The organism is Streptomyces sp. NPDC050674 (genome assembly GCF_040654575.1).
Lineage (GTDB): Bacteria > Actinomycetota > Actinomycetes > Streptomycetales > Streptomycetaceae > Streptomyces.
Genome location: NZ_JBFAIG010000015.1, coordinates 55,266 through 169,394 on the forward strand (window position 1 = coordinate 55,266; position 114,129 = coordinate 169,394).

Sequence of the window (114,129 nt, forward strand, 5' to 3'; positions counted from 1 at the left end):
CGCCGTACATGGACGTCCCCGCGGGCATGGTCGTCTTCAGCGCCGACTACAAGTGGATCGCCCTCGCCGCGGTGAACGCCCGCGGCGCGGCCGTCGCCGCGCAGTGCCTCGCCCGTGGCGCGAAGGCGGCGACGCTCGGCCAGAAGCCCCTGACGATGGGCCAGGCGCTCGCGGCGGGCCTGCGGGCGGGGCTGCGAGCGGCCGGGGTGCCGGTCTGGCTGAACACGCCCCTGACCGACCTGCACGTCGAGAACGGCACGGTGACCGGAGCCGTCGTCACCCGCGACGGCGCCCCCGGCCTGGTCCGCGCCCGCCGGGGCGTGATCGTCGGCTCGGGCGGCTTCGAGCACAACGCCGCCATGCGCGAACGGTTCCAGCGGCAGCCCATCGGCACGGAGTGGACCGTCGGGGCGAAGGAGAACACCGGCGACGGCATCCGGGCGGGGGAGCGGCTCGGCGCGGCACTCGACCTGATGGACGACGCCTGGTGGGGCCCGGCCATCCCGGCCCCCGGCCGGCCCTACTTCTGCCTCGCCGAGCGCACCCTGCCCGGCGGGCTGCTGGTCAACGGCTCGGGCCGCCGCTTCGTCAACGAGGCCGCGCCCTACAGCGACGTCGTGCACACCATGTACGACGTCCACGACACCGACCCGGCCATCCCCTGCTGGCTGATCGTCGACCAGAACTACCGCAACCGCTACCTCTTCAAGGACGTCCTGCCGACGCTGCCCCTGCCCGACGACTGGTACGACTCCGGCGCGGCGCACAAGGAGTGGACCCTGGACGCCCTGGCGGCCTCGATCGGCGTCCCAGCGGCGGCCCTGCGCGCCACCGTGAACCGCTTCAACGCCCAGGCGCGGCAGGGCGAGGACCCCGACTTCCACCGCGGCGACAGCGCCTACGACCACTACTACACGGACCCCTCGGTCCTCCCCAACTCCTGCCTCGCCCCCCTCTGGCTGCCCCCGTACCACGCCTTCCGCATCGTCCCCGGCGACCTCGGCACCAAGGGCGGCCTCCGCACGGACGCCCGGGCCCGGGTGCTGCGCGAGGACGGCTCGGCGATCCCGGGCCTGTACGCGGCGGGGAACGCCAGCGCGGCGGTCATGGGCCACAGCTACGCGGGGGCGGGCTCGACGATCGGCCCGGCGATGACGTTCGGGTATGTCGCGGCGCGGGACATCGCGGGGGTGGTGTAGGGCGGGGTGGGGTGGGGCGGGGTGGGGTGGGGCGGGGTGGTGGTGCGGGGCCGGGGTGGTGGTGCGGGGGTGTGGAGGGGGGCGCTGGTGGGGCGTGGGCGCTACCCCTGCTTCCGGGCCACGAGGCTCGCCTGCGCGACCGGCTCGCCCTGGGCCTCGTCGGGCTCCCGCACCGTCGTGACCCGGACGGTGAACCCCGCACCGCTCAGCAGCGCCGCGACATGCTCCGGCCGACGGCGGCGGAAGGTCAGGCCCACCGAGTGGCCGAAGGCCTCCTCGTAGTGGCGGGGCTCGTCACCGCACTGGAAGCCGAGCAGGAGATGGCCGCCGGGGCGCAGGACCCGGTGGAAACCGGCGAACAGGGCGGGCAGGTGCTCCTCGGGAGTGTGGATGGTCGAGTACCAGGACACGACACCGTCGAGCGAGTCGTCCGGCAGGTCCAGCTCCTGCATCGAGCCCTGCACGAACCGCAGGCCCGGGTTCTCGCGCCGGGCGATCGCGAGCATCGACTCCGACAGGTCCAGCCCGAACACCGACAGCCCCCGCGACGCCAGGAACGCCGTCACCCGCCCGGGCCCGCACCCCAGGTCGGCGACCTCGCCCCCCTCGCCCACCAGCCCGGCGAACCCGTACAGCACCCCCAGGTCCAGCGGCGTCCCCGCGCCCAGGTCACCGAAGTGGGCGGCGTACTCCTCGGCGACCGTGTCGTAGAACCGGCGGGTCTCACTCAGGAAGTCGGCAGCTGTCATGGCCGCAGACCCTAGCGCGGGTCGTCGTCCCCCTGGCCCGGCCGTGTCGCCCCCATGCCCGACCCCACCCCCGCTCCGATCGCCGTGCCGAAGCCGATGCCCAGGGCCAGCCCCAGGCCGAGATTGTCGAAGACGGTCATGCCGAGCACGAGTCCGAGGGCTGTGCCGACAGCCACACCCGTCGAGAGGCCCATGGCCAGGGCCTTGTCGGCGGGGGAGCCGTCCTCGGCCTTACCGGGTCTTGTCGGCGGAGGCGCCGTCCTGGGCCTTGTCGGCGGGGGAGCCGCCGGCTTCTCCGCTCATCTCCGGATCGTTGCGCATCCGACCATCGTCCCACGGCCGGAATTCGCCGGGAATTCACCGGGCGGCAGAGCCCGGAAAGGGCAGGAGCCCCGTCGCCTGGCGGCGCGGGGCTCCTTGGGTACTACGAATCAGACCGGCGTGACGTTCTCAGCCTGCGGGCCCTTCGGACCCTGCGTGACGTCGAAAGACACCTGCTGGTTCTCCTCGAGCGACCGGAAGCCGGTCGCATTGATCGCGGAGTAGTGGACGAAGACGTCGGGGCCGCCGCCCTCCTGGGCGATGAAACCAAAGCCCTTTTCGGCGTTGAACCACTTAACGGTTCCGGTAGCCATAAGCCCTCCTTGGGCCCAAAAGGGTTGCCCTGCTCCAGAACCAGCAAGTGTGAAGATGAATTCTGCACAACTGCATATGTCTGAGAATGACGAGAGCCCGCGGTCACATGCTCCGCAGGCTCTGTACTGCAAGGGAAACCAAACTGCAACTTGCGACGAGCCTAGCACGCAGACCGGGGAATGCAATAGGGGTCAAGATCACGTCACCCGAACGTTTGAACATCGTCCCGCCGACTGGCGGAGGGGGTCCCCACAACGGCCCACACCCCGACGCCGGGCCCGCGCGCCGGTCCGCGCGCCCCGAGGGCTAGCCTCACGATGTGGACAATCCTCGCACCCGGCCGCGCGTCGGCCACATCCAGTTCCTGAACTGCCTGCCCCTGTACTGGGGGCTCGCGAGAACGGGCACGCTCCTCGACTTCGAGCTCTCCAAGGACACCCCCGAGAAGCTCAGCGAGAAGCTGGTGCAGGGCGAACTCGACATCGGTCCGATCACCCTCGTCGAGTTCCTCAGGCACGCCGACGACCTGGTCGCCTTCCCCGACATCGCCGTCGGCTGCGACGGCCCGGTCATGTCCTGCGTGATCGTCTCGCAGGTCCCCCTGGACCGCCTGGACGGCGCCCGCGTCGCCCTCGGGTCGACCTCCCGCACCTCCGTCCGCCTCGCCCAGCTGCTCCTGGCCGAGCGCTACGGCGTCCAGCCGGACTACTACACCTGCCCGCCCGACCTGAGCCTGATGATGCAGGAGGCCGACGCCGCCGTCCTCATCGGTGACGCGGCGCTGCGCGCGAACATGCTCGACGGGCCCCGGTTCGGCCTGGAGGTGCACGACCTGGGCGCGCTGTGGAAGGAGTGGACGGGCCTGCCGTTCGTCTTCGCGGTCTGGGCGGCCCGCCGCGACTACCTGGAGCGCGAGCCGGTCATCACCCGCCGGGTGCACGAGGCCTTCCTCGAATCCCGCAACCTCTCCCTCCAGGAGGTCGGCAAGGTCGCCGAGCAGGCGGCCCGCTGGGAGGCCTTCGACGAGGAGACCCTCGCCCGCTACTTCACGACCCTCGACTTCCGGTTCGGCGGTCCGCAGCTGGCGGCGGTCGCCGAGTTCGCCCGGCGGGTCGGCCCGACGACCGGCTTCCCGGCGGACGTGAAGGTGGACCTGCTTCAGCCCTGAGCCGGGCGGCGCTCCCGCACTGCCCTGCTGGGGGATGCGGGCGTACCGGGACCGGAGCCGTTCCCGCCGCCCACGGGGGAGGGGTGACGCCCACGCGACCGCTCGACGCCGGCGAACCCACGGCCGTGGGGCCCTACCGGCTGCCCGGCCGGCTGGGCTCCGGCGGCATGGGCCGGGTCTGCCTGGGCCGCAGCGCCGGGGGCCGCACCGTCGCCGTGAAGATCGTGCATCCGCACTTCGCGCTGGACGAGGAGTTTCGGGCCCTGGCGCAGGGAGCCCTGCGGGAACCGGCGCCGTGGGACGCCGCCGTGCCCCAACCCCGGGACGCGACCACCCAAGCCCCTGCCCCCCTCTCCGGTCCCCGCCCCGGCCGGATCACCGTCTCCGTGGCGGCGACCTCCGCCCCCGAGGGAGACGGGCGGGTGCGCAAGCTGAGCTGCTCCGTGGCGCTGCCGGTCGCGGGGGCGATGGCGGCCGTGACGATCGGGTCGGTGTTCGTGTTCGACCTGCTGCCGGGCCGGGGCGGCCAGGACGACGCGGACTCGGGCAGCGGCTCCGACTCGCCACCCGCCGCCTCCGCGAGCTCCGCGGGTGAGGTGCCCGCCGCGTACGTCGGCACCTGGGAGGGCCCGGGGCGTCGCCCTCGACGGCGGACTGTCCCTCGGCACGTTCCGCATCACCGTCGAACGGGCCTCCGATGGGCAGGAGTTGGGCAGACTCCGCCAGACCGACCAGATCGGCGGCGTCTGCGTCGACGTACTCACCCTGAAGCAGGTGACGGACAAGGAGCTCGTCGCGACGTCGGCCGGCGCGAAGACCAACCACGGCCCGGCGGCTCAGCTCGACGAGCAGGGGTGATCAGCAGTGCGGCCGGAGCAAGGGTGGCGAAGAGGACCAGCGGCACGAGGAGGACGAAGTCGGGGAGCACCATGCAGCAGAACAGGCGTCCTCGACACTAATCCTCACCCGAAGACGGGAGGCCGGACGCCCTGGCTTGTGCTCGTACTGCAAGGCAGGCCCAGTCACCTTCCTCGGCTTCGGCTTCGCCGAACTTCCGTTCAGAGCCCCATTCCTCACCCTTCGTCAGGCGCTCACTACTGTGTCTGCGATAGCGAACACCATCAGACGCGTCTGACGCGCCACATCGCGTAACGCCGGGAAGGCCCCACCATGGAGACACTGCAGCCGGACGATCCAGTGGAGTTGGGCACCTACCGGCTCCTGCGAAGACTCGGCGTCGGCGGCATGGGCCGTGTGTACCTCGCCCGTTCGCAGGGTGGCCGCACCGTCGCCGTGAAGGTCGTACGTCCGGATCTCGCCGCAGACGGAGACTTCCGGGACCGCTTCCGGCACGAAGTCGAGGTAGCCAAGGCGGTCTCCGGACGCTTTACCGCCCCGGTCGTGGACGCCGATCCGGACGCGCCGCTGCCCTGGCTGGCGACGTCGTACGTGCTCGGCCCGGACCTCACTGACGTGGTCGCCGCGCACGGCGCGCTGCCGGAGCACACTGTCAGGGCACTGGCCGCCGGTCTCGCCGCTGCCCTCCAAGAGGTGCACGCGGCCGGACTGATCCACCGTGACATGAAGCCGTCGAACGTCCTGCTGGCGGCAGATGGTCCGCGCGTCATCGACTTCGGGATCGCGCGGGCGGTGGACGGAAACCGTATGACCCAGACGGGAGTCGTGGTCGGCTCTCCCGGCTACATGTCACCGGAGCAGGCGCTGGGCAAGGACATCGGTACGGCGAGCGACGTCTTCTCACTGGGCGCCGTACTCGCCTTCGCCGCCACCGGCCGGGGCACATTCGGCCATGGAGCCGTCTCACACGCCTCGTTGCTCTATCAGGTCGTGCACGGTGAACCCGACGTCGAGGGCGTCCCGCAGCAGCTGCTGGGCCTCGTCCGCGCATGCCTCGCGAAGGACCCGGCGCAGCGGCCCGTACCGGCCGAGATCGTAACGGCGCTTGCCCCACAGGGAGTCGAGGGTGTCCTCAGCGACTGGCTTCCGTCGGCGGTGGCCTCGACAATCGCCACGCATGCGGCCGGCATCCTGGACCTGGAGGCACCGCAGCAGCCTCGGCCCATGGCCGCCGCGTCGTTCGGGCCGGCCCCGGTGATGACGGACGCCACAGCGCAGCCACCCGGCACACCGGCCCCGGGCTACGGGTATCCGCAGACTCCGGGATACGGCGGCCCCCCGGTGTCTGCCGCACAGGGAACGCCGGTCCCCGGCTACGCCACACCGCCGGGCGGCCTTCCCACCCCCGGGTACGGGACGCCCCCGCCCGGCCACGGCACTCAAGGACAGCCGGGCGCCTCGGGATCGGCCTCCAGCGCCCCCTCCCGCCGCCGTGTCCTCGGTCTCGCGCTCGGCGGTGCCGCCGCCGTGGCGCTGGCGGGCGGCGGCACCGCCTGGTGGCTGGGCCGGGACCGAGACCCCACGGACGGGGCGACCGGCACGAACGGTGCCGGTTCCGCCCAGCCCGTCGAGGAGAACTTCACCACCCCGCCGGCGGGAGTCGCCCCCCAGCCCCTGTGGCACGAGACAGCTGCGGAAGACAGCACCACCACCGACGTACCGCTCCTCATCCATGACGGCCTGCTCCTGATCAGCGGTGACCCTCTGGTGGCATACGACGTGAAGACCGGTGAAGCCCGCTGGTCGAAGCCCGACGTCTGCGCCCCCGGTTCCCCGCTTCTCTTCCACGGCGGCAAGGTGTTCCTCACCGACAGCGGCGTCGAGGGAGTCCTCGTCGCGCGGGACGTGAAGACCGGCGAGGAGGTGTGGCGCAGCCGCCTCGGCAGGAAACTGGGCATCGAGAGCACCATCGCCATCGACGACAAGAACGTGTACGTCACGGCAACCGACTACGCCCAGGCCCAGAGCGCCACCGACTACCGCACCGCCATCGCCGCGATCAGTCACAGCACGGGGAAGAAGGTGTGGCTTCAACACCGCGACTGGGGCACGCGGGACTACGACGTCCAGGGCACCGTCTCCGGCAAGTACCTTGTCTACGCGGACTCCAACCACAATCTCACCGTGCGCGACACCGCGACCGGCGAACAGCTGTGGACGCAGAAGATCGGCGACGACTGGGCCTGGCAACCCACGGTCGCGAACGGCCTGGTCTTCCTGCCCGGCGAGAAGCTGACAGCGGTCGACGCGGAGACCGGCCGCACCCGCTGGACGCTCTCCCCCGAGGGCCGCCGTGGCTTCAACAACCCGGCCGTCATCGACGGTGTGCTGTACGTCAGTGACTACGACCGCGGCATCTGGGCCGTCGACGTCAAGACGCACCGGCGGATCTGGCTCTGCGAGGACCAGAACCGTGGCGGGCCAGGGACGTTCGTGAGGGCTGGCACGACGCTGTACTGCGCCGCCGGGCCCCTCTCAGGAGGCGTCATCGCCCTCGAGGCGAAGTCCGGCACAGTGCGCTGGACCTGGACGGACGACAAGGACTCCGGCGCCCCGTGGCAGATCGCGACGGCGGGAAACCGGCTGTTGGTCACGAACGGACCGGAGATCTACGCGATGCCGGCGGTGTGACGCCGGGGCGCTGGGGTGCGATGCGGGGGACTGCCATAGTCTCCGTTAGCTGAAGTTAACGAACGTGGCCACAGGGGCCGACGGGGAGGATGACCATCATGCGGATGCTGGTCACGGTCGTACGCGAAGGCGGTGAGCCGGAGGACGTCGTCGTCACCGCCGACGACACCGCCACGGCAGGTGATGTCGCGGAGGTGCTGGCCCAGGCTGTCGGACAGGCCACCGAGCCCCGAGGTGTCGGCTCGGGGAACGTCATGGTCATGCCCGGTACCTCACTGGCTTCGCTGCCCGGCTACGGAACGGCGGTGGCAGGGGCACCGGTGCTGTGGGCAGACGGTGAACTGTGCGATCCCGCGGCACCTGCGGCCGGCGTCCTACGGGACGGCATGCGCGTCTCCGTCGACCCCTCGATAGGTCCGCTGCTGCGCAAGGGCGAGCCGGCCGGGCAGTACGAACTGCGGGTGGCGGGCGGCCCCGGCTCGGGGCGCGTGGTCCGGCTGGGCGTCGGCGCGGCAACGGCCGGATCGGCGCCGACCTGTTCGCTCCCCCTGCCGGACGCCTCACTGCCGGCGGTCGCCCTCCGGCTGACCATCGACCTCCAGGGCAACGTCACCCTCACCCCTGAAGCCGGCGCCGGTGTCCGCCTGAACGACGACGCGGTGACGGCTGGGACGCCCTGGCCGCTGGGCGGTGTCGTACGGGTGGGTGACTCGCTCTTGGTCCTCGACAAGGTGGCCGAGCCCGACGCGCATCTGTCCCTGATGAGCGAAGGCGGTCTCGCCTACAACCGCCCCCCGCGGCTGTCGCCGCTGCGGCCTCGGCGGCGGCTGGCCGTGCCGGTCCCACCCAGCAAGGGGGAACGAGCCAGATTCCAGTTCATCATGGCGTTCATGCCCATGCTGTTCGGGCTGGCCATGTACTTCTTCACCAAGCAGATCTACATGCTGCTGTTCTGCCTGATGAGCCCCCTCATGATGCTGGGCCAGTGGATCAGTGAGAACCGTGAGGGCAAGAAGAAGCACAAGACGTCCCTCAAGCAGTACAGGAAGGACCTCGCAGCCCACGAGTCCGAACTCGTCAGGCTCAGCAAGGAAGAGCAGCGCGCCCGCCGCGAGGACAACCCCGACCCGGCAGAGATTCTGCTCTTCGCGACCGGCCCCCGCCGCCGCCTCTGGGAACGCCGGCTCACCGACCCGGACGCCATGCAGCTGCGCATCGGGCTCGGCGCCCTGCCCTCCGACGTGGAACTGGTCTTCGCACGTGGCGGCTCGGCGCACGACGAGGAGCCCCCGGAGCCCCCGGTCCTTCCCGACGTCCCTGTCACCCTGCCCTTCTCCCGGCTCGGCGTGGTCGGCATCGCGGGCGACCGCGCCCGTGCCCTCGCCACCGCCCGCTGGCTGAGCGTGCAGGCCGCCGTGCTGCACAGCCCCCGCGACCTGTCACTGGTTTCCCTGGCAGCCACGCCCGCCGCCGGCGCCGAGTGGCACTGGGCGCACTGGCTGCCGCACACCAACCCCGACGAGGGGCAGGACTGCGTCGCCCTGGTCGGTTTCGACTCGGAGGGCATCAGCCGCCGGGTCAACGAACTCCTGAATGAACTGGCTCGACGCAAGGCGGCCCGCGAGCAGCACAACATGACGGGCCAGCTGTATCCGGACGCCAACGTACTTCTGATCCTCGACGGAGCACGGCTCCTGCGCCGTGTTCCGGGCGTTCCCCAGCTCCTCACCGAAGGACCGCAGTACGGCATCTTCGCCCTCTGCATCGACGAGGACGAACGGCTGCTCCCCGAGGAGTGCAAGGCCGTCGTGGCCTGGTCGCCGGACGCGGCCCACCACGTCCGGCTGCGTGGCTACGGCCTTGAGGCGGTCGGCGACGTGCTGGCCGACCAGGTCCCGTACGAATGGTGCGAACTCCTGGCCCGCTCCCTCGCCCCCGTCCGCGATGTCAGTCGCGACGACGCCGACTCCGCGCTGCCCACCTCGGCCCGGCTGCTGAACCTGCTGAACATGCCCAACCCGACGGGCAGCGACGTGGAACGCATCTGGCAGGCGGGCGGCTCGACCACGGCCGCCCCCATCGGACTCGCCGCCGACGGTGCGTTCGTCCTGGACATCCGACGTGACGGACCGCACGCGCTGGTCGCCGGTACGACGGGTGCCGGTAAGTCGGAGCTGCTGCAGACGATCATCGCCTCGCTCGCAGTGGCGAACCGTCCCGACGCCCTGAACTACGTCCTCATCGACTACAAGGGCGGCAGCGCGTTCATGGACTGCGCTCGCCTGCCGCACACCGTCGGCATGGTCAGCGACCTCGACGCCCATCTGACCGAGCGGGCCCTCGCCTCTCTCGCGGCCGAGCTGCACCGCCGGGAACGGATCCTCTTCGACGCTGCCGCCAAGGACATCGAGGACTACAACGACACCCGCAAGCTCCGCCCCGAACTGGAGCCGATGCCACGGCTGGTGCTCGTGATCGACGAGTTCGCGTCCCTGGTCGCCGAACTGCCCGACTTCATCGCGGGCCTGGTCGACATCGCACGCCGGGGCCGCTCGCTCGGCGTGCACCTGATCCTCGCGACGCAGCGTCCGGCGGGCGTGGTGAGCGCGGACATTCGCGCCAACACCAACCTCCGCATCGCCCTACGGGTGACGGACGCCTCCGAGTCGATGGACGTCATCGACGCTCCGGACTCGGGCGCGATCGCCAAGTCGACGCCGGGCCGGATGTACGTCCGCTCGGGTGCCCAGTCCCTGGTGGGCGTGCAGTCGGCCCGTATCGGTGGCCGCCGCCCCGCCACGGGCCAGACGGGCCCGAAGGCCACGCTGATGCCGTTGCCCTGGAACGCGTACGCCCGCCCGTTGCCCAAGCGCGAGGAGGCCGAGGACGACGGCACGATGGTCACGGACCTGGCCGTCCTGGTGGACGCGGTACGCGAAGGCGCGCAGCGGATGGGCTTCGGTGAGCAGCGCAGCCCGTGGCTGCCGCCGCTGGCGGAATCCATCACGCTCGATGAACTGTCTGCCTACGGTGGTGCACCGGCCGCTCCGGGCGGCGACGTGGCCCCGATCCCGTACGGCCTCGTCGACCTGCCGGCGAAGCAGAGCCGCGTGCCGGTGTCCCTGGACCTTGTGCACGGCGAGCACACCCTGCTGCTCGGTGGCGCCCGCTCCGGTCGCTCGACGGCTCTTCGTACCCTGGCCGGCTCCCTGGCGCAGAACACCTCCCCGCTCGACGTGCACGTCTACGCCATCGACTGCGGCTCCAACGCACTTCTGCCGCTGGTGCGTCTGCCTCACGTGGGCGCTGTCGTGACCCGCGACGAGCCAGACCGAGCCCGCCGCCTGATTCAGCGCTTGCAGGTGGAGGTCGCCCGCCGACAGCAACTGCTGGCGATGGAGGGTGCGTCGAGCGCGGCGGAACAGCGGGCGGGTGCCGCTCCGGAGGAGCGCCTGCCCTGGATGGTGCTGCTACTGGACAGCTGGGAGGGCTTCGCCTCCACCTTCGAGAACTACAACTACGGTCAGCTGCTGGAAGCGGCTCAGAGACTCTTTCGCGAGGGTTCGGCAGCGGGACTGAAGGTCGTCATGACGGCCGACCGCAGTGGCCTCAGCGGTCACGTCTCCTCGGCCTTCTCCGATCGTCTCGTCATGCGCTTCGCCGACCCGAACGACTACTCCACCGCAGGACTGCAGGCCCGCGAAGTGCCGAAGAACATGCCGCCCGGACGCGCCCTGCGCATCACGGACACGGGCGTCGACGAGACGCAGATCGGGCTGCTCGCGCGGGACCCTGCCGGCCAGGCCCAGGTCCGTGCGCTCCGCGAGATCGCGGAAGAGGCGCGAACCCGCCACGGTCGCGTTCCGGCGGGCCGGCGCCCCCTGCGAGTCGACGCTCTGCCGACGCGCGTCACAGCGTCGGAGGCGATGTCCCTGGACCCGGACTTCGCCCCGCCGTCGCCCCTGTGGGCACTGCTCGCCGTGGGCGGCGACGAACTCCACCCCATCGGCATCGACCTGGAGGAGAACGGACCCGGCTTCGTCATCGCGGGTCCACCGAAGTCCGGCCGCTCGACGGCACTGCTGTGCGCTGCCGAGTCGCTTCTGCGCGTGGGAACGCCGCTGGTGGTCGTGACACCTCGCCGGTCCCCGCTGCGGGACCTCGAGGGGCGAGAAGGTGTTCTCGGCATGCTCACCGCGGACAGCTCGGGTGACGACCTGGAGGAGATTGAAGATCAGCTCGACGGGCGGCCGTACGTCGTTGTGGTCGATGACGCCGAACTCCTCTACGACGCGCCGCTGGACGAGCCGCTGGAAGGGGTCATCCGCAAGGGAGCCGACGGCGGCGTGGGCCTGCTCGCCGCCGGCACGACGGACTCCCTGTCCGGCCAGTACCGTGGCTTCGCGGTCGAGGCCCGCAAATCCCGCAACGGCCTGCTGCTGACGCCGCAGAGCTCCTCGGACGGCGAACTGTTCGGCATCCGGCTGCCCGCGAACAGCGGGGGCGGGGCAGCGGGTAGCGGGTTGTTCGTGACCGGGGGGGCGTTTGTGCCGGTGCAGGCTGTGATGAACGCGTAGGACATAAGAGGGCTCCCGCCCATTGGGCGGGAGCCCCCGTTTTGCCGGACGCCTGACACTGGTCTGCAAATCAGTCTCTTACGACTTCGTCAGGGTTCTTCTTGGCACCAGTTGACGATGCAGGAGGTTCCTCTGGCCCGAAGGTGCGCAGGATCCAGAGACGGCGCCAGATCACCGCCGTGGCGAGGCCGAGGCAGATAACAGCCAGGGCTGAGGTGCCGAAGGCGGGCAGGTTTGCCGGCGGGTCTTCCACCCAGGCACGGGTAAGGATTCGTGACGGGTCATCGCGATCGTACGTGACGACCAGTGATGCAGCGGTGTGCGTGTCGGGGTACATCCCGGCGTAGTCCGACAGCTTGACCTCTGTACCGGCCTCGGGCCCGGTCACGAGGCGAACCTTCACATACTTGGGTTTCGAGTCGACGCCGACGACCGTGGCAGCGGAATCGACGCCGCGGGAACGCAGGTCCTGCACCAGGAGATGCGGAGGAAGCCACAGAGCAAGAGATAGGCCGATGCACAGCAGAAATACCCCTGAAATCGCCCAGATTACCCGACGTTGAGGGAGCTTCGGTCGCGGCTTCCAAGCCTTCGCTTTGGCGCTTGCTTTGCGCGCCTCCTCCACGTGGGGTGGGAGTTGATGCTGGCTCGCACCGGATTTTCGCTTCTTCTTAGCCATGACTAGGACACCTCATGAGAACCATCCACTCACCGTACTCTTTACGCTCGATGCGGCGTCGCCAATCGCCTTGCCTGCGCTCTTGGCAGCTCCTGTAACAGCGTTGACAGCCTTCCTGCCTGCTTCCGTCTTGATGGCATACGAAACGGCGTAACCAACGCCGAAACCCACCACGACACCTGCAGCGATACCCCAGCCGACCGGACCTCCAACGGCAGCAACCGTTGCGGTAGCGGCCCAAGTTCCAGCCATGCCGGCCGCCATACCGCCGACGTTGGCGGCAACAGCTACGTCCTTCTCCTCTCCGTGACTGATATCCCAACCGATGGCGCCAACGGTGAGGAGACTCCCGACCAGAGGTAGCTTTCCGCCGGTCCGCAGCGCGCGACCCCACAGCGATGTAGTGCTGGGCGGCTTGAGCCCGGGAACCTTGCCGATCAGCCAACTTCCACCGTCAGCGATGGATGCCTCCATCAGGCGGGAGAACGAGCCCATTCCGAACTTGGAAAGAATACGCTCCGCCTCGCGTGCAGATTTCGCAGAGGCCTTGGCAGCGCGACTGGTCGCGTTCTTGAACGCCCGCTTTTCTGCCTTGCTCATAGCGTTAAGGCGCTGATCCTTCAACTGAGCCGCTTCATCACTAAATTTCTGCGCTTGGGTCCAGAAGTTACTTGCAAACTTTGACTGGACGCCGATGACGCTGGCCAGCAGCCCAGCAGTGTCAGACCACGTGTCAGCGGGATCGAGGAGCTTCTTCGCAGCGATCTGTGTGTGCTTCCAAGCGATGTCCCACAGCTCCGGGTCGTCCCCCTGCATAAGTGCCCGGTTGAACACAGCCGTGGGCTCGTCCTTCGTGAACTGGCCATGGAAGAGCGCGGCCTTCTTGTCGAAGCCCGGCGCAGGTGTCTCAGCGTTGACCGCCGTGGTGAACGCGGACCCGAATACCTTCACATCGTCCTTGGCCGTTGGGGCATTGGCGGCGACGATTGCCATCGGCAGATTCTTGACCAGGTCTGTATTCATCTTGGCGTAGAACGCCGAGGCGAAGTCTGGGTCACCCTTGTGTTTGGCGAGCTCCTCAGCGATGCGGTGGAATTCTGGTCCTGCTTTACTCGGATCGAGACCAGCCGCCTCGTTTGCATCCTCGGCAAGCTTCTTTCCTGCGCTTCGGGCCTCACTGATCGTCGCGATAGGTTCGCGAAGCTGGACCATGGCGCCAGGTTTCTGAATGCCCTTTTGGTCGAGCTCCATTGCTGCTGCGAGTGCCTGACGGCGGCGAAGCATGGGCAACTCGTCATCGACCCAGCCAGCGATCTTTCCGATTTCTGACAGGTTGCTCGTATCTAGGCCAAATTTCTGAAACCGGCTCACATATGAGGACTTCGCCCCGTGCAGTTTCTTACCGCCGGACTCAAGGTCTTTGATCGTCCTCAAGAGGTTGTCCGGGTTAATACCGGAGAAGTTTGGATCAACCACGGGTCGATTCGCCTTCCGCGCTGTCGGCCAGTTGCGGGTCGATCAGCACTGCGGATGCGCCCGACCCGCTGAGTGCCTTCCCTATTTCCTCGGTGGGGATGATGACCCACGGCTGGCCTTCTCCCATGGCCTCGACCAGTAGGGGGATGGATGTGAAAGCCAGTGCTACGAGCCGCTCCTCGCCGTCATCACCAGCCATGGGCACGAGGATGACGTCGACGGTGCTGCCGCTGAGCGGAGAACCGTCAGGTCCTTGAGGCACCTCGGTCATGGTGGGAAGCACGAGGGCTTTGGGGCCGGCCTGGGCCGTTTCGCTTGAGGTCATTGCGACAGATTATGAGGTGATGGACCGGCAAGCAATGTGATCTCCGAACGGCTTATGTGGCGTCGAGTTGACGCCAGCGGCTTTCCGCTCCCGCTGGGGTCTCCTCCGGAACAGTCGGAGCTCGCTGGTACGGTGAGCGTTCGTCAGCCGGAACTGCGATGAATGAGGGGTGGGGTTGTGGCAGATTCAGATGCCAAGGTACCCAATCCGCGGAAGGCGGACCTTGAGCGGCTGCGGAGCGACCTGGCCAAAGAGGTGGAGAGCATCAAGAAGGCACTCAAGGGACCGACCGAACAGATCGGCGGTGACAAGGTCTGGGTCGGGAAGAACGCTCGAGCCTGGCACAGAGAACTGGACGGGCGGAACAGAAAGTTGGTCGAGCAGGTCGACAAACTGCTGCCTATCATTGATGCCGCGATTCGGAGTGAACCCGAGAAGGTGTCACAAAGCGAAGCGCGTATGTATAACAAGGATATCTGAGTCGCCGCACGTGAGCTGTCGGTGCGGGGCTGAGGCTGCAGCTCCTGTGTCGCTCGACGCCATTCCTTGACGTGCTGACGTCGCGCACAGTGACTGTCCGCACGTCCTGCACAAATGCCGCCGGGGGCATCCCACTCGAGGTGCGACGGCCTCGAAGGGAATGCCCCGGCAGCTACGACTTCGGCGCGGCAGGGATCAGCTCAGGTCGCGCGCTCGATGTTGTCGGCGCTGGTGTTGGCCGACTTGCTGGCATCGTTCAGCGTGTCGACCCACTTGTCGAACGTCGGCTTGATGTCGTGCCAGTCGTTCCGGAAGCGGTCGGCCTTGGGGCCCTTCCAGTAACCCGAGCTGTGGCTCGTGGCGGACTCCAGTGCCTTGATGAGGCCCTGGAGGTCGGTGGCCTTCTTGCCGAAGAGCTTGGACAGCTCCCGAAGCTGAGTGAGATCTGCACCGCGATCCATGGCGATCCTCCCCGTGTCACACACGTAAACGGACTATCCGTTTGCACCAAGGGACGCTACCGCACCAGAGGTAGCCGCCGCCCATCGCCTTCAGGCATGGGAGTCATGTGTGAACGAGTGGTGTTGACCCTGATGGTGAGCCGAGTCGTGGTGTCTCCGGGCAGAGCGGCCGGTGCAGCGGCAACTCTGTGGCAGGGAGAGGCCGGACTCACGCGCAAATGCGCAGGAAGCGCAGTACCGCGGGAACTTCGGCCTGATCGGTTCAAACGGGGACGATTTGCGCCGTTGGGCGTTGTCATGCAGCAGACACAATGGTTGCGAGTTCAGTCGGTCTCCGGTGCCCGAGGGGCGTAACGAACAATGTTCGAAGAGTGTGAAAATTTAGACAAGATTCGGCCATGTGTGTGCACGCTGGCGCCGGACTACGCGTACGTCAATGACATCACGAACCCTGATCCGGCTCTCTTCTGGCGGGTATCCGCCGGTAGCTTGCCAGGGCGCCTTTGCGACCTTGCTCCGACGCAACCACGCGCCCGGGAAAGTGTTTGACAGATGCGTGGGCGGCATAAGTCTTCCGCGCGCAGCGGCGAACCGCATCGTGCAGGCGGGCGACGCTCCGCATGGCGGCAATGACGAGCACTGTCAACGGGGGCTTTTCTGCGTGATGTTCAGGGAGCCGTCCATATAATGCGCGCAAGCCGGTTGCAGCGCTGGACGTCGCCGATGGCGCACTCCCCGTTCAAGGCCCCTGGTTTCCAGAATGCTCGCCAAATGGGAAGGCGGCCAGGGAAATCTCGGCCGCTTTCGGCAGGATGCAGTATGGGATGGGCTCCCACCATGACTCCGGCCGGTGAAGGGGGCGTGAGGGCAGCTCGGCGGTCGAGGTTCGGACCCCTGGGCAGGGCTTTCGCGGGGCGAGTCGCTCCTTCGAGCTACTCGCTTGTCCGTGTGAGGCGTACCGCATTCTCCGCAAGCCCGGCCACCTTGAACAGCACCCCCGCGAATTCGACGGTGTCACCGACCCTCACGTCTCTGTACAGCGCCACCGTTACCCCGGCACAGTTCGCGCCGAGGCCGGCCGTGCCCGCCGCGGTGTCCACGTACGAAACGGTGAGCGACGGGCCGGTGGGCAGTTGCTTCACACCGCCGTTGTCGAGGAGTGACAGTTTCTGTCCTTTGGCCGGGAAACTTTTCGCCGCGGCGGCCAGAACGGCACGGTTGGTGGTGAAGCACAGGGTGTTGTCGGCGGCACCGCCCGCGAACTCCATGGAATCGGGAGCGGCGGCAAGAGCGGCCTTGTCCTCGGCGTCCTTCGGCTCCAGGACGACACGGTAGGAGCAGACCTGCCGCACGGCGTAGGCGTGACCCGAGACGGTGACCCGGGACCCCGGCTTCACAGTCCACTGCTGCTGTCCCGAGCCGAAACCGGCACCGTCGCGCAGGGTCGCAGTACGCGATGTTCCGTCAGCGCTCGCGGCCGCGTACTGCACGCCTCCACCGCCGGGTAGTCGGAACCCGCCTCCGCGCAGGACATGCACGCCGTCCGCCGGCGCGTCGCCGACGCATTGTGGGCCCTTGTCCCGTGGCGCCGCCTGCGTGCTCGTGGGTGCGGTCGTCGGGTGGTCACCGCTGCCGGACGACGATCCGCAGGCGGTCAGCGCCCACAAGGCCAAGGTGGCACCCGTGATGGCGTACCTACTCGACGGACTGAACACCGGTGTCCTCCTTGCAGCCGACGATCACGTGCTCCAGCACGATGCGGGTGCGGTAATCGACTTCCGCCACCCGCCACCTGTCCCCGGCGATGTTCAGGACGTCACCCGGGGTCAATCCGTCGAACTCGCCGACGGGCCGACCCCCGCAGCCGATCCGGACACGGCCGTGCACCGACGGTTCGGCGAAGACGGACGCCAAGACTTGATACGTCCGGCCGTCGTGTTCGACGGTGTACGGAACCTGGTGACGGAGTGTCCAGCGACCGCCGAATGCGAAGGGGTACTCCACCTTCTCGCCTTCGGACACACTGTTCACCTCCCGGTCGTCACGGGGCATCGAAGGCCTCCGCACCGCCGAAGTACTTGTTGAACTGCTCCTGCGACACGGTGATCGGCGGATAGCCGGAGACGCCCCAGGGGTTTCCGAGGATGACCTTGCCGTCGTCGGTGAACCCCCGAACGTAGTACGCGTGGTTGCTGTGGTAAGTGTTGCCCCATTCGGGCGGGTGGTTCTTGTCCAGCGCCTCGTCGGCCGGGGTGGCCACGGTGACGACCTTTCCGGCGCCGTAGGCCTCCTTCAGCGACTCCAGGCTCTTGTCCTCGTGTTCGCCGATCCCCAGGAAGCCGCCGGTGGTCAGGTCATCGCCTTCCTTGCCGGTGAGGTATGGAGCGGACTTCTTGGGGTCGTCCCCTTCGATCCCGCCGTACCCACGCTCGTCCTCACCGTCGTCCGAATAGACCATCGCGAAGGCCTTCTCGTAGTACGCGGGCCAGCTTTCCCCATTGCCGTACGTGCCAATGGGGTTTCCGTTCTGATCGGACGGCAGGTCGGCCGTCATCGTCACCCAGTGGTAGTTGCCCTCTTTGTCCCAGACGCGGACGCTCACCGTGCCGTTCGGGTTCTGCTTGATGCCCTCCTGCACGAAGGCGGGGTCCTTCTGAGCCAAGCCGGCCAGCGATGCGACGTACCAGCAGTCTCCGAACTGGCGTTGATTCACGTCATCGGCGGACACCCCGTCCTGGAACAAGGGGTCCGGAGGCGGTGCCCAGTGAATGCCGTTGTTGGTCTGGCCATTCTGGCTGTTGCCGCCCGCCTCGTACGCGGCGGTGTTCGTGAACGTGGGCTGCGTGCCCGGGAAGGCCGCCGTGAACTTGCCTACGTTCTCCGGACTCACCTTGGACAGCATCAGACTCAACGTGTCCCGCCGCTTGCCCTCAGGCAGGCCGTTGTCGTCGAACGGGTTCCAGCCCGAGTCGTCGGTGTTGGTCAGCATCTGGTTGTAGAAGGCCAGGTCCTTGGGTGAGGCCTTCGTCACGAAGGAGTCCAGTTCGGCGGCGTTCAGTCCGTCGAGCTCGCCGGAAAACTGCTCCAGATCGTCGCGATTGCCGTTGGTGCCAAAGTCCTTGCCCTTCAGCTCCTGGAGATGGCGCAGGGCATCGTCGATCTTCTTCGCGTCGGGTGCCTTCTCGTCCAGGAAGACGCTGCTGTCACACACGGGGTATCCCCGCTTCTCCAGCTCCTGCAGCCCCTCGATCTGCCTGATGCGGCGCTTCATCGACGACTGCATGTCGTCGAGCTCGCCGCCGAGAGAACCGGGCAGACGCGGGCGACGGAAGAACGACGGCATAGGGACCACATCGCCGACCAGATCCTGGAGGTCGGGATTGCGGGAGGCGTGCTGTCCCGACGGCAGGTTCTGCTGGGCGGTGGTGAGTACGGCGGCCAGCTGGGAATGGAGCTTTCCGGAGTTCTGAGCGAGGGTGTCCAGGTGACCGGCGAGCGTTGTCAGCTTGGCGGCGTCGAAGCCTCTGAAGCCCATCAGCGGCTACCCGTTCCGGCCTGTGCCTTGTCCTTCTCCGCGGCCTGGCGATCCAGTTCGTCGGCCTGGCTCTCCCAGCGGGTGGCGTCTCCCAGCAGTGCGGTGCCCATGCTGTTCAGCGTGCGCTGTCGTTGTTGCAGCTTGGCCGCGCATTCATCTGCGAACGGACCCTGCCAGATGGCGCCGTCGTCGCCGCTGGTTCGGGAGGCTGCGGCGCGCGGAGTGGCCCTCTTCACCGCGTCGTCGAGGTACGGCCCCAGCCTGCGGGCCAGCGCCCTGGCCTCCCGCGCGCAGTCCCGCAGCCGTTCGGCCCGCTTCTTCAACTCGGCTGCATCATCGCCCGGCATGGGCCTCACGTTTGTCGTCCTCCCCCGTTTGCTGCCGACGCCTGCCGCGCCTCTCACATGGATTCACGGCATCGCTGGGGAAGCATACGGGGGTGGTGTCCGACCATTCGAAGTCGTGTGAAATCTCCCCCGAACGCCACATGGTCGCCACAATCCCTACGCCCACTGGCCACACCGGCAGTGATTACACCTGCTCTGATCCGAGAACTTCCGCTATGTCGGATAGTCCTAACGTGGCGCCAACGGGCACCGGGTTACCTGTCTATAGGTGTGACCATATGGATGGGTGACATGTCTCCGCTGAAGCTGATCCAAGCCGTCGGACCGTGCCGCGCAACGGAGAACGCGTTCGCTGCGCGGCAGGCCTGGTCCGGTTAGCTCGAGAGCTCACACTTACCGGTTGACGCTCTGAATCTCCTGGACGGTGACGGCCTGGTCGTTGCCGAAGGTTCCGTTCGGGAGGTCGCCGCCGGCGCCGCCGGTGCCGGTCCAGTCGATCTCCCACGTGATGGTGGCCCGGAGCTTGTATGTGCCGTGGCCGGATGAGCGGAGGTACCTGATGCCACACGGTGGGGTCTGATCGGCCTTGCCCTTGGCGTAGGGCTCGCCGATGGAGCCGTCCGCGTTGATGGCGCACTCGCCCGAGGCCGGGTACGTCACGGCGTCCTTGGTGCCAGGCTCCAGCTTGAGGGACACCGGCTTGGCGGTGGTGGTGGCCTGGATGTTGAAGCCGGGGACGTTGAGGGCCGCCGTCGCTTGGACCTCGTCGAAGACGGCCTTGTCGAGCCAGGCCCAGGTTGGCAGGTTCACCTTGGTGTTGGCCTCGGGGGCGAGGGTGACCTTCGTGTCGGGGAGCTCCATGCGCTGGTAGGCGAGAGCGGCGAGTATCTCCGGTGAGATGGCCTCCTCGTATTGGGGTGGTGGTGCATCGCCGTTCTCCACCCAGAAGGGGAGGTCGGTGCACGAGGTCCGCTTGAGGTAGTCCGGCTCGTCGGGGTTCTCGACGGCGGCCCAGAACATCCCCTTGCCGTCATTCTCGACGTTGTAGTCCTTGTAGCCGGGCGTTCCGGTCCAGCCGTACTCGTCCTCGTAGTGACGCTGCATCTCACCGATCGCCGCACCCGCGGTCCCGGTCATGCCAGGTGTGTTCTTCTTGTCCTCGATGTCCTTGGACATCTCCTTCTTGAAGTCCTTGGCGCCGAGGTACGGGGCGTACCAGCAGGGTGGGGGCGTCCAGTTGACATCCGAGGACGTCACGTTTCCGGTGCCGCCGCCCTTGGCTACGGCGCCGGAGTACTGGATGCGGGCGGCGGCGTAGATGCCGGTCTTGTCGCCGCCACCTTGCTGCTCGGCGCTGGCGCCCTGCCCATTGCTCGTTGGCTCCACCGCATACGCCGGACCGGCAAGGATCAGGGTGCCAAGGGCCAGCGTCAGGGCAGCTGTGTTCGTGCGGAGAGTGGCGTGGCGCGTTCTGCTCACCGGCACTTCTCCGCCTTGGTCTCCACGAAGACCTTGGACGCTTGCCATAGGTCCTGACCCGTGGGAAATTTGACCATCACGATCCTGAAGTAGTCGAAGTCAGCGATGCTGGGCTTGCTTCTCAGGATCTTCTTGGTCTTTAGCTCTTTGCCGTAGAATATGCTTGAGTCGACGCAGAATGCGACTTCCACTGATTTGCCGTTCGGGGCGGACCGCGTGGTCGCTTGGTAGTGGCGTCGGGTGCCGGTGGCCGTCCAGCCGCCATCTACCCTGCTATTGATCTGAGTCTTTGCGTAGTGCAGCCCGTCACCCGTGGAGTAGGCGGTCACCGCTGCGTCATTGGACGTCCGCTTGTAGACACCCCTGTAGATGGCGCGGACGAAATTGGCGGCATCATCCATCGCAGCCGCCTCGTTCTTGTCCTTGGGCCTGTCCCAGTCGAAGACCAGGTCCATGTCGCTGGGCAGAGACACGTCCACGCCGTCCGGCTTGTTCCCTGCCGGTGCTCCCGAGGCGGACGCCGACTCCTTCGGCGTTTCCGCCCCTTGGTCGACGCCGGCGATCTTGTCGTTGTCGCCGGACTTGTCGTCCCCGCTACCGCAGGCCGTCAACATCAGTGCTGCCGTCGCCGTCAACGCGGCAGCAACGGGCAATGAGCGGCGCTTCACAGTGACTCCCCGTGAGAGACAGAAGTTCAGGATGCGCACTGACGGTACCGGGGAGGTTTCCGGTTTCACCAGCGCGAACTTCCCCGGGAACGCGGACAATGCGGATGTATGGGGCTCTCGCAAGGGCCGCTGTGCCCTGATCGTGCCCGCAGGTATGACGGCTCCTGGTGCGGCTGACCGACACGCCGGGTTGACGCGCTCGACCGCCGGGCCGACTGGCTTCTCCGCCTTGGCCGGCTGATCAGGTGGCGCAGCCCGGGCTTCGTGAGACCGGGGGGGGGGACCGTCCTGGTGAATCCGGACTCACGTCGGGGGCTCGGAGTTCTGTGGCCTCACCACGTCGGCAGCCGCAGCACAGGTCCGCGGCCCGGGACGAACCTTCGCGTCAACGCGACGAGTTCCGCGTGCGCCGTAGGTCGACTCGGGCGTGGGGAAAGCGTCTCCTCGGCAGGCTGGTGGCACCCCACGTCAGCCCGGCCACCACGCCGGACAGCAGGAGTGCCATGAAGGCACCCACGAACAGGCCGGGCCAGAAGTCAGTGGAGAACAGGGGCGGGAGGGCGTGCTCGGCCGCTGCGTTCGGGGCGGGGGCCGGGGCGGACTCGTACTGCGGCCGGTCGGTGAGCGGGGTCTTTTCGAGAAAGGTCATCAGCGCTTCGAGGCGCTCGCCGAGGTGGTGGTCGTCGGCCTCGTCCGTGCTGCTGTCACCCATGGTGACGTATTCCGGCAGGTCGAAGGACAGACGGCTGGAGTCGAGGCGCAAACCGTGGTTGTAGACATCGATCGTGCCGTCGTCCGGGTCGGCGACGACGTATACCCCGTCGTCGCCCACCTTGGCATGCACCGCCGCGCTGAACAGGCCCGCGTCACCGGCCGACTCGCTCTCCGGTGTCTGGGGCACGAGGGAGACGTACACCGGGCCGCCGCCCTCGGAGCGCCGGAAGTCCCGGATCCGCTCGTGCAGCCGGTCCAGTTGCCGGGCGTCGAGCACGCGGGCGCTTTCCGGGTCGGCATAGACGGGGTCCTGCTTCAGCCCGGCCGCGACCCGCTCCACGCGGGCCGAAAGATCGGCGGGGCTGGGGGGCTCCGCCGCGCTCGACCTGGTCTGGTCGAACACGGAGGAGGCGGTGAGGGCGATCGCCGCGGCGGTGAGGACGGCCACGCCGGGCACGATCCACCGGGGGGCGCGCCGCGCAGCTCCGGAATGCCGGCGGCGGCGCCGCACGTACCCGGCCGTCAGCACGATCGACAACGGTACGCCGGTGAGCAGGACACCTGTGTGGAACGACTGGTTCTGACGGTCCGACGGACCGATGTACATTTCGGCGGGCGGTTCGTCCCGGTACTTCTCGCGCGCCGCCTCGGCCCTCGCCGTAGCCTTCGTGCCGCCCTGGGCGATGACGTCGACATAGCGCTCGAAGCTCCGCACCGGGCCGGCATCAGGGGGCAGTTCGTAAAGGGTGACGGTCAAGGCCGCCTCGGCCGGGACCCGCACCCCGTAGGCCGCGGCCTGTGACACATCCGTCCCCTCGATCAGCACATACAGCCCGTCGCGCCCGAGCCGGTCGTGCACCGCGCCGAGCAACTGATTGCCGTCCGTTCCGCTCCACATGGGCAGGACCAGGACGTAGGTCGGGACGCCGGTCTTCCTAGCCAGCCTGGCGAAGTCGGGGGCGGTGGACCGCAGAACCTCCCGGGGAAGTTGGTCGGTGACGTAGACCGGGTTCTCGCGCAGCCGGTCGGCGAGGTAGGCGGCCTGGGTGGGGGCCTCCACGGCGGCGGCCTGGGTGGCGGGGGTGGCGGTTGCGAAGAGAGCCGTCAGCGAGCAGAGGGCGAGGACCAGCCGGAGCAGACGGGCGCGGCCTGCACGCGGTGCTCCTGTCCGTGCTGTGTAGACGTTGTTCGTCCTGATTGCTCTCACCGGTGGAGCCCCCCCGCGGGTCCGATCACTGTCCGCGTCGCACCCTACGCAGGGTTCCGCAGGGGTCACAGGTCACCCGGTCGAGTTGACCACGAGGCTCAAGACCATCACCCTCACGAGGCACCTTGCGGCGTCCGCCCGCCGCTTCGTGAGTGAATCGTGCAGGCCTGATGGCCGATAGGTGACGAACCCCGCGGTCGTCCCCGGCCGTTGGGCTCGATGGCGATTCGCTGGCGCACAGGCCGGGGCCTCATGTGCGGCTGGTCGCCGACGGGTTGTGCGGTGCCGGCGTTGCAGATGGATAACAGGCCGCACCCCGCGCCCCACGGGGCCGGGCGCGCCTTGAGGGGCTTATGTGCGGCTGATACGGTGCGATGGCTTGACACTCACCCCCAGTGCCGGCCATTCGCCCAGGTCGGGCGGGTACGTCCGAGCCGACCCGCACTTCTCGTTGCGGGCCGTCGCGGGTGAAGTGTCCGAATTTAACGGCACATGACAGACATCTTCTTGGGTGTACGGGGAGCGGTTGCGTGAAGATCCAAGAGCGTACGGGGGCGGGCGCGGGTCGTGCTGCCGTTCCGGCTCAGCCGTCGGTCGGCGACCGGCTTCCCACCCCGCCTCGCGAGCGCAAACCGGCACTGGCCGCACTCGCCGTGCTGCTGATCCTCGTGGGCGCGCTGGGTGTGACGATGCTCGTGCTGCAGGTGGGCAACCGGATCGAGGTCGTCAAGGTGACGAAGGAGATCCAGGCCGGCGAGGCCGTCACCAAGGACAACGCGACGTCGGTGATGGTCGCCGCCGACGACAGCATCAACTACGTCAAGTGGTCCCAGCTGGACATGCTCAAGACCCTCAAGGCCAAGACGACGATCTACCCCGACACCATCGTGATGGGCCAGATGTTCGCCAAGAAGGCCGATCTCCCCGCCGGCAAGGCCGCCGTCGGTCTCGCCCTCAAGGAGGGCACGTACCCCACCGACATCAAGGCCGGTGACATCGTCTCCGCCTACCGCGTCAGCTCCAGCGGCTCCGGTTCGGGCAACTCGGGCAACTCTGAGGGCAACAGCGGTTCCGGCAACGCCTCCTCCGGCGGCGCGCTCGTCGACGACGCGCGGGTGAGCGCCGTCGCCGCGGACGACGACGCCACCGTGAGCACGGGCAACCTCTCGCTCACCCTTCTCGTCGACCAGGCCGACGCGGCCGCGCTCGCCTCGGCGGCGGCCGCGAACCAGGTCGCCATCGTGCACGTCCCCGGCAACTAGAAGGCGGCACCCACCCCATGGCGCTCATCGCTCTCGCCGCCGACAAGGGTTCCCCCGGCGTCACCACCGCGGCCGTCGCCCTCGCGGCGGTCTGGCCGCGGCGTGTCCTGCTCGCCGAGGCGGACCCGGCGGGCGGTGACCTCGTCTACCGCAGTGCCGCGGCGCACGGCGGACCGCTCAACCCCAACACCGGCATGCTCTCCATCGCCGCGACCGCCCGCCGCGGCCTCGTACCCGACCAGCTCTGGGACCACGTACAGCCGCTGAGCGGGGGGCTCGAGGTCCTCGTCGGGCTCGGGATCGCCGAACAGGCCGCCGGACTGGCCGGGTTGTGGCCGACCCTCGGGCACGCCTTCAGCTCCCTCGCCGACTCCCCGCACGCCGCCGCCGACGTCATCGCCGACTGCGGACGCATCAGCGGGGACACCCCGGTCGTCGAACTGTTCCCGCACGCCGCGCTCGTGCTGCTCATCTCGCGCACCGAGCCGGAGGCCATCGCCCGTGTCCGCGACCGCGCCGCCGCCCTCGCCGGGAAGCTGCACGGCGGATCGCGCGGCGCCGCGAGCCTCGGCACTCCGATGATCGGTGTCGTCCTGATCGCCGACACCGGCACGGCCGGCAAGCTCGCCTCGCAGGTCAACGACATGCTCGTGCACGCCCAGACCGGCGCCCGCGTGGTCGGCACCATCGCCGACGACCCGGCCGGCGCCGACCAGCTGGCCGGCCGCAAGCGCGGCCGTCTCGACAAGTCGCTGCTGATCCGCTCGGCCCGCAAGGTCGCCGCCGACCTCTACCAGCAGTACGGCGCCGCCTGGGCCGCCTCCGCCCGGGCCGACCAGGTGCCCCAGGCCCCCCACGTCCCGCACGCCCCGGGCCGGGCGCAGGGCCACGCGGGGGCCGGCGCATGACCGCTGTCGACCACGGGTTGGTCAAGCGGTTCCGCCAGGACGCCGGCGACCGCATCGCCGAGCAGCGCCGCCAGGACCAGGCCGCGGGCGTCACCCCGATGTCCACGGAGGACGAACGGCAGTACGCCCGTGCCGTCATAGCCCAGATCCTGGAGGAGTACGCCCGCGCCGAGATCAACGCGGGCCGTACGCCGCTGGACGCCGAGACCGAGGAGCAGTACGCGGCCGCCGTGCACGCCGCGCTGTTCGGCGTCGGCCGCCTCCAGCCGCTGCTGGACGACCCCGAGGTCGAGAACATCGACATCAACGGCTGCGACCAGGTGTTCATCGGATACGCCGACGGCCGTGAGACGCAGGGCGACCCGGTCGCCGAGACCGACGAGGAGCTCATCGAGCTCATCCAGGTGCTCGGCGCGTACTCGGGTCTGTCCTCGCGCCCCTTCGACTCCGCCAACCCGCAGCTCGACCTGCGCCTGCCCGACGGTTCGCGTCTGTCGGCCGTCATGGACGTCACCCGGCGCCCCGCGCTGTCCATCCGCCGGGCCCGTATGGGCAAGGTGTTCATCTCCGACCTCGTCGGCAACGGCACGCTGACGCCCGAGGTCGCCCATTTCATGGCCTGCGCGGTCCGCGCCCGCAAGAACATCATGATCGCCGGTGCGACCAACGCCGGAAAGACCACGCTCCTGCGCGCCCTCGCCAACGAGATCCCGCCGCACGAGCGTCTCATCACCGTCGAACGGGCCCTGGAGCTCGGCCTCGACACCTTCCCCGACCTGCACCCCAACGTCGTCGCCTTCGAGGAGCGCCTGCCCAACTCCGAGGGCCAGGGCTCCATCTCGATGGCCGAACTGGTGCGGCGCTCGCTGCGTATGAACCCCTCCCGGGTCATCGTCGGCGAGGTCCTCGGCGACGAGATCGTCACCATGCTCAACGCCATGTCGCAGGGCAACGACGGCTCGCTGTCCACGATCCACGCCAACAGCTCGCACGAGGTCTTCAACCGTATTTCCACCTACGCGCTGCAGGCCACGGAACGGCTGCCCATCGAGGCCAGCCAGATGCTGATCGCGGGCGCGGTCAACTTCGTCGTCTTCATCCAGCGGCGCAACAACTACGGCAACGGCGGCCGCCTCCAGCGCATGGTCACCTCCGTCCGCGAGGTCAACGGCGTCGACGGACGCGTGCTGTCCAGCGAGGTGTTCGCGGAGGCCGCCGACGGCCGGGTCGTGCCGCACGCCCCCATAGCCTGCCTGGAGGAACTGATGGCACACGGCTACCGGCCGTCCGGGACCTGGGGGTGAGCCGGGGGATGAACACGACTCTCGCGGCCATCGGCTCGCTCGGCTCCATGGGCGGCCTGTTCTCCACCACCGTCCTGTACTCGATCGGGAGCGGCGTCGCCGTCGGCGGCGGACTGGCCCTCCTCGTCGTCGCCGTACGCGGGCTGCCGGCCAAGCCCGACCACGAGAAGCAGAAGGCCGCCGAGCGGGCGAGTGAACTCATCCGCTTCGCCGGCCGGCGCGGCTCGCTCGCCGCCATCGTCGGTCTGGTCGTCCTGGTCCTCACCCGCTGGGCCGTCGCGGGCCTGGCCGCCGGTGTCCTCGTCTTCTTCTGGGACCGCCTGTTCGGCGGCGCCGGCGAGGAGCGGGCCGCCATGCGCCGCGTGGAGGCCCTGGCCTCCTGGACGGAGTCGCTGCGCGACACCATCGCCGGCGCGGTGGGCCTGGAGCAGGCCATCCCGGCCTCCGCCCGCGCGGCGGCCCCCGTCCTGCGCCCCCATCTCGACGCCCTCGTCGACCGGCTGCGCGCCCGCACCCCGCTGCCGGAGGCGCTCCAACAACTCGCCGACGAGATCGACGACGCCTCCGCCGACATCATCGTGGCGGCCCTCATCCTCAACGCCCGCCTGCGCGGCCCGGGTCTGCGCCAGGTCCTCGGCGCCCTGGCCAAGTCGGCCCGCGAGGAGGTCGACATGCGCCAGCGGGTCATGGCCCAGCGCGCCTCGACCCGCAGGTCCGTGCAGATCGTCGTCGCGGTCTCCGTCGCCTTCGTCCTCGGCCTGTCCATCTTCAACCGCGACTTCGTGGCGCCGTACGGAACAGCCGTGGGCCAGCTCGTCCTGGCCTGCGTCTGCGGCCTGTTCGCGCTCGGCTTCTGGTGGCTGCGCAAGCTGTCCACCATCGAGACGCCCGAGCGCTTCCTGGTCCGTGACGAGGCCTCCGTCCAGTTCGTCCGCCCGAGGACGCCGTCGCACGCGCAGTCCCCGCAGCGGCTGCCGCAGGAAGAGGGGGCTCGCTGATGGACCTTACGATGCCGCTCGTCGTCGGCGCCGTCCTCGGACTCGGCCTCTACGCCCTCGTCCGCGCCCTCATGCCCGGCAAGCGCAGCGCGATCTCACAGGTCGCGCGGATCGACGCGATGCGGGCCCGGGGCTCGGCCTACGAGTCGGCCCGGGTCGAGCGGGAGAAGGGGCGCATGGGCGCGCTGCGGGCCGAAGTCGGCCTGCGCGTCTCGGAGTTCTACCTCCAGCAGGGCTGGGAGCAGCGCTCGCTGCGTGCGGACCTCGCGGTGCTGGACCGCAGCTGGGAGAAGTTCCTGGCGACGAAGGTGCTGCTGGGCGTGGCCGGGCTGTTCTTCGGTCCGTTCCTGTTCGCCATCGTCTACACCCTGGGCTTCGGCAGGAGCCCGATCATCCCGGTCTGGCTGGCCCTGCTCTTCGCGGTGGTCTTCTTCTTCCTGCCCGACCTGGAGGTACGGCGGGACGCCGCCGAGAAGCGGCGTGACCTGCGGCGGGTGATCGGCGCCTATCTCGACCTGGTGTCGATGAGCCTCGCCGGCGGACGCGGTCTGCCCGAGGCCCTGATGGCCGCGGCCGAGATCTCCGACGGCTGGGCCAACCAGCGCATCCGCAACGCCCTGTCCGACGCCCGCATCACCGGCGTCAGCCAGTGGCAGGCGCTCGGTGCCCTCGGCGAGGAGATCGGCGTCGAGGAACTGAAGGACCTCTCCGCCTCCCTGGCCCTGGTCGCGGACGACGGTGCCAAGGTCCGTGAGTCCCTCGCCTCCCGCGCCGAGACCATGCGGCACCGTGAACTCGCCGAGATCGAGGGCAGCGCGGGCGAGAAGTCCCAGTCGATGCTCGTGGCACAGCTGCTGCTGTGCGCCGGGTTCCTGGTGTTCCTGATCTTTCCGGCGGCGATGCGGGTGTTCCAGGTGCAGTGAGCCGTGCATGAGCCGTGCAGTGAGCTCGCGGTGAGCGACCTTCACAACTCCAGAACTCCGTGAACCGATTTCGAAAGGACAAGACGTCATGAACGGACGCACCTTCCACACCGGCATCCCGGCCGTGGACTTCCTCGTCACCTTCCTCCAGGCCCGCACCGAGCGGGCCCGCTCCGGCGAGCTGGACCGCGGTGCCTCCGCGGTCGAGTGGGTCATCATCTCCGCGGTCGTCGTGGCGATCGTCGGTGTCGTGGCCGCCATCATCAACGCCGCGCTGAGCGAGGGCGCCAACAAGGTCGGCGACTGCATCAAGGGCGCGGACGCGGGCAAGACCTGCTGATCGCCTCAGGACCATCAGGAGCATCAGGGCAACGGGGTTCACGGGGATGCCGGCAGACGTCAGCAGACGGGCACGCCGCTGGGTGCGGGCCGCACGGAAACGGGCGGCCACCCGCGGCGACTCAGGCATGACCGCGATCGAGTTCGTGCTGCTCACCCCCGTCCTCTTCTTCATGATCTTCGCGACCGTGCAGTTCGCCCTGTACTTCTTCGCGGACCACGTCGCCCAGGCGGCGGCCCAGGCCGGGGCCCGCAAGGCCCGTGCCACGGCCGACGAGCAGCCGGGCGCGTGGCGGGGCGAGGCACGGAACGTGGTGGACAGCTACATCCAGCAGCTGGGCCCGCAGCTGGTGTTGTCCCCGAACGTGACGATGGTGCAGCCGGAGCCGAACACGGTGGGCGTGGAGATCGCGGCGAGGGTGCCGACGGTGTTCCCCGGCCTTGACCTGACGGTGCACGCGCAGTCGGTCGGGCCGGTGGAGCGGTTCGTGCAGGACGAGGGGAACTGAATGTCCGTCCCTTCTCTCCCCGGGGGCCGTCGGTCCGCGGACGACAGCGGTCTGTCCACCGTCGAGGTCGTGATCCTCGCGCCGGTGATGATCCTGTTCATCCTGGTCCTGGTGGCGTTCGGCCAGCTCGTGGACGGCCGCGGAGCGCTCGACGGCGCGGCCAGGGACGCGGCCCGCGCCGGCTCGATCCAGAAGGACCACGCGACGGCCATGGCCGAGGCGAAGAAGGCCGCCGAGGCGGACCTCGCGGACGTGTGCTCGGGCCCGGTGTCCGTCACGCAGACCAGCCAGGGCTTCGAACCGGACACCATCTTCACGGTCGAGGTGAGCTGCCAGGTGCGGGGCCTCGCCATGCTCGGCCTGGACGTCCCGACGACTCTGTCGTCGAGCTTCAGCTCCCCGCTCGATCCGTTCCGGAGGTCGGTGTGAGACGTCTGCGGTCCTTCCGGCGGTCGTGGTGGGCGGCCCGGGGTGCGCGCATGGACGACCGCGGCTCCGGCGCCGGCGCGGTCATCATCTTCGCGCTCGTCTTTCTCTCCCTCTCCGCGTTCGTGATCGACGGCGGCCTGTCCATCTCCAAGCGGGAACGCGCCGCCGACATCGCCGAACAGGCGGCTCGTTACGCGGCCCAGGACATCGACAAAGAGGCGCTGTACGAGAACGAGGGCGGCCCGGCGCCGATCAACTTCGAGAACTGCGACGCCCGCGTGAAGGCCTTCGCCCGCGAGATGGACATGACGGGCGCGGACATCGGCGCGACCCACTGCGTGGCGGCGAACGCGGAGCAGGTCGAGGTCGAGGTGCAGCTCACCTACTCCCCGGTCTTCACGGGCATGTTCTACGGCGGTGACGTGGTGGTCCACGGCCAGGCGGTGGCGCAGAACGAGGTCGGCTGAGCCGGAGCGGAACCTCCGGCGAATCTGCACACCGTTCACCGTGAGGTCGGGACGGACAGGGCCGGAAACCGAGACGGGCCCATTTTCCGCCCGGGGGAACGCATTTCCGTACCGCGAAGTGGCAGAAGGCGTGAAGGTCACGGGGGCCGGTGTGACCGATCGGTCACACCCGTGAATGCGCGACCCGAATTTCGAGCACACCTCTTTCCACGGACCGGGCACTGACTGGCCGCCCCTTCTTCCGGCGTGCTTTGATCAATCGCGCTCGAGCACTTCGCATCATTGAACGAAGGGAACCGCCCCCCATGGCCTTCACCCCGCAGATCCAGACCGCCCAGATGTCCGACGCGGAGCTGGACACCATCGCCGGCGGCCAGGCGGGCGGTGTCGCCGCAGGTGCCGGCGCCGCAGCCGGCCTCTACGTCGAGACCACGGCCGCCGGCCTCACCGCCGGCGTCGGCGGCGGCGTGGGCCTCGCCGTCTCGCCGCAGGGCATCGCGGCGGACCTGCACCTCAACGCGGCCGTCGCTTCCTGACACACGCGCGGAAAAGGCCCCGGGTCCACGGACCCGGGGCCTTTCGCGTACCTCTGGCGGGACTCATTCGCGACCCGTACCGCCCTTACCGCCTTTACGGCCCCGCTTGTCCTCGGTCTTCACGGCGTCGTTCACCTTCTTGGCGAGTTCGTCGTCCAGCTTCTTGAACTCGCGCACCACGGCATCGGACATGCTCGCCAGCGCGTCCAGCTGCTGCGTGATGTCCTGGTTGTCGGTCCCCGGCAGGGGCACGTACGTCTGTGTCAGCACCATCCGCAGCGTACGAGTGTCGCCCTCGGCGACGGGTACGTCCTCCACGCCGTAGGTGCGCGCCGCGGTGCCCACTTCGGGGATCTCGACGGTGGTGACCTTGCGCCAGGCGTCACCCTCGCGGCGGGGCGTGATGGTGCGCAGGCTCTCGGCGATGGCACGGACTCTGATCGTGGTGTCACGACCTTCGGGACGGATGTCGAACTCCCACCAGGACTCCGGAACCGCCAGCGAGAAACTGGACATCGATGCAACCTGTCTTTCCCGGTTCGCTCCCCTTACATGCTGATTCCGAGGTCGTTTGTCGCGATGTCGATCAGCCTGCTCTCGGGTACTGGTGGTGTCTTGTAGTTCAGGGCCCTGATGTGCTTCAGGAACTCGTCAGGAAGGGAAACGTGATACGTGGCCACGTAGTACTGGAGGTCCTCGCGCCAGAGCCAAGTGCCATCCGTGTACAGGGACCCGACTCCTGTCATGTCGGGTGCGTCGGGATCCAGGACATCTGGTCCCGCACTCATTTCGCTCCAGATTCCTGTGCCATGCCTGAGATATTCGAGGACGTCGCTCTCGTCCGGCTCGCCTGAGGGCCTGACCGCGTCCCTGATCGAACCGGTCTCCGCCAGTCGCCAGCCGGGAGAGAGTTCGGAAAAGAACCCTACGGGGCGAATCATCGAAACTCCCTGTCGCGCCGTCGTCTTCAGACCATGGGAAAAGGTGAGCCATACTCCCTCGTCCCTGAAGTGCGGTGTGAAGGGACCCTCGCCGAAGCTGGGCACGCCCACTGCGTTGGTAGGAGCCTTGACGGGGACCCCCAGAGGTTCTGGGTGGTCCCGGAATGGCACGGCGGGCCTTGGCGTCCACTTGGTGCCCTGGACCTGGCGGCGCGTCAGCGGTTGATCGACTGGATCTCCTGGACGTTCATGTCCTGTGTCGTCTCGAAGGTGCCGTCGGGCAGGGCGCCGCCGGTGCCGTCGGAGCCCTGCCAGGTGATCTTCCAGGTGACGCTGGCGGAGAGCTGGTAGGGGGTGCCGTCGGTCGCGCGGAGGTAGCGGATGCCGCACGGTGGGGTCTTGTCGGCGGACCCCTCGGTGTACGGGGTGCCGATGGACCCGTCGTCGCCGATCTCGCAGTCGCCTGAGGAGGGGAAGACCTCGGCGTCCTCGGTCCCCGGGTCCAGGTGCAGGGCGACCGGCTCGGCGGTGGTCTCCGCCCACAGGCCCGTACCAGGGAGTTCAGCGCGGACCTCGACGTCCTTGAAGGTGCCCTTGTCCAGCCAGACCCAGGTCGGCAGGTTCACCGTCGACTTGACCGCCGGCTTCAACTCCACCTCTGTCTCGGGCACCTTGACCTTGTCGTAGGCGTAGTCGGCGAGGATCTCCGGGGTGGGGGCGTTCGGCACGTCGGGGATCTCGCCCGCGTCCTGCCAGAACATCAGCCGGCTGCACAGGGTCGTGTCGTCGAGCTCGGTCACCTTCGGTGCGACCCCGCGCCAGAAGTAACCCTTCTTGCCGAGGTTGTAGTCCTTGTACCCCTTCACGGTCGCCGGCTTCGTGAAGATGGTGGTGGCGTCCTTCTCGTCCCTGAAGTGGTCGGTCCACAGCTTCGATCCGTACCAGCCGTCGCGCAGACCCGCGTCGCCGCTGCCGTCGTTCTCCGAGAAGTCCTTCAGCTGCTCAGGGGTGAAGACCGGCTCGTACCAGCACGGCGGCGGCTTCCAGTTGAGGTCCGTCGACGCGACGGTGCCCTCTTTGCCGCCGGTGGGGCCGCTCTTCTGGGTGACCTTGATGCGGGAGTGGGAGGCGGACGCGGAGATCTCGTCGTTCTTGGCCCCGCCGCCGTAACTGCCCTCGCCGCCGAGGGCGACGGCGGGAACGGGGGCGAGGAGGATTCCGGTGAGCGAGAGGACCGTGAGAGGCCGGAAGGCGTGTGAGGGCCTCACTTGGGGCAGCCACCCCGCTCCGAGTGGGCCGACACTGCCTGCCACACACCCTGGGGGCTCTTGCCCATGGAGATCATGTAGAAGACTTCGGGGTCCGTGCCCGCCGGGTTGCCCTTGACCTCGCCGGTCTTGCGGTTCCTCGTGGAGGCCTTGCTCTCGTCGGTGCAGTAGGAGAGGGATGCCGCCGTCTTGTCCTTGGAGAGGGTGACCTTGGGATCGAACACGGGCAACGTCCCGATGACCGTCAGGTTCTTGTCCGTGTAGGACCTGATCCACTGCCGGCTCTGCAGGAAGCCGTTCTTGGTGTCGTAGAAGGCGCGGTCCTTGCTGTCGGGGTCGTTCTCGATGATCGCCTCGTACCCGGCCCGGAGCTGCTCCTTGCCGTCATCGAGCACCGCCCGCTCCACCGGATCGCTGCTCGTCCAGTTCTCGAACGTCAGCTGGAAGCTGTCGGGGAGCTTGATGACCGGGCGCTTGACGCCGGGTGCCGCGGGCGACTTCGACGCCGCCGGGCCGGGGGAGCTGTCGCCCGCGCCCTTGATGTCGTCCGACGACGAGTCATCACCCCCACCGCAGGCGGTCAGAAGCAGTGCCGCCGTCGCGGCGAACGCTGCGGCAGCGGTGGTCAGTGCGCGGCGGGCCACAGTTGATCTCCCCGTGAATTTCGGTGTACGCAACAGGGAACGAAGCTATCAGGGGTGGGCCGGGGCGCTTCGAGGGCCAGCGATGGGTTGCGTGGGGATCGTGAGAGGCCTGCGTGGCACTTGCGAAGGCGATGCCCCCGGGCGTCCGGCTCAAGGGTGAACACCCGTGACGTCAGGGGTAAATCGGACCTCCGCGGAGATCCTCCGATCCGCCCGCGGGGATCCTTCGATCCGCCCTTCGACGACCCCGGGGAGAGTCCATAAGATCTCTGTAGGCTCAGCACACTCCTCACTCCACAGCTCGGCCTCACCCACTTCACACACGACCCCAGGACACCCGCCATGCCGCGACGCCGCACCTCAAGCTCGTCAAGCTCGACGGGAAGTACACCGGGAACGACGGGAAGAACGGGACCGACGGGACCGGCGGGGACCACGGGTGCCCCCAGGAACCGGACGCCGCAACCGGTGAGGATCCGGCGGCGGTCGTTCGGGGACTTCGTCAAGGCGTTCCTCGCCTTCGTCGCCCTGGCCGTGCTGCTCGTCGGCGTGCCGGGCGCGCTGGCCACGCAGATCGGGTGGCCGCTGCCGAACGGGGTGCCGAGTCTGGACTGGCTCCAGCAGGAGATCACGGTCCACACGTTCCTGAACATCCTCACCGTCATCGTGTGGCTGGCATGGGCCCAGTTCACGGCGTGCGTGCTCGTGGAGATGAAGGCCGCGCTGTCGGGCGTCGGCGTGCCGGGGCGGGTGCCCGGTGCCGGTCCGAGCCAGTTGCTGGCGCGCCAGCTCGTCGCCGCGCTGCTGCTCGTCGGCGCGACCGCCGCCAGCTTCGCGCCCGGTCTTTCGCAGCTCGGGCAGAGCTACGACGCCCACCAGAAGCCGGCCGCCGCGGCCGCCCAGGCCACCCCGGGCCTCTTCGCCCAGCAGCAGGAGCAGGCCTCCGGTGCCGCCGCGGCCCTCGCCGAGCAGGCCTCGCACGCCGCCGCCCACGCGGACGCCGGTGGCGGCACCGCCCGGCAGGGCGACACGAAGTTCTACCGGATCCAGCCGCCCGAGGGCCGTCACCACGACTCCCTGTGGGAGATAGCCCAACGGCATCTCGGTGACGGGCGCCGCTACAAGGAGATCTTCGAGCTCAACAAGGACCGCGTGCAGCCGGACGGGTCCAAGCTCTCCGAGGCCAGTCTCATCCGGCCCGGCTGGATCATGGAGATGCCGGGCGACGCCCGAGGCGGCGATCTCGTCGAGATGCCCCACGAGGCGCCCGACGTGTCGCCCGAGGTGCAGCAGCAGATCAGCGACTACGCGCAGACCGGCGACCACGCCCAGGGCGGAGGCGGTGCCCAGGGCGGCAGCGGCCACGCCCAAGGTGGCGGCGCCACCCAGGTGTCCGTCCCCGAGCAGCAGCGGCCCGCCCACGACGCCGGACACCGGCAGGCGACCGCCGTCGGCGCCGAGTCCGACAGCTCCTTCGGCCTGCCCGAGGCCCTCCTCACCGCGCCCCTCCTCGCCGCCGGTCTCCTCGGCGCCCTGGGCCGGCGCCGCCGGCAGGCGCTGTGGCAGTCGGCGTTCGGCTCCCTCGGCGGACGGCGCGGCATGGAGCCGCCCACGCCGACCGGGGACGCGCAGGACGTCCAGGACGCGCTGCTCGTCGGCGCCGACCCCGAGGGCGTACGGCTGCTCGACCGGTCCCTGCGCGGTCTCGCGGCCTCCCTCGCCGAGGAGTCGCGGCCCCTGCCGGTCGTGTACGCGGCCTGGCTCAGCAACGGCGACCTGCACCTCCAGCTCGCCCAGCCCGCCGGCAAGCCCCCGGCCCCCTGGCAGCAGGGACAGGACCAGACGTTCTGGATGCTGTCCCGCGCCGACGCCGAGCGCTACGAGGACGTCGACACGGCCGCGCCCTACCCGGGTCTGGTCAGCCTCGGCACCATGGACGACTCGCGGCTGCTGCTCAACCTGGAGGCCGTGCCCGGCATCGTGTCGCTGAGCGGACGCGAGGCCGACCGGGCCGCCGTCTTCGCGTCCGTCGCCGCCGAGTTGGCGACCAACGGCTGGTCCGACCGCATGACCATCACGCTCGTCGGCTTCGGCGAGGACCTCACCCCGCTCGCCCCCAACCGCATCCGGCACCTCGAGGACGTCGAGGCGCTCGTCGAGACCATGGAGGCCGAGACGCGGCAGCGGCGCGGAGCGCTGGGCGCCGCCGGGCACGACTCGGTCCTCACCGGGCGCACCGGACCCGCCCAGCACACCCGTTGGGCCCCGCACCTGGTCCTGCTCGCCGCGCAGCCGTCCGCCGAGGACGCCGTCAAGCTCGCCGAACTGGCCTCCGACGCGAGCCGCCTCGGCATCGGCTACCTCGTCGGCACCGAGACGGGCGATCTGCCGGGCGCCGCCTGGGAGATGGAGATCACCGGCGAGGGCAAGCTGCTCGCGCCGCTCCTCGGGCTCGAACTCGACGCGCAGTCGCTTCCCGTGGCCCAGCAGCGAGCCGTGGTCGAGTTGTTCGTGGAGGCCGACCCGGAGCGTGGGCCCGACGGGCCGACGACCGCCCCGCCGTTCCTCGTCGACATCAGCGAGCAGGGGCGGCCGGCCGTGTACGCCCGGCTCGTCGGGCCGTACGAGATCATCGGGCTGGAGGAGCCGGACGGGGAGCGCAGCGCGCTGCTGCACGAGGCGCTCGCCCTGCTGCTCCTGCACCGCGAGGGCGTGCACCCGCGGGTGCTGTCCTCCGCGCTGTGGCCGCGCGGTGTCACCGACGACGTCCGCGACGCGCTGCTGGACCGGCTGCGCGACTGGCTCGGCACCGACCCCGACGGCACGCCCCGCCTGGCCACCGACGGTTCGGGCCGGCTGACGCTCGCCAAGACGGTCGTCTCCGACCTGGACGTGCTGCGCTCCCTCTACCACGAGGCCACGCAGGGCAGGGGCGTCGGCAGCCGGGCCGTGCGCGGGCGGCTGCTCACCGACGCGCTGGTGCTGGTGCGCGGGCCGCTGCTCGCCGACCGGCCCGAGGGGCGCTACCGGTGGCTCACCCACGAGATCGTCGACGCCCAGCTGCCGCTGCTCGTCGCGGACACCGGGCTCGCGCTGTGCGCGTTCCACATGGAGAAGGACCGTGCGGAGAAGGCCATCGAGGCGCTGAACGCGGCCCTGCGCACCGCGCCGGCCGACGAGCGCCTGTGGCACGAGATGCTGCGCGCCACGCACGCAACCGGTGACGAGGACCGCCTGCGCGCCCTGGCCGCCGACCTCGTCACCCGCGGTGGTGCGCGCGGGCTGCCGCCGCGTACCGAGGCGCTGCTCGACGAGCTGCTGCCGTCCTGGCGCGACGCGATCGCCGCGGCCGGATGAGCACCGGGGTGCTGGTCCTCGCCGCCGCGCTGTGGGGCGCGGCGGCGGGAGCGCTGCTGCCGCGCGCGGCCTACCGGTTCTCCGCGCCCTCGGGGGAGGCGTGGCGGGAGGAGTGCCCCGGCGGGCACGCCGTCCGGGGCTGGCTGGGACGGGCGGCGTGCGCGCGGTGCGCGGAGCCCGGGTACGGGCCGCGTGCGGCTCCCCTGATGATCGCCGGCGCCCTGGTCTGCGCCGCCCTGGCCGCCGCGACCGGCACCCGCCCCGAGCTCGGGGTCTGGCTGCTGCTCGCCCCGGTCGGCGTCCTGCTCACGGTGGTCGACCTCCGGGTACGGCGCCTGCCCGACCCCCTCACCCTCCCCTTCGCCGCCGCCGCACTCGCCCTGCTCGGCCTCACCGCCCTCGTCCCCGAACACGCGGGCGTCTGGACGACCGCCCTGCTCGGCTCCCTCGCGCTGGGCGCCGGCTACTTCGTGCTGTTCCTCATCAACCCCGCGGGCATGGGCTTCGGCGACGTCAAACTCGCCCTCGGCACCGGCGCGGTCCTCGGCTGGTACGGCTGGCCGACGGTCATGCTCGGCACCTTCGCCGGCTTCCTGCTGGGCGCGCTGTACGGCGTCGCCCTGATGATCGCCCGCCGGGCCACCCGCAAGACGGCCATCCCCTTCGGCCCGTTCCTGATCGCGGGGGCATTCCTGGGGCTTCTGGTGGGTTCCGGCGCGGCCTGACCCGGGGCCCGGCATCCTTGTGATCATGACAAACATCCCCATGTACCCCGCCGCCCCCTCCCCGTACCCCGCGGCCCCTCCGCCCGACGCCACCGGTCACCCCTACCACCGCCTGGACCGCGCCACAGGGCGTCACCGCTGGTGGCGGCCGTTGGCCGGGACCTTGCTGCTGAGCGTCGCCTATGTCGTCGCCGTGCTCGTACTGCTGGCCGTCACCTATGGCCTCGGAACGGCGCTCGGCGTGCCGGAACTGCCGGACGGCGGCCCCGACTTAGGGCCGGCCGGGAACACCGCGATGGATCTGGTGGCCATCGCGGCAGCCCTGCCCCTGGTGCTGCTGGCCACCCTGTGGCCGGCGAGACGGCGGGCCGGAACCGTCTCGTCGGTCGCCGGACGGCTGCGGTTCGGCTGGCTGGGGTGGTGTCTGCTGGCCGGGCTGCCGCCCATCGCGCTGCTCACGGTGACGTCCCTCTTCCTGCCGGACGGCTCGGGCGAGTCCGAGACCTGGGTCGGCTGGCGCTCCTTCCTCACGGCCCTGGCCGTGCTGGCCGTTTTCGTCCCGTTGCAGGCCGCGGCCGAGGAGTACGTCTTCCGGGGCTGGCTGACCCAGGCGGTCGGGGCCTTCGTGCGCTCGCCGTGGCTCGCCGTGATCCCGCAGGCCGTGCTGTTCGCCGCGGCCCACGGCTGGGGCACCCGCTGGGGCTTCCTCGGGCTGCTGGTGAACGGCCTGGTGATGGGGCTGCTCACGATCCGCACCGGGGGACTGGAAGCGGCGATCGCCCTGCACGTCCTGAACAACCTGCTGGCCTTCGGCGTCTCCGCCGCGATCGTGGACGGACTGTCGTCGGACGAGACCGCCGCCGACGCGCCCTGGTCGCTCGCCCTCACGGCGGTGGTCACCGACCTGCTCTACGCGGCGCTCGTGCTGTGGCTGGCCCGGCGGCGCTCGCCGCAGCGCCTGTCCGCCCCGGCGCCCCACGACTCCGCCCGCACGGCCTGACGTCCGGCTGCCCGAACCCCTGGCGTACGCTGGGCTGGTCCGTCCACAACCCTTACGAAAGGGACGCCCGGTGACCGAGAAGGCCGACCTTCAGCCCATCCTCGACCGTGCAGCCGCCGGTGGGCGGATCACCCCGGACGAGGCGCTCGTGCTGTACCGGGACGCCCCGCTGCACGCGCTGGGCGCCGCCGCCGACGCCGTGCGCCGGCGCCGGTACGCCGGGACCGAGCACATCGCGACGTACATCATCGAGCGCAACATCAACTACACGAACGTCTGCGTCACGGCGTGCCGGTTCTGCGCGTTCTACGCCGCTCCCAAGGACACCGCCAAGGGCTGGACGCGCGACCTGGACGACATCCTGCGCCGCTGCGCGGAGACCGTCGAGCTGGGCGGCACGCAGATCATGTTCCAGGGCGGCCACCACCCGGACTACGGCGTGGAGTACTACGAGAAGCACTTCGCGGCGATCAAGAAGGAATTCCCGCAGCTGGTCATCCACAGCCTGGGGGCGTCCGAGGTCGAGCACATGGCCCGGATCTCCAAGGTGTCCGTCGAGGAGGCGATCCAGCGCATCCACGCCGCCGGTCTGGACTCCTTCGCCGGGGCCGGCGCCGAGCTGCTGCCCGAGCGGCCCCGCAAGGCCATCGCCCCGCTGAAGGAGTCCGGCGAGCGCTGGCTGGAGATCATGGAGATCGCGCACAACCTGGGCGTGGAATCCACCTCCACCATGCTCATGGGCACCGGCGAGACCAACGCCGAGCGCATCGAGCACCTGCGCATGATCCGGGACGTCCAGGACCGCACGGGCGGCTTCCGCGCCTTCATCCCGTACACCTACCAGCCCGAGAACAACCACCTGAAGGGCCGCACGCAGGCGACGCTCTTCGAGTACCTGCGGATGATCGCCATCGCCCGGCTGTTCATGGACAACATCGCGCACATCCAGGGCTCGTGGCTGACCACGGGCAAGGAGGTCGGCCAGCTCTCCCTGCACTACGGCGCCGACGACCTCGGCTCGATCATGCTGGAGGAGAACGTGGTGTCGTCGGCCGGTGCCAAGCACCGGTCCAACCGGATGGAGATCATCGATCTGATCCGGAAGGCGGGCCGGGTGCCCGCCCAGCGCGCGACCACCTACGAGCACCTCGTGGTCCACGACGACCCGGCGAACGACCCGGTCGACGACCGTGTGGTCTCGCACATCTCCTCGACGGCCATCGAGGGCGGCACGGCTCACCCCGAGCTGAAGCTGCTGGCGCCCAACTGACCAGACCGTGCTGACGATTCACACCGCCCCGCTGGTGTTGCCGGCGGGTGCGGACCCCGTGGTGGACGGTGCCGTCGTGGTGGACGGGGACCGGATCACCGCCGTCGGGCCGTACGAGGAGGCCGTCGACGACGCGCCGGGCGCGCGAGTGCGGCGCTGGCCCGGCGTGCTCACCCCGGGGCTGCGCCAGTGGCACCCGCTGTGGCTGCTGCGCCAGTGCTACCACCCCGACCCGCGCGAGGCCGACGAGCTGGGCGAACAGCCGCTGTGGGGCGAGCGGTTGGCGGCACTGGGTGACCTCGGCGAGTCCCGCTGGTCGGGCAGCGTACGGCGCGGGGTGCAGCGGATGCTGCGCCACGGCACGACCGCGGTCGCCTCGCCCGGGGCCCGTTTCCGCGATCCGCTGGTGGCCACGGCCGTCGCCCGGTCCGGGCTGGCCGTCGTGGGGACGACGAACGCTCCCGGTGTGCTGCTCGGTGAGCGGCCCGACCTCGACCCGTTCGCCGAGGGGTACGACCTGCCCGGCACGGTCCACGGCCCGATGACCGTCGGCGGCCGGGCCGACCTGGCCGTGTTCGACGTACCCGACGAGAGGGCCCTGCGGGAGCGCGGCGCGGCCACCTGCGTGGCGACCGTACTGGCGGGCCGGCTGGTGTACCGGGCCCGCTGACCCCCCGGGGCGGGTCAGCCCGCGAACGCCTCGCCGAACGCCCCGGCCCCCTGCGCGACCCCGCTGCAATCGGTCGCCGCCTTCGCCGGCTCCGAGCCGTCCGCGCACTGCCGGTCCCGGGCCGTCGACCACATCGACACCCAGGCGATGCCCTTCTCCTCGGCGAACGCGCGGACCTCGGCGGCGTCCGCGAGCGTGAACGTCTCGTCCGTGACGTCGTTGACGCCGATCATCGAGGTGAGCGCCATGCCCCGCCAGGCGGTCGCGTCCGAGGTGGCGAAGGTCTTCTTCAGCTGGGTGTGCGCGGCCTCGGCGGCGGCGAGGGCGTAGCCACCCATGTCGCCGTCGTACGACGAGCCGTAGTTCATCGTCATGAGATTGACGGTGGAGACCTGTACGCCGTGGTCGTTGGCGGAGGCGAGCAGGGTGAGACCGTCCTCGTCGAGCCCCGACGGCATCACCGGGAGCGTGAACGAGACCTCCAGGCCGTCCCGTTCCTCCTGCAACCGCGCGATCGCCTCCGAACGCAGCGCGACGGAGGCCGGGTCGGACAGGTCGTCGCCCTCGACGTCGAAGTCGGCCAGGGTGGCGCCGGCCGCGTCGAGGGCCTTGCCGTAGGCCGTCGCCAGCTGCGAGGCGCTGTCGCAGTTCACCGCGAGTTCCTTGCCTGAGGCCCCGCCGAAGGAGACCCGGACCCGGGCGCCGTCCCGCGTGAGCTTCGCTATGCGGGAGGCCACCTTCGCGTCGCCGATGGCGTGCGTGCCGTTCCAGCGCGGGGTGCAGTCGTCGCCGTCGGCTATGACGAACGCCAGGTTGTACGTCGTGGGGGAGCCGGCGGAGTCGGTGCCGGCGGCCTCGGTGGCGCTGAGGTACGGGGCGTAGGAGGTGCCGGCCGTGGGGGAGGTGGCGGAGGCGGAGGCCTCGGAGTCCGCAGGGCCCGCGTCGCCATGCCCGGAGCATCCCGCGGTGGCGAGGGCGAACAGAGCGCCCAGCGCGGCCGCCACCGGTTTCCGGTAACTCCTCATGTCGTGCGCTCCCGTTCTCGTGAGGCCGGTGGTCGGTCAGGACATACGTTTCCCGGCAGCAAACGTCTCATGATGTCGGTTGCGCACGGCGAGTTCCGCGGGCATTCCCGAGAACTCTCAGAGAAAGGACAGCTTCCGTCGTTTCTCATGGGCCTCTCACAAGGAAACCCGAGTTTAGAGCACATAAAGGCGCCCTACTGTCCGGGGAATGCATTCCGAGCCTGCCATCGAAAACAGCGCCCCTCGCGGTCGCCGCCGCAAACGCGGCAACGGGTCCGTCGAAGGCCCCGTGTTCGTTGACAACTCCGGACGCCGGGCCCGGCTGCTGCGCCGGATCGGCCTGCTGCTGGGGGCCGTCTGCCTCGGGTACGCGGCCGTCCTCGGCGCCGCCTTCCTGGGCTGGGGGACGTCCCTGACGCCGTCGCAGTTGCTGCCGTTCGCGGGTGCGGGGCCCGACGGCGGTCGGCCGGAGGGGGTGCCGGGCGGTCCCGGCGGCCCGGGGGTCCGGCCGAGCGGCGCCCCGTCGGCTCCGGCCGGGGAAGCCGTGAGCGGCGGCGGCACCACCCCGTCCCCGTCCGCCTCCGCCGGCGCCAACTGACCGGGGCGCGCCATGACCACGACCACCCCGTCCCGCGGCCGGCGCCGCGCCCCCTCCCGGATGGAACGGGCCGCCGGCAAGGCCGCCGCACTGCAACGGCCGCGCGTCATCCTCGCCCTGCTGCTCCTGCTCGCGCTGGTCTGCGTGCTGCTCCTCGACGGCTATCTGCGCGCCGAGGTCGGCGGCGACCAGCGCGTGCGCACCGGGGCCGCCTCCAGCGACGTACCGGACGACGTCCTCGACGGCGGGCCGATCGTCACCTTCCGCGGCGGACAGGCCACGACCGTCTCCGTCCCCGACAGGACCATCGCGCTCACCTTCGACGACGGCCCCGACCCGACCTGGACGCCCCGGGTGCTGGCGATCCTGGCCAAGTACGACGTGCCCGCCACGTTCTTCCTGGTCGGCTCGATGGTGTCGCGCTACCCGGGCGTCGTGCGGGACATGGTCGACCAGGGCCACGAGGTGGGGATCCACACCTTCACCCACGTCGACCTGTCGTACCAGAGCGACGCCCGGGTCCGGCGCGAGATGGAGCAGACCCAGCTCGCCCTGGCGGGCGCCGCCGGCATCACCACCACCCTGTTCCGGGCGCCGTACTCCTCGCAGACCGACTCCATCGACAACTACAGCTGGCCCGTGTACGAGAAGCTCGGCCAGGACGGCTACACCAGCGTGTTCGTCGACACCGACAGCGACGACTGGAAGCGGCCGGGTGTCTCGAAGATCGTCCGGTGGGCCACGCCGAAGAAGAACAAGGGCGCCTCCGTCCTCTTCCACGACGCGGGCGGCGAGCGCTCGCAGACGATCGAGGCGCTCCCCGAGTACATCGAGAAGATGCGGGCGAAGGGGTACAGCTTCACCACCATCAGCGGCGCCCTGGAGCAACAGCGGCAACAGGCCCCGGCCGGAGCCGCACCGGGCACCGGCGGGTCCCGGCTCCAGGCCGCCCACCGCCGGGCCACCGGCGCGATCCTCTACGAGGGCAAGGCCCTGGTCGCCGCGGTCGCCGTCGCCGAGTGGGCCGTCCCCGCGCTCTCCGCCGGCCTCATGGTCGTCGGCGTGGCCGTCCTGGGCCGCTTCGGGATGATGCTCCTCCTCGCCCGCCGCCACCACCGGCTGCGCAACAGACGCCGGTTCGGCTGGGGACCGGAGGTCACCCGGCCGGTGTCCGTGATCGTCCCCGCGTACAACGAGAAGGAGTGCATCGCCAACACCCTCGACTCGCTGGCGCGGAGCACCCATCCGATCGAGATCATCGTCGTGGACGACGGCTCCACGGACGGCACGTCCGAGATCGCGCGCGAGGCGGCCCTGGCACGCGGCATGACGAACGTCCGGGTCGTCCGCCAGGAGAACGCGGGCAAGCCGGCCGCCCTCAACCACGGTGTCCGCAGCGCCCGGTACGACATCGTCGTGATGATGGACGGCGACACCGTCTTCGAGCCGGACACCGTACGCCGGCTCGTCCAGCCCTTCGCCGACCCGGAGGTCGGCGCGGTGGCGGGCAACGCCAAGGTCGGCAACCGCGACACGGTCATCGGCGCCTGGCAGCACATCGAGTACGTGATGGGCTTCAACCTCGACCGCCGCATGTACGACCTGCTGCGCTGCATGCCGACGATCCCCGGCGCGATCGGGGCGTTCCGCCGCGAGGCGGTGCTCCAGGCGGGCGGCATGAGCGAGGACACCCTCGCCGAGGACACCGACATCACCATCGCCCTGCACCGCGCCGGGTGGCGGGTCGTCTACCAGGAGCACGCCCGCGCCTGGACCGAGGCACCCGGCTCCCTCAAGCAGCTGTGGTCGCAGCGCTACCGCTGGTCGTACGGCACCATGCAGGCGCTGTGGAAGCACCGCAAGTCCCTCACCGACACGGGGCCTTCGGGTCGTTTCGGACGGGTCGGCATGCCGCTGGTGGTCCTCTTCCAGATCGTCACGCCGGTGTTCGCCCCGCTGATCGACGTGTTCACCGCCTACTCGATGATCTTCATCGACTTCACGGCGGCCCTGCTGGCGTGGCTCGCGGTCCTCGGCGTCCAACTGGTCTGCGCGGCCTACGCGTTCCGCCTCGACCGCGAGAAGTACCGCTACCTGCTGATGATGCCGCTCCAGCAACTGGCCTACCGGCAGATGATGTACCTCGTCCTCATCCACTCCTGCGTCACCGCCCTCACCGGCGGCCGGCTGCGCTGGCAGAAACTGAAGCGGACCGGCGAGGTCGGCACCCCGGCGGGGGCGAGCTGATGGGAGCGCACAGCAAGGGGGCCGTCCTGGCGGCGGCCCCGGCCCCGCCCGCGCCCGTGGGAAGGGACCGTTACTTCGACACCCTCCGGGCCGTGGCCCTCGTCCGCGTCGTCGCGTATCACACCTTCGGGTGGGCCTGGGCCGGGCTGGTCTTCCCTTCCATGGGGGTGATGTTCGGGCTGGCCGGCACGCTCATGGCGCGCTCCCTCCGGCGTCCCGCGCTCCAGGTGATCAGGAGCCGGGTCCGCCGGCTGCTGCCGCCCTTCTGGTTCTGGGGCGTCTTCGTGGTGGCCGCGATGCTGGTGCACGGCTGGATGCCGGGATGGCAGATCGTCTACTGGGTCGTGCCGCTCGGCGACCCGCCGGGCAGCGCCTGGGGCGAACAGGCCTGGGAGATCCTCTGGTACCTGCGCACCTACCTGTGGTTCGTGCTGCTCTCGCCCCTCCTGCTGCGGGTCTTCCGGCTCGCGCCCGTCCCGGTGCTCCTCGCCTCCCTCGCGCCGGTCGCCGTCATCCAGTTCGTGTGGCAGCCGCCGGACGGCCGGTTCGGTGCCGCCCTGTGGGACCTGGCGACCTTCCTGTGCTGCTGGCTCCTCGGCTTCGCCCACCAGGAGGGGGTCCTGGCCCGGCTCGAGCCCGCCGCGGTGCTCCCGCTCGCGCTGGCCGCCCTGGCCTTCGGCGGCTGGTACGCCGTCACGCACCAGGCCGAGTACGGCACCTACGACCTCGACGAGAACCCGCTCGCGCAGGCCTTCTGGTCGGCGGGGTTCGTGACGCTGCTGATGTACGCCAAGGCCCGCTTCGCCACCGACTTCGCGCACCTGGTCCGGCTGCGGCGGCTGGACCGGCTCGTGACCGTCTTCAACGCGCGGGCGGTGACGATCTACCTCTGGCACGAGATCGCGCTGGTCCTCGCCGTCCCGCTGATCGACCGGTTCTGGGACGTGCCCGCCTTCGAGGCGTACCTGCCGCTGGACAGCCAGTGGTTCATGTTCGGTGTGGGCTGGGTGCTGATCGCGGTGTTCGTGCTGCTGTGCGGCTGGGCGGAGGACGTGGCGGCACGCCGGAAGCCGCGGCTCCTGCCCGGCGGGGGTGCTGCAAGAATGGGCCCGTGACCCGCGCATCCCTGGACAAGCAGCCGCACGAAGTCGCCTCGATGTTCGACGACGTGGCGGAACGGTACGACCTGACCAACGACGTGCTGTCCCTCGGCCAGGACCGGCGGTGGCGCAAGGAGGTGGCCAAGGCGGTCGACGCGCGTCCCGCGCAGAAGATCCTCGACCTGGCGGCCGGCACGGGCACCTCCTCGCTGCCCTTCGCGCAGACCGGCGCCTACGTCGTCCCGTGCGACTTCTCGCAGGGCATGCTCCAGGTCGGCAAGCAGCGCCGGCCCTGGCTGCCCTACACCGCGGGCGACGCCACCAGGCTTCCCTTCAAGGACGACAGCTTCGACGCCGTCACCATCTCCTTCGGGCTGCGCAACGTGCAGGACACGGACGCGGCGCTGCGCGAGATGCACCGGGTGACCCGGCCCGGCGGACGGATCGTGATCTGCGAGTTCTCGCATCCCACGTGGGCGCCGTTCCGCACGGTCTACACCGAGTACCTGATGCGTGCCCTGCCGCCGGTGGCCCGGGCCGTGTCCTCCAACCCCGACGCCTACGTCTACCTCGCCGAGTCCATCCGCGCCTGGCCCGACCAGCCCGCCCTGGCCGAGCGGCTGGGCAAGGCCGGCTGGTCGCGGGTGGCCTGGCGCAACCTGAGCGGCGGGATCGTCGCGCTGCACCGGGGCTTCAAGGAGAGCTGAGGGCCCCACGCGGGTGCCTGTGCGTGACCGTCGGCTACGGTGCGTCGACGCCCTGGAGGTCGAGCCGGTAGCAGTGGCCCGTCCGCTGCGAGGCCGGTGTCGTGAAGGTCTCGGCGAGCCGCATGCCCAGGCGCCGGGTCACCGCGATGGACCGGCTGTTGCGGGCGTCGACCAGGGCGACGACGCCCGGCACGCCACAGGCCCGCATCCGCTCCAGCGTCTGCCGCGCGGCCGCGGTGACGTAGCCCCTGCCCCAGTGCTCCCGGCCCAGCCGCCAGCCGATCTCGATCTCGCCCGTCGGGCCCCAGGTCCGCTCCCACGGCTGGGCGCCCGTGAAGCCGATGACCCGGCCCGCCTCGTCGAGCACGGTCCACAGGCAGAAGCCGAGCTCGGCGTCGTGCCGGCGCTGGCGGGCGGTGAGCTCTTCGTAGACCGAGAGTTCTGCGGCCCTGCCGCCCTGGAACTCCATGACGTCCGGGTCGTCGAAGATCCGGTGCCAGGCGACGGCGTCCTCGTGGGTGGGGACGCGGAGCCGCACGACGGGGAGAGCTCGGTTCATGGAGGCAGCCCTTCAGCCGGGTGATCAATGCCGCTGCATAGACTGCCCATGTCCAGTGCCGGTCGGCACGCAAGATTGACGAACTTGGGGAGATCCCGCCGTGACCGTCGTGACCGAGCCCCTCTCCGAGAACACCGCCGATGTGATCGTCGTGGGCGCGGGGCCGGCCGGCTCCACCACCGCCTACCACCTGGCCAAGGCCGGACTCGACGTCCTCCTGCTGGAGAAGACCGAGTTCCCGCGCGAGAAGGTCTGCGGCGACGGCCTCACCCCGCGTGCCGTCAAGCAGCTGGTGGCCATGGGCATCGACATCTCGGAAGAGGCCGGCTGGCTGCGCAACAAGGGCCTGCGCATCATCGGCGGCGGGGTGCGGCTCCAGCTGGACTGGCCGGATCTCGCCTCCTTCCCCGGCTACGGGCTCGTCCGCAAGCGCGACGACTTCGACGAGCAGCTCGCCCGGCAGGCCCAGAAGGCCGGTGCCCGGCTGTTCGAGCGGTGCAACGTGGGCGCCCCGATCGTCGACGACCGCACGGGCCGCATCACGGGCGTGCACGCCAAGCTCGGCGAGGACAAGCGCGAGGTCACCTTCCACGCGCCGCTGGTCGTCGCCGCCGACGGCAACTCCACCCGGCTGTCCCTCGCGATGGGCCTGCACCGCCGCGAGGACCGCCCGATGGGCGTGGCGGTGCGCACGTACTTCACCAGCCCGCGCCACGAGGACGACTACCTGGAGTCCTGGCTGGAGCTGTGGGACCGCCGCGGCGCCGAGGACCGTCTGCTCCCGGGCTACGGCTGGATCTTCGGCATGGGCGACGGCACGTCCAACGTCGGCCTCGGCGTCCTCAACACCTCCGAGTCCTTCAAGGAGCTGGACTGGCGCGAGGTCCTGAAGGCCTGGTGCGCGTCCATGCCGGAGGACTGGGGCTACACCCCCGACAACATGACCGGCCCGATCCGCGGCGCCGCGCTCCCCATGGCCTTCAACCGCCAGCCCCACTACACCAAGGGCCTGCTGCTCGTCGGCGACGCCGGCGGCCTGGTGAACCCCTTCAACGGCGAAGGCATCGCCTACGCCATGGAGTCCGGCCAGATCGCCGCCGACGTCATCGTCCAGGCCCACGCCCGGCCGACGCCCGCGAGCCGCGAACTGGCCCTCCAGCGCTACCCGCGCGTCCTGAAGGACACCTACGGCGGCTACTACACGCTGGGCCGCGCCTTCGTGAAGCTCATCGGCAACCCGAAGGTCATGCAGATCGCCGCCCAGCGCGGGCTCACGCACCCGATGCTGATGAAGTTCACCCTGAAGCTCCTGGCGAACCTCACGGACCCCACGGGCGGCGACGCGATGGACCGCATCATCAACGGCCTGAGCAAGGTGGCCCCGAAGGCCTGATCAGGCGTTCGGCGCCACGATGTCGGCGGCCCGGCGTGCGTACCCCGCTTCCGCCGGTCCGCCGGTCCGCCGGTCCGCCGGTCTGCCGACCTGCCGCAGAGCGGCCTTCCGCTCCCGTGCGGAGAGCCGGTCCGGAGCCGTCCTCGCGGTGACCGGCCTCGTGCGTGAGGCAGCGGGCGAAGGAGCCGGTGCCCTCGATCACGAGCGGCTCGCCGTCCCGGTCGACGTCAACACCCGGCCAGGCCGTGACAATTCGGGCGTGAGATGCGGGAGTGACGGGAGCGCACAGGCGGGCGGCGATGCCGGGTGGCCCTCAGAAGGGCCCTGGCGGCCTCTGGAGCGGCCCGGAGCCGGGCCGAGGGGGTCCGGGCGCCTGGACGGTCCCGGACAGGCCGGGAGGGCCGTTGCCTTCGTGCGGCAGCGGCCCTCAAGCCCGAATGTGCGGATGTGTCAGGAGATGCCCGTGGTCACAGGACGCGGACCGCGCCCGACGCCGGGTAGCCCGACAGGTCCTGGATGACGACGCCCTTGGACGGGTTGGCCGCGTCCAGGTACTGGCCGTTCCCGATGTAGACACCCACGTGGTAAGCGGAGCCCTTGCCGCCCCAGTACAGGATGTCGCCGACCTGGATGCTGGAGAGCGGGACGTCCGTGCCGGCCATCGACTGGTCCTGCGAGACGCGCGGCAGGTCCACACCAACCTGCTTGTACGCGGCCTGCACCAGGGAGGAGCAGTCCCAGGCGTTGGGACCGGTGGCGCCCATGACGTAGGCGTCGCCCAGCTGGGCCTTGAGGAAGGAGATGACCGTCGCGACGCTGCCGCTGGCGGGCGCCGAGACGGACGTGGAGGTGGACGCGGACGCGGTCGCGGAGGCGGACAGCGTCGCGCGCTCGGCGCTGCGCGTGGCGCGCTCGGCGGCGGCCTTGCGGGCGGCCTCGGCGGCCTTCTTCTTGGCCTCGGCCTTCTTCTTCGCCTCGGCGAGGTCCTTCTTGGCCTCCGCGGCGGCCTTGGCGGCGGCCGCGTCACGCTCGGCGCGCAGCTCGTAGTTGGCCGCGGCCTGCTGGGTGGCGGCCGCGGACTGGGCCACCTGAGTGGACAGGTCGGCCGTCAGGGTGGGCAGTTCGATGGTCTGCGTCACCGGCTCGGCGGCGCTCGCCGAAGCCGACGCACCTGCCGCCGCCATGCTGAGGACGCCACCGGCAACTCCGGCACGCACGGCGATCGAAGAGGTCGCGCTGCGGCGGGGCTTCCGGTGGCTGCGTATGTGAGCGGTGTGGGACATGGGAATAACCGGTACCAGGGGCTCCTTCATATCTTCAAGAAACGTGTGCTGCGCCACAGTTGTTCAACCGAGGCCCCAAAAACCCTCGATGAGCCCCTCTATTGACGCCGTAACGGACATTGCGGGCGCACCGTGACCGGCCTGTGATCACGGTGTTTGATCAATACGCCCGAATTGCCCCGCGCCTACCATCGGTTGGCCCGATTGGCCAAGCCCCGTTCTCACGGGCCTCTCATCGGTGTGACGGAGGTCACGGAACGGCCGCCCCGCCGACCGCGTCCCGGCGCGTAGATCACGGCCGGGTCACGACCTCGCGAAGATCGTGAACGCGTGCACGTGTCCACACCTCGCCCCGCGCGCCCCCCGACGTGTGAACGCGCCTCTATCAAGAGATCAAGTCCACCGCCAATTTGCATGCACGCGAACCATCTTGATATTGAGACGCCCCCTCCCGCCTGCGCTGACGAGGCAAAATGTCACCTCTCGTGATCACTCGGACGCTTCGCGTGTGAAGATCACCGCTCATCCGACTTCATGATTGATCGTCAGGTGGTGGAGATCACAAAGCTTGTGCAATACCCCGTGTCGCAGATCACAGAGTGTCGGGCATAAGATGCACGCGGTTGGGCTTGTGACCTGCTTCACATGTTCTCGATCTTCGCCGGGGCGGGCGGGGTTCAGGAAACAGGTGGGGCGGATGTGAGCCCGACGCCAACCGCCAGCAGTCAGTGCCGACTGAGAGGAGCGAGGAGCGGTGAACGCTTATGCGCCCATCCTCGTACTGGGAGCCCTCGGGGCAGGCTTTGCGATCTTCTCCGTGGTCATGGCCACGTTGATCGGGCCCAAGCGGTACAACCGGGCCAAGCTCGAGGCCTACGAGTGCGGAATCGAGCCCACCCCCACGCCGGCCGGCGGCGGGCGCTTCCCCATCAAGTACTACCTGACGGCGATGCTCTTCATCGTCTTCGACATCGAGATCGTCTTCCTCTACCCCTGGGCCGTCACCTTCGACGCCCTGGGGATCTTCGGGCTCGTGGAGATGCTGCTCTTCGTGCTCACCGTCTTCGTCGCGTACGCGTACGTATGGCGGCGCGGCGGCCTGGAATGGGACTGAGGGGCCACTAGTCATGGGACTCGAAGAAAAGCTGCCGAGCGGCTTCCTGCTGACCACCGTCGAGCAGGCCGCGGGCTGGGTGCGCAAGGCGTCCGTCTTCCCCGCCACCTTCGGCCTCGCCTGCTGCGCCATCGAGATGATGACCACGGGCGCGGGCCGCTACGACCTGGCGCGCTTCGGCATGGAGGTCTTCCGCGGTTCGCCCCGCCAGGCGGACCTGATGATCGTCGCCGGCCGGGTCAGCCAGAAGATGGCGCCCGTGCTGCGGCAGGTCTACGACCAGATGCCGAACCCCAAGTGGGTGATCTCCATGGGGGTCTGCGCCTCGTCCGGCGGCATGTTCAACAACTACGCGATCGTCCAGGGCGTCGACCACATCGTGCCGGTCGACATCTACCTCCCCGGCTGCCCGCCCCGGCCGGAGATGCTGATGGACGCGATCCTCAAGCTCCACCAGAAGATCCAGGGCTCCAAGCTCGGCGTGAACGCCGAGGAGGCGGCCCGCGAGGCGGAGGAGGCGGCGCTCAAGGCCCTGCCCACGATCGAGATGAAGGGGCTGCTGCGATGAGCGACGCGAACGGCGTGAACCCCGAGAAGGACCTCAGCGCGTCGAACCTCCCGGGCCAGCGCGGCCAGGGCGGCGAGGAGATCCGCGTCCAGCGCGGCATGTTCGGCGCCGACAAGGGCACCGACACCTCCGGCTACGGCGGCCTGGTCCGCTCGGTCCGGCTCCCGGGACCGGCGACCCGCCCCTACGGCGGCTGGTTCGACGAGGTCGCCGACGAACTGGAGGGGGCCCTTGAGGAACAGGGGCTGCTCCCGGAGAACGCCATCGAGAAGACGGTCGTCGACCGCGGCGAGCTGACCTTCCACATCGAGCGCGAGCACCTGGTCCGCGTCGCCCGCACCCTGCGCGACGACCCGGCGCTGCGCTTCGAGCTGTGCACCGGCGTCAGCGGCGTGCACTACCCGAACGACAAGGGCCGCGAGCTGCACGCCGTCTACCACCTGCGCTCGATCACCCACAACCGGGTGATCCGCCTGGAGGTCAGCTGCCCGGACGGCGACCGGCACATCCCGTCGCTGTTCTCCGTGTACCCCACGAACGACTGGCACGAGCGCGAGACGTACGACTTCTTCGGAATCGTCTTCGACGGCCACCCGGCCCTGACGCGGATCATGATGCCGGACGACTGGCAGGGCCATCCGCAGCGCAAGGACTATCCCCTCGGCGGCATCCCCGTCGAGTACAAGGGCGCCCAGATCCCGGCTCCGGACCAGCGGAGGTCGTACTCATGAGCACTTCCCACGCCTCCCCCCGGGAGACCACCGAAGGCACCGTCTACACGGTCACCGGCGGCGACTGGGACGAGGTCGTCGAGTCCGCGGCCCGCGCCGACGACGAGCGCATCGTCGTCAACATGGGCCCGCAGCACCCCTCCACGCACGGCGTGCTCCGCCTGATCCTGGAGATCGAGGGCGAGACCGTCACCGAGGCCCGCTGCGGCATCGGCTACCTGCACACCGGCATCGAGAAGAACCTCGAGTACCGGACGTGGACGCAGGGCACCACGTTCGTGACGCGCATGGACTACCTGACGCCGTTCTTCAACGAGACGGCGTACTGCCTCGGCGTCGAGAAGCTCCTCGGCATCGAGGACCAGATCCCCGATCGCGCCTCGGTCATCCGGGTGCTCCTGATGGAGCTGAACCGGCTCTCCTCGCACCTGGTGTGCATCGCCACCGGCGGCATGGAACTGGGCGCCACCACGATCATGATCTACGGATTCCGTGATCGTGAACTCATTCTCGACATCTACGAGCTGATCACCGGCCTGCGGATGAACCACGCGTACATCCGCCCCGGCGGACTCGCCCAGGACCTGCCGCCCGGCGCGGTGGACCAGATCCGCGAGTTCGTGAAGAAGATGAAGAAGAACCTCCCGGAGTACGACAAGCTCGCCACCGGGAACCCCATCTTCAAGGCCCGTATGCAGGACGTCGGCTACCTGGACCTGGCCGGCTGCATGGCCCTCGGCGCGACGGGCCCGATCCTGCGCTCCACGGGCCTGCCGCACGACCTGCGCAAGTCGCAGCCGTACTGCGGCTACGAGACGTACGACTTCGAGATCCCGACCGCCGACACCTGCGACTCCTACGGCCGCTTCCTCATCCGGCTGGAGGAGATGCGCCAGTCGCTGCGGATCATCGAGCAGTGCCTGGACCGGCTCCAGCCCGGACCGGTCATGGTCGCCGACAAGAAGATCGCCTGGCCCGCCCAGCTCGCCCTGGGCCCCGACGGGCTCGGCAACTCCCTCGACCACATCAAGAAGATCATGGGCACCTCCATGGAGGCCCTGATCCACCACTTCAAGCTGGTCACCGAGGGCTTCCGGGTCCCGCCGGGCCAAACCTACGTGGCGGTCGAGTCGCCCAAGGGCGAACTCGGGGTGCACGTCGTGTCCGACGGCGGCACCCGCCCCTACCGGGTCCACTTCCGCGACCCGTCCTTCACCAACCTTCAGGCCATGGCGGCGATGTGCGAGGGCGGCCAGGTCGCCGACGTCATCGTCGCCGTCGCGTCCATCGACCCCGTGATGGGAGGCGTCGACCGGTGACCACATCGTCTTCCGAGCGGGGCGTCAGCCTGGGCATGCCCGAACTGCCCGCACCCGCCTACCCGGACGACGTCCGGGCCCGGCTCGAGACGGACGCGCGCGAGATCATCGCCCGCTACCCGGACTCCCGGTCCGCCCTCCTGCCGCTGCTGCACCTCGTGCAGGCGGAGGAAGGGCACGTCACGCGCACCGGCATGCGGTTCTGCGCGGACGTGCTCGGCCTGACCACGGCCGAGGTCACCGCGGTCGCCACCTTCTACACCATGTACCGGCGCAAGCCGAGCGGTGACTACCAGGTGGGGGTGTGCACCAACACCCTGTGCGCCGTGATGGGCGGGGACGCGATCTTCGAGGAGCTCCAGGAGCACCTCGGCGTCGGCAACGGCGAGACCACCGGCGACGGCAAGGTCACCCTGGAGCACATCGAGTGCAACGCGGCCTGCGACTTCGCGCCGGTCGTGATGGTCAACTGGGAGTTCTTCGACAACCAGACCCCGGCCAGCGCCAAGAGCCTGGTCGACGACCTGCGCGCGGGACGGCCCGTCACGCCGACCCGCGGGGCGCGCATGTGCACCTTCAAGGAGACCGCCCGGATCCTGGCGGGCTTCCCCGACGAGCGGGACGGGGCCGTGGAGTCCGGGGGCAGCGCGGGACCCGCCTCCCTGGTCGGCCTGAAGCTCGCCAAGGGCGAGACCTCTCCCGCGCGCGTGGTGCACCCGCGCGGTGAGGCGGCCCGGACCGGGGCACCGCACGAGCCGTCCCCGACGGAGCACCTGAGCTCGCACGACGCGCCGCAGGACACATCGGCCTCCGACCCGGCCCACCCGGCCGGGCCCACCGCCGAGGAGGGGGAGTGATGACCTTGGCACCCGAGCTGAAAGACACCAGCCCCGAGAAGCTGCTCGCACCGGTGCTGTCGGCCTTCTGGGACGAGGACAGGTCGTGGACGCTGGACGTCTACCGCCGGCACGACGGGTACGAAGGGCTGCGCAAGGCGCTCGCCATGTCGCCGGACGACCTGATCGCGTACGTCAAGGACTCCGGTCTGCGCGGACGCGGCGGCGCGGGCTTTCCCACGGGCATGAAGTGGCAGTTCATCCCGCAGGGGGACGGCAAGCCGCACTATCTCGTTGTCAACGCCGACGAGTCGGAGCCGGGGACGTGCAAGGACATCCCGCTCCTCTTCGCGAACCCGCACAGCCTCATCGAGGGCATGATCATCGCGTGTTACGCCATCAGGTCGTCGCACGCCTTCATCTATCTCCGGGGTGAAGTCGTCCCCGTGCTGCGGCGGTTGCACTCCGCCGTGCGCGAGGCGTACGAGGCGGGCTTCCTCGGCGAGAACATCCTCGACAGCGGACTCGACCTCGACATCACCGTGCACGCGGGCGCGGGCGCGTACATCTGCGGTGAGGAGACCGCACTGCTCGACTCGCTGGAAGGCCGCCGGGGTCAACCGCGGCTCCGTCCCCCCTTCCCCGCCGTGGCGGGCCTCTACGCGTGCCCGACTGTGGTGAACAACGTCGAATCGATCGCCTCGGTTCCCGCGATCCTCCAGCGGGGCAAGGAATGGTTCCGGTCGATGGGCAGTGAGAAGTCGCCCGGCTTCACGCTCTACTCCCTGTCCGGCCATGTCGCCAGCCCCGGTCAGTACGAGGCGCCGCTCGGGATCACGCTCCGCCAGCTCCTCGACATGAGCGGCGGGATGCGCCCCGGGCACCGCCTGAAGTTCTGGACGCCGGGCGGCTCCTCGACCCCGATGTTCACCGACGAGCACCTCGACGTCCCCCTTGATTACGAAGGAGTGGGCGCCGCGGGTTCCATGCTCGGCACCAAGGCCCTCCAGTGCTTCGACGAGACGACCTGCGTGGTCCGAGCCGTCACCCGCTGGACGGAGTTCTACGCCCACGAGTCCTGCGGCAAGTGCACGCCCTGCCGCGAAGGGACCTACTGGCTCGTGCAGCTGCTGCGCGACATCGAGGCCGGCAAGGGACGCATGTCCGACCTCGACAAGCTGAACGACATCGCCGACAACATCAACGGCAAGTCCTTCTGCGCCCTCGGCGACGGCGCCGCCTCGCCGATCTTCTCCTCGCTCAAGTACCTCCGCGAGGAGTACGAGCAGCACATCACGGGCCGGGGCTGTCCCTTCGCCCCGGCCAAGTCGACGGCCTGGGCCGACCGCACGGAGGTGAACGCATGACCGTGACCACCAGCTCTCCCTCCGGCGGGGGAGAGGCGGCGGTCCCGCCGGAGGACCTCGTGTCGCTGACGATCGACGGCGCCGAGATCAGCGTGCCCAAGGGCACCCTGGTCATCCGGGCCGCCGAACAGCTCGGCATCGAGATCCCCCGGTTCTGCGACCACCCCCTCCTGGACCCGGCCGGCGCCTGCCGCCAGTGCATCGTCGAGGTCGAGGGCCAGCGCAAGCCGATGGCCTCCTGCACCATCACCTGCACCGACGGCATGGTCGTCAAGACGCACCTCAGCTCCCCGGTCGCCGAGAAGGCCCAGAAGGGTGTGATGGAGCTCCTGCTCATCAACCACCCGCTGGACTGCCCGGTCTGCGACAAGGGCGGCGAGTGCCCGCTGCAGAACCAGGCCATGTCGCACGGCGACGCCGAGTCCCGCTTCGAGGGACGGAAGCGGACCTACGAGAAGCCCGTCCCGATCTCCACGCAGGTGCTGCTCGACCGCGAGCGGTGCGTGCTGTGCGCCCGCTGCACCCGCTTCTCCAACCAGGTCGCGGGCGACCCGATGATCGAGCTGATCGAGCGGGGCGCGCTCCAGCAGGTCGGCACCGGCGAGGGCGACCCGTTCGAGTCGTACTTCTCCGGCAACACCATCCAGATCTGCCCGGTCGGCGCGCTGACCTCGGCGGCGTACCGATTCCGCTCCCGCCCCTTCGACCTGGTCTCCTCGGCGTCGGTGTGCGAACACTGCTCCGGCGGCTGCGCCACCCGTACCGACCACCGGCGCGGCAAGGTCATGCGGCGCCTGGCGGCCGACGACCCCGAGGTCAACGAGGAGTGGATCTGCGACAAGGGGCGGTTCGCCTTCCGGTACGCCCAGCAGCGGGACCGGCTGACGACGCCCCTGGTGCGCAACGCCGAGGGTGAGCTGGAACCGGCCTCCTGGCCCGAGGCGCTGCAGATCGCGGCCCAGGGGCTGCTGGCCTCCCGGGGCCGCACCGGCGTGCTGACCGGCGGCCGCCTCACCGTCGAGGACGCCTACGCGTACAGCAAGTTCGCGCGCGTGGCCCTCGACACCAACGACATCGACTTCCGCGCGCGGGTGCACAGCAGCGAGGAGGCCGACTTCCTCGCGGCCGAGATCGCCGGGCGCGGCCGTGACCTCGACGGCACGGGCGTCACCTACACCGCGCTGGAGAAGGCACCGGCCGTCCTGCTGGTCGGGTTCGAGGCGGAGGAGGAGGCGCCCGGCGTCTTCCTGCGGCTGCGCAAGGCCTGGCGCAAGCACGGGCAGAAGACCTTCTCGCTCGCCACGCACGCCACCCGGGGTCTGGAGAAGGCCGGCGGCACGCTGCTGCCCGCCGCGCCCGGCACCGAGACCGAGTGGCTGGACGCGCTCGCGAGCGGCGCCGGCCTGGAGGACGATGGTGCGCTCGCCGCCGAGGCGCTGCGCACCGAGGGCGCGGTGATCGTCGTGGGCGAGCGGCTGGCCGCCGTGGCCGGCGGACTCACCGCCGCCGCACGCACGGCCTCCGCGACCGGCGCCCGGCTGGTGTGGATCCCGCGCCGGGCCGGGGAACGCGGCGCGGTCGAGGTGGGCGCGCTGCCGTCGCTGCTGCCGGGCGGGCGCCCGGCCATGGACCCCCGCGCGCGGGACGAGGTCGCCGCCGTCTGGGGCGTCGCCGGTCTCCCGCACCGCTACGGCCGTGACACCGGCCAGATCGTGGAGGCCGCCGCGACCGGAGAGCTCCAGGCCCTGCTGGTGGCGGGCGTGGAGATCGCCGATCTGCCCGACCCGGCACGCGCGCGTGCGGCGCTGGACGAGGTGGGCTTCCTGGTCTCGCTCGAACTGCGGCCCGGCGAGATCACCCGCAAGGCCGACGTGGTCCTGCCCGTCGCCGCGGTCGCCGAAAAGGCCGGCACCTTCCTCAACTGGGAAGGCCGCATCCGCTTCTTCGAGGCCGCGCTCAAGCCCGACCAGATGACCCGCACCCTGGCGCCCACCGACGCGCGGGTGCTCCAGATGCTCGCCGACGCCATGGACGTCCACCTGGGGCTGCCGGATCTGCGCACCGTGCGCGGCGAGATCGACCGGCTCGGCGCCTGGGACGGCCCGCGGGCCGGGGAGCCCCTGGAGACCGCGGCCGCGCTGCCCAGGCCCGCCGCCGGAGAAGCCGTCCTCGCGGGGCACCGGCTGCTGCTCGACCAGGGCGTCCTCCAGCAGGGCGACGAGGCACTCGCCGGCACCCGGCACGCCGCCCGCGCCCGGCTGTCGTCCGCGACGGCCGCCGAGGCGGGCGTCAAGGAAGGCGACCTGCTCGCGGTGAGCGGTCCACGGGGAGTCGTGGAACTTCCGCTCCAGATCAGCGACATGCCCGACCGGGTGGTGTGGCTGCCGCTGAACTCCGCAGGCGGCGGCGTCGCCTCCGACACCGGGGCGCGGCCCGGCTCCCTCGTCCGCATCGGTCCGGCGACCCTCGCCGGCGAGGCCCCCAAGGAGGTGGAGGCATGAGCCCGTACCTCGCCGCTGAAGACCTCTCGATGTTCGGCACCGACCCCTGGTGGCTGGTCGTCGTCAAGGCGGTGTTCTGCTTCGCCTTCCTGATGGTGACCGTGCTGGTCTCCATCGTCATGGAGCGCAAGGTCGTCGCCTGGATGCAGCTGCGCATCGGCCCGAACCGGCACGGCCCCTGGGGCATGCTCCAGTCGCTCGCCGACGGCATCAAGCTGATGCTGAAGGAAGACGTGATCGTCAAGCGCGCGGACAAGGTGGTGTACGTCCTCGCGCCGGTCGTCGCGGCCATCCCGGCCTTCATGGCGATCGCGGTGATCCCCTTCGGCCCGGCCGGAAACGAGATCTCGATCTTCGGCCAGCGCACCACGATGCAGCTCACCGACCTGCCGATCGCGATGCTCTACATCCTCGCGGTCGCCTCGGTCGGCATCTACGGCATCGTGCTGGCGGGCTGGAGCTCCGGCTCGACGTACCCGCTGCTGGGCGGCCTGCGCTCCTGCGCGCAGATGATCTCCTACGAGATCGCGATGGGCGCCGCCTTCGCCTCCGTGTTCCTCTACTCGGGGTCCATGTCGACCTCGACGATCGTGGAGCAGCAGGCCGACCGCTGGTACATCGTGCTGCTGCCGGTCTCCTTCCTCATCTACATCGTGACGATGGTCGGCGAGACCAACCGCGCCCCCTTCGACATGCCGGAGTCCGAGGGCGACCTGGTCGGCGGCTTCAACACCGAGTACTCGTCGATCAAGTTCGCGATGTTCATGCTCGCCGAGTACGTCAACATGGTGACCGTCTCGGCCGTCGCCACCACGCTGTTCCTCGGCGGCTGGCGCGCCCCCTGGCCGATCAGCACCTTCTGGGAGGGCGCCAACCACGGCTGGTGGCCGCTGCTGTGGTTCACGGTCAAGGTCCAGCTGCTGCTGTTCATGTTCATCTGGATCCGCGGCACCCTCCCGCGCGTCCGCTACGACCAGCTGATGAAGCTCGGCTGGAAGGTCCTCATCCCGGTCTCGCTGGTGTGGCTGATGCTCGTCGCGAGCGTGCGTGCCTTCCGCAACGAGGGCTACGACTTCGCCGACATCGCCCTGTACGTGGGCGGCGGCGTCCTCGCCCTGCTGCTGCTCTCCTTCGTCGCCGACATGTTCCGCGAGAAGGCCAAGAAGGCCGAACAGCCGGCCGAGACCCCGGCCGCCTTCGACCCGATGGCGGGCGGATTCCCCGTACCGCCCCTGCCCGGACAGGAACTTCCGCCGGTCCCGCGCCGCTCGCGCCGTGAGCGGGAGCTGATTGTCAGTGGTGGGCCCGATACTCAGAGTGACGAATCTCTGGGCGGAACTACGGATGGAAAGGAGGCGTCCGATGGCTGAGGAACTCGAGCGTTCGAAGGCCGAGGAACCCAAGGACACCAAGCCCGGCTTCCAGAACCCCGTGGCCGGCTTCGGCGTGACCTTCAAGGCCATGTTCAAGAAGCGGCTGACCGAGCAGTACCCGGAGCAGCAGAAGACCACGGCTCCGCGCTTCCACGGCCGGCACCAGCTCAACCGCCATCCGGACGGCCTGGAGAAGTGCGTCGGCTGCGAACTGTGCGCCTGGGCCTGCCCCGCCGACGCGATCTACGTGGAGGGCGCGGACAACACCGACGAGGAGCGCTACTCGCCGGGCGAGCGCTACGGCCGCGTCTACCAGATCAACTACGCCCGCTGCATCCTGTGCGGCCTGTGCATCGAGGCCTGTCCCACGCGCGCGCTCACGATGACCAACGAGTTCGAGCTGGCCGACTCAAGCCGCGCCAACCTCATCTACACCAAGGAGCAGCTGCTCGCCGGTCTGGAAGACGGCATGGTCGACTCGCCCCACGCCATCTACCCGGGCACGGACGAACAGGACTACTACCGGGGCCTGGTGACGGAGGCCGCGCCCGGCACCGAGCGGCAGGTCGCCCACTCCAAGGGCGAGGTGGTGCAGGAGGCCGACTCGACCTTCGGCGGGACGGAACCCGCGTCGGAGGGGGTGACCGGGCGATGACCTCCCAGCTCGCCGCCTACTCCACCTCCACCGGAGAGGCCGTCCAGTTCTGGATCCTCGGCACCGTCGCGGTGATCGGCGCCCTGTGCACCATCCTCATGAAGAGGGCCGTGCACAGCGCGCTCTGCCTCGCCGGAACCATGATCATCCTGGCGGTGTTCTACCTCGCCAACGGCGCCTACTTCCTGGGCGTCGTGCAGATCGTCGTCTACACCGGCGCGATCATGATGCTGTTCCTGTTCGTGGTGATGCTCGTCGGCGTCACCGCGGCGGACTCCCTGAAGGAGACCATCAAGGGCCAGCGCTGGCTGGCCCTGCTGTGCGGGCTCGGCTTCGGCGTCCTGCTGATCGCCGGGATCGGCAACGCGTCCCTGACGGAGTTCAACGGCACCGGCCAGGCGAACGCCGGGGGCAATGTGGAGGGCCTCGCCGCCCTCCTGTTCACCAAGTACGTCTTCGCGTTCGAGATCACCGGCGCCCTGCTCATCACGGCCGCCGTCGGCGCCATGGTGCTCACCCACCGCGAGCGCACCGAGCGCGCCAAGACGCAGCGGGAGCTCGCCGAGGAGCGCGTCCGCAAGGGCACGTACCTGCCGCCGCTGCCGGCGCCCGGTGTCTACGCCCGGCACAACGCGGTCGACATCGCGGGCCTGCTGCCCGACGGCACCCCGTCCGACCTCACCGTCAGCAAGACCCTGCGCGAGCGCGGCCAGGTCCGTGACGTGTCGCAGGAGGCGCTCAACGACCTCAAGGCCCTGGAGCAGCGGGCCGAGGAGCGTCTGGAGCGCAGGGCGGTCGGGCCGGCGAAGTTCCAGCGGTCCGAGGAGGCGTCGAAGTGAACCCCGTCAACTACCTCTACCTCGCGGCCCTGTTGTTCACGATCGGCGCCACCGGCGTGCTGATCAGGCGCAACGCGATCGTGGTGTTCATGTGCATCGAGCTGATGCTCAACGCCTGCAACCTCGCGTTCGTCGCCTTCTCCCGGATGCACGGCAACCTCGACGGCCAGATCATCGCCTTCTTCACGATGGTCGTCGCCGCCGCCGAGGTCGTGGTCGGGCTCGCGATCATCGTGTCCCTGTTCCGTGCCCGCCACTCGGCCTCGGTCGACGACGCCAGCCTGATGAAGCTGTAAGGGGTCGGAAGAATCGTGGAGAACCTCATTGCGCTGCTGGTGGCGGCGCCCCTGCTCGGAGCGGCGGTCCTGCTGTGCGGGGGCCGGCGGCTGGACGCCGTCGGCCACTGGATCGGCACCCTGCTCGCGGCCGTCTCCTTCGTGCTCGGCCTGGTGCTGTTCACCGACATGCTGGGCCAGGACGCCGAACACCGCGAGATGGCCCAGCACCTGTTCAGCTGGGTCCCGGTGGAGGGCTTCCAGGCGGACGTCGGCTTCCAGCTCGACCAGCTGTCCATGACGTTCGTGCTGCTGATCACGGGCGTCGGGTCGCTGATCCACCTGTACTCCGTCGGGTACATGGAGCACGACGAGCGGCGCCGCCGCTTCTTCGGCTATCTGAACCTGTTCCTCGCGGCGATGCTGATCCTCGTCCTCGCCGACAACTACCTGCTGCTGTACGTCGGCTGGGAGGGCGTCGGTCTCGCCTCCTACCTGCTGATCGGCTTCTGGCAGCACAAGCCCAGCGCCGCCACGGCCGCCAAGAAGGCCTTCCTGGTCAACCGCGTCGGCGACATGGGCCTGTCCATCGCGATCATGCTGATGTTCCTGTGGTTCGGCACCTTCGCCTTCGGGCCGGTGCTCGGCGGTCACGGGGAGGCGGGGCTGGCCGGTGCCGCCGGTGAGGACAAGCTGACCGCGATCGCGCTGATGCTGCTGCTCGCCGCCTGCGGCAAGTCCGCCCAGGTGCCGCTGCAGTCCTGGCTCGGGGACGCGATGGAGGGCCCGACCCCGGTCTCGGCCCTCATCCACGCCGCGACCATGGTGACCGCGGGCGTCTACCTGATCGTCCGCTCCGCCGCCGTCTTCAACGGCGCCCCGGACGCGCAGCTGGTCGTCACCATCGTCGGCGCGGTCACGCTGCTGTTCGGTGCGATCGTCGGTTGCGCGAAGGACGACATCAAGAAGGCCCTGGCCGGCTCGACCATGTCACAGATCGGCTACATGATCCTCGCCGCCGGACTCGGCCCCATCGGCTACGTCTTCGCGATCATGCACCTGGTGACGCACGGCTTCTTCAAGGCCGGCCTGTTCCTCGGTGCCGGTTCGGTCATGCACGGCATGAACGACGAGGTCGACATGCGCCGCTACGGCGGCCTGAGGAAGTACATGCCGGTCACCTTCGTCACCTTCGGCCTCGGCTACCTGGCGATCATCGGCTTCCCGGGCCTGTCCGGCTTCTTCTCCAAGGACAAGATCATCGAGGCGGCGTTCGCCAAGGGGGGCACCGAGGGCTGGATCCTCGGCGCCTGTGCCCTGCTCGGCGCGGCCATCACCGCGTTCTACATGACGCGCGTGATGCTGATGACGTTCTTCGGCGAGGAGCGCTGGCGCAACGCCCCGACCCCGTCGCCGGCCAAGCCCGATGTGGAGCCCGCCGCCGAGACGCGCGGCGAGTACACCCCGCCGCATCCGCACGAGTCGCCCAAGATCATGACGATCCCGATGATCGTGCTGGCCGTCGGATCGGTGGCCGGTGGCGCGTTCTTCAGCATCGGCGACCGGTTCATGCACTGGCTGGAGCCCGTCACCGGGCACAGCCACGGCAACCCGCCGATCAGCGCGGGCGTGGTCACCGGCGCGACCGTCGCGTGCATGGTCGTCGGCGTCGCCCTCGCCTGGGCCCAGTACGGCCGCCGCCCGGTCCCCGCCGTCGCCCCGCGCGGCTCGCTGCTCACCCGGGCCGCTCGGCGCGACCTGCTCCAGGACGACTTCAACCACGTCGTCCTGGTGCGCGGCGGCGAGCACCTCACGCGGTCCCTGGTCTACGTCGACCACACCCTGGTCGACGGCGTCGTCAACGGCACGGCGGCCTCGGTCGGCGGCCTGTCCGGGCGGATGCGCAGGCTGCAGAACGGCTTCGCCCGCTCCTACGCGGTCTCGATGTTCGGGGGTGCGGCGGTCATCGTCGCCGCGACCCTGCTGATGAGGGCGGTCTGATACCGATGTCCTTTCCTCTGCTGACAGCGACAGCGGCGCTCCCGGCCGTCGGAGCGATCGCCACGGCCGCCGTACCGGCCGCGCGGCGCACCGCCGCCAAGTGGCTGGCGCTGCTCTTCTCGCTCGCCACGCTCGCCCTGGCGGTCACCGTCCTGGTCCGCTTCGACCCGGACGGCGACCGCTACCAGCTCACCGAGTCGCACGCCTGGATCGCCGACTTCGGCGTCCGCTACGAACTGGGCGTGGACGGCATCGGCGTGGCGCTCATCGCGCTCACGGCGCTGCTGATGCCCTTCATCATCCTGGCGGGCTGGCACGACGCCGACCCCCTGGAGACCGGCAGCAGCCGGTGGCGCCCGACGCAGGGCTTCTTCGCCCTGATCCTGGCCGTCGAGGCGATGGTGATCCTCTCCTTCGAGGCCACCGACGTCTTCCTCTTCTACATCTTCTTCGAAGCCATGCTGATCCCGATGTACTTCCTCATCGGCGGCTTCGGGGACCGTGCCCACGAGCACGGCGAGAAGGCGGCGGCGACCCAACGCTCGTACGCGGCGGTGAAGTTCCTCCTCTACAACCTGGTCGGCGGCCTGATCATGCTGGCCGCGGTGATCGGCCTGTACGTGGTCGCCGGGAACTTCTCGCTCCAGGAGATCGCCGAGGCCCGCGCCAACGGCACGCTCGACATGGCGACGAACACCGAACGCTGGCTGTTCCTCGGGTTCTTCTTCGCCTTCGCGGTCAAGGCGCCGCTGTGGCCGCTGCACACCTGGCTGCCCAACGCGATGCAGGAGTCCACCGCCCCGGTCGCGGTGCTGATCACGGCGGTCGTCGACAAGGTCGGCACCTTCGCGATGCTCCGCTTCTGCCTCCAGCTCTTCCCGGAGGCCAGCAAGTGGGCCACGCCCGCCATCCTCGTCCTGGCGCTGATCAGCATCATCTACGGGGCGCTGCTCGCGGTCGGCCAGCGGGACATCAAGCGGCTGGTGGCGTACGCGTCGATCTCCCACTTCGGCTTCATCATCATGGGCATCTTCGCGATGACCAGCCAGGGCCAGTCCGGCGCGACGCTTTACATGATCAACCACGGCATCTCGACGGCCGCGCTGATGCTGGTGGCCGGCTTCCTGATCTCCCGGCGAGGCTCGCGGCTCATCGCCGACTACGGCGGAGTGCAGAAGGTCGCCCCGGTGCTCGCAGGCACCTTCCTGATCGGCAGCCTCGCGACGCTCTCCCTGCCGGGTCTTGCGCCGTTCGTCAGCGAGTTCCTGGTCCTGGTCGGCACGTTCACGCGCTACCCGGTGATCGGCATCATCGCCACGTTCGGCATCGTCCTCGCGGCGCTCTACACCCTCGTCCTCTACCAGCGGACGATGACGGGCCCGGTGAAGCCGGCGGTGTCCGCGATGCCGGACCTCAGGGTGCGGGAGCTCGTGGTCGTGGCGCCGCTGGTCGTCCTGCTGATCTTCCTGGGCGTCTACCCGAAGCCCCTCACGCAGATCATCGACCCGGCGGTCAAGCAGACCATGTCCGACGTCCAGAAGAAGGACCCCCAGCCCGAGGTGGAGGCGGCCAAGTGAGCGCAACAGCCGTCCACAGCCTGTGGACAACCGCGGCCGATCCGATCACCAAGATCGACGCGCCGAAGTTCGAGTACGGCCAGCTGTCACCGGCCCTGATCGTCGTCGGCGCGGCGATCATCGGGATCCTGATCGAGGCGTTCGTCCCGCGAAAGTCGCGCTACTACGCCCAGGTGTTCGTGTCCGTCGTCGCCCTGGTCGCCGCCTTCGCCGCGGTCGTGGCCCTGGCGGCCGACGGGTACGGCACCACCAAGGCGCGCATCGCGGCGATGGGCGCGATCGCCGTCGACGGACCCGCCCTGTTCCTCCAGGGCACTATCCTGCTGGCGGCCCTGGTGGGCCTGTTCACCTTCGCCGAGCGGCGCCTGGACCCGGTGGCGCACGGCAACCGCGTCGACTCCTTCGCCGCGCAGGCCGCGTCCGTGCCCGGCAGCGAGAGCGAGAAGGCGGCGGTCAAGGCCGGGTTCACCACCACCGAGGTGTTCCCGCTGCTGCTGTTCGCCGTCGCCGGCATGCTGATCTTCCCGGCGGCCAACGACCTGGTGACGCTGTTCGTGGCGCTGGAGGTCCTCTCCCTGCCGCTGTACCTGCTGTGCGCGCTGGCCCGCCGCAAGCGGCTCATGTCGCAGGAGGCGGCGGTCAAGTACTTCCTGCTCGGCGCCTTCGCCTCCGCGTTCACCCTGTTCGGCATCGCGCTGCTGTACGGCTACGCGGGCTCGATGTCGTACGCCACGATCGCGCAGGTCGTCGACGGCACCGTGCAGGACGTCAATCCGGCGCTCGCCGACACCATGGGCAACGACGCGCTGCTGCTGATCGGCGCCGCGCTGCTGGTGATGGGCCTGCTGTTCAAGGTGGGCGCGGTGCCGTTCCACATGTGGACGCCGGACGTGTACCAGGGCGCGCCCACGCCGGTGACCGGCTTCATGGCGGCGGCGACGAAGGTGGCGGCGTTCGGCGCGCTGCTGCGGCTGCTGTACGTCGTGCTGCCCGGCCTGCGCTGGGACTGGCGGCCGGTCATGTGGGCCGTGGCCATCGTCACCATGCTGGGCGGTGCGATCGTCGCGATCACGCAGACCGACATCAAGCGGCTGCTGGCGTACTCGTCGATCGCGCACGCCGGGTTCATCCTCGCGGGTGTCATCGCGACCACGCCCGACGGCGTCTCCTCCGTCCTGTTCTACCTGGCGGCGTACTCGTTCGTGACGATCGGCGCCTTCGCGGTGGTCACGCTCGTGCGCGACGCGGGCGGTGAGGCGACGCACCTGTCCAAGTGGGCCGGGCTCGGGCGCAGGTCCCCGCTGGTGGCGGCGGTGTTCGCGGTGTTCCTGCTGGCCTTCGCGGGCATTCCGCTGACGTCCGGCTTCGCCGGGAAGTTCGCCGTGTTCAAGGCGGCGGCGGAGGGCGGGGCGGCCCCGCTCGTCGTGATCGGTGTGATCTCGTCGGCGATCGCTGCGTTCTTCTACATCCGCGTCATCGTGCTGATGTTCTTCAGCGAGCCGCGGCCGGAGGGCCCGACGGTGGCCGTGCCGTCGCCGCTGACGATGACGGCGATCGGGGTGGGCGTGGCGGTCACGGTGGTGCTCGGCGTGGCGCCGCAGTACTTCCTGGATCTGGCGGGGCAGGCGGGCGTGTTCGTTCGCTGAGGTCCGCGTGTGTCGGTGCGGGACCCGGTCTCCTTCGGGAGCCGGGTCCCGCGGCGTGTCCGGGAAGACGGGCTGCCCGCCGGGGCCATATCGAACGTATGCATGGGCACCTTCTCCATCGGGCGGGACCTGTGGACAACTCCGGGGCTGTCGGTGCGGGCGCCTATGGTGGACGCAGTGGTCGAGGCGCGACACACGGGGGACACGACGATGGGCGCGACGGGCGGTACGGGTGTGATGACGGAACGGGACGCGGTGACCGGGGCCGAGAGCGGGTCCGGCACCACAACCGTGGCCGGTGCGGGCAGTGGCTCCGCCGGGCCCCTCGGTGCCGATGCCGGCGAGGCGCTCGTCACGCTGCACCGGGTCTTCGGCTACGAGGCCTTCCGCGGCGAGCAGGAAGCCGTCATCGACCATGTCGTGGCCGGCGGCGACGCCGTCGTGCTCATGCCGACCGGCGGCGGCAAGTCGCTGTGCTATCAGATCCCGTCCCTGGTCAGGCCAGGCACGGGCGTGGTCGTCTCCCCGCTCATCGCCCTGATGCAGGACCAGGTGGACGCGCTGCGGGCCCTGGGCGTGCGCGCCGGGTTCATGAACTCCACGCAGGACTTCGACGAGCGGCGGACGGTCGAGGCCGAGTTCCTCGCCGGTGAGCTGGACCTGCTCTACCTGGCGCCGGAGCGGCTGCGGCTGGAGAGCACCCTCGAGCTGCTCTCCCGGGGCAAGATCGCCGTCTTCGCGATCGACGAGGCGCACTGCGTCTCCCAGTGGGGCCACGACTTCCGGCCCGACTACCTCGCGCTGTCCCTGCTCGGCGAGCGCTGGCCGGACGTGCCGCGGATCGCGCTCACGGCGACGGCCACGCACGCGACGCACCAGGAGATCACCCAGCGGCTTAACATGCCGACGGCCCGGCACTTCGTGGCGAGCTTCGACCGGCCCAGCATCCAGTACCGGATCGTGCCCAAGGCCGACCCCAAGAAGCAGTTGCTGAGCTTCCTGCGCGAGGAGCACGCAGGCGACGCGGGCATCGTCTACTGCCTGTCGCGCAACTCGGTGGAGAAGACCGCCGAGTTCCTCAACCGCAACGGCGTCGAGGCGGTGCCGTACCACGCGGGCCTGGACGCGGGCACCCGCGCGGCCCACCAGTCCCGGTTCCTGCGGGAGGACGGCCTGGTCGTGGTGGCGACCATCGCCTTCGGCATGGGCATCGACAAGCCGGACGTCCGCTTCGTCGCCCACCTTGACCTGCCCAAGTCGGTCGAGGGCTATTACCAGGAGACGGGCCGGGCCGGCCGCGACGGGCTGCCGTCCACGGCCTGGATGGCCTACGGACTGAACGACGTCATCCAGCAGCGCAAGCTGATCCAGTCCGGCGAGGGTGACGAGGCCTTCCGCCGCCGGGCCCAGGCCCATCTGGACTCGATGCTGGCGCTGTGCGAGACGGCCCAGTGCCGCCGGGGGCAGCTCCTGGCCTACTTCGGCCAGGACCCGGACCCGGCCGGCTGCGGCAACTGCGACACCTGCCTCACCCCGCCGGAGACCTGGGACGGCACCATCGCGGCGCAGAAGGCGCTGTCGACGGTGGTCAGGTTGCAGCGCGAGCGCGGACAGAAGTTCGGCGCGGTACAGATCGTCGACATCCTGCTGGGCAAGCGCACCGCCAAGGTCATCCAGTTCGACCACGACCAGCTGTCCGTGTTCGGCATCGGCGAGGAGCTCACCGAGGGCGAATGGCGCGGCGTCATACGGCAGCTGCTCGCGCAGGGGCTGCTCGCGGTGGAGGGCGACTACGGCACGCTGGTGCTGACCGAGGCCAGTGGCGCGGTGCTGCGGCGCGAGCGGGACGTGCCGCTGCGCAAGGAGCCCAAGAAGCCGGTGACCTCCCGGTCGGGTGCCTCGTCCACGGGCTCCGGGCGGGGCGAGCGCAAGGGCAAGACGGTCGCCGCCGAGCTGCCCGAGGAGCTGCTGCCCGCCTTCGAGGCGCTGCGCGCCTGGCGTGCCGAGCAGGCTCGTGAGCAGGGCGTCCCGGCGTATGTGATCTTCCACGACGCCACACTCCGGGAGATCGCCCTGGCATGGCCGGCCTCGGTGGGGGAGCTCGGCGGGATCGGCGGGGTCGGCGAGAAGAAGCTGGCGACGTACGGCGAGGGTGTGCTGGAGGTGCTCGCCTCGCTCGGCGGACCGGCGCGGTCAGCTCCGGCAGCGGACTCGGCTCCGGCCGCCCAGGCCCCTGCCCACAGCCCTGGTCAGGACGCGGGCGAGCCGGACCACTGGCCGGAGATGGACGAGGAGCCGGAGCCCGACGACTGGATATGAGGCCGGGCTCCGGCCGGGGTCACAGGGAACCGGGATCCGGGCCGGTCACAACGCCCGTCCCGCGTACGCCCTGACATCCGCGTCGGAGTCGGTCGTCGCCGTGGCGAGGGCCGCCCGGGCCTGCTCGGTGGCGCGGTGCCGGGTCAGCGCCAGGACGGCGGCCTTGCGGACATCGGCGTTGGGATCCGCCAGGGCCTTGGCGAGGGCCGGGACGGCCACCTCGGGGTCGGCGACGGACAGGGTCGTGGCTGCTCCGGCCCGGACCTGCCACGCCTGTTCGGCCAGGGCCGCCACCGCGCGTGCGGTGAGGGGCTCCGGGCAGCCGGTGGTGCCCAGCGCTCCGTAGGCCGCTGCCCGCACCAGTGCGTCGGGGTCGTCGAGGAGGCCGGTGAGGGCCGCCTCGATGGCGGCGGTGGCGGGATCGGGGCCGGTCGGGGCGTCATCCGCCGACCGCTCGGCATCCGCCGTGGCCGGGTCCTTGGCAGTCGGTTGTTCGGCATGCGCCGTGACCGGGTCCTTGGCGGGGGGCCGTTCGGCATCCGCCGTGCCCGGGCCCTTGGCGGTCGGCTGTTCGGCACCCGGCGTCGTCTGGTCCTCGGTGGTCGCCCGCTCGGCATCCGCTGTGGCAGGGCCCTGGGCGATCGGCCGCTGCGCGCTCACCGTGGCCAGGCCCTTGGCGATGGCGACCCGGACCTCGCGGGAGGGGTCGGTGACCGCCGCGCCGGCCAGTTCACCGGCGGCGTCGACCGACACCAGGGCGCGGACGGCCTCGATGCGGACGGCGATGTCGGAGTCGGCGAGGGAGGGCGCGAACAGGGCCGCGTCTCCGAGGCGCAGGGCGCGCAGGACGTCCAGCGCCGCGGCGCGGACCACGGGGTCCGGCTCGGCCAGGGCGGCGGCGAGACCCTCGCGTAGGTCGGGGTCGGCCGGGAGCGTCTCGACGAGCTCACGCAGGGACGCGGCGGCTGCGGCACGCACCTCGGCGTGGCTGTCGCGCAGGGCGGCGGCGAGGGCGGTGCCCGTCCCCGGCGGCAGCGTCTCGGTGAGCACGGCGACGGCCTCACGGCGGACTGCGGGCACCGGGTCCGTCAGATAGGGGAGCAGGGCGTCGAGTTCGTGCTCCTCCTCGGCCAGGGCGACGAGTTCGAGCAGGCGGGTGGAGGACTGCTCACCGGACGGCGCGGTGACCGCGGCCGAGGGGGCCGGGGCCGGCTCCGGCACCGGCGTTCCCACGGCCGAGGCGACCGGCGCCACGTCCCGCGACCCCGCCGTGGCCACATCCTCGGCATGCACCTCGCCGAGAGCACGGGAGGGACCGCCGACGGGGTCGAAACCGTCGACCGGAACGAGATAGGGAGCCACGGGCCGGGCCGTGAACTCCATCGCACCAGAGGGGGACTTGTGCAGATCGAGGTGGTGGAACCAGGACGCGTCGTCGCGCCGGGGGTGGTCGAGACGATCGTGGTAGAGGCCCCAGCGGGACTCCGTGCGGGCCAGGGAGGAACGCGCGGCCATCTCCGCGCAGTCACGGATGAAGGTGACCTCGGCGCAGCGCATCAGCTCGTGCGGGGTGCGGGCGCCCATCTCGGCGATGTCGGTGCGCATCCGCTCGAAGGCCTCCAGCGCCAGCGACAGCCGGGCGCCGGACTTGGGCGGGGCCACGTAGTCGTTCACGAAGCGGCGCAGCTTGTACTCGACCTGGGGCTGCGGCGGGCCGTCGGGGTTGCGCAGCGGACGGTAGATCAGCTCGTGCGCCTCGCGGAGCTGGTCGCCCGGCAACTCCCCCTCGTACGCGGAGTACTGGGACGCGTCCGCTCCCGCGAGGTCGCCGAAGACGAACGCGCCGATCATGTAGTTGTGCGGCACGCAGGCCAGGTCGCCGGCCGCGTACAGCCGGGGCACGGTGGTGCGGGCGTGGTCGTCGACGCGGACGCCGGAGGCGGAGTGGCCGCCGCACAGGCCGATCTCGGAGATGTGCATCTCGATGTCATGGGTGCGGTAGTCGTGGCCGCGCCCGGAGTGGAAGGTGCCGCGGGTGGGCCGCTCGGTGGAGTGCAGGATCGTCTCCAGGGCCGAGACGGACTCCTCGGGGAGGTGGCTCAGCTTCAGGTAGACGGGGCCCCGGTCGGACGCCACCTCGGCGGCGAACTCGGCCATCATCTGGCCCGACCAGTAGTCGGAGTCGACGAAGCGTTCGCCGTGCCGGTTGACCTGGTAGCCCCCGAAGGGGTTGGCGACGTAGGCGCAGGCCGGGCCGTTGTAGTCCTTGATCAGCGGGTTGATCTGGAAGCACTCGATGCCGGTGAGTTCGGCACCCGCGTGGTAGGCCATGGCGTAGCCGTCGCCCGCGTTGGTGGGGTTCTCGTAGGTGCCGTAGAGGTAACCGGAGGCGGGCAGGCCGAGGCGGCCGCAGGCGCCGGTCGCCAGGATCACCGCGCCCGCCCGCACCTGGACGAACTGCCCGGTGCGGGTGTTGAAGCCGGCCGCTCCCACGGCCCGGCCGCCGGCGGTGAGGACACGCACCGGCATGACCCGGTTCTCGATGCGGATCCTCTCGCGCATCTCGCGCCGCCGCAGCTGCCGGTAGAGCACCTTCTTGACGTCCTTGCCCTCCGGCATCGGCAGCACGTAGGAGCCGGAGCGGTGCACCTGGCGGACGGCGTAGTCGCCGTGCTCGTCCTTCTCGAACTTCACGCCGTAGGACTCCAGCCGCTGCACCATGCCGAAACCGCGGGTGGCGGTCTGGCGGACGGTGGACTGGTCCACGATGCCGTCGTTGGCGCGGGTGATCTCGGCGACGTAGTCGTCGGGTTCGGCCCGGCCCGGGATGACGGCGTTGTTGACGCCGTCCATGCCCATGGCGAGTGCGCCGGAGTGGCGGACGTGGGCCTTCTCCAGCAGGAGCACGTCCGCGCCGTGCTCGGCGGCGGTCAGGGCGGCCATGGTGCCGGCGGTGCCGCCGCCGATGACGAGGACGTCGCAGGTGAGTTCCTCGGCGTCGGCGAGCGAGGGGACGGCCAGGGGGGTGTCCGCAGGGGGGTTCACGGAGGTGGTCACCGGGGTGCCTTTCACGTACCGAGCGAGGTGAGGACGTCGCGCCGCAGGGCCACGCGCGCCGGGTCGTCGAGCGCGCCGCGCTCGCGCGGGCGGGGGATGTCCCGGACGGCGAGGAGGCCGCCCGCGCCGAGCAGGGCCACGCGGTCGCCGAGGAAGAGGGCCTCGTCCACGTCATGGGTGACGAAGACGACGGTGGCGCCCGTGCCCCGCAGGACCTCCACCAGCAGGTCCTGCATGCCCGCGCGGGTCTGCGCGTCGAGCGCGCCGAACGGCTCGTCCATCAGGACGGCGCGCGGGCGTCCGGCCAGGGCGCGGGCGAGCTGGACGCGCTGGCGCTGCCCGCCGGAGACCCGGTGCGGCAACTGCCGTGCCCGGGAGCCGAGGCCGACCCGCTCCAGCCAGGCCTGGGCCTGCACCCGGCGCTCGGCGCGGGGCACGCCGCGGATGGCGAGGGGCAGTTCGACGTTGGCGCGCAGGGTGCGCCAGGGGAGCAGGGCGTCCTCCTGGAAGACCAGGGCGCGGTCGGCCGAGGGACCGGTCAGGGGCCGTCCGTCCTGGGTGATCTCGCCCGTGAGCGGCGGCAGCAGCCCGGCCAGGGTGCGCAGCAGCGTCGACTTGCCGCAGCCCGAGGGGCCCACGACGGTGAGGATCTCGCCGGGGGCGATGTCCAGGCCGACGCCGTCCAGGGCGATCGCGCCGGGCCGTCCGAGGGAGGCACCGGTGAGGGTGAGGCGGGTGCCGCGGTCAGGGGCGCCGGTGGTGGCGGCGGCCTCGCGGGAGCCGCTGGGGCCGGGCCGGGCCAGGCTGTCCGGGCTCGTCCCGGGCGGGGCGTCCGGGACGGTCTCAGACGAGGTGCTCATCGCGGGCCTCCTCGGATCGGGCCCCGTCGGGGACGGCGGGGGCGGCCGGCGCGGGCTTCACGGACCGGTCGGGCCGGGGCGGCCGGGCGCCGGGGGCGTACGCGGTTCGCGGCAGCCAGCGGGTGAGGCGGCGGCCCAGGAGTTCCACGGCGGTGGAAGTGAGCCAGCCGAGGACGCCGATGGTGACCATGCCGACGAACACGCCGGGGTAGTCGACGACGGTGTAGTCCTGCCAGGTGCGGTAGCCGACGCCGTACTGGCCGGAGATCATCTCGGCGGAGATCACACAGATCCACGAGACGCCGATGCCGACGGACAGACCGCCGAACACGCCGGGCAGCGCGCCCGGCAGGACGACGGAGCCGAGGATCCGCCACCGCCCGCCGCCCATCGTGCGCACCGCCTCCTCCCACACCGGCGTCAGGGCGCGCACCGCGTGCCGGGTGGAGACCAGCACCGGGAAGAAGGCCGCGGTGCAGGTGATGAAGACGATGCCCTGCTCGTTGGAGGGGAACAGCAGGATCGCGACGGGCACCAGGGCGATGGCCGGGATCGGGCGGATCACCTCCAGCACCGGGCCGAGCAGGTCCTCGGCGAGCCGCGAGCGCGCCACGAGCACGCCCGTCGCCACGCCGAGGACGGCGGCCAGCAGGAAGCCGGTGAGGATCCGGACGAGGCTGTCGGTGAGGTCCGTCCAGTAGTCCGGCCCCGACACCCGGACCGCGAAGGTCCGGGCCACGTCGGTGACCGTCGGGAACTGCGAGAAGCGCAGCCACAGGTCGACGTTCAGGCTGGTCACCACCTGCCACAGCCCCAGCGCGCCGGCCAGCGACACCGCGCGGAGCGCGTACCGCTTCACGACGCCCGCTCCAGAGCGTCGCTGTACGGGACGACCCGCGCTCCGCCGTGGCCCGCGATGTAGGCCCGCGCGGTGTCGGGGGTGACGAAGGGCAGCAGCTTGCCGCCGTCGGCCACCCACACGGCCTTGTCGGCGAACCAGAGGGTGCCGGTGGTGGTGTCGGGGACGTAGGCGGCCCGCACGGCGTCGCGGTGCTCGGCCACGTAACGCAGCAGCAGGGAGGGGGAGGTGAAGGTGACGGTCTTCGAGGCGCCCTTGGGCCAGACCTCGCTCGCGGCCGGTGCGGGCTCGGTGGCGAGGTGCTTGGCGTATGCCGCCGGCCCGAGGGCCTTCTTCACGTACCGGTCGTCGACGAAGGAGTCGACGTCCACGTCCCCGGTCAGCTTGGCCGACTTCAGGATCGACACGTCCTGCTTCAGCGCGGACACCAGCCGGGGCTTGATGGCCGGGTCGAAGGTGGCGATGCCGTGATCGCCGTTGTAGAGGTAGACGACCTCGGCGGGCAGGCCGGTCGCCTTCGCGACCTTCTCGGCGGCGTCCACCGGGTGCTCGTCCAGGTAGTCGGTCGCCTGAGCCTGGGCCTTGAGGAACGCCTCCAGAACGGCCGGGTGCCGCTCGGCGAAGTCCTCGCGGGCGGTGACGCCGTGGAAGGTGGGCAGGTTCAGCCGGGCACCGTCGTAGATCGCCTTCGCCTTGCCCTGGAAGGCGAGCAGGCCCGGCCAGGCGACGAACTGCGACAGCGCGTCCGTGCTGCCCGCCGCGAGGGCGGAGGCGCCGACGGCGGGCTGCTGGTTGAGCTTCTCGATGCCGCTGCCGGGGTCGATGCCGGCCCGCTGCAAGGCCCGTACGAGGGTGCCGTCCGCGGCCGAGCCGACGCTGGTGGAGACCTTCCTGCCCTTGAGGTCCTTCAGGGAGGTCAGCTTCGAATCCCGGGCGGTGACGATGGTGTTGAGGCCGCCGCGCAGGTTGTAGCCGGTGACCGACACCAGGCGGGTGGGGTTGTTCAGCTGCTTGCCGCGGGCGGCGTTGATGAGCAGCGGGAAGTCGCCCATCGAGCCGATGTCGATCTTCCCGGCGGTCATCTGGGCGGTGATGGGGGCGCCGGTGGCGTAGTCCTGCCAGTCCACCTTGTAGTGGACGCCGTCGTGCAGGGAGTTCAGCTGCTTCTCGAAGGCTCCGAGGGAGCGGAGCAGGGTGCCCGCGGTGACGGTGTTGATCGTCCTGGACTGGTAGCCGACGGTGACGGTGACCGTGGAGCCGGCGCCCGCCTCGGCGTCACCGCCGCAGGCGCTGAGCGGAAGCAGGAGGACGACGGCGGAGAGCGCGACGGCTGTGCGTTCGATGGTGGTTCGGGACATGACGATTCGGGCCTCTCACCGGAGCAGATAGGGCATGTTGACCGTGACGGCTCCGGTGGGGCAGCGCGCTGCGCAGGGGCCGCAGTACCAGCACTCGTCGACATGCATGTACGCCTTGCCGTTGCGCTCGTCGATGGCGAGGGAGTCCAGCGGGCACATGTCCACGCAGAGCGTGCAGCCGTCGATGCACTTCGACTCGTCGATGGTCACGGGCACGTCGGCCCGCTGGGGCGCCAAGGGCATGGCTGTCTCCAGGGATGTGCGCGAGCGGGGTGGTTACCGGGTCCGGTGCAGCAGGCCGCTCATGGTGATGCGGTCGCCGCGGAAACGGATGAACTCCAGGTCGACCGGGCGGCCGTCCGCGAGGTGGGTGAGGCGTTCCAGCATGAGGACGGCGGCGCCGCGCGGGGCCTCGAGCACGGCGGCCGAGTGGGTGTCCGCGCTGACCGCTTCCAGGGTGATCTCGGCGTGGCCGAGGCGCCGGCCGGTGGCGGCTTCCAGGAGGCGGAAGACGTCGTTGTTCTCCAGATCGGCGCCGAGCAGCTCGGTACCGATGTCCAGGGGGATGTAGGTGAGGTCGAGGGACAGGGGCAGACCACCCAGCCTGCGCAGACGCTCGATGTAGAGGACGTCCGTGCCGGGCGCGAGCCGGAGGCGGTCGGCGACCGGCGCGGGTGCGGGTGCGGGGCCCATGGTGCGGACCTCGTTGGTGACCTGCCCGTGTTCGCGGAGGGTTTCCGCGAGGCCCATCAACCGGTCGAGGCCGTGGGGGTACTTGTGGGCCACGACGACGGTGCCGACGCCGGGCTGGCGCTCCACCAGGCCCTCGGCCCGCAGCAGGTCGAGTGCCTCGCGAACCGTGTTGCGGCTGGCGCCGTACTCGGTGGCGAGGGTCGACTCGTGGGGGAGGACACCGTCGGGGAAGGCGCCGGTGAGCAGCAGCCGGCGGAGCGGATCGGCCAGTTGCCGGGCCCGGTCGGCGCGCAGCCGTCGCCGCGCGCGGTGGGCGGCGACGGTGGTCGCGGCTCCCTGTCCGGCGTGGTCTCGGATGCGGTCACTGGGCATGGATCGGACCATACCTATCCGATAGGAAAAGTGGTGTTGCGGGAATGTTGCGCCACCCCGAATGTGACGCGTCCGACGAGCGAGCTGGCCTTTTGCCCGGCCCGTGACCACATCCGCCACCGACCGCCCGGCCGGTGCGGCCCGCGACAGCCCGTTGCCCGACCGGCGCCGCTCCGGCCACCGGCCACCGCCCGGCCGGTGCCGCTCCGGCCACCGCCCACCGCCGGTCGGTGCGGCTACGACAGTGCCGTCAGCCCCGGGGCGAAGGCGATCAGCAGGGGCAGCAGCGGGACGAGCGCGGCCGTGGTGGTGGTCAGGGCGCGGTGCCGCCGGTCCAGCCGGGGCGGCGGTTCGAGGAGCCGGTCGACCCGTTCGCCGAGCAGACGGTGGCTGGAGGCGCAGGACAGCACGCCACGGTGCTGGTTGAGCTCGATCAGCGCCAGGGCCGTGGTCAGGTGGCCGCAGCGGCGGGAGGCCGTGTCGTCGGCGGCCAGTTCGACCAGGCGGTGGGTCTGGTCGCAGAAGTGGGCGAACAGCGGGACGCGCGGGAAGCCGGTGGCGAGGGCCGTGGACAGGTGCAGCAGCCAGTCGTGGCGGGCCCGGGCGTGGCCCCGCTCGTGGGTGAGGACGGCGTCGAGCTGGTGGCCGGTGAGACGGTGCAGCGCGCCCGTGGTGACGATCAGCTGGGGCGGGCTGCCGGGCATCCACCAGGCGTCCGGGTACTCGTCCTCCAGGACCAGCAGCGGGCCCTTCGCCGCGGGCAGGCCGGCCGGCAGGTCGGGGGCGCGTTCGCGCAGGTGGGCGCGGGCCTGGGCGCGGCGGCGGCGCGCCTCGACGAGTTCGCGCGCGAGCATCGCGGTCGTCCAGGCCGCGCCGCAGGCCAGCAGTAGGGTGAGGCCGGCGGCCCACGGCGGCGCGGTGGACAGGTCGTACGCGGCGGTCACCGCCGGCGGCGCCGGTGCGAAGAGCTGGGCGCGGACCGTGCCGAAGACGGCCGCGGCGCCCAGGGAGAGCGCCGCCACGCAGCACAGCAGGACCGTGGCGACCAGGCACTGCCACACCCACAGCGCGACCACCGGTTCCCGCTCGGGCCACGCGGCCCTGGTCAGCGCACGGGGAACGGGGACGGCGGCCGTCACGGCGACGACGCTCAGCAGGAGCAGGCAGACGGTCATGGCCACGGGCTCCGGTTCCTCGCAGGAAGAGGGGCGGCTACGGGTCGTGCGCAGGAGAGCGGTCGCCGTGCGCACCGGCGACCACGACGAGCGTGGTGGAGGTGCGCGCACACCGCCCTGCCCAGTATGACGGGCCGGGCGGTGTGCGTCAGGGGCTCGAAGGCGACAGAAGGGGCCGGAGGGACGGCTGCCGGGCGGCTCCCGGCGGGGCGGCGTCAGCCCTGGACCACCCGCCCCGTCACCTCGCCCAGACCCACCCGCGCACCATGTGGCCCGGGCGCCCAGGCCGAGAGGGTGACCTCGTCGCCGTCCTCCAGGAACGTCCGCTTGCCGTCGGGGAGTTCGAGCGGCTCGCGGCCGTTCCAGGTCAGCTCCAGCAGAGAACCGCGCTCCCGTTCCGCGGGGCCGCTGACCGTGCCGGAGCCGTAGAGGTCGCCGGTGCGCAGACAGGCGCCGTTGACGGTCATGTGGGCCAGCTGCTGGGCGGCCGTCCAGTACATGGTGGAGAAGGGGGGCTCGGAGACGACGTGGCCGTTGACGGCGACGCTGATCCGCAGGTCGTAGCCGCCGGGCTCCTCGTCGCTGTCGTCCAGGTAGGGCAGCAGCTGGTGCGTCCTGGCCGGAGGCGCCACGAGCGCCTCCTCCAGGGCGTCCAGCGGGGTGATCCACGCCGACACCGACGTGGCGAAGGACTTGCCGAGGAACGGGCCGAGGGGGACGTACTCCCAGGCCTGGATGTCGCGGGCGGACCAGTCGTTGAGGAGGCACAACCCGAACACGTGCTCGCGGAAGTCGCCGAGGGCCACCGGCGCGCCCATCCGGGAGGGCACGCCGACGACGAAACCGACCTCGGCCTCGATGTCCAGCCGGACGGACGGGCCGAAGACGGGAGCGGCGTCGGTGGGCGCCTTGCGCTGGCCGGAAGGGCGTGCGATCTCCGTGCCGGAGACGACGACCGTGCCGGAGCGGCCGTGGTAACCGATGGGCAGGTGCTTCCAGTTGGGGGTGAGGGAGTCCTCCGCGTCGGGCCGGAAGATCTGGCCGACGTTGCGGGCGTGGTTCTCGGAAGCGTAGAAGTCGACGTAGTCCGCGACCTCGAAGGGCAGGTGCAGGGTCACCGACGACAGCGGGTGGAACAGGGGTGCGACGGTCTCCCGGTGGGACGGCACGGTCACCCAGGCCGTCAGCGCCCGGCGCACGTCGGACCAGGCCGTGCGCCCGGCGGCGAGCAGCGGGTTGAGGGTGGGGCGCGCGAGAAGGGAGGCGTACGGCGAGCCGAGCGCGTGGGCCGCGGCGCCCGCGTCCAGCACGTGGTCGCCGAGCCGGACGCCCACGGTCCGGTGGGACGAGCCGGGGAGGGAGAACACGCCGTACGGCAGGTTGTGCGGGCCGAAGGGGTCGCCCTCGGGGACATCGAAGGGGGGCATCGGGTGCTGCCTCGCTTTCGGGTGTGCCGTGTCGTCACCACGCATTCGTGGTCGTGCCACACGTTACGGGTGACACGACGGTCCTGGGCAGGGGCCGAGGAGGCGCAGAGGGGCGAACGGGGCAGGTGGCCCGGGTGGGACCGGGCGGGGCGGCTCCGGCGCACCGGACGGGACGCCGTATTCGTACGTGCCGGAAGTTATCCACAGGACGCGACGCAATCTTGACGGAGCGGTGCGAACGGGGCGACTCTGGGCGGGTGCCGGAAGGCCTCGGGGAGGGGGCTTTCCCACGGCACATCTGGGGGGCGGATGGCCAAAGGGGAGGCCGGTCCGGGTCCGGTGCGGCATGGCGCACAGCCGAAGCGGCTGGAAGAGACCATGCGCGTCCGGCTCGGCCGGGAATGTGTGTACGTACCGTCGTGCCGTTTCGGGCTGTACGTGGCGCTGCGCCACTGGTGCCCGCCCGGCGGGCGGGTGCTGATGTCACCGGTCAACGACGACGTGATCTTCTTCGTCGTGCTCGCGGCCGGACTGCGCCCGGTGCAGGCGCCGTTGAACCCGCTCGACGCGTCCATCGACGTCGATGCCGTGCCGGACGAGGTGTGGGGCTCGGTGTCGGCCGTGCTCACCACGAACCTGTACGGCAATCCCGACCCGGCACCGCGCCTCAGACAGAAGTGCGACGCGCTGGGGATCCCGCTCTTCGAGGACGCGGCGCACGCGATCGGCAGCCGGGTGGGGGACCGGCCGGTCGGGGCCTGGGGCGAGGCCTCCGTGTTCAGCCTGTCCAAGCACGTCGGGGCCAAGGCCGGAGGCATGCTCTCGCTCGCCGACCCGGGGCTGCGCGAGGCGGTGGAGGGGACCTGCGCGGGACTGCTCGCACCGCGCCGCACGAGCGCCGAACTCGCCTATCTGGTCCGGCCGTACGCGGAGGCCGCGGTGCGTGGACTGCGGCTGCGGCGGGCCGCCTGGGCAGCGATCCGGCTGCTGGGCCTCGCCGACCGCGAGGAGATCCGGATGCCGCTGCGCCCGGACGAACTCGCCCTCGCCGCCCGCGAGACGCCCGGACTCGACGCCCACCACCCGTGGGTGCGCGTCGACATGCACGACTACCGCCTGGCGTCCGGCCGGCTGCGGCTGCGGCGCATCGGCCACAGGCTCGACCGGCTGGACGCGGTGCTGGACGCCTGCCGGGCGGGCACGGAACTGCTGCTGTCCACGCCCTGGGCCAAGCCGCGTGACGGCCACGGGACGCAGCCGCTGTTCCGGGTGCCGCTGTTCGTGGCGGACCGGGACGCGGCGATCGCGGCGCTGGCACGGCAGGGCATCGTCGTCGGCTACCTCTACGACCCGCCGCTGGACGACTACGCCGGCGCGGAGTTCACCGACCCCTCACCGGCTCCCGAGGCGGCGCGCTGGTTCGCGCGGCACGCGCTGCCCGTGGACCCGCTGCGGGCGCGGACGGTGATCGAGGTGCTGGAGCGGTCCGGGGCGCGACCGGTCCGGGCACCGGGGGAGCGGTCCGGGCACACGCCGGCACCGGGAGGGCTGGGACAGTCCCGTGGCTGAGATCCAGGTGCACGAGCCCGCCGCCGCGCGCACCGACGGCGGCGGGCCGAAGCCTGCCGACCGCGACCACACCCACGACTCGCTGTTCAAGAACGCCTACTTCCTCATGCTCAGCACCGGCGTCTCCGCCGTGCTGGGCCTGGGATTCTGGCTGGTGGCCGCCCGCTACTACACGGAGGAGGCCGTCGGCCAGGGGTCGGCCGCGATCGCCGCGATGCGGTTGCTCGCCAGCATCACGGCGACGACGATGATTGGCGCCGTCGTCCGCTTCGTGCCGCGGGCCGGCCGGGAGACCGGGCGCCTGGTCTGGGGCACCTACGCGGCCAGTTCGCTGGTCGTGGCGCTCGCCGCCGCCGTCTTCCTGCTCACGCTCGACGAGTGGGGGGCCTCCTACGCGCCTTTGGGCACCCCCATGGCGGGGGCGGTGTTCGTCGCGGCGTGCGTCGCCTGGGCCCTGCTCACCCTCCAGGACGGAGTGCTCACCGGGCTGCGCAAGGCGGAGTGGGTGCCCGCCGGGAACGCGGTGTTCTCGGTCGGGAAGCTGGCCCTCCTGGCCGTCTTCGCCGGCACCCTGCCCGTCCTCGGCATCTTCGTCTCCTGGGCGGTCGCGATCGCCTTCTCCACCCTGCCGCTTGGCTGGCTGATCTTCCGCCGGCTGATCCCGCGCCAGGCGGAGGCCGACCGCGACAAGGAGCCCCCGAAGATCAGGGACATGGGCCGCTTCCTGGCCGGGGACTCGCTCGGCGCGCTGTTCAGCCTGGCGATGATCAACCTGCTGCCGGTGATGGTCGCGGTCCGCTTCAGCGCCGCCGAGAACGGCTACTTCTACGTGGCCTACACCGTCGGCGGCACGATGGAGTTCATGGCCATCAACATGGCCTCGTCGCTCACCGCGCACGCCTCGCACGACCCGCGCCGGCTCGCCGACGGCGTCCGGGGCGCCCTGCGGCGCATGACGCTGCTGCTGGTCCCGGTCGTGGCCGTGCTGGTCGTCTTCGCCCCGCAGATCCTCACGCCCTTCAGCCCGGACTACGCCGAGCACGGCTCGACCGTGCTGCGGCTGCTCGCCCTCGGCGCCCTGCCGCGGGTCGTGGTGGAGCTGTACATCGGCGTGCTGCGCGTTCAGGGGCGCACCGGTGTGCTGGCCGCGCTCCAAGGGGCCATGTGCGCCCTGGTACTGGGCAGCGCGGCCGTGCTGTTCACCCCGTCGGGGATCGCCGGAGCCGGCTGGGCGGTGCTGCTGAGCATGACGCTGATCGCGGTCGTCGCCGCGGCCGGGCTGCGCAAGGCCCTGCGCCCCCACGACAGCGCGCCGGCCGTCCGCCCGCCCGCCGACCTCCCCTACGGCACCCGCTGGGCGAAACTCAACGCCACCGCCGGGTACGGCACGACCTGGGCCCGCCGGGCCGCCTACCGGCCCGAGGAGGGCGACCAGGACACGGTGACGCTGTTCATCGGGCGCCCGGGGTACGAGCGGGAGGCGTTGCAGGCGGACACGCTGGCCCTGATCGTGCGCCCGGAGGGGCCGACCGGGGAACCCCCGCCCCACGAGCCCCGGGAACCGGACCAGGAGCCGTGGGAGCGGCGGCTGAGAGGCGCCCTGTGGAGCCTGCTCGCCGTCGCGGTGGTGTTCTTCCTCGCACCGCTGCGGGACCTGCCCCGGCCCGACGGCGCCTCCGAAGCGGCGCTCACCGGACGCCGGCTGCTGGAGGGCATGCCGCTGCCGTCGCTCACCGCGGGCGGCCTGCTGCTCGTGGTGTTCGTCGCCGCCGTCACCCTGAGCACCCGGCGCGACCCGTGGCTGCCGGGCACGGCACTGGGCGCCGCCCTGCTCGCCCTGTACGCCGCCCCCCTCGCCCTCGGGCGGGAACCGCGGCCGGTGGAGGGGGCGTTCTACGACAGGACGGCCGGTTTCCTCGCGGACGCGGTGGGGCTCGGCGGCCCCGAGCCGCTGCTGCGCTGGGCGCCGCCGGTCTGCCAGCTGCTGTGTCTCGTCCCGTTGGGCCTGCTGCTCGCGAGCGCGGGCGGCCGGCTGCCGTGGCCGGGGCGCTGGGGGGTTCTGTATCTCGTCGCGGTCGGCGGCTGGGTGTGGCGCGACGCGCTCGCACCCCTCGCGCCGCCCCTGCTCGCCGCCCTCCTGCTGCTCCTGCCGCTCCAGCGCGCCGCGTCGGCGTGGACGCGCTCCCGCACCACAGCCCCGACGGGTCCCCCAGCCGGCCGAACGGCCGGCGCACCACCGAACGACCGGCCCCGCCACTGATCACACCCGAAGCCGAGACCGACCGAGCCCGGGCCCGGACAGGGCCGAGCAGAGCCGAAGAGAGCAACCGCCAGGGGGGAACCACCGTGCGTCCGCCAGTCACACCGAGGGAGAGAGCCACGCCGGAACCCACACCCGCGCGGGGCGGCGCGAACACCCCCGGCAGCGGCCCCGAGACGGCCAGCCAGTCCTCCAGCCCGTCCTCCTCGGAGTCGTCGCGTCCCGCCCGCGAGCCCGTGAGGGATCTGTCCGACCTGGCCCCGGCCTGGTCCGGGCGCGGCGCGCTCGCCCGGCCCGCCGTCCCGCTGGGTCTCGCGCTCGCGCTGTGGGCGTACGCCGTGCGGCACACCGACGTCTCACGGCTCGACGACTACGGGCTGGTCAGCGCGCTGCACCCGGCCTTCTGGGCCGGGCTCGCGGTGCTCACCACCGGCTTCTGGTTCACGGTCCGCGACGCGCGCCGCCCGGGTGCCTGGTCGGCGGCGTACGTGCTCGGTCTGCTGGTGATGGAGCGGGCCACCCAGGCCGTGCTCTACCCGACCCCGCTGTACGCCTGGGCGTGGAAGCACGAGGCGGTCATCGACCATCTGCTGACGGCGGGCGGGCTCCAGACGGCCGATCAGGTCGGCGACATGGCGGTGTACGACCAGTGGCCGGGGTTCTTCGCGGCCCAGGCCGCCCTCCAGCGGCTGCTGGGCGTGGACTCGACGGCGATGTTCATGGCCTGGTGGCCCCTGGCCTCCAGCCTGATGCTGTTGCTCCCGCTGCTGCTGATCTACCGCACCTTCACCGAGGACCGGCGGCTGATCTGGACCGCGGTCTGGCTCTTCTACGTCGCCAACTGGGTCGGGCAGGACTACTTCTCCCCCCAGTCCGTGGCCTACGCGCTGCACGTGGGCGTCCTCGCCGTGGTGCTGCGCCGCTTCGGCCGGTCCGCCGTGGGGCGCGGCCGGCCGCGGCAGGCCGTGTGGACGGTGGTGATCACCGTCATGATCGTGGCGATCGTCATCTCCCATCAGCTCACCCCGGGCATGCTGGTCGTCTGTCTGCTCGCCCTGTGCCTGAGCCGCCGCTACCGCGACTGGGTGCCGGTGGTCACGACCGTCGTCATCTTCCTGGCCTGGTGTCTGACGGCCGCGCTGCCCTTCCTGTCCGCCGCGATGCCGGACATGATCCGTTCCATCGGCGACGTCGGCGCCAACGTCGAGACGGGCTACGGCGCCACCCCGACCGGCACCGGAGCGATCGCGACCTCCTGGGCGGCCCGGCTGCTGTCCGGCACCGTACTGCTACTCGCGGCCGTGGGCGTGCTGCGCCAGCGGGTGCTGCGTCACCGCGCCCGGCCCCTGCTGCTGATCGCTGCGGCCCCGCTGCCGATGTTCGCGGCGAGCAGTTACGGCAGCGAGATGATCTTCCGGGTGCTGCTGTTCATGCTGCCCGGTGCGGCCTTCTTCGCCGCGGCGGCGCTGCTGCCGAAGGTCCGCACCCTGGCCGCCGACGCCGCCGCGCGGCAGTCGGCCGGCCGGCTGCCCACCGGCTCCGCCGCGGCCCGCCGGCGGGCCGCGGTCGGCACCTGGGTGCCGCTGGCCGCGTTGCTCGGCGGCACCCTGGCGTTCGTCCCGGCCTACTCCGGCAAGGACCGGATCAACTACTTCCCGCCCGGGGAAGTGGCCCTCGTACGGCAGCTCTTCGACCAGGCGCCCGACGGCTCGCTGGTCGTGGCCGCCAACCGCAACTACCCGGACGCGTACGCCTCCTACTGGAGCGTCGACCACTACTGGTTCCTCGACGACGGCCGCAGCCACGTCGACGAGATCGTCAGGAGCCCGGCCACCACCCTCGCGCGGGACATGGCCGGGGTGGAGCCACCCGGCCGGGCCTACTTCCTGCTCACGCAAGGGCAGTTGGCCAACTCCGAGATGAACGGGCAGCTCGACCGGGCGCAGCTCGACCGCATCCAGAAGTCCGTCGCCGCCTCGCCCCGGTTCCGGCTGGTGGCGAAGAACGGCGCCGGATGGCTCTACATGCTGAAGCAGTCAGGGGGAGTGCGGCGATGACACCGCAGGAGCTCGTGGTCCGGATGCTGCCCCCGTTCGGCGGCTGGCTTGCGCTGGCCGCGCTCGCCCTGCCCGGCGGTTCGCCGCTGCGGGGCGCCGCGGTCGTGCTCTTCCTGGCGGCCGGTCCGGGCGCGGCCGCGGTCAGAGTCTGCGCACCCGCCCTGGGGGCCCGGCCCGCCGAAGGACCGGTGGAGCGCCGGGACGCGGACTTCGCCCGCCACTCCGACCTGCTGGAGCGGCTGATGCTGACGCTGTTCCTGAGCATCGGCGCGGTGATGCTCGTCGCGACCGTGCTCATCGCCACGCACACCTTCAGCGCGCAGCGGGTGCTGCTGACGCTGACGCTGCTGACCACACTCGCCGCGTTCTGCCCGCCGCTGCGCGCCTCCCCGCCGCCGAGGTCGACGAGGACACCGAAGGGTTCCACTCAGTGAGGTTCAACCGCCCCCACCGCCCCCACCGCCGCACACCGGGCACGACCGCGGGACAGCACCGGAAGGAGCCGCACGAGGCGCGGACCGCCGGCCCGTTGGCATCGAGCCGGCGCCGACTGCTGATCACGTCCGCCACGGTCGTCAGCGCGGTCCTGGTCGCCGTGCTCGCCCTGCGGGACGCCTCGGGACCGCAGGAGCACGGAGCGGCCGGTTCCAAGGCGGACTGCCGCCCCACGGCCCTGCTGGAGCCGCCCTGCGGCGCCTGGTTCGGCGCGTTCGTGCCGCACGAGCGCGACGACCTGCCCGAGAAGGTCCGCGCCTACGAGGAGCGCGTGGGCCGCGCACTCGACATCGTGTACACGTACCACGACATGTCCCTGCCCTCCGGCACCCGGCGCGAGGGCCAGTTGCTCACCCCCGAAGAGCGCCGCGTCGGCGAGGACCACCTGCTGCTGCTCTCCTGGGAGAGCAAGTGGTGGGGCGGCACGGAGCGGCAGCAGCCCACCTGGAAGCAGATCGCGGCCGGCGAGCTGGACGAGAAGGTCATCGACGTCCAGGCCCGCCGCGTCAAGGACTACGGCAAGAAGGTGTTCCTCTCCTTCGACCTGGAGATGGACACCCGCACCCCGGCCAGCGGCACGCCCGCCGACTACGTGAAGGCCTACCGGCACATCCACGACCGCTTCCGCGCCCTGGGCGTCGACAACGTGGTGTGGACGTGGATCACCACCGGCTACCTCGACCACGCCGACGAGATGAAGCGGATGTACCCGGGCGACGACTACGTCGACTGGATCGGCTACAACCAGTACAACTACTACCGCTGCCACGACGCGGGCTGGCTGACCTTCGCGCAGACGCAGCACGCCACACACGACTGGATCCGCGCGCACCTCTCCGACGACAAGCCGCTGATGCTCTCCGAGTTCGGCACCGCCGCGGACGGCAACCGCCCGCGGCGGCAGGCCGAGTGGTACGCGCAGGTGCCCGGGGTGCTCAAGGACCTCGACGGCGTCAAGGCGGCCCTCCAGTGGAACTACCGCGACCCGGGACCGCACTGCAACCTGGCCCTGGCGAACGACGCGGCCTGGGACAGCCTGCGCGAGGCGGTCGCCGACCCGTACCTCAACCAGCCGCTGAAGTAGCCACCCGGCGGGGTCAGCCCGCGAACTCGGGCCCGCGCACCACCGCACGGGACCGCCGGTACCAGCGCCACGCGATCGTCTTCGGCCCGTCGCGGTACGGCGCGACCCGCGCACCCGACCCCGCCAGCCAGCCCTCGACGTCGGCGACGGTGTGGGTGCGCCGGACGATGAGCCGGGCGATGCGGTACCGCTCGTCGCGCTCGGAGCTGAGCGCGTGCCGCACGGCGGTGGCCGTCTCGTAGCCGGCCCGGGCCGACAGGGCCCGTACACGGGGGCTGTTGTAGCCGTGCGGGTAGGCGAGGTGCCGTATCTCGTGCCCGAGGGCGTCCTCCAGCACGGCCTTGGAGGTGCGCAGTTCGTACGCGAGGGCCTTGGCGGAGAGGGTGTCGAGCTGCGCGTGGGTGACGGTGTGGCTGCCGATCTCCATGCCGGAACGTTCCAGCTCCGCCACCCGGGCCAGGGTCATCATCGGGGCGGGCGGCAGCAGACTGCGGCCGCCCGGAGCGAGGGCTCCGGTGGTGAGGTAGGCGGTGGCGGGCAGCGAGCGCTCGGCCAGAGCCTCGGCGGTCGGGCCGGGCAGATCGGCGAACCCGTCGTCGAAGGTGAGCAGCACGGGCCGGGGCGGCAGCGGCGCCCGGCCGGCCAGGTGGTCGGCGATCGCGCTGATCGTGACGGGCGTGCGGCCGCTGCGGACCACGGCGTCGAGATGCGCGGCGAACTGCTTCGGCGTGACCGTGAACTCGGCGATCCAGTCCGGCGGATCGTCCATCACGCAGTGATACAGGAAGACGGGGACGGCTGGGGTGGCCGACGGCCCTATCGGCCCCTCGCCGTCCTGCCCGCCCCGCCCCACCCGGCCTCTGCCGTCCGTCCTCATCTCGCCCCCCGAGCCGTCTTCTCACGCGACGCCGCGCGCAGCGCCCGCCGCGCCTTCAGATAGCCCACCGGCCCGTACGCCATCCCCCGGCGCTGCAACCGCGACAGCCGCCCGGGCCAGGGGTGGGTCCGCACGTCGTGATCGCCCGGGGTGCCCCCGCCGTCCGCCGCCCCGGCCCCGCGCGCGGCCGTCAGCGCGCGGGCGTGGGCGAGGCCGCGGGGCAGCCTCGCCAGGAAGGCCGGCAGCAGCGCGGGCCGGTTCACCAGCACCGCGGTGAGGTACGCCGTGAGCCCGGCGCCGTAGCCGTACGCCTGGGTCTCCAGGTCCCGCCAGGTCTCCCGGTGGTGGTGCCACACCAGGGCGTACGGCGTGTAGCGCAGCCGGTGGCCCTGGGCCAGGACGCGGACGAAGCCGTAGAGGTCGTCCCCGCCCCGGGCGGCCGTCCCGGCACCGGTGGCCGGGTCGAAACCACCCACGGAACGCAGGACCGCCGTGCGGAACGCCATGTTCGCGCCCGAGCCGAACCGTCCCGCCGTGAACGGGAACAGCGGCTCGTCGCCCGGCGGGTGCGCCGGGTCGTACGTCCTTGGAGTGAAGCCTTTGGCGAAACCGCCGTGGCTCTCCAGCAGCACCTGGGCCGGAGTGGTCAGCCGCGCGGGCAGGATCAGCCCGGTGCTGCACCCGAGCCCGGGATCGGCGGTGAAGGGCGCGGTCAGCTCGGTCAGCCAGCGCGGGTCGGCGACCACGTCGTCGTCCGTGAAGGCGACCACCTCCCCGCGCACGGCCTCCAGCCCGGTGTTGTGGGCGGCCGCGAGCCCCGGAACGGGCTCACGGACGTAGCGCACGCGCTCGGCGTACTTCGTCTCGATCAGCCGGCGCGTCTCGTCCGTGACGGGCGCGTTGTCGACGACGACGATCTCGAACCGCGGATGGTCCTGCGCCAGCAGCGAGTCCAGCGCCCGGGCCAGCTGCCCGGCCCGCTCCCGGGTCGCGACGACGACCGTGGTGAACGGTGGCTTGCCGCCTTCGCCGAAGACGGCGGGCCCGCACTCCGCCCGGGCCCGCCCCGCCAGCACGGCCTTCGGATCCGCCCCTTCCGGCACCCGCCCGAGCAGCGTGCCCACCGGCCGGCCGGACCTCCTGACCAGTACGAACACCTCCCCGTGGGTCACGGGCGGACTGCCCGGACCGGGTCTGAGCACCGCCTCGTCGCCGTCGAGGTCCAGCTCGGCGACCTGGACCGCCCCGATGTCGAGGAACCGTCGTATCTCCTCCTGCGCACGCGCCGAACGGGCCATGCGCCCACCCCCCTTGTGTGTCAGGTACGGCGCAGCCGGGCCGCGCCCTTCAGCGTCCGCGCGGCCAGCGCCGCGAGCCGCGGCCTGCCGCGGACGAAGCTGTGCGCGCGGCGGGCCGGCTCACGGCCCAGCCAGTACAGCGCCGCGCCCGCCCCCGGCCGCGTCACCGCACCCTCGTACACGGGCAGTTCGCCCGTCTTGAGCGCGTCCTTGTACTCGGCCGCGCCCCGCCCCAGGTCGAGCATGCCCACCCCCTCGGCGGCCGCCGCCTCGGCCATGCGCAGATGCAGCACCAGCCCCGGCGAGAACTTCGCGAACTCCGGGTCGTAGGCCGGGAACCAGCAGGCCAGCACCGAGGCCGAACGCAGCCCGAAGTGCGCGGCGACCGGCCGCTCACCCGCGTACAGCACGGACAGCGTGCCGCTGCACTCCGGCGCCCGGGTCCGGGCCAGCTGCCCGACGAGCCGGGTGATCCACTCCTGGGCGAACCGGTCGCGGCGGCCGGTCCTGCGGTACTGCGCCGACTTCCACTCCATGAGCGTGCGCAGCGCGGCCGGGTCGCGTTCGTCGAAGACGAACCGCAGCTCACCGACCTGCCGGCCCAGCCTGCGCTCCTTGGCCAGGGTGGTCTTCAGGAACTTCGGCGACTGCGCGCGCAGCACCGACTCGTACGTCTCGTAGCCCTTCTCCACGTCGATGACGTAGGTGGCGTACCCCTCGGCCGCGTACCGGACGAACAGCCGCTGCTCGGCCTCCAGGTTGTCGAAGGCGAAGCTCGACACCGAGCAGGCCCTCAGCAGTTCACCCGTCTCCAGGTCCAGGCCCGGCCGCAGGATCGCGCCCTGGGCGTCCGAGACGCCGAACCCGATCGCCCGGCCCTGCCCCAACGGGCCCCGCTCATGGGGCAGGAAGCCGGCCGGCTCGAGCCCCTCGTACACCACGGCGACCCGGGCCCCCGGCCTGACCCGGCCGACGGCTTCGGTGAACTCCGGTTCCATGAAGGGGTTGCGCGGTGCTCCGGAGGCCGCGCGCAGCGCACGCCAGCGCTCCTTCTCTTCTTCACCGAGCTCCCCGGCCCCCGCCACGCGAATGCGCCCACTGCTCAACCTGACCCCCCGATCAAGTCCCCCCTGGACACATGGAAGGTACCGCTCTATGCGGCCTCTCGGGTAGGTAGCGGAGCATGTTGTTGCCAACCGGTGCAGAGGCCTTCAACCGGGCAATCGGCGTGCCCTGTGCGATGAAACGAAGGGCCGCGTTGTCCGTATTCTCTGATCATGGCCGCACCCCTCGCATATTCACTCATCGCCACCGATCTGGACGGGACGTTGCTGCGCGGCGACGACACCCTCTCCGAACGGTCCCTCGCCGTGCTCGCGCGGGTGGCGGACGCCGGTGCCCAGCACCTCGTGGTGACGGGCCGGCCGGCGCCGAGAGTGCGGCCGCTGCTGGACGACCTCGGCTGCACGGGGCTCGCGGTGTGCGGGCAGGGCGCGCAGGTGTACGACGCCGGCGCGGACCGGCTGCTGTGGTCCATCACGCTGGACCGGGAGCTGGCCGAGACCGCCCTCGGCAAGATCGAGGCCGAGGTGGGGCAGGTGTACGCGGCGGTCGACCAGGACGGGGTCGACGGGCTCACGCTGATCGAGCCGGGCTATCTCATGCCGCACCCGACCCTGCCCGCGGTGCGGGTCGAACGGCGCGACGACCTGTGGGGCGAGCCGATCAGCAAGGTGCTGCTGCGCCATCCGCACCTGTCGGACGACGCGCTGGCGGCGACGGCCCGCTCGGTGGTGGGTTCCCTGGCGACGGTGACGATGTCGGGGCCCGGCACGGTGGAGCTCCAGCCGTGCGGGATCACCAAGGCGACGGGCCTGGCGCTGGCAGCCGAGCATCTGGGGCTGCGTCCGGCGGACACCATCGCCTTCGGCGACATGCCCAACGACATCCCGATGTTCGACTGGGCCGGCCACGGCGTCGCGATGGCGAACGCCCATCCCGAACTCAAGGCCGTGGCCGACGAGGTCACCCTGTCGAACGAGGACGACGGCATCGCCGTCGTCCTCGAGCGACTGCTGGGCGGGGCGGCTCAGTACGGTCCGTTGACGTTGTCGATCGAGCCGTAGCGGTCGGCCGCGTAGTTGCAGGCCGCGGTGATGTTGGCGACCGGGTCGAACGGGTCGAAGGAGGTGCCGTCCACGTGGTAGGCGGCGAACGTCGGGTCGATGACCTGGAGCAGGCCCTTGGACGGGGTGCCCGCTGCGGCGTTCGAGTCCCAGTTGTTGATCGCCAGCGGGTTGCCGGACGACTCGCGCATGATGTTGCGGTAGATGCCGTCGTAGGACCCGGGGATCCCCTTCTGCGCCATGATGTCCAGCGACTCGCGGATCCAGCCGTCCAGGTTGTTCGCGTAGGTCGTGGCCGACGCCTGGGTGGCCTGCGCGACGCCCGTGGCGGGCTTCGCGGCCGGCTTGGCGGGGGCGGACGACCGGGTGGCCGTCTTCTTCGCGGCGTTCGCCTTGGTGGTCTTCACCGTCAGCTTCAGACCCGGGTGGATCAGCTTCGGGTTGTCGCCGACGGCGGCGCGGTTGTCCTTGTAGAGCCGCTTCCAGCCGCCCCGGACGTCGTACTTGTCCGCGATGCGGGCCAGCGAGTCGCCCTTGACCACGGTGTACGTGAGCGATGTGGCGGGCTGGGCCGCGCGGGGCGCGGACTGTGCGGCGACGGGGGCGCTCTGGGGCTCGGCGGCGCTCGCCTGGGCGGCGCCGAGGAGCGGGAGGGTGAGTGCGGCTCCGCCGGTGCCGACGGCGATGAAGCCGCGGGTCAGCGGGTTGGTTCTGGGGCGACGGTGCTTGCCTCGTCCGGCCATGACGATGTTCCTCTCCGGCGCCTGCGAGGTGAGCTGTCGGGTTCGGGCCGGGAGGTGCCCGGCCGCGTACGGCGCTGTGTGCCGTGCGCGGCTTCACCCCGAGCCGTGCCGCTGTGCGGACCGGCGACTTACCTGGGTCCCCCGCTCCTGCCCTGCGTGAGTGAGTCGGTTCCAGTGGGGAGTCCGGGCGGCGGCAGGATGAGGCGTCCGCCGGACAGGGCGGGAACGTATGCGAGAGCACATGTCCGGAACAAGCGCCTCAGTCACATATCACGTAGTTGACCTTGGTCGGAGGCATTTGGGCCGCTTGATCCTTTGCGGCAGCCAAGGGCTCAACTTGCTTTCCGGAAAAGGGGGTACGGGGCGAGGTGGGAGGAGGGCGGGAAAGCGGAGGCAGTGATTCAACTCACTGATCACGAGTCCGCAGGGCATTTTTCACCAACAGGAATTTGCTTACCCAAAGCGGCAAATGGTGCATAGTTCACTACCCTTGGGTAAGTCGATAAATATCTGTTCTTATGGGTTGATCGAAAACATTGCGGTCGTGATCGGATACCGCCCGGCCTGTAACCCTGGGCGCTGGCGGTGATCGAAACGTGACCGGATACGCTGACTCGAGTGAGGGCAGCGACCTATCGACAAACCGCGTAATCACCGGCAGACACAGCAGACAGGAGACCCCTCGTGACCGACGTCGGGCCGTTCGGGCTGAGCGTGCGGGACCAGGCTCTGGAAGCCGATGTCCAGGCCGGACTGACGGCTGTCGAGGAAGGCTTGCTCGAGGCCACCAAGAGTGAGGTGCCCTTCATCACGGAGGCCGCCCAGCATCTGGTGCGCGCCGGCGGCAAGCGGTTCCGTCCGCTGCTCGTGATGCTGTCCGCCCAGTTCGGCGACCGGCACGCCCCCGGGATCGTGCCCTCGGCCGTCGTCGTGGAGCTGACCCACCTCGCCACGCTGTACCACGACGACGTCATGGACGAGGCCGCCGTGCGCCGCGGCGTCGCGAGCGCGAACACCCGCTGGGGCAACTCCGTCGCCGTCCTCACCGGCGACTTCCTCTTCGCCCGCGCCTCGCACATCCTGGCCGACCTCGGCCCGGAGGCCGTGCGGGTGCAGGCCGAGGCGTTCGAGCGCCTGGTGACCGGCCAGATCCTGGAGACGGCCGGACCGCAGGACGGCCGCGACCCCGTCGAGCACTACCTGGACGTGCTGGGCGGCAAGACCGGCTCGCTGGTCGCCGTCTCGTGCCGGTTCGGCGCGATGATGTCCGGCGCCGACGAGACGGTCGTGCACGTGCTGACCCAGTACGGCGAGCGCCTCGGCGTCGCCTTCCAGCTCGCGGACGACGTCCTGGACATCGCCTCCGACTCCCACGAGTCCGGCAAGACCCCCGGCACCGACCTGCGCGAGGGCATCCCCACCCTGCCGGTGCTGCGGCTGCGCGAGCGGGCCGCCCGGCTCGGGCTCGCCGAGGACGTCGCCCTGTGCGAGCTGCTGGACTCCGACCTCACCGACGACGCACGGCACGCGGAGGCCCTGCGCCTGCTGCGGGCCCACCCGGCGCTGGAGCAGGCCCGGCGGGACACCGTCCGTTACGCCCAGGACGCCCGCGCGGCGCTGGCCCCGCTGCGGGACTGCGCCGCGAAGACGGCGCTCCTGGAGCTGTGCGACGCCGTGGTGCACCGGGCCGGCTGACACCTCCTCCCCGTACGACCCCTACGGGTCGGGGGAGAAGCCCGGCCTCCGTGTCATACCCCAGCAGTACACGGAGTTGAGCCCGGGGTCTGACGTATCTCCCTGGCCGATTTGGTCAGATGGTGACCACGGAAAGCACCACTCCTCACCTGTTCGGGTGAGAATGGCGGCTCAGGGACGAGTGCGTGCACGACACGGACAGCCGCCGCCGACCACGGAGGTAGGGCACACATGGCACCGTACGCATCCGACGACAGCACGACCGCCGGGGAGGCCGACGAGCAGCGCTCCGGGCGGCGCACCGCCGCGCGGTACATCGTCCCGGTCACGGTGATCGGGGTGGCCGCCGCGACGATCGGCCTGGTCCCCGCGCTCGCCGACTCCGGTGACCCCGACCTTCCGAAGATCACCGCCCAGCAGCTCATAGAGAAGATCGCCAAGTCCGACGTCGAGCAGCTGTCCGGCACCGTCAAGATCAGCACCGACCTCGGTCTGCCGAACCTCGGCGGCCTGGAGTCCGGTCTGCTGTCCGGTGCCGCGGGCGGGGGCGAGGACGGCTCGTCGGCCGACCCGACGGCCAAGCTCACCGAACTGGCCTACGGCACGCACACCCTGCGCGTCGCCGCCGACGGCCCGGACCGGCAGAAGCTGTCGCTGCTGGAGAACGCCGCCGAGTACAGCCTCATCCACAACGGCAAGGACGTCTGGGGCTACGACAGCAAGTCCAACGAGGTCTACCACGGCACCTCCTCCGAGAGCCGCGAGCGCGGCAAGGACCAGCAGCCGCCGGCCCTGCCGAAGGACTTCGCCGAGGAGGCCCTGAAGGCGGTCGACGACACGACCTCCGTGACCGTGGACGGCACCGCCCAGGTGGCCGGCCGGGACGCCTACAAACTCGTCGTCGAGCCGAAGCAGTCCGGCTCGACGGTCGGCGCGATCACCGTCGCCGTGGACGCCGAGACCGGCATGCCGCTGAAGTTCACGCTCACCCCGGCGAGCGGCGGCGCCGCCGTCGTGGACGCCGGCTTCACGAAGGTCAGCTTCGCCAAGCCGCCCGCCTCGACCTTCGACTTCACCCCGCCCAAGGGTGCGAAGGTCACCGAGGAGAAGGACGCCGAGGCCTCCGGCGAGGCTCACGGCAAGCCCTTCGGCCTCGGTGAGGCGCCCGGGCACGCCCCCAAGGGCGGAAAGGACCTCGACGAGGGTCCCGACGGCATGAAGACCATCGGCGAGGGCTGGAACGCCATCGCCACCTTCGACACCGGCGGCGAGGGCGTGCCCTCCGGCAAGGCCGGCGGCGACCTCGGCGGCTTCATGGACTCGCTCGGCGAGAAGGTGCACGGCACGTTCGGCTCCGGCACGGTCTTCTCGACCCGCCTGGTCAACGCCCTCATCACCGACGACGGCAAGGTCTACGCGGGCCTGGTCACCAAGGACGCGCTCGTGAAGGCGGCCGACGCCGCGAAGTAGGTCCCGCGGGCGCACGGTGCGCCGGGAGGACGAGGAAGCCCTGCGGGACGTCGAGAGAACGGGGAAGCCGATGGGCGAACCGTCCGCCAGGCAACCGGAGAAGCGGGGTGCGGCGCGGGCCGGTACCGGGGAACCGGTCATCGCCACCCGCGCGCTCACCAAGCGCTACCGCGGCGGACAGCTCGCCGTCGACGGTCTCGACCTGACCGTCCCGGCGGGCAGCGTCTTCGGCTTCCTCGGGCCCAACGGCTCCGGCAAGACCACCACCATCCGCATGCTGATGGGCCTCATCGAGCCCACCTCCGGCACGGCGCGGGTGCTCGGGCAGCCCATGCCCCGGGCCACCCGCGCCGTGCTGCCGCGGGTCGGCGCCCTCATCGAGGGCCCGGCCCTCTACGGCTTCCTCTCCGGCCGTGACAATCTGATCCGCTACGACAGCGCCGACCCGGCCACCGACCCGCGCACCCGGCGGGCCCGGGTCGCCGCCGCCCTGGACCGGGTGGGCCTGGCGGCGGCCGGGTCCAAGAAGGCCAAGGCGTACTCGCTCGGCATGAAGCAGCGTCTGGGTCTCGCGGCGGCGCTGCTCAGCCGCGCAGGTTGTTCGGGCAGGATGCCCGCGGCACGCGCATCACCGTGCCCGTCATGTGGCAGTCCCTCTTCACGAGCGTCAGCGACAAGCCCGTTCGATACGTGCGCCTGCCCTTCCGCGGCGTAACAGCTTGGTGGCTCGACCGCTGGTGACTGGACTGCTACTCGTCATGGGAAGTGGCAGGGGCTCTTTCTCGCTCGATCAATTCTTGGACGGAGAAGCACGGCGCAGAGACGAAACCATGCCGCTGCTGGGTTCGAACGTGGATCACCGCCAAGCGACAGCAGCGCGAGAGTCTCAGCGCCGAGAAGTGCAGCAGCCACTAGCAAGTAGAGCCACACAACTCGGTGCCTGACTGGCGCTTCCTCCTTATACAGGGACTCCAAGTTGCCAGCGACGGCAGCCGTCACCTCGGCCAGCAGTTCCGGAGTCCGGAGCCCCTCCCGCTTGCCTATCCGGCGAGAGCAAGGTTGTGCATCCGGGCGATGCCGAGCATGGCGTGGTGGACGCCGTCCCCCTTGAGGCGGCAGTCGCGGAGGATCTTCCAGGTCTTCATACGGGCGAAGACGTGCTCAACCCGGGCCCGGACCTGCTTGTGTGACCGATCATGTTCCTCTTTCCACTCCGGCAGTTCGGTCTGGCCGCGCTCGCGGCGGTGCGGGATGACGAGTCCGGTTCCTGGGTAGCCGCCGTCGGCGATCGTCATGGTCTTGCCTACGGCGGCCTTGGCGCCGGACTCATCCCACGCCTTGCAGTCGTTTCGGTTCCCGGCCAGCGGCCGGCGACCACGACGACCAGCCGAGTGTGTCGGCGTCGATGACGACCTGATGGTTGGTGGAGTACCGGTAGTTCTTCGACCGCTCCGCGATGGTGTGGTCACGCGTGGGGACCAGCGTGCCGTCCACGACGAGCACGACGTCCTTCGCGAACCGCTTGCGGGGCCTGAGAGCGAACATCGGCCCGAGGTGGTCGATGATGCGGTCCGCGGCCGACTTCGAGACCCCGAACAGCGGGGCGAGCTGTCACATGGTCAGGTTGGTGCGCCATCAGGCCACGACGAGCAGGGCCCGGTCTTCCAGCGGAAGGCACCAGGGCCGGCCCTTACGGACCGCGTCCGCACCCTCGCGCCGCAGACCCGTCACCAGCTTCCCGAAGGCACGAGGACTCAGCCCGGAGAACGGGGCTGTCTAGGAAGACTCCGACGCCGTGATCACACCAGCCATATCGAGATCGTTCCACGGGTGTGATCAACGGTTCGGCCGCCTGTCAGCTGCCGCTCAGCGGAGATGCCCACGTGGGGTCGTGTCGGGATCTCCTTGTGAGGTGGGCCAGCAGATGCTCCGCCGTGATGGACGCAGTGTCTTGCGGCGCGCCGACCACGGTCAGGGCGGCGACAAGCCTTGCGGATGCTGTTTCCGGCATGTCCGGGTCGGTGAGGAGGGGAAGCAGTAGCAGTAGCAGGAGGCGGGTGACTGTGTCCTGGACGCCTTCGGCCGCCAGGGCTGGGTTGTCGGCGATCCGGATCAGTTCGAGCCACGTCAGCCCCGTGCCCGAGAAGTCGCCGTCCCAGCTGGCGATCTGCTCGACGTAGCTTCTGCCTGGATGGGTGAGGAGGTAGTCGGTGCCGTAGTCGCCGTCCAGGTTGCGGTAGATCACCACGGCTCCGGGGCCGTCTTCCACCGGCACCCTGAACACTGGCCAGCGTTCAGGATCGAAGAGGACCTCGGACAGGGCGTCGGCATCGGCGCCGTCCTCGCCGAACCACTCCGGAACCGGGCGCTCGGCACACCCCCCGTCGCTACACATCGCCATGAGGTAGTTCGACCAGAAGCCCGGGTGGACCAGAAGTGACTCACCCGGCACCAGCGGGCCGACGTCGTATCCCTTGATCAGCACCTCTCGATCCTGGCACCAGCCACTGACATGGCGGGATCCGGGATCGGCAAGGAGGCGCAGCCCAGTTACGGGACAGCCCTAAGGCGCTGCATGTAAGGCGAGCCGTTCGTCTGGCCCTACTTCGTCACGTTCGATGGTCACGTCCTCTTCATCGACCCTGACGTGAGCCACGACGTTGTAGGCCGTGCTGCGTCCCCGGCGGAGCATGGCGTACTCCCCGGGAGCCACCCACTCTCCTTCCCAGCGGACGTCATGGACCTCGACGCTTCGCTCTTCCTGGCGATCGGCCAGTTCGTTCGCTTCCCGTGCGAAACCGTTGGCCTTCGGACAGTCGGTTCGCCTTTCGGGCGATGAGATTGGATTCAGCGCTCTTGGCGTTCGCGACACGGGAGAGATTGTTGGCCTCCTTGGCCAAGCGGTTCGCATCCCCTGACTTGGACAGCCCGATCAGCCGTGTGGGGACGGCGTGTCAGACGCCGATCGCAGCGAGCGCCCGGCCGCTGTCCGACAGTCCGTCCAGTACGAAGTGGGCGCCAGCTGCGCGCAGGTCGCTCGCCGAGGTCTTGCCCGTCGCGACCGCCACCACGCGAACGCCGGCATCACGCCCCCCTGTCACGTCCGCCGGAGTATCTCCCAGGAACACGGCGTCCTGCGGAGCCACTGCCGCCCGCTTGAGGGCCGCACGCAGCAGCTGGGGACGCCCCTCCCCGTCCTCGCCGTACGCCCCCTCATCGAGCCGCATGTAGGCGTCGAGGCCGAATACGGCCAGCTTCACCTCTGCGGCCTGCCGGACGTTGCCGGTCACCACGGACTGCCGCACGCCCCGGTCCGCGAGAGCAGCGAGCACCGCAGCAGCGCCCGGCAGCGCATGGCCCCGCTCGCGCATCTCGGCCGCCCGCCGAACGTGCACCGCGCCGAGCGCGTCAGCGAACCGCGCGAATAGGTCGTCGCTGTAAATAACGTCGTTCAGCCGCGCGGTCTCCCGCAGGATCACCCGCTCCGTCGACCCGGTCACAGACGCCTGTTCGCGCAGCGCCACACCCGTCACCTGCTCGAACGCCTCGGCCCACAGCTCGCCGCCGAGTCCCCGCGTCGCCATCAACGTGTGGTCGATGTCCCACAACACCAGTTCAGGCACCAGCGCCTCCCCTCTTCACGAACTCCCGGTCCCCACGCAGCGGGCACCCTACGCTCAGAACAAGCAGCGAGGAGCAGGCGCATGGTTGCAGCAGACCTCCCCATCGGGGACAGGGTCCGGCACTACCGTGGCGGGCGCCGACAGGACGCGGTCGCCGGCCTGGTCGGGATCTCACCCGACTATCTGTCGCAGATCGAGCGCGGCCTCAAGGTGCCGTCGCTGCCCATCCTGTACGCCCTCGCCCAAGAACTCGGCGTGCCCACGGCTGCCCTGCTCTCGGAGCAGTCGCCGGCCGAGGAGGAGGCGACGGACACCGCAGAGGCGGCCGTCGGTCGCGCGCTCCTCGGCTACGGCCCGGCCCTCAGTGCCCCGCCCGTATCGGCAGCCGGACTGAGGGACCGGGTGGAGGCTGCGTGGCAGAGCTGGCAGACCGCGGGCGACCGGTTCACCAGGGCCGCCGAGACGTTGCCTGGCCTGGTCGCCGATACTGAGCACGCTGTACGCGCCGCCCGGGCGGGAGCGGACCAGGCGGAGCGCCGCGCCGTACTTCGCGCGGCCTCAGACCTGTACTGCCTGCTCCGCTCGTATCTGCGCCGCACCGGCCGCGTCGACCTCGCCACCCTCGCCGCCGACCGCGCGATGCGTGCTGCCGAGGACGCCGACGACCCGCTGCGCATCGCTGCCGCCCAGTGGAACCTCGGTCATGTGCTGCTCGCCGCCGGCCAGCCCGGCGAGGCCGAGGAACTGGCCCTGCGCGCCGCAGAGCAGGTAGCGACGGCCCGGGTACCGGAGGCGGACCGCAAGGCCATGGGCGGCGCCTTGCAGCTCGTCGCGGTGGTGGCCGCCGCCCGTAGGCGCCGGTGGTGGGAGGCGCGGGAGCGGTTGCGAGAGCACGCGGCACCGGCCGCCCGAGCCATGTCCGACAGCAGCAACGTCGCCTGGACGGTTTTCGGGCCCACGAACGTGGCGCTGCACGCCGTGTCCATCGAGATGGAGGCAGGCGAAACCGGTGAGGCGCTGCACACCGCGGACGCCATCGACACGAGCGGGCTGCCCTCGCTGGAGCGGGAATTCACGTTCGGGCTGGAGGTGGCTGCCTGCCACAGTCAGCGCCGGGACGACGCCGCCGTGCTGCTCGCGCTCCTCGGCCTGGAATCGATCGCCCCGGAGGATCTCGCCCGGACGCCACTCGCACGGCAGTTGGTCCTGACGGTGATCCGCCGAGCACGGGCGATGCACGCCCGGCAGGCCGAGCAGCTGGCTGTGCGCATCGGTCTCGTGTAGGGCTGCCGAGCCTCTGGTTCACCCGAACTGTCAGCTCGGGTGAACTCGGGGCCGCCTACCTACGGTCGTTGGTGTGAGTCGGATCGACCGTGGAGGTCCTCGTGCTTGGCGAGACACGCACCAGCAGCAGCGCTGAGGCCGGCGTTCTTGCCCTGCTACCGCTCCCCGATGTCTCGCGCCTGTCGGCGTTACAGGCCCGCGGCGTTGAGACCGCGGTCGACCTCGGCGAGCGGCCCGGGCCCGGCGGGGTGACCCTTTTCCCTCGCGGATGCCCTGTCTGCGTACGCGCTGCGGCGCTCCGCACGTACGGCGCGCATACCGACCACTGCGAGCAGTGCGTTGCCAACCCCATCCTGTGCGATACGCGACGTGCTCTGCGCCGCCTCGCGCTGGAGGTGCACGGATGATTCTCGCCGAGACGCCCGAGCAGGCCGCCCTGTGGGACCACTGCCTTTCGTGCCCAACCTGCCGGGCCGTCGACGCACAGGGCGCGAACCTCAACCTCCCCTGCGAGGCCACGGACCGACTCACCGCGGAGTACCGGCAGGCGCGCCGCAGCGCCTGACCGACTCAAGACTCCCGCCTCGGGCCGCCACCTTGGACGGTCCGGCCCGGGGTGGGTCTACACACTCCACTACGACGACACAAGGGAGAGGCATGTTCGTTCACTCCGACCGTCTGCCCACCAGCCCCGCCATCCCACAGGGCCTGGCCACCGCCCGACCCTGGGGCCTCGGCCGCATGGCGCCCTACCCCACCATGGCCCCCGCCTACGCCCGGGCCACCCTGGACCCGGACACGCAGACCGCCCGCTTCTACGACGGCGCCGGCCAGGTGCTGGAGATGGGCAAGCACGGCACCAGCACCGGCACCTCCCCGTCGACGGGGACCAGCCCGGACGGGCAGGGCGGCGGCGACACCGACACGAGCAGCGACAGCGACCAGTGACTGATCCACGTCCGGTGTTGGTCGTCACCAGCCTGCACGACCCCACCGCCGACGTGGTGATCAGCGAGCTGCACGACCGGGAAGTCCCGGTCGTGCGGCTCGACTCGGGGGACTTCCCCGCATCACTGTCGGTGGAGGCAGAGATCACCGAGCACGGTCTCCGTGGCCGCCTCCTCACCCCCTCCCGCACCGCGGGCCTTGCGAACGTGCGCGCCTTGTACTACCGGCGCCCGTCCGGCTTCGCGTTCCCGCACCTCGACGAGCAGGACGCCCGGTTCGCCGTCACCCAGGCCCGTTACGGGCTCGGCGGCGTCCTCGCGGCACTGCCCGGCTGCCTGTACGTGAATCACCCGCACCGCATCGGCGACGCGGAGTTCAAGCCAGCCGGGCTGGCCGCGGCCGCGGAGGCCGGGTTCCTGCTGCCGCCCACGCTCGTCACTTCCAGCCCCGATGCCGCCCGCCAGTTCGTCAAGGCGCACGACGCGGTCATCTACAAGCCGCTGAGCAACCCGGTCTACCGAGTCGACGGCGTCTCGTCCGCGGTGAAGGTCGCCGAGGTTTCCGCAGACGACATCGACGACGACATCGCAGGCACCGCGCACCTCTTCCAAGAGCGCGTCCCGAAAATCGCCGACGTCCGGGTGACCGTGATCGGCGGACACGTGTTCTGCGTCCGCATCGACTCCGACCTCCTCGACTGGCGCACCGACTACAGCCGACTCACCTACACCCCCGTCGAAGCACCGCCCGGCATCCGGCCCGCGGTCCACCGCTACATGGCGCACTTCGGCCTCGTATTCGGAGCTTTCGACTTCGCCGTCGGCGAGGACGGCCAATGGTGGTTCCTGGAGTGCAACCCCTCCGGCCAATGGCACTGGCTGGAGGACGAGACCGGCCTGCCCATGTGCGCAGCTCTGGCCGACCTTTTGGAGAGGACATCGTGACCGATCAGGGACAGCTGCACCGGCAGCTCATCGACAGGATGACGAACAACGGCAGCCTGCGCACCGACCCGTGGCGGAAGGCCGCCGCAGCCGTCCCCCGGCACGAGTTCCTGCGCGGCGGGTACTTCCGGCGCGTGGCCGGGCCGCGATTCCACTCGGCATGGGAACCGGTGCAGGCAGGCGACGCGGACTGGCTCGAAGGCTGCTACGCAGACGAGAGCTTGGTCACCCAGATCGCCGGCACCATCGTGCCCGAGGACATCCGCGGCCCGATCACGCGCGAGCCCACCAGCTCCAGCACGCTGCCCTCCCTCGTGCTGCGCATGCTGGAGGACCTCCAGGTTGAGGACGGTCACACAGTGTTGGAGATCGGCACCGGCACCGGCTACTCGACCGCCCTGCTCTGCGCCCGGCTCGACGCCGAGAACGTCACCTCGATCGAGTACGACGAGCGCGTGGCGTCCCGGGCCCGGGCGGCCCTCGGCCACATGGAGGCGTACCCGACGCTCGTCACCGGCGACGGCCTCCTCGGCCACGGCGCGGGCGCCCCGTACGACAGGATCATCGCCACCTGCGGCGTGCGCACCGTGCCCCAGGCGTGGATCGAGCAGACCCGCCCGGGCGGGCTGATCCTGGCGACCATCTGCGGATGGCTCGGCTCCTCGGAACTCGCCCGCCTGACGGTGCACGACGACGGCACGGCGTCCGGTCCGCTGCTGGGCGGAGGGGTGAGCTTCATGCTCGCCCGGCCGCACACACCGCCGCCCCTGGGCCTGCTCCCCGACCTCGACGACGGCAAGGAACGGGAGACCGCCATCGGGGCCGATGTACTGAGCAACTGGACCGCTCGGTTCGTCATCCAACTCGCCGCGCCGGGCGCCCAGCGCCTGACGCTGGAGCGCGACGGGCGGAGTGAGGAAACTCTGGTCGACGTCGAGACCGGCTCGTGGGCCGCGGTGTACTCGGAGGGCGGCCGATGGCTCGTCCGGCAGGGCGGCCCGGAGCCTCTCTGGGATGCCGTGGAGGACCTCTTCGGTCAGTGGCGGCACGCCGGCGCGCCAGCGCTGGAGGAGTTCACCGTCACCGTCACTCCGGCGGGGCAGACGATCCACTGGTGAACTCCGTAGCTGGACGCGTTCCAGCTCGTACGGCGCCCTCTCCCGAGAGGGAGCCACTACAGACGCCCGCCCGTCCGCGGCGCTAGGCCTGTTCGTGTCCACCCTGACGGGCAGCGGCATCGCGGCGATGGCGACGACGGTGGGGCTGCTGATCACCGTGCAGATCCTGGACCAGATCCCGCAGTTGCACGTCCTTCAGCCGTACTTCTTCTCGCACTACTGGCTCTCCTTCGCCGACCTCATGCGCGAGCCGGTCCTCTGGGACGGCCTGGCGAAGAACCTCGGCCTCCAGGCCCTGTACGCGGCGGTGTTCGGATCGGCGGCGTGGGCCCGCTTCACGGCGAAGGACATCACGGCCTGACCCTCAGGCCGTGACGTCCTGCTCGTACAGGAACCGGGCGAGCGGCGCCTCCTGCGCGAAGAACGTCTTCGCCCGGGTCAGCGCCGCGTCGTCGGCCAGCACGTCACCGGGCTTGCTGCCGTTGCCCAGCAGCACCCCGCCGAAGCGCATCCCCATGTACGCGGCCGAGTTGTGCAGCGTCCCGACCAGCGGGTCGGCGACGATCTCCTCCCGGTGCGCCAGGGCGGTGACGCCCCACATGGTGCGGCCGGCCAGGGTCGCCTTGAAGTCGAGGCCCGGCGTGCGCAGCCAGCCCGACCAGTGGTCCAGGTAGCGCTTGGTCTGCGCGGAGACCGAGTACCAGTACAGCGGCGAGACGATCACGATGTCCGTCGCCGCGAGCGTGGCGTCCAGCAGCCGGGCCACAGTGCCCTCGGTCGGGCGGACGTGGTCGCTGTCGTGCCGCAGGTCCTCGAAGTCGGGCAGCGGGAACTCCGTGAGGTCGATCCACTCCTGCTCGACGTCCGGGGGCAGTTGCTCGGCGGCCCGGCGGGCCAGCAGCTCGGAGTTGCCCTCGGCGCGAGCGCTGCCCAGGACGAAAAGGAAACGGCGGGTCATGGGGTGCCCCTCTGACGGTCGGCGTACGTCAATTACACGCGTGTGCATCATATGCGCGCGCAAGTAAATGTGCCAGGGGTGCCGGTCAGCGGGCGCCGCGCTCCTGCGCCTCCCGCGCCACCGCCAGCAACAGCGCCTCCCGCCCGTGCGGCGCCACCAGCTGGAGTCCGGCCGGGCAGCCGTCACCGCCGAAGCCCGCGGGCAGGCTCAGCGCCGGATGCCCGCTGAGGTTGAACGCCCAGGTCAGCGAGGTGGAGTAGCGGTCCCCTGGCCCGTCGTGACCGTGCGGGGCGGTGGGCGCCGTCGGGGTCAGCAGCAGCGCGGCACCGGCGAACAGCTCCGTCAGCCGACGGTCGTTCTCCGCCCGGACGCGGTGCGCCCCGGCCGGGTCGGCACCGGGTGTGCGCAGGGCGAGCCAGGCCGGCCCGGGGTCCACCAGCCGCACGGGCGTCCGCGGCCGTACGAGCCGGACGACGCCCGCCGCGACGAGCCGTTCCACCGCGGCCCGCGCGAGCGCGACGGGCTCGGGGTCGGGGTCGGCGAAACCGAGGTCCGGCGACCAGACGGCGCTCACCGGAAGGTCCGCCGCGCCCGGCACCGGCTCCCCGGACACCACGCGCCACCACAGCTGCGCGTCCGACGCCGAGCGGGCGAGCACCCCGGGAACCGCGAGCCCCGTACGGTCGCCCGAGGGCAGCCGTCCCCTCGTCGTCTTCAGCCCGGCCACCCCGCACCACGCCGCCGGGATGCGCACCGACCCGGCCCCGTCGCCGCCCGTGGCCAGCGGCACCAGCCCGGCCGCCACGGCCGCCGCGGCCCCGGCCGACGAACCACCCGGCGTACGGTCGGCCCGCCACGGGTTGACGGTCCGGCCCCGCGCCCCGAGCCCCCAGGTCTGCCAAGCCGTTCCCGGGCCGGGCACGGACGTCGCTCCCACCGCCACACCCCCGGCCGCGAGCAGCGCACCCGCCGCGCGCAGACCGTGCCGTCCCTTGACGGCGATCGGCACCCCCGCCAGCGGCAGGGACGGGGCCGCGCCCCGGCGGTCGAGTCGCGTGTCCAGCTCGTCCGCTCGCCGCAGCGCCTCCTCGCGCCACACCTCGACGAACGCGCACAGCCCCGGATCGGCCCGCTCGATCCGCTCCAGGGCCGCCGCGACGACATCCGCGGCACGCAGTTCCCGGGCCCGGACCGCCGCCGCGATCTCCCCGGCCGGCGCGGGTGCGTCCGGCACGGCCGTCAGCGGGGGGCTCCTGTCAGCCGGGCCAGGTCAGCCGTCTCGCGCGGCGGAGCACCCGGCGCGCCGAGCCGCCAGGACGTCACCCACGGCACGCGGTACACGTCGATGACCGACTCCAGGGCCCTGACCCGCTGGGCGAGCGGGCGCGGCAGCCGGCCCGGGGCGTCCGCCACGAGGACGACGGCGTCCAGGTCGAGCCCCGGCGGAGCCTGACCGCGCCGGAAGAGCTCCACCGCCCCGGCGACCGAGTCCAGCCCGGCCGCGTGCGTCCGGGCGACCAGCAGCACCGACGGGGGATCGCCGGGCCGGGGCCAGGACCGGCCGCTGTCATGGCCGCCGTAGACCGCCGCGAGGGTGGAGACGCCCGCGCCGCCGTGCGTGCCGACGAAGGAGAAGCGCCGCCCCGCCGCATGGGCGTGCGCGGGCTCCGGCCGCCCCGGATCCGGGGTGGTCACCGGTCCGCGCAGCCAGATCTCCGGTCCCTGTCGCATGCCTGTGTGCATGCCCCTCTCCTCCCTCGTACGCCCGCACCTCATGCCCTCCGCCACGACCGCGCCGGGGCCGGCGGCCCTTGGGACGAGCCTGTGACACCGTGGTGACGTGAGAAACGGGGGCGAGCGGACACACTCGACAGTAGGTGTACGACGCCCAGTGAGGGGACGATGTCGCGACTCAGCCGCGAGAAGAAGCGGGAACAGAAGCAGGCCGCACGCGCGGCGACCCCGGCGGCGCCGATCGACGTCCACGTCCCCGGGCCCGGAACGGACGCGGGAGGGGGAGCCGGCGGGATGTCCGGCGGTGCCTCCGTCGGCGGCGTCGTCGTCCACGCGGCCCCCGGTGAGGAGATCCAGCGGGCCGTCCTGAACCGGCTCCACCACATCGCCCTCGCCACCGGCCACCCCGTCCTCGCCACGATCCACGACGAGCGCATCGGCTACGTCGTCCCGCTCCAGGTCGACCCGGACGGCTCCAGCCGCTTCACGGCCGAGCCGATCGCCACCACCCCGCCGGCACGGCAGCACCCCGGCAGCGACGCCGCTCCGACGCCGCCCGTGCGTCAACCGGCCGGCGGAGGTGTCCCAGCGCCGCCACCGCAGCACGCCGTCGGCGACGCCGCACCGGCACCGCAGCACCCCGGGGGCGATGCCGCACCGTCACGACCGGCACCGCAGCACCCCCGGAACGACGCCGACGCGTTCCCGGCCGGACCGCAGCACCTCCGAAGCGGCGGCGCCGCGACCCCGCCCGAGCCGCAGCCCGCACCGCCCTCGCCGGGTGACAGCGCGACGCACGTGCTGCGTCGCGCGTCGGGGCCCGCCCGGGGCTCGACCCCGACGTTCCCGCTGCGGGCGGTGCCCGAGCCGCAGCGAGCCGATGAACCCGTGCCGACGTTCGAGCTGCGGGCCGTACCGGAGGTCACGGAGCCCGCGCCCGAGGACGCGCCACCGGCCCCGGATCCGGCGACGCCGCCCGGTACCGTCGCGCCGCCCGTCGGTGCGTTCGGGCCGCCCCCGCCCATGGACGCGAGGCCGCTGCCGGTCCCCGAAGCCCCTCCGGCTCCGCGGGCCCGACCGGTCCCCCAGGACGCCCTGCTCGCCGCCGACCCCGACCCCAAGCCCACGCCCCCGCGCGGTTTCGACGCCGTCGCGGAGGCCGTGCTCGGGGACGAACCCCTCACCGCCCCGGGTGACCCCGCCGCGCCCGCGCTCCTGGCGGAGCCGGTCGGGCGGATCAACGAGGCGGTGAAGGAGGGCCGGATCGACTCCGCCGCCCAACTGGCCGAGCAGACCGTCGCGCAGGCGTCGGGGACGCTGGGGCCGGAGCACCCCGAGGTGCTCCGGCTGCGCGAACTCAACGCGTACATCGCCTACTTGGCGGGTGACCCGCTCCGTGCCTGCCGGCTGTCGCTCGACCTGGCCGGCGCCCGCCGCCGGGCCGGCGACGCGGAGGCCGCCTACGGCAACGTGGAGAGCGCGGCCACCGCCTGGCGCGCGGTGCGCGACCCGGCGCCGGGGCTGGAACTGGGGCGCGAGCTGATCGGCCTGTGGACGGAGCTCGCCGCCGAGGACGGCCCGGCCGCCGAGGAGGTCGAGCAACTGGAGTCGGCCCGCGCCCGCATGGGCCGCCTCACCGAACGCGCCCGCCGGCAGTAGGCGTGGCCCGCGAGGGCTACTCCGACAGCTCCCACACCGCGTACGCGAGGGCGTCGCTGTTGCGGTTCAGGGCGGTGTCGTTGATGTTGGCGGTGGTGTCGCAGGAGGAGTGGTAGCAGCGGTCGAAGGCCCGGCCGGCCGTTCCGCCCCACTTGGCCGCCTGCGCCGACGTCATCGTCCGGCTGGCCCCGGTGAACAGACCGCCCACCGGCACGCCCGCGCTCTTGAAGGGCGCGTGGTCGGAGCGTCCGTCGCCCTCGGTCTCGATCTCGGTCGGGACGCCGATGCCGCCGAAGTAGTCCTTGAAGGTCTTCTCGATCGCCGGGTCGTCGTCGTAGACGAAGTAGCCCGGGTTCGGCGAGCCGATCATGTCGAAGTTCAGATAGGCGCTGATCCTCGAACGGTCGCCGGTGGTCAGCCGGTTGACGTAGGAGCGGGAGCCGACCAGGCCGAGCTCCTCCGCGCCCCACCAGGCGAACCGCAGGTGCTTGGTGGGTTTGTACTGCGCCCGCGACACCGCCAGGGCGGTCTCCAGGACGGCGGCCGAGCCGGAGCCGTTGTCGTTGATGCCGGGCCCCAAGGTGACGCTGTCGAGGTGCGAGCCGGCCATCACGACCTGGTTCGCGTCGCCGCCGGGCCAGTCGGCGATCAGGTTGTAGCCGGTGCGGCTCGACGCGGTGAACTGCTGGATCGTGGTGGTGTATCCGGCCGCGTCCAGCTTGGCCTTCAGGTAGTCGAGCGAGGCCTTGTAACCGGCCCGGCCGTGCGCCCGGTTGCCGCCGTTGGCGGTGGCTATGGACTGGAGCTGGGACAGGTGGGCCTTGACGTTCACCACGGGTATGTCCGGCGCGGCGGCCGCTCTGGAGGGAGCGGGGGACGCGGCGTCGGCCACGGCACCGCCGGTCAGGAGCACGGCTGTCGCCATGCCTCCCGCCGCGACGGCGCGCGCGGAAACGGAGAGCTTCATGTGGGGGCTCCGGATTCCGTCGGGCGGCCCGTGGGGTGTCCACGGGCCGCCCACAGTGAATGGGGTGCCTGGATGGTGAAGCTGGGACTGACTCTCCGTCAAGGTCCGTATTCGGCCAGGGCGTTACGGAGTGCGGGTCTCCGCAGCCGGCGTCACTGCACGCAGAACTCGTTCCCCTCGGGGTCCGCCATGAGCGCCCACTCGCCGCCCTGCTCCTTCACCCTCCGCAGCACACTCGCGCCGAGCCCCTCCAGCCGTGCGACCTCCTCGTCGCGCCGTCCCTCGCCCGGGTGCAGATCGAGGTGCAGCCGGTTCTTGACCGTCTTCTCCTCCGGCACCCGCTGGAACAGCAGCCGCCGCCCGAGCCCGGTCCCGCTCTCCTCGTCGAACGGGTCCCCGGGGTGCCGTACCGCGATCAGGTCCCGGAAGGCGCGACGGCCGTGGAAGTCGACCGTGGCCTCCTCGGGCAGGGCGCCGAAGCCGAGCAGCTTCCCGATCAGGGCGCTGTTGTCCTCGACCTCGTAATGGAGGGCGGCGGCCCAGAACTCGGCCTGGGAGTGCGGGTCGCTCGCGTCGATGACGACTTTGAAGTGCACGGGTGCGGGGGAGGCGGGTGTCTGCGTCATGTAACCAGTTATACTGGTTAGGTGAGTGGACGCGCAGGGGAAACGCCGGACCGCCCGCCCGGCCTGACGCTGGTCTCGCACGAGGGCAAGCCCTACCGCTTCGACCCCGGCACCCTGTGCCTGGAGCTGACGGCCACGGGCGGCCCCGGCGCCTTCGCCCGCTGGGAAGTGCTGCACGAACCTGCCGACCTGATCACCTGGGCCGGGCGCAGCCGGCTGGCGGACGGGCTCGACCTCACCGTCTCCACCGCGGAGCTGGAACGGGTGCGCACCCTGCGCGACGCCGTGTTCCTGCTCGCCGCCGCCCGGGCCCACGGCCGCCCCCTGGTGGCCGCCCACCTGGACGTCGTCAACGCCGCGGCGGCCGGGCCCCCGCTGGTCGCCCGTATCGAACCGGGCGGCATCCGCTCCTGGGCCCCGGGCGCGACCGGCGCCCACCTGCTCTCCACCGTCGCCCGGGACGCGATCGACCTGTTCACCGGGCCCTTCGCCGACCGGGTGCGCGAGTGCGGCGCCCACGACTGCCGGCTGCTCTTCGTCGACACCTCACGCCCGGGCCGCCGCCGCTGGTGTGCGATGGAGCACTGCGGCAACCGCGAGAAGGTCCGGGCGCACCGCGCCCGCCACGCCCCTACGAAGCCGTAGTCTCCGCGTCCTGGGCCACGCGGGTGTCGTACGCGGACCGCGCCGCCGCGATCTCCTCCTGGTGCCTCTCCGTCCAGGTCACCAGGGACTGGATCGTGGTGTGCAGCGTCCTGCCGAGGGAGGTCAGTTCGTACTCGACCCGCGGGGGCACCACCGGATACACCGTCCGCTTCACCAGGCCGTCCCGCTCCAGCGAGCGCAGGGTCACCGTCAGCATGCGCTGGCTGACCCCGTCGATCTCCCGGCGCAGCTCGGTGAAGCGCAGCCGCCGGTTCTCCAGCAGCGCGATGACCAGCAGCGACCACTTGTCGGCGATCCGGTCGAGGATCTGCCGCACCTGGCAGTCCTCCCGGGTGTCCCACTGGAAGGGATCGGCGTCGCCGTAATCAACGGTGCTCTCGCAGTGACTCGGTGACTTCGAAGTGCCTTCTTCCATGTCTGTCGATGCTGCCGCAGGGTGGGCGGTGGTTACAAGAGGGAACCGACCCTCACTTGCGTAACCGCCCTTTACCGGAGGAGTGTTGACTCATGGGCACCCGTGCCTGGGCGCTGCTGCTCGTTCTGTGCGGAACGATCTTCCTCGAAGGCATCGACGTCGCGATGATGGCGGTGGCGATCCCGGCCGTCCGCGCCGATCTCCACCTGACCACCGGCACCGCGGCCTGGGTGATGAGCGCCTACGTGCTCGGTTACGCCGGCTTCACCCTGCTGGGCGGCCGCGCCGCCGACCTGCTCGGCCGGCGGCGGATGTTCCTGCTCTGGCTGACCGTCTTCCTCGCCTTCTCGGGGCTCGGCGGCCTGGCCACGGAGGGCTGGATGCTGATCGTCGCCCGGTTCGTCACGGGCGTCGCCGCCGCGTTCATGACCCCGGCCGCGCTCTCCCTGATCACCACGTCGTACGAGGAGGGCCCGCAGCGCAACAAGGCCCTGCTGGTCTTCGCCGGAACGGGCGCGGCCGGTTTCTCCCTCGGCCTGGTCATCGGCGGACTGCTCACCGAGATCGGCTGGCGCTGGGTGTTCTTCGCGCCCGTCCTGCTGGCCGCCGCGCTGCTCGTCACGGCCGTACGCCTGATCCCCGGGCGCGACGCCCCGCCGCGCCGCCGGCGCACCTTCGACCTGCCCGGCGCGATCACCGCCGCCGGCGCCATGCTGCTGGCCGCCTACACCGTCGTCCGCCTGGAGCACGGCCTGCACGACTGGCCGCTCACCCTGGCCTCGGGCCTCGCGGCCGTGCTCCTTGCCGGTGCCTTCGTCGTGGTCGAGCGCCGCTGCCCCGACCCGCTCGTCCGGCTCGCCCTGCTGCGCAAGGGCCCGGTGGTGCGTGCCGACCTGGGGGCGCTGCTCTTCCTCGGGGCGTTCTTCGGCTTCCAGTTCGTCGTCACGCTCTACTTGCAGGAACTGCGCGGCTGGTCGTCCCTTCAGACGGCGGTGGCCCTGGTCGTCATGGGCATCGACGCCGTCCTCGCGCCGACGCTCACACCCAGACTGGTCACCCGCTTCGGCAACGCCCGGGTGATCACCGGCGGTTTCGTCCTGGCCGTGGCCGCGTACGCGCTGTTCCTGCCGGTCGGCATGGACTGGTCCTACGCCATGATGTTCCCGACCCTGCTGCTGTCCGGCTTCGCGTTCGCCCTGGCCTACGGGCCGCTGACGATCGCGGCGACGGACGGGGTCGCGGGGGCGGAGCAGGGTCTGGCGGGCGGACTGCTGACCACCGCCACCCAGTTCGGGTCGGCGATCGGCATCTCGGCGGTGACCGCGGTCTACGGCCTGGCGTCCACCGGGTCCGGTCCCGAGGCCACGCTGTCGGCGTTCCGCGCGGCACTGACCGTGCCGGTCGCCCTGGTGGTGCTGGGCACGCTCATCTCGCTGGTGAGTGTGCGCGAGGCCCGGCGGGCGGTGCGCAACGCGTCCCAGGTGAGCAGCGTCAACGCCAGCCAGACCAGCGCGAACCCGGCCCAGCGCTCCGGCGGCATCTCCTCGTGGAAGTAGAAGATGCCGAGCAGGAACTGGAGGACCGGCGTCGAGTACTGCAACAGGCCGATGGTGGACAGGGGCACACGGATGGCGGCCGCGCCGAAGCAGACCAGGGGCAGCGCGGTGACGATGCCGGCCGAGGCCAGCAGCGCCGCGTGCCCCGCGCCCTCACCGGTGAAGGTGGAGCCGCCCCGCGCGGTCAGCCAGGCCAGGAAGGCGAGGGCGGGCAGGAACTGGATCGCGGTCTCGGCGGCCAGCGACTCGATGCCGCCGAGGCCCACCTTCTTCTTCACCAGCCCGTAGGTGGCGAACGAGAAGGCGAGGCAGAGCGAGATCCAGGGGGGGCGGCCGTAGCCGACGGTCAGCACGACGACCGCGGCGCAGCCGGTCCCGACCGCCGCCCACTGCACCGGGCGCAGCCGCTCCTTCAGCAGCAGCACCCCCATCGCGATGGTGACCAGCGGGTTGATGAAGTACCCGAGCGAGGCCTCGACGACGTGTCCGGAGTTCACGGCCCAGATGTACAGGCCCCAGTTGACGGTGATGACCGCCGCGGCGACCGTGATCAGCGCCAGTTTGCGCGGCTGCCGCACCAGCTCGCCGGCCCAGGCCCAGCGGCGCAGCACCAGCAGGGCGGCGCCCACGAAGACCAGCGACCACACCATCCGGTGGGCCAGGATCTCCGCCGCGCCGGCCGGCTTCAGCAGGGGCCAGAACAGGGGGACGAGGCCCCACATCCCGTAGGCCGCGAAGCCGTTCAGCAGTCCTATGTGCCGCTCACCCCTCGGCTTGCCGGTCACGGGCCCCTCCTTCGCGCCTTGCGTGTGTCCGCGTGCTCGACGGTAACGCCGAGCGCCCCCGGCTGTCATGCCCGTATCGGCATACGGTCATGACAGTCCGGGGGTGGCGGGGCGAGGCGGGGTCAGCTCTTGAGCGCCGCGGCGATGGCCTCGGAGAACGGGGTGGTGGGGCGGCCGGTCAGCCGGGACAGGTCGCCGCCGGTAACGACCAGTTCGCCCTTCTCGATGGAGGCGTCCACGCCCGCGAGGATCTGCGCGAACGGCTCGGGCAGGCCGGCGCCGGTCAGGATGCCGACGAGGGCGTCGGGGGAGACGGCGTGGTAGGCGATCTCCTTGCCGGTCTGCCGGCTCAGCTCGGCCGCGTACTCGGCGAAGCTCCAGGCGGTGTCGCCGCCCAGCTCGTAGGTCTTGTTCTCGTGTCCCTCGCCGGTCAGCACGGCGACGGCGGCGGCGGCGTAGTCGGCGCGGGCGGCGGAGGAGACCTTGCCCTCGCCGGCCGCGGCGACGACCGCGTTGTGCTCCAGCACCGGGGCGAGGTTCTCGGTGTAGTTCTCGTGGTACCAGCCGTTGCGCAGCAGGGCGTAGGGGACACCGGAGTCCAGCAGGAGCTCCTCGGTGCCGCGGTGGTCGTCGGCGAGCGCGGCCGTCAGGGTGCCCGGGGCGCTGGTGTAGGCGAGCAGGGCGACACCGGCGGCCTTGGCGGCGTCGATGACGACCTTGTGCTGCCGCACGCGGCCCTTGTCGAACTCGTTGCCAGAGATCAGCAGCACCTTGTCGCCGGCGGAGAACAGGCCGTCGAAGGAGGAGGGGGTGTTGTAGTCGGCGAGCGCGATCTTCACCCCGCGGGCCGCGAAGTCGGCGGCCTTCTCCGCGGTCCGCGCGACCGCCGTGATCTGCTCGGCGGGGACCTTCTCCAGCAGCTGCTCCACGACGTGGCGGCCGAGCTGTCCGGTGGCTCCGGTGACGATGATGCTCATGGTGAGGACTCTCCTTGTGGGGTGCGTTGACACTAACCCTAAGAGATGCGCTAACTCTTGGAAAGTACCCACTTTGAAGTAAGGTACTGGCATGGCGGTAAGTGAGAACGAAGCCCTGTGCCCGTACCGGCTGGTCCTGGAGCATGTGACCAGCCGCTGGGGCGTGCTCGTCCTGATCGAGCTCCTGGACCGCCCGTACCGGTTCAGCGAGCTGCGCCGGGCGATCGGCTCCTACGGCGGCCGGGGCGTCAGCGAGAAGATGCTCACCCAGACCCTCCAGACGCTGGAGCGCGACGGCCTGGTCCACCGCGACGCCAAGCCGGTCATCCCGCCGCGCGTCGACTACTCCCTGACGGGCCTGGGCCGCGAGGCGGCCGAGCAGGTGCGGGGGCTCGCGGCGTGGACGCACCGGCGGATGGACGAGGTGGAGAAGGCGAGGCGGGCCTACGACGAGGCCCGGGCCGCCTCGTAGCGGTCCGGGCCTCTCGGTGCCGGTCTCTCGGTGTCGCCGTCGCTCAGCCGACGACCGTCCAGGTGTCGCCGCCGGCCAGCAGCGCGCCCAGGTCGCCCTTGCCGTGCTGCTCGACCGCGGTGTCGAGCTGGTCGGCCATCTGGGTGTCGTAGACGGGCCGGTCCACCGAGCGCAGCACACCGATCGGCGTGTGGTGCAGGGTGTCCGGATCGGCGAGCCGGGACAGCGCGAACGCCGTGGTCGGGGACGGCGAGTGCGCGTCGTGGACGAGCACCTGGTCCTCGTTGTCCGGCGTCACCGCCACCACCTTCAGATCACCGGTGAGCGGGTCCCGCACGACGCCCTTGCCCTGGTCCGCGCCGAAGCGGATCGGCTTGCCGTGCTCCAGCCGGATCACGGCGTCCTCGGCCTGCTGCTTGTCCTTCAGCGCGTCGAAGGCGCCGTCGTTGAAGATGTTGCAGTTCTGGTAGATCTCGATCAGAGCCGTGCCCTGGTGGGCGGAGGCCTGGCGCAGCACCTCGGTGAGGTGCTTGCGGTCGGAGTCCACCGTCCGCGCCACGAACGACGCCTCCGCGCCGATCGCCAGCGACACCGGGTTGAAGGGCGCGTCCAGCGAGCCCATCGGCGTCGACTTGGTGATCTTCCCGACCTCGGAGGTCGGCGAGTACTGGCCCTTGGTCAGACCGTAGATCCGGTTGTTGAACAGCAGGATCTTGAGGTTGACGTTGCGCCGCAGCGCGTGGATCAGGTGGTTGCCGCCGATCGACAGCGCGTCGCCGTCACCGGTGACCACCCACACCGACAGGTCCCGGCGCGAGCTCGCGAGCCCCGTGGCGATGGCGGGCGCGCGGCCGTGGATGGAGTGCATCCCGTAGGTGTTCATGTAGTACGGGAAACGGGAGGAGCAGCCGATGCCCGAGACGAAGACGATGTTCTCCTTCGCCAGCCCCAGCTCCGGCATGAAGCCCTGCACCGCGGCGAGAATGGCGTAGTCGCCGCAGCCGGGGCACCAGCGCACTTCCTGGTCGGACTTGAAGTCCTTCATCGACTGCCTGCCCTCGGCCTTGGGGACCAGGGACAGCGCCTCGAC

Annotated in this window: 100 protein-coding genes, 6 pseudogenes and 1 riboswitch (2 of these 107 running past the window's edge); of the genes and pseudogenes, 60 read left to right on the plus strand and 46 right to left on the minus strand. The window is 70.8% G+C overall.

Annotation, left to right across the window (positions count from 1 at the left end):
- Positions 1-1,199 carry the 3' portion of a 3-oxosteroid 1-dehydrogenase gene (gene kstD, locus AB0I06_RS24165; protein WP_363120930.1) on the plus strand. Its footprint begins 583 nt before the window's first position, so the window shows 1,199 of its 1,782 coding nt (coding positions 584-1,782); its start codon lies off the left edge, out of view; the stop codon is at positions 1,197-1,199.
- A 101-nt stretch (positions 1,200-1,300) separates the two neighbouring features.
- Here kstD and AB0I06_RS24170 read toward each other — a convergent pair whose 3' ends face one another.
- The 3 genes from AB0I06_RS24170 to AB0I06_RS24180 all read right to left on the minus strand — a co-directional run bounded on the left by AB0I06_RS24170 (position 1,301) and on the right by AB0I06_RS24180 (position 2,583).
- The gene (locus AB0I06_RS24170) at positions 1,301-1,948 is read right to left on the minus strand and encodes a methyltransferase domain-containing protein (RefSeq protein ID WP_363120931.1); all 648 of its coding nucleotides are present in this window, start codon (positions 1,946-1,948) and stop codon (positions 1,301-1,303) included.
- Between the two features lie 11 nt (positions 1,949-1,959).
- Positions 1,960-2,142, minus strand: coding sequence for a hypothetical protein (locus AB0I06_RS24175; protein WP_363120932.1), 183 nt, complete (start codon positions 2,140-2,142; stop codon positions 1,960-1,962).
- Between the two features lie 237 nt (positions 2,143-2,379).
- The gene (locus AB0I06_RS24180; RefSeq protein ID WP_004984723.1) at positions 2,380-2,583 is read right to left on the minus strand and encodes a cold-shock protein; all 204 of its coding nucleotides are present in this window, start codon (positions 2,581-2,583) and stop codon (positions 2,380-2,382) included.
- 320 nt (positions 2,584-2,903) lie between these two features.
- Between AB0I06_RS24180 and AB0I06_RS24185 the strand changes: the two genes are divergently transcribed.
- From AB0I06_RS24185 to AB0I06_RS24200, 4 genes and pseudogenes are all read left to right on the plus strand, one after another.
- Entirely contained in the window at positions 2,904-3,752 is an 849-nt protein-coding gene (locus tag AB0I06_RS24185) for a menaquinone biosynthesis protein (RefSeq protein WP_363120933.1), read from the plus strand.
- A 362-nt stretch (positions 3,753-4,114) separates the two neighbouring features.
- A pseudogene (locus AB0I06_RS24190) lies at positions 4,115-4,577 on the plus strand (serine/threonine protein kinase); the annotation flags it as partial.
- 345 nt (positions 4,578-4,922) lie between these two features.
- Positions 4,923-7,301 carry a PQQ-binding-like beta-propeller repeat protein gene (locus AB0I06_RS24195; protein ID WP_363120934.1) on the plus strand — a complete coding sequence of 793 codons (2,379 nt, stop codon included), beginning with the start codon at positions 4,923-4,925 and terminating at the stop codon, positions 7,299-7,301.
- A 98-nt stretch (positions 7,302-7,399) separates the two neighbouring features.
- Positions 7,400-11,878, plus strand: coding sequence for an FtsK/SpoIIIE domain-containing protein (locus tag AB0I06_RS24200; protein ID WP_363120935.1), 4,479 nt, complete (start codon positions 7,400-7,402; stop codon positions 11,876-11,878).
- 70 nt (positions 11,879-11,948) lie between these two features.
- On the opposite strand, the gene AB0I06_RS24205 is transcribed toward AB0I06_RS24200, so the two are convergent.
- The 3 genes from AB0I06_RS24205 to AB0I06_RS24215 are packed head-to-tail and all read right to left on the minus strand — an operon-like array spanning position 11,949 to position 14,358.
- Complete coding sequence (locus AB0I06_RS24205) at positions 11,949-12,557, minus strand: hypothetical protein (protein ID WP_363120936.1); 609 nt, start codon at positions 12,555-12,557, stop codon at positions 11,949-11,951.
- 12 nt (positions 12,558-12,569) lie between these two features.
- On the minus strand, positions 12,570-14,033 hold the full coding sequence (locus AB0I06_RS24210) for a hypothetical protein (protein ID WP_363120937.1): 1,464 nt from the start codon (positions 14,031-14,033) through the stop codon (positions 12,570-12,572).
- Complete coding sequence (locus AB0I06_RS24215; RefSeq protein WP_363120938.1) at positions 14,026-14,358, minus strand: SAV_915 family protein; 333 nt, start codon at positions 14,356-14,358, stop codon at positions 14,026-14,028. Before AB0I06_RS24215 ends, AB0I06_RS24210 begins: the two co-directional genes overlap by 8 nt.
- 177 nt (positions 14,359-14,535) lie before the next feature.
- On the opposite strand from AB0I06_RS24215, the gene AB0I06_RS24220 reads away from it, so the two are divergent.
- A complete protein-coding gene (locus AB0I06_RS24220) occupies positions 14,536-14,838 on the plus strand; it encodes a hypothetical protein (RefSeq protein WP_363120939.1) in 303 nt (100 codons plus the stop codon).
- A 200-nt stretch (positions 14,839-15,038) separates the two neighbouring features.
- On the opposite strand, the gene AB0I06_RS24225 is transcribed toward AB0I06_RS24220, so the two are convergent.
- From AB0I06_RS24225 to AB0I06_RS24260, 8 genes are all read right to left on the minus strand, one after another.
- Positions 15,039-15,299, minus strand: a complete 261-nt coding sequence (locus tag AB0I06_RS24225; protein ID WP_097218954.1) for a WXG100 family type VII secretion target — start codon at positions 15,297-15,299, stop codon at positions 15,039-15,041.
- Positions 15,300-16,231: 932 nt separating this feature from the next.
- Positions 16,232-16,789, minus strand: coding sequence for a hypothetical protein (locus AB0I06_RS24230; protein WP_363120940.1), 558 nt, complete (start codon positions 16,787-16,789; stop codon positions 16,232-16,234).
- Positions 16,790-16,994: 205 nt separating this feature from the next.
- Positions 16,995-17,321: a hypothetical protein gene (locus AB0I06_RS24235; protein ID WP_363120941.1), complete on the minus strand. Its 327-nt coding sequence runs from the start codon at positions 17,319-17,321 to the stop codon at positions 16,995-16,997.
- Between the two features lie 19 nt (positions 17,322-17,340).
- Positions 17,341-18,834: a C2 family cysteine protease gene (locus tag AB0I06_RS24240; protein ID WP_363120942.1), complete on the minus strand. Its 1,494-nt coding sequence runs from the start codon at positions 18,832-18,834 to the stop codon at positions 17,341-17,343.
- Complete coding sequence (locus AB0I06_RS24245; protein WP_363120943.1) at positions 18,834-19,181, minus strand: hypothetical protein; 348 nt, start codon at positions 19,179-19,181, stop codon at positions 18,834-18,836. The genes AB0I06_RS24240 and AB0I06_RS24245 overlap by 1 nt, the downstream gene beginning before the upstream one ends.
- Before the next feature lie 393 nt (positions 19,182-19,574).
- A complete protein-coding gene (locus AB0I06_RS24250; RefSeq protein WP_363120944.1) occupies positions 19,575-20,660 on the minus strand; it encodes a hypothetical protein in 1,086 nt (361 codons plus the stop codon).
- Complete coding sequence (locus AB0I06_RS24255; RefSeq protein ID WP_363121049.1) at positions 20,657-21,328, minus strand: hypothetical protein; 672 nt, start codon at positions 21,326-21,328, stop codon at positions 20,657-20,659. The genes AB0I06_RS24250 and AB0I06_RS24255 overlap by 4 nt, the downstream gene beginning before the upstream one ends.
- A gap of 385 nt (positions 21,329-21,713) precedes the next feature.
- Positions 21,714-23,249, minus strand: a complete 1,536-nt coding sequence (locus AB0I06_RS24260; protein ID WP_363120945.1) for a hypothetical protein — start codon at positions 23,247-23,249, stop codon at positions 21,714-21,716.
- Between the two features lie 530 nt (positions 23,250-23,779).
- Here AB0I06_RS24260 and AB0I06_RS24265 point away from each other — a divergent pair.
- The 10 genes from AB0I06_RS24265 (at position 23,780) to AB0I06_RS24310 (ending at position 30,924) form a co-directional block, all read left to right on the plus strand.
- Entirely contained in the window at positions 23,780-24,511 is a 732-nt protein-coding gene (locus AB0I06_RS24265; protein ID WP_363120946.1) for a hypothetical protein, read from the plus strand.
- Positions 24,512-24,528: 17 nt separating this feature from the next.
- A complete protein-coding gene (locus tag AB0I06_RS24270) occupies positions 24,529-25,419 on the plus strand; it encodes a hypothetical protein (RefSeq protein WP_363120947.1) in 891 nt (296 codons plus the stop codon).
- On the plus strand, positions 25,416-26,723 hold the full coding sequence (locus AB0I06_RS24275; protein WP_363120948.1) for an ATPase, T2SS/T4P/T4SS family: 1,308 nt from the start codon (positions 25,416-25,418) through the stop codon (positions 26,721-26,723). Before AB0I06_RS24270 ends, AB0I06_RS24275 begins: the two co-directional genes overlap by 4 nt.
- A gap of 47 nt (positions 26,724-26,770) precedes the next feature.
- On the plus strand, positions 26,771-27,721 hold the full coding sequence (locus AB0I06_RS24280) for a type II secretion system F family protein (RefSeq protein ID WP_363121050.1): 951 nt from the start codon (positions 26,771-26,773) through the stop codon (positions 27,719-27,721).
- On the plus strand, positions 27,721-28,644 hold the full coding sequence (locus AB0I06_RS24285) for a type II secretion system F family protein (protein WP_363120949.1): 924 nt from the start codon (positions 27,721-27,723) through the stop codon (positions 28,642-28,644). The genes AB0I06_RS24280 and AB0I06_RS24285 overlap by 1 nt, the downstream gene beginning before the upstream one ends.
- Positions 28,645-28,732: 88 nt before the next feature.
- Positions 28,733-28,984: a hypothetical protein gene (locus AB0I06_RS24290; protein ID WP_031107180.1), complete on the plus strand. Its 252-nt coding sequence runs from the start codon at positions 28,733-28,735 to the stop codon at positions 28,982-28,984.
- A gap of 46 nt (positions 28,985-29,030) precedes the next feature.
- The gene (locus tag AB0I06_RS24295) at positions 29,031-29,492 is read left to right on the plus strand and encodes a TadE family protein (RefSeq protein WP_363120950.1); all 462 of its coding nucleotides are present in this window, start codon (positions 29,031-29,033) and stop codon (positions 29,490-29,492) included.
- A complete protein-coding gene (locus tag AB0I06_RS24300; protein WP_363120951.1) occupies positions 29,493-29,921 on the plus strand; it encodes a TadE/TadG family type IV pilus assembly protein in 429 nt (142 codons plus the stop codon).
- Positions 29,922-29,971: 50 nt separating this feature from the next.
- On the plus strand, positions 29,972-30,388 hold the full coding sequence (locus AB0I06_RS24305) for a pilus assembly protein TadG-related protein (RefSeq protein WP_363120952.1): 417 nt from the start codon (positions 29,972-29,974) through the stop codon (positions 30,386-30,388).
- Positions 30,389-30,693: 305 nt separating this feature from the next.
- Entirely contained in the window at positions 30,694-30,924 is a 231-nt protein-coding gene (locus AB0I06_RS24310; RefSeq protein ID WP_363120953.1) for a hypothetical protein, read from the plus strand.
- Between the two features lie 63 nt (positions 30,925-30,987).
- Here the strand turns inward: AB0I06_RS24310 and AB0I06_RS24315 are convergent, their stop codons facing one another.
- The 4 genes from AB0I06_RS24315 to AB0I06_RS24330 all read right to left on the minus strand — a co-directional run bounded on the left by AB0I06_RS24315 (position 30,988) and on the right by AB0I06_RS24330 (position 33,777).
- Positions 30,988-31,440, minus strand: a complete 453-nt coding sequence (locus AB0I06_RS24315; RefSeq protein WP_363120954.1) for a hypothetical protein — start codon at positions 31,438-31,440, stop codon at positions 30,988-30,990.
- Between the two features lie 32 nt (positions 31,441-31,472).
- Positions 31,473-31,970, minus strand: coding sequence for a hypothetical protein (locus AB0I06_RS24320; protein WP_363120955.1), 498 nt, complete (start codon positions 31,968-31,970; stop codon positions 31,473-31,475).
- 110 nt (positions 31,971-32,080) lie between these two features.
- Entirely contained in the window at positions 32,081-33,133 is a 1,053-nt protein-coding gene (locus tag AB0I06_RS24325; RefSeq protein ID WP_363120956.1) for a hypothetical protein, read from the minus strand.
- Positions 33,130-33,777 carry a hypothetical protein gene (locus AB0I06_RS24330; protein ID WP_363120957.1) on the minus strand — a complete coding sequence of 216 codons (648 nt, stop codon included), beginning with the start codon at positions 33,775-33,777 and terminating at the stop codon, positions 33,130-33,132. The genes AB0I06_RS24325 and AB0I06_RS24330 overlap by 4 nt, the downstream gene beginning before the upstream one ends.
- Positions 33,778-34,245: 468 nt before the next feature.
- Here AB0I06_RS24330 and AB0I06_RS24335 point away from each other — a divergent pair, with 468 nt between their 5' ends.
- The 5 genes from AB0I06_RS24335 (at position 34,246) to AB0I06_RS24355 (ending at position 40,799) form a co-directional block, all read left to right on the plus strand.
- The gene (locus tag AB0I06_RS24335; RefSeq protein ID WP_363120958.1) at positions 34,246-37,134 is read left to right on the plus strand and encodes a BTAD domain-containing putative transcriptional regulator; all 2,889 of its coding nucleotides are present in this window, start codon (positions 34,246-34,248) and stop codon (positions 37,132-37,134) included.
- Positions 37,131-37,859: an A24 family peptidase gene (locus tag AB0I06_RS24340; RefSeq protein WP_363120959.1), complete on the plus strand. Its 729-nt coding sequence runs from the start codon at positions 37,131-37,133 to the stop codon at positions 37,857-37,859. Before AB0I06_RS24335 ends, AB0I06_RS24340 begins: the two co-directional genes overlap by 4 nt.
- Positions 37,860-37,884: 25 nt before the next feature.
- A complete protein-coding gene (locus AB0I06_RS24345) occupies positions 37,885-38,859 on the plus strand; it encodes a CPBP family intramembrane glutamic endopeptidase (protein WP_363120960.1) in 975 nt (324 codons plus the stop codon).
- Between the two features lie 70 nt (positions 38,860-38,929).
- Positions 38,930-40,129, plus strand: a complete 1,200-nt coding sequence (gene mqnC, locus AB0I06_RS24350) for a cyclic dehypoxanthinyl futalosine synthase (RefSeq protein ID WP_363120961.1) — start codon at positions 38,930-38,932, stop codon at positions 40,127-40,129.
- Positions 40,130-40,136: 7 nt separating this feature from the next.
- Positions 40,137-40,799, plus strand: a complete 663-nt coding sequence (locus AB0I06_RS24355) for a hypothetical protein (protein ID WP_363120962.1) — start codon at positions 40,137-40,139, stop codon at positions 40,797-40,799.
- Positions 40,800-40,813: 14 nt separating this feature from the next.
- Here the strand turns inward: AB0I06_RS24355 and AB0I06_RS24360 are convergent, their stop codons facing one another.
- Positions 40,814-41,824, minus strand: coding sequence for a chitinase (locus AB0I06_RS24360; protein ID WP_363120963.1), 1,011 nt, complete (start codon positions 41,822-41,824; stop codon positions 40,814-40,816).
- Positions 41,825-42,032: 208 nt separating this feature from the next.
- Here AB0I06_RS24360 and AB0I06_RS24365 point away from each other — a divergent pair, with 208 nt between their 5' ends.
- From AB0I06_RS24365 to AB0I06_RS24380, 4 genes are read left to right on the plus strand one after another with little or no spacing between them, the layout of a single operon-like run.
- Positions 42,033-42,422 carry a hypothetical protein gene (locus tag AB0I06_RS24365; RefSeq protein ID WP_363120964.1) on the plus strand — a complete coding sequence of 130 codons (390 nt, stop codon included), beginning with the start codon at positions 42,033-42,035 and terminating at the stop codon, positions 42,420-42,422.
- A 12-nt stretch (positions 42,423-42,434) separates the two neighbouring features.
- A complete protein-coding gene (locus AB0I06_RS24370) occupies positions 42,435-44,669 on the plus strand; it encodes a glycosyltransferase (protein WP_363120965.1) in 2,235 nt (744 codons plus the stop codon).
- Positions 44,669-45,784, plus strand: coding sequence for an acyltransferase (locus AB0I06_RS24375; protein ID WP_363120966.1), 1,116 nt, complete (start codon positions 44,669-44,671; stop codon positions 45,782-45,784). Before AB0I06_RS24370 ends, AB0I06_RS24375 begins: the two co-directional genes overlap by 1 nt.
- Entirely contained in the window at positions 45,781-46,476 is a 696-nt protein-coding gene (locus AB0I06_RS24380; RefSeq protein ID WP_363120967.1) for a demethylmenaquinone methyltransferase, read from the plus strand. The genes AB0I06_RS24375 and AB0I06_RS24380 overlap by 4 nt, the downstream gene beginning before the upstream one ends.
- A 34-nt stretch (positions 46,477-46,510) precedes the next feature.
- On the opposite strand, the gene AB0I06_RS24385 is transcribed toward AB0I06_RS24380, so the two are convergent.
- Positions 46,511-47,035 carry a GNAT family N-acetyltransferase gene (locus tag AB0I06_RS24385; protein ID WP_363120968.1) on the minus strand — a complete coding sequence of 175 codons (525 nt, stop codon included), beginning with the start codon at positions 47,033-47,035 and terminating at the stop codon, positions 46,511-46,513.
- Positions 47,036-47,135: 100 nt separating this feature from the next.
- Between AB0I06_RS24385 and AB0I06_RS24390 the strand changes: the two genes are divergently transcribed.
- A complete protein-coding gene (locus AB0I06_RS24390) occupies positions 47,136-48,428 on the plus strand; it encodes a geranylgeranyl reductase family protein (protein WP_363120969.1) in 1,293 nt (430 codons plus the stop codon).
- Here AB0I06_RS24390 and AB0I06_RS24395 read toward each other — a convergent pair.
- Both AB0I06_RS24395 and AB0I06_RS24400 read right to left on the minus strand, forming a co-directional pair.
- Positions 48,429-48,654 (minus strand): annotated as a pseudogene (locus AB0I06_RS24395) (hypothetical protein); the annotation flags it as partial.
- A gap of 241 nt (positions 48,655-48,895) precedes the next feature.
- Entirely contained in the window at positions 48,896-49,741 is an 846-nt protein-coding gene (locus AB0I06_RS24400) for a C40 family peptidase (RefSeq protein ID WP_363120970.1), read from the minus strand.
- 724 nt (positions 49,742-50,465) lie between these two features.
- Between AB0I06_RS24400 and AB0I06_RS24405 the strand changes: the two genes are divergently transcribed.
- The 15 genes from AB0I06_RS24405 (at position 50,466) to recQ (ending at position 68,832) form a co-directional block, all read left to right on the plus strand.
- Positions 50,466-50,825, plus strand: coding sequence for an NADH-quinone oxidoreductase subunit A (locus tag AB0I06_RS24405; RefSeq protein WP_003992243.1), 360 nt, complete (start codon positions 50,466-50,468; stop codon positions 50,823-50,825).
- 13 nt (positions 50,826-50,838) lie between these two features.
- Positions 50,839-51,393, plus strand: a complete 555-nt coding sequence (locus AB0I06_RS24410; RefSeq protein ID WP_030494814.1) for an NADH-quinone oxidoreductase subunit B — start codon at positions 50,839-50,841, stop codon at positions 51,391-51,393.
- Positions 51,390-52,124: an NADH-quinone oxidoreductase subunit C gene (locus AB0I06_RS24415; protein WP_363120971.1), complete on the plus strand. Its 735-nt coding sequence runs from the start codon at positions 51,390-51,392 to the stop codon at positions 52,122-52,124. Before AB0I06_RS24410 ends, AB0I06_RS24415 begins: the two co-directional genes overlap by 4 nt.
- The gene (locus AB0I06_RS24420) at positions 52,121-53,443 is read left to right on the plus strand and encodes an NADH-quinone oxidoreductase subunit D (protein ID WP_363120972.1); all 1,323 of its coding nucleotides are present in this window, start codon (positions 52,121-52,123) and stop codon (positions 53,441-53,443) included. The genes AB0I06_RS24415 and AB0I06_RS24420 overlap by 4 nt, the downstream gene beginning before the upstream one ends.
- Entirely contained in the window at positions 53,440-54,300 is an 861-nt protein-coding gene (nuoE, locus tag AB0I06_RS24425) for an NADH-quinone oxidoreductase subunit NuoE (RefSeq protein ID WP_363120973.1), read from the plus strand. The genes AB0I06_RS24420 and nuoE overlap by 4 nt, the downstream gene beginning before the upstream one ends.
- Entirely contained in the window at positions 54,297-55,646 is a 1,350-nt protein-coding gene (gene nuoF, locus AB0I06_RS24430) for an NADH-quinone oxidoreductase subunit NuoF (protein ID WP_363120974.1), read from the plus strand. Before nuoE ends, nuoF begins: the two co-directional genes overlap by 4 nt.
- Positions 55,643-58,147, plus strand: coding sequence for an NADH-quinone oxidoreductase subunit G (locus AB0I06_RS24435; protein WP_363120975.1), 2,505 nt, complete (start codon positions 55,643-55,645; stop codon positions 58,145-58,147). The genes nuoF and AB0I06_RS24435 overlap by 4 nt, the downstream gene beginning before the upstream one ends.
- Positions 58,144-59,517: an NADH-quinone oxidoreductase subunit NuoH gene (gene nuoH, locus AB0I06_RS24440; protein WP_363120976.1), complete on the plus strand. Its 1,374-nt coding sequence runs from the start codon at positions 58,144-58,146 to the stop codon at positions 59,515-59,517. The genes AB0I06_RS24435 and nuoH overlap by 4 nt, the downstream gene beginning before the upstream one ends.
- Positions 59,510-60,175: an NADH-quinone oxidoreductase subunit NuoI gene (gene nuoI / locus AB0I06_RS24445; protein WP_363120977.1), complete on the plus strand. Its 666-nt coding sequence runs from the start codon at positions 59,510-59,512 to the stop codon at positions 60,173-60,175. Before nuoH ends, nuoI begins: the two co-directional genes overlap by 8 nt.
- The gene (locus tag AB0I06_RS24450) at positions 60,172-61,014 is read left to right on the plus strand and encodes an NADH-quinone oxidoreductase subunit J (protein ID WP_363120978.1); all 843 of its coding nucleotides are present in this window, start codon (positions 60,172-60,174) and stop codon (positions 61,012-61,014) included. The genes nuoI and AB0I06_RS24450 overlap by 4 nt, the downstream gene beginning before the upstream one ends.
- Entirely contained in the window at positions 61,011-61,310 is a 300-nt protein-coding gene (gene nuoK, locus AB0I06_RS24455) for an NADH-quinone oxidoreductase subunit NuoK (protein ID WP_003992252.1), read from the plus strand. The genes AB0I06_RS24450 and nuoK overlap by 4 nt, the downstream gene beginning before the upstream one ends.
- A 15-nt stretch (positions 61,311-61,325) precedes the next feature.
- Positions 61,326-63,290, plus strand: coding sequence for an NADH-quinone oxidoreductase subunit L (nuoL, locus tag AB0I06_RS24460; protein ID WP_363120979.1), 1,965 nt, complete (start codon positions 61,326-61,328; stop codon positions 63,288-63,290).
- A 5-nt stretch (positions 63,291-63,295) separates the two neighbouring features.
- The gene (locus AB0I06_RS24465) at positions 63,296-64,867 is read left to right on the plus strand and encodes an NADH-quinone oxidoreductase subunit M (protein ID WP_363120980.1); all 1,572 of its coding nucleotides are present in this window, start codon (positions 63,296-63,298) and stop codon (positions 64,865-64,867) included.
- A complete protein-coding gene (nuoN, locus tag AB0I06_RS24470) occupies positions 64,864-66,513 on the plus strand; it encodes an NADH-quinone oxidoreductase subunit NuoN (RefSeq protein WP_363120981.1) in 1,650 nt (549 codons plus the stop codon). The genes AB0I06_RS24465 and nuoN overlap by 4 nt, the downstream gene beginning before the upstream one ends.
- A gap of 210 nt (positions 66,514-66,723) precedes the next feature.
- Positions 66,724-68,832: a DNA helicase RecQ gene (gene recQ, locus AB0I06_RS24475; protein WP_363121051.1), complete on the plus strand. Its 2,109-nt coding sequence runs from the start codon at positions 66,724-66,726 to the stop codon at positions 68,830-68,832.
- Positions 68,833-68,877: 45 nt separating this feature from the next.
- Here the strand turns inward: recQ and AB0I06_RS24480 are convergent, their stop codons facing one another.
- The 8 genes from AB0I06_RS24480 to fahA form a co-directional block, all read right to left on the minus strand.
- A complete protein-coding gene (locus AB0I06_RS24480; protein ID WP_363120982.1) occupies positions 68,878-71,889 on the minus strand; it encodes a fumarate reductase/succinate dehydrogenase flavoprotein subunit in 3,012 nt (1,003 codons plus the stop codon).
- Positions 71,890-71,900: 11 nt separating this feature from the next.
- Positions 71,901-72,749 (minus strand): ABC transporter ATP-binding protein, encoded by an 849-nt coding sequence (locus AB0I06_RS24485; protein ID WP_363120983.1) that lies wholly within the window; start codon positions 72,747-72,749, stop codon positions 71,901-71,903.
- Complete coding sequence (locus tag AB0I06_RS24490; protein WP_363120984.1) at positions 72,733-73,608, minus strand: ABC transporter permease; 876 nt, start codon at positions 73,606-73,608, stop codon at positions 72,733-72,735. Before AB0I06_RS24490 ends, AB0I06_RS24485 begins: the two co-directional genes overlap by 17 nt.
- Positions 73,605-74,951: an ABC transporter substrate-binding protein gene (locus AB0I06_RS24495; protein WP_363121052.1), complete on the minus strand. Its 1,347-nt coding sequence runs from the start codon at positions 74,949-74,951 to the stop codon at positions 73,605-73,607. The genes AB0I06_RS24490 and AB0I06_RS24495 overlap by 4 nt, the downstream gene beginning before the upstream one ends.
- 30 nt (positions 74,952-74,981) lie before the next feature.
- Positions 74,982-75,209, minus strand: coding sequence for a ferredoxin family protein (locus tag AB0I06_RS24500; RefSeq protein ID WP_003992261.1), 228 nt, complete (start codon positions 75,207-75,209; stop codon positions 74,982-74,984).
- Between the two features lie 33 nt (positions 75,210-75,242).
- Positions 75,243-76,031: a GntR family transcriptional regulator gene (locus tag AB0I06_RS24505; RefSeq protein WP_363120985.1), complete on the minus strand. Its 789-nt coding sequence runs from the start codon at positions 76,029-76,031 to the stop codon at positions 75,243-75,245.
- 236 nt (positions 76,032-76,267) lie between these two features.
- Entirely contained in the window at positions 76,268-77,206 is a 939-nt protein-coding gene (locus tag AB0I06_RS24510; protein ID WP_363121053.1) for a M56 family metallopeptidase, read from the minus strand.
- A gap of 215 nt (positions 77,207-77,421) precedes the next feature.
- A complete protein-coding gene (fahA, locus tag AB0I06_RS24515; protein WP_363120986.1) occupies positions 77,422-78,633 on the minus strand; it encodes a fumarylacetoacetase in 1,212 nt (403 codons plus the stop codon).
- Between the two features lie 309 nt (positions 78,634-78,942).
- On the opposite strand from fahA, the gene AB0I06_RS24520 reads away from it, so the two are divergent.
- The 5 genes from AB0I06_RS24520 (at position 78,943) to AB0I06_RS24540 (ending at position 86,098) form a co-directional block, all read left to right on the plus strand.
- Positions 78,943-80,202 carry a DegT/DnrJ/EryC1/StrS family aminotransferase gene (locus tag AB0I06_RS24520; protein ID WP_363120987.1) on the plus strand — a complete coding sequence of 420 codons (1,260 nt, stop codon included), beginning with the start codon at positions 78,943-78,945 and terminating at the stop codon, positions 80,200-80,202.
- On the plus strand, positions 80,195-82,462 hold the full coding sequence (locus AB0I06_RS24525) for a lipopolysaccharide biosynthesis protein (protein ID WP_363120988.1): 2,268 nt from the start codon (positions 80,195-80,197) through the stop codon (positions 82,460-82,462). Before AB0I06_RS24520 ends, AB0I06_RS24525 begins: the two co-directional genes overlap by 8 nt.
- A gap of 86 nt (positions 82,463-82,548) precedes the next feature.
- The gene (locus AB0I06_RS24530) at positions 82,549-84,519 is read left to right on the plus strand and encodes a glycosyltransferase (protein WP_363120989.1); all 1,971 of its coding nucleotides are present in this window, start codon (positions 82,549-82,551) and stop codon (positions 84,517-84,519) included.
- Positions 84,516-84,953 (plus strand): hypothetical protein, encoded by a 438-nt coding sequence (locus AB0I06_RS24535; RefSeq protein WP_363120990.1) that lies wholly within the window; start codon positions 84,516-84,518, stop codon positions 84,951-84,953. Before AB0I06_RS24530 ends, AB0I06_RS24535 begins: the two co-directional genes overlap by 4 nt.
- 95 nt (positions 84,954-85,048) lie before the next feature.
- Positions 85,049-86,098: a glycosyl hydrolase gene (locus AB0I06_RS24540; RefSeq protein ID WP_363120991.1), complete on the plus strand. Its 1,050-nt coding sequence runs from the start codon at positions 85,049-85,051 to the stop codon at positions 86,096-86,098.
- A gap of 13 nt (positions 86,099-86,111) precedes the next feature.
- On the opposite strand, the gene AB0I06_RS24545 is transcribed toward AB0I06_RS24540, so the two are convergent.
- The 3 genes from AB0I06_RS24545 to AB0I06_RS24555 form a co-directional block, all read right to left on the minus strand.
- Entirely contained in the window at positions 86,112-86,867 is a 756-nt protein-coding gene (locus tag AB0I06_RS24545) for a polysaccharide deacetylase family protein (RefSeq protein ID WP_363120992.1), read from the minus strand.
- A gap of 104 nt (positions 86,868-86,971) precedes the next feature.
- Positions 86,972-88,273, minus strand: coding sequence for a glycosyltransferase (locus AB0I06_RS24550; RefSeq protein ID WP_363120993.1), 1,302 nt, complete (start codon positions 88,271-88,273; stop codon positions 86,972-86,974).
- Positions 88,274-88,293: 20 nt separating this feature from the next.
- The gene (locus AB0I06_RS24555; protein WP_363120994.1) at positions 88,294-89,379 is read right to left on the minus strand and encodes a GNAT family N-acetyltransferase; all 1,086 of its coding nucleotides are present in this window, start codon (positions 89,377-89,379) and stop codon (positions 88,294-88,296) included.
- A 171-nt stretch (positions 89,380-89,550) separates the two neighbouring features.
- Here AB0I06_RS24555 and AB0I06_RS24560 point away from each other — a divergent pair, with 171 nt between their 5' ends.
- A complete protein-coding gene (locus tag AB0I06_RS24560) occupies positions 89,551-90,399 on the plus strand; it encodes an HAD family hydrolase (RefSeq protein ID WP_363120995.1) in 849 nt (282 codons plus the stop codon).
- Here the strand turns inward: AB0I06_RS24560 and AB0I06_RS24565 are convergent.
- Complete coding sequence (locus AB0I06_RS24565; protein ID WP_363120996.1) at positions 90,363-91,142, minus strand: LysM peptidoglycan-binding domain-containing protein; 780 nt, start codon at positions 91,140-91,142, stop codon at positions 90,363-90,365. The genes AB0I06_RS24560 and AB0I06_RS24565 overlap by 37 nt on opposite strands.
- A gap of 5 nt (positions 91,143-91,147) precedes the next feature.
- Positions 91,148-91,323, minus strand: a riboswitch (cyclic di-AMP (ydaO/yuaA leader).
- A 503-nt stretch (positions 91,324-91,826) separates the two neighbouring features.
- Between AB0I06_RS24565 and AB0I06_RS24570 the strand changes: the two genes are divergently transcribed.
- From AB0I06_RS24570 to AB0I06_RS24580, 3 genes and pseudogenes are all read left to right on the plus strand, one after another.
- Positions 91,827-92,837, plus strand: a complete 1,011-nt coding sequence (locus tag AB0I06_RS24570) for a polyprenyl synthetase family protein (RefSeq protein ID WP_363120997.1) — start codon at positions 91,827-91,829, stop codon at positions 92,835-92,837.
- Between the two features lie 231 nt (positions 92,838-93,068).
- On the plus strand, positions 93,069-94,307 hold the full coding sequence (locus tag AB0I06_RS24575) for a DUF2092 domain-containing protein (RefSeq protein ID WP_363120998.1): 1,239 nt from the start codon (positions 93,069-93,071) through the stop codon (positions 94,305-94,307).
- 70 nt (positions 94,308-94,377) lie between these two features.
- Positions 94,378-94,907, plus strand: a pseudogene (locus AB0I06_RS24580) (ABC transporter ATP-binding protein); the annotation flags it as partial.
- A 440-nt stretch (positions 94,908-95,347) separates the two neighbouring features.
- On the opposite strand, the pseudogene AB0I06_RS24585 reads toward AB0I06_RS24580, so the two are convergent.
- The 3 genes and pseudogenes from AB0I06_RS24585 to AB0I06_RS24595 all read right to left on the minus strand — a co-directional run bounded on the left by AB0I06_RS24585 (position 95,348) and on the right by AB0I06_RS24595 (position 97,930).
- A pseudogene (locus AB0I06_RS24585) lies at positions 95,348-96,065 on the minus strand (transposase).
- Between the two features lie 97 nt (positions 96,066-96,162).
- Complete coding sequence (locus AB0I06_RS24590) at positions 96,163-96,792, minus strand: hypothetical protein (protein ID WP_363120999.1); 630 nt, start codon at positions 96,790-96,792, stop codon at positions 96,163-96,165.
- Positions 96,793-97,261: 469 nt separating this feature from the next.
- Positions 97,262-97,930 (minus strand): HAD hydrolase-like protein, encoded by a 669-nt coding sequence (locus AB0I06_RS24595; RefSeq protein ID WP_363121000.1) that lies wholly within the window; start codon positions 97,928-97,930, stop codon positions 97,262-97,264.
- A gap of 81 nt (positions 97,931-98,011) precedes the next feature.
- On the opposite strand from AB0I06_RS24595, the gene AB0I06_RS24600 reads away from it, so the two are divergent.
- From AB0I06_RS24600 to AB0I06_RS24625, 6 genes and pseudogenes are all read left to right on the plus strand, one after another.
- Entirely contained in the window at positions 98,012-99,214 is a 1,203-nt protein-coding gene (locus tag AB0I06_RS24600) for a helix-turn-helix domain-containing protein (protein WP_363121001.1), read from the plus strand.
- Positions 99,215-99,617: 403 nt separating this feature from the next.
- A complete protein-coding gene (locus AB0I06_RS24605) occupies positions 99,618-99,779 on the plus strand; it encodes a hypothetical protein (RefSeq protein WP_363121002.1) in 162 nt (53 codons plus the stop codon).
- 92 nt (positions 99,780-99,871) lie between these two features.
- Entirely contained in the window at positions 99,872-100,162 is a 291-nt protein-coding gene (gene tgmA, locus AB0I06_RS24610; RefSeq protein WP_363121003.1) for a putative ATP-grasp-modified RiPP, read from the plus strand.
- Positions 100,159-101,106, plus strand: a complete 948-nt coding sequence (gene tgmB, locus AB0I06_RS24615; protein WP_363121004.1) for an ATP-grasp ribosomal peptide maturase — start codon at positions 100,159-100,161, stop codon at positions 101,104-101,106. The genes tgmA and tgmB overlap by 4 nt, the downstream gene beginning before the upstream one ends.
- Positions 101,103-102,224, plus strand: coding sequence for an ATP-grasp peptide maturase system methyltransferase (gene tgmC, locus AB0I06_RS24620; RefSeq protein ID WP_363121005.1), 1,122 nt, complete (start codon positions 101,103-101,105; stop codon positions 102,222-102,224). Before tgmB ends, tgmC begins: the two co-directional genes overlap by 4 nt.
- Before the next feature lie 76 nt (positions 102,225-102,300).
- A pseudogene (locus tag AB0I06_RS24625) lies at positions 102,301-102,585 on the plus strand (ABC transporter permease); the annotation flags it as partial.
- Positions 102,586-102,588: 3 nt separating this feature from the next.
- Here the strand turns inward: AB0I06_RS24625 and AB0I06_RS24630 are convergent.
- From AB0I06_RS24630 to AB0I06_RS24640, 3 genes are all read right to left on the minus strand, one after another.
- A complete protein-coding gene (locus tag AB0I06_RS24630; protein WP_363121006.1) occupies positions 102,589-103,182 on the minus strand; it encodes an NAD(P)H-dependent oxidoreductase in 594 nt (197 codons plus the stop codon).
- An 85-nt stretch (positions 103,183-103,267) separates the two neighbouring features.
- A complete protein-coding gene (locus AB0I06_RS24635) occupies positions 103,268-104,416 on the minus strand; it encodes an amidase (protein WP_363121007.1) in 1,149 nt (382 codons plus the stop codon).
- A 5-nt stretch (positions 104,417-104,421) separates the two neighbouring features.
- Entirely contained in the window at positions 104,422-104,925 is a 504-nt protein-coding gene (locus AB0I06_RS24640; RefSeq protein ID WP_363121008.1) for a DUF6668 family protein, read from the minus strand.
- A 159-nt stretch (positions 104,926-105,084) separates the two neighbouring features.
- Here AB0I06_RS24640 and AB0I06_RS24645 point away from each other — a divergent pair, with 159 nt between their 5' ends.
- Positions 105,085-106,575, plus strand: coding sequence for a tetratricopeptide repeat protein (locus tag AB0I06_RS24645; protein ID WP_363121009.1), 1,491 nt, complete (start codon positions 105,085-105,087; stop codon positions 106,573-106,575).
- A 16-nt stretch (positions 106,576-106,591) separates the two neighbouring features.
- Here AB0I06_RS24645 and AB0I06_RS24650 read toward each other — a convergent pair whose 3' ends face one another.
- Together AB0I06_RS24650 and AB0I06_RS24655 are read right to left on the minus strand one after the other, a co-directional pair.
- A complete protein-coding gene (locus AB0I06_RS24650; protein WP_363121010.1) occupies positions 106,592-107,542 on the minus strand; it encodes a M28 family metallopeptidase in 951 nt (316 codons plus the stop codon).
- A 152-nt stretch (positions 107,543-107,694) separates the two neighbouring features.
- Positions 107,695-108,168 carry a VOC family protein gene (locus tag AB0I06_RS24655; protein ID WP_363121011.1) on the minus strand — a complete coding sequence of 158 codons (474 nt, stop codon included), beginning with the start codon at positions 108,166-108,168 and terminating at the stop codon, positions 107,695-107,697.
- Between the two features lie 21 nt (positions 108,169-108,189).
- Here AB0I06_RS24655 and AB0I06_RS24660 point away from each other — a divergent pair, with 21 nt between their 5' ends.
- Positions 108,190-108,813 (plus strand): CGNR zinc finger domain-containing protein, encoded by a 624-nt coding sequence (locus AB0I06_RS24660; protein ID WP_363121012.1) that lies wholly within the window; start codon positions 108,190-108,192, stop codon positions 108,811-108,813.
- Here the strand turns inward: AB0I06_RS24660 and AB0I06_RS24665 are convergent.
- Positions 108,800-109,249 (minus strand): helix-turn-helix domain-containing protein, encoded by a 450-nt coding sequence (locus AB0I06_RS24665; protein ID WP_363121013.1) that lies wholly within the window; start codon positions 109,247-109,249, stop codon positions 108,800-108,802. The two genes, AB0I06_RS24660 and AB0I06_RS24665, sit on opposite strands and share 14 nt — an antisense overlap.
- Positions 109,250-109,341: 92 nt before the next feature.
- On the opposite strand from AB0I06_RS24665, the gene AB0I06_RS24670 reads away from it, so the two are divergent.
- The gene (locus AB0I06_RS24670) at positions 109,342-110,805 is read left to right on the plus strand and encodes an MFS transporter (protein ID WP_363121014.1); all 1,464 of its coding nucleotides are present in this window, start codon (positions 109,342-109,344) and stop codon (positions 110,803-110,805) included.
- Here the strand turns inward: AB0I06_RS24670 and rarD are convergent.
- Together rarD and AB0I06_RS24680 are read right to left on the minus strand one after the other, a co-directional pair.
- Positions 110,790-111,659: pseudogene (gene rarD, locus AB0I06_RS24675) on the minus strand (EamA family transporter RarD); the annotation flags it as partial. The gene AB0I06_RS24670 and the pseudogene rarD sit on opposite strands and share 16 nt — an antisense overlap.
- Positions 111,660-111,712: 53 nt before the next feature.
- Entirely contained in the window at positions 111,713-112,567 is an 855-nt protein-coding gene (locus AB0I06_RS24680; protein WP_363121015.1) for an SDR family oxidoreductase, read from the minus strand.
- A 91-nt stretch (positions 112,568-112,658) separates the two neighbouring features.
- Between AB0I06_RS24680 and AB0I06_RS24685 the strand changes: the two genes are divergently transcribed.
- Positions 112,659-113,039: a helix-turn-helix domain-containing protein gene (locus tag AB0I06_RS24685; RefSeq protein WP_363121016.1), complete on the plus strand. Its 381-nt coding sequence runs from the start codon at positions 112,659-112,661 to the stop codon at positions 113,037-113,039.
- A 43-nt stretch (positions 113,040-113,082) separates the two neighbouring features.
- Here the strand turns inward: AB0I06_RS24685 and AB0I06_RS24690 are convergent, their stop codons facing one another.
- A protein-coding gene (locus tag AB0I06_RS24690; protein WP_363121017.1) for a 2-oxoacid:ferredoxin oxidoreductase subunit beta crosses the window boundary here: on the minus strand, positions 113,083-114,129 show its 3' portion. 33 nt of this gene lie beyond the right edge of the window; only the last 1,047 of its 1,080 coding nucleotides appear in the window; its start codon lies beyond the right edge, outside the window; it ends in the stop codon at positions 113,083-113,085.

Coding starts and splice junctions, on each gene's coding strand:
- AB0I06_RS24170 (WP_363120931.1), bottom strand. CDS start 1,948: ATGACAGCTGCCGACTTCCTGAGTGAGACCCGCCGGTTCTACGACACG.
- AB0I06_RS24175 (WP_363120932.1), bottom strand. CDS start 2,142: ATGGGCCTCTCGACGGGTGTGGCTGTCGGCACAGCCCTCGGACTCGTG.
- AB0I06_RS24180 (WP_004984723.1), bottom strand. CDS start 2,583: ATGGCTACCGGAACCGTTAAGTGGTTCAACGCCGAAAAGGGCTTTGGT.
- AB0I06_RS24195 (WP_363120934.1), top strand. CDS start 4,923: ATGGAGACACTGCAGCCGGACGATCCAGTGGAGTTGGGCACCTACCGG.
- AB0I06_RS24200 (WP_363120935.1), top strand. CDS start 7,400: ATGCGGATGCTGGTCACGGTCGTACGCGAAGGCGGTGAGCCGGAGGAC.
- AB0I06_RS24205 (WP_363120936.1), bottom strand. CDS start 12,557: ATGGCTAAGAAGAAGCGAAAATCCGGTGCGAGCCAGCATCAACTCCCA.
- AB0I06_RS24215 (WP_363120938.1), bottom strand. CDS start 14,358: ATGACCTCAAGCGAAACGGCCCAGGCCGGCCCCAAAGCCCTCGTGCTT.
- AB0I06_RS24225 (WP_097218954.1), bottom strand. CDS start 15,299: ATGGATCGCGGTGCAGATCTCACTCAGCTTCGGGAGCTGTCCAAGCTC.
- AB0I06_RS24240 (WP_363120942.1), bottom strand. CDS start 18,834: ATGGGCTTCAGAGGCTTCGACGCCGCCAAGCTGACAACGCTCGCCGGT.
- AB0I06_RS24245 (WP_363120943.1), bottom strand. CDS start 19,181: ATGCCGGGCGATGATGCAGCCGAGTTGAAGAAGCGGGCCGAACGGCTG.
- AB0I06_RS24270 (WP_363120947.1), top strand. CDS start 24,529: ATGGCGCTCATCGCTCTCGCCGCCGACAAGGGTTCCCCCGGCGTCACC.
- AB0I06_RS24275 (WP_363120948.1), top strand. CDS start 25,416: ATGACCGCTGTCGACCACGGGTTGGTCAAGCGGTTCCGCCAGGACGCC.
- AB0I06_RS24280 (WP_363121050.1), top strand. CDS start 26,771: ATGGGCGGCCTGTTCTCCACCACCGTCCTGTACTCGATCGGGAGCGGC.
- AB0I06_RS24285 (WP_363120949.1), top strand. CDS start 27,721: ATGGACCTTACGATGCCGCTCGTCGTCGGCGCCGTCCTCGGACTCGGC.
- AB0I06_RS24290 (WP_031107180.1), top strand. CDS start 28,733: ATGAACGGACGCACCTTCCACACCGGCATCCCGGCCGTGGACTTCCTC.
- AB0I06_RS24295 (WP_363120950.1), top strand. CDS start 29,031: ATGCCGGCAGACGTCAGCAGACGGGCACGCCGCTGGGTGCGGGCCGCA.
- AB0I06_RS24300 (WP_363120951.1), top strand. CDS start 29,493: ATGTCCGTCCCTTCTCTCCCCGGGGGCCGTCGGTCCGCGGACGACAGC.
- AB0I06_RS24305 (WP_363120952.1), top strand. CDS start 29,972: ATGGACGACCGCGGCTCCGGCGCCGGCGCGGTCATCATCTTCGCGCTC.
- AB0I06_RS24310 (WP_363120953.1), top strand. CDS start 30,694: ATGGCCTTCACCCCGCAGATCCAGACCGCCCAGATGTCCGACGCGGAG.
- AB0I06_RS24315 (WP_363120954.1), bottom strand. CDS start 31,440: ATGTCCAGTTTCTCGCTGGCGGTTCCGGAGTCCTGGTGGGAGTTCGAC.
- AB0I06_RS24340 (WP_363120959.1), top strand. CDS start 37,131: ATGAGCACCGGGGTGCTGGTCCTCGCCGCCGCGCTGTGGGGCGCGGCG.
- AB0I06_RS24345 (WP_363120960.1), top strand. CDS start 37,885: ATGACAAACATCCCCATGTACCCCGCCGCCCCCTCCCCGTACCCCGCG.
- AB0I06_RS24360 (WP_363120963.1), bottom strand. CDS start 41,824: ATGAGGAGTTACCGGAAACCGGTGGCGGCCGCGCTGGGCGCTCTGTTC.
- AB0I06_RS24365 (WP_363120964.1), top strand. CDS start 42,033: ATGCATTCCGAGCCTGCCATCGAAAACAGCGCCCCTCGCGGTCGCCGC.
- AB0I06_RS24370 (WP_363120965.1), top strand. CDS start 42,435: ATGACCACGACCACCCCGTCCCGCGGCCGGCGCCGCGCCCCCTCCCGG.
- AB0I06_RS24375 (WP_363120966.1), top strand. CDS start 44,669: ATGGGAGCGCACAGCAAGGGGGCCGTCCTGGCGGCGGCCCCGGCCCCG.
- AB0I06_RS24385 (WP_363120968.1), bottom strand. CDS start 47,035: ATGAACCGAGCTCTCCCCGTCGTGCGGCTCCGCGTCCCCACCCACGAG.
- AB0I06_RS24400 (WP_363120970.1), bottom strand. CDS start 49,741: ATGAAGGAGCCCCTGGTACCGGTTATTCCCATGTCCCACACCGCTCAC.
- AB0I06_RS24410 (WP_030494814.1), top strand. CDS start 50,839: ATGGGACTCGAAGAAAAGCTGCCGAGCGGCTTCCTGCTGACCACCGTC.
- AB0I06_RS24415 (WP_363120971.1), top strand. CDS start 51,390: ATGAGCGACGCGAACGGCGTGAACCCCGAGAAGGACCTCAGCGCGTCG.
- AB0I06_RS24420 (WP_363120972.1), top strand. CDS start 52,121: ATGAGCACTTCCCACGCCTCCCCCCGGGAGACCACCGAAGGCACCGTC.
- AB0I06_RS24435 (WP_363120975.1), top strand. CDS start 55,643: ATGACCGTGACCACCAGCTCTCCCTCCGGCGGGGGAGAGGCGGCGGTC.
- nuoH (WP_363120976.1), top strand. CDS start 58,144: ATGAGCCCGTACCTCGCCGCTGAAGACCTCTCGATGTTCGGCACCGAC.
- nuoI (WP_363120977.1), top strand. CDS start 59,510: ATGGCTGAGGAACTCGAGCGTTCGAAGGCCGAGGAACCCAAGGACACC.
- AB0I06_RS24450 (WP_363120978.1), top strand. CDS start 60,172: ATGACCTCCCAGCTCGCCGCCTACTCCACCTCCACCGGAGAGGCCGTC.
- AB0I06_RS24465 (WP_363120980.1), top strand. CDS start 63,296: ATGTCCTTTCCTCTGCTGACAGCGACAGCGGCGCTCCCGGCCGTCGGA.
- recQ (WP_363121051.1), top strand. CDS start 66,724: ATGGGCGCGACGGGCGGTACGGGTGTGATGACGGAACGGGACGCGGTG.
- AB0I06_RS24485 (WP_363120983.1), bottom strand. CDS start 72,749: ATGAGCACCTCGTCTGAGACCGTCCCGGACGCCCCGCCCGGGACGAGC.
- AB0I06_RS24500 (WP_003992261.1), bottom strand. CDS start 75,209: ATGCCCTTGGCGCCCCAGCGGGCCGACGTGCCCGTGACCATCGACGAG.
- AB0I06_RS24505 (WP_363120985.1), bottom strand. CDS start 76,031: ATGCCCAGTGACCGCATCCGAGACCACGCCGGACAGGGAGCCGCGACC.
- AB0I06_RS24510 (WP_363121053.1), bottom strand. CDS start 77,206: ATGACCGTCTGCCTGCTCCTGCTGAGCGTCGTCGCCGTGACGGCCGCC.
- fahA (WP_363120986.1), bottom strand. CDS start 78,633: ATGCCCCCCTTCGATGTCCCCGAGGGCGACCCCTTCGGCCCGCACAAC.
- AB0I06_RS24520 (WP_363120987.1), top strand. CDS start 78,943: ATGGCCAAAGGGGAGGCCGGTCCGGGTCCGGTGCGGCATGGCGCACAG.
- AB0I06_RS24535 (WP_363120990.1), top strand. CDS start 84,516: ATGACACCGCAGGAGCTCGTGGTCCGGATGCTGCCCCCGTTCGGCGGC.
- AB0I06_RS24545 (WP_363120992.1), bottom strand. CDS start 86,867: ATGGACGATCCGCCGGACTGGATCGCCGAGTTCACGGTCACGCCGAAG.
- AB0I06_RS24550 (WP_363120993.1), bottom strand. CDS start 88,273: ATGGCCCGTTCGGCGCGTGCGCAGGAGGAGATACGACGGTTCCTCGAC.
- AB0I06_RS24560 (WP_363120995.1), top strand. CDS start 89,551: ATGGCCGCACCCCTCGCATATTCACTCATCGCCACCGATCTGGACGGG.
- AB0I06_RS24565 (WP_363120996.1), bottom strand. CDS start 91,142: ATGGCCGGACGAGGCAAGCACCGTCGCCCCAGAACCAACCCGCTGACC.
- AB0I06_RS24575 (WP_363120998.1), top strand. CDS start 93,069: ATGGCACCGTACGCATCCGACGACAGCACGACCGCCGGGGAGGCCGAC.
- AB0I06_RS24600 (WP_363121001.1), top strand. CDS start 98,012: ATGGTTGCAGCAGACCTCCCCATCGGGGACAGGGTCCGGCACTACCGT.
- AB0I06_RS24605 (WP_363121002.1), top strand. CDS start 99,618: ATGATTCTCGCCGAGACGCCCGAGCAGGCCGCCCTGTGGGACCACTGC.
- tgmA (WP_363121003.1), top strand. CDS start 99,872: ATGTTCGTTCACTCCGACCGTCTGCCCACCAGCCCCGCCATCCCACAG.
- AB0I06_RS24630 (WP_363121006.1), bottom strand. CDS start 103,182: ATGACCCGCCGTTTCCTTTTCGTCCTGGGCAGCGCTCGCGCCGAGGGC.
- AB0I06_RS24640 (WP_363121008.1), bottom strand. CDS start 104,925: ATGCACACAGGCATGCGACAGGGACCGGAGATCTGGCTGCGCGGACCG.
- AB0I06_RS24645 (WP_363121009.1), top strand. CDS start 105,085: ATGTCGCGACTCAGCCGCGAGAAGAAGCGGGAACAGAAGCAGGCCGCA.
- AB0I06_RS24650 (WP_363121010.1), bottom strand. CDS start 107,542: ATGAAGCTCTCCGTTTCCGCGCGCGCCGTCGCGGCGGGAGGCATGGCG.
- AB0I06_RS24655 (WP_363121011.1), bottom strand. CDS start 108,168: ATGACGCAGACACCCGCCTCCCCCGCACCCGTGCACTTCAAAGTCGTC.
- AB0I06_RS24665 (WP_363121013.1), bottom strand. CDS start 109,249: ATGGAAGAAGGCACTTCGAAGTCACCGAGTCACTGCGAGAGCACCGTT.
- AB0I06_RS24670 (WP_363121014.1), top strand. CDS start 109,342: ATGGGCACCCGTGCCTGGGCGCTGCTGCTCGTTCTGTGCGGAACGATC.
- AB0I06_RS24680 (WP_363121015.1), bottom strand. CDS start 112,567: ATGAGCATCATCGTCACCGGAGCCACCGGACAGCTCGGCCGCCACGTC.
- AB0I06_RS24685 (WP_363121016.1), top strand. CDS start 112,659: ATGGCGGTAAGTGAGAACGAAGCCCTGTGCCCGTACCGGCTGGTCCTG.